The organism is Maribacter sp. 6B07 (assembly GCF_002700155.1).
GTDB lineage: Bacteria > Bacteroidota > Bacteroidia > Flavobacteriales > Flavobacteriaceae > Maribacter > Maribacter dokdonensis.
In genome coordinates, this window is record NZ_PDUT01000002.1 from 403,699 (window position 1) to 519,041 (window position 115,343).

Consider the following 115,343-nt stretch of genomic DNA (forward strand, 5'->3'; position numbering starts at 1 on the left):
CTTTATATGCGAGAACAATTCTCCACCGGCCATTGCAGGTGCTAAATTTGTGGTGTCGCTCAGGGGAGATAATTTATCACCAAAATATGCTCCGGATAAAACTGCTCCTGCGGTCATTCCCAAAGAAATACCCAGTGCTTCACCAATACCTATTAAGGCAATACCTACGGTTGCAGAAGTGGTCCAGCTACTACCTGTTGCTACGGATATAATGGCACAAATAATCACACAAGCCGCTAAAAATATGGTAGGATTAAGTATTTGAAGTCCGTAGTAGATCATGGCCGGAATTATGCCACTAACTAGCCAAGTACCTGCTAGAGCACCTACCATTAAAAGTATTAGTAACGCTCCCGTGGTAGATTTTATGTTCTCTTCAACCTCGGCAATCATTTGCTTGTAAGATACCTTGTTCAAAAAACCAACTATTGCGGCCACTGCGCCACCTAGCAATAAAATAAACTGATTTGATCCGCTGAGCGCATCATCACCAAACACATAAACATTGTAAGCCAACATGGCAACTAGGGCAATTACAGGAACTAAAGCTGCAAAAATGCTTAATTCTTTATTGTCAACAATATGCTCATTTTCCCTATGTTCATTAGTGTTTTGGTCAATCATTAAAATGAAGTTTGGTTATTTCGTAATATTACGATTTCTGTTACGGATGTGCAAACCCAACATGCAAAATAGAGTTTAGACTTTTATGCTTTTGATATCCAGAATATTAAGATCAAAGAGGCACTTTTTCATTAATTCATAGGTTCGTTCTATGTCATCGTCAAGTCCAATGGAAAATCTAATTAGGCCATTGCCCAATCCCATTTCTTGTTGTTCTTCCATAGGAATTTCAGAAGACGTTGAGCTACCTGGGGCACTGAACAAGGTTTTGTAGAAACCTAAACTTACGGCTAAGTAACCCAATTTTCTTTCTTGCATTAATTCCATCAATGCATTGGCATTTTCTAAACTGCCAACGTCCATTGTAATTAAGCCGCCGTAACCATATTCCGGATTCATTTGATCTTCCATAATCAAATGACCTGGGTGAGATGAGAGTCCTGGATAAACTATTCTAAGTCCGTCCCTTTCAAAATTTTCAGCCAAGAACTGGGCATTTTCACTGTGTTTTTTCATGCGTATATGCAGTGTGCGCATGTTTTTTAGAATTGAAGAAGCTCTTAAACTATCTAATGTACTACCTAATAACATACCCGCACCATTATTTACATCTTTAAGTCCTAAACAAAATTCGGTGGTGCCGCAAACGACCCCTGCAACACAATCGCTAGTACCATTTATAAATTTGGTTAAACTGTGTATGACGATATCTGCACCCAATTTTGCCGGGGTAATGGTTAAAGGCGAGAAGGTATTGTCAACAGCTAATTGTAGTTTGTTCTTCTTTGCTATTCGTGACAATGCCGAAATGTCCGCTACTTCTAAAAGCGGGTTGCTTACGCTCTCACAGTATACCAATTTAGTATTTGGTCTAATAGCGTTTTCCACGGCATCTAAATCCGTAATGTCTAAAAAGCTAGTTTCTATCCCAAACTTTACCAGAAAGTTTTTCATGAAAGCATATGTGCCACCGTAAATTGTTCTACTACTTATTACGTGGTCGCCCGCACTACATATTTGTAGAATTACAGCTGTAATAGCCCCCATGCCACTGGCGGTTACATTGGCGCTTTCTGTACCTTCTAAAGCTGCAAGGGCTTCACCTAAATATAAGTTTGAAGGGGAGGAATGCCTACTATATAGATAGCAGCCTTCTGTGTTTCCTTCAAAAGTATCGAACATCGTCTTTGCCGATATGAAAGTATATGTAGATGAATCTGATATGGACGGATTTACGCCACCGTATTCTCCAAAGTATTGTAAATCTTGTAAATCATTGCTGCTTTTGTGACTCATGGGTTGTTGTTTTCTGTAAAACTACCCTTTAAGTGTAAATTTGTCAACAGTGACGTAAATTTTTAGAATATGATACTATTATTTATGTGAAATTAGATTTTTATTCTATTATTGTTTAATTTGTAACAACCAGACAGAATTATATTCATTATGAAACTTGACCAAATTGATAACAAGCTATTGGAATTACTACAGGAAGATAGTAAGAAGACAACTAAAGAGTATGCCTTAAAATTAGGGCTTTCCACCACTGCCATTTATGAACGTATAAAAAGATTGGAACGGGAAGGGGCAATAAGAAGTTACGTGGCGTTAGTTGACAAAGCTATTGTAAATAGGAACTTTACGGTATTTTGTCACGTGAAGTTAGTGCAGCATGTTAAGGATAATATTGCGCAATTTGAAGCACAGGTCATGCGTTTGCAAGAGGTGGTAGAATGTCACCATTTAAGTGGTGATTATGATTATCTATTGAAAATTCATGTTAAAGATATGGAGGCTTACAGACATTTTATGGTCAATAAATTAACGACTATGAATCATATTGGAAGTACTCAAAGCTCATTTACTATAAAAGAGGTAAAGCATTCTACCGCTATACCTCTTTAAAACTAAAAATAGTATTAATTTTGTAAGACATTAGAAAATTAAAATTTTATGGATCAATATGATGTAGCCATTATAGGCTCAGGACCTGGAGGATATGTCGCAGCAATACGTTGTGCGCAACTAGGAATGAAAACTGCAATAATTGAAAAATATTCCACCTTGGGCGGAACATGTTTAAATGTTGGCTGTATTCCTTCTAAGGCGATGTTAGATTCTTCGCATCATTATGAAGATGCCATTAAGCATTTTGATGAGCATGGTATTGAGATTCCTGGTGAAGTTAAAGTGAACTTGGAAAAAATGATCGCTCGTAAGCAAGGTGTGGTTGATCAAACTACAAAGGGAATAGAGTTTTTGATGGACAAAAATAAAATTACCGTTTATGAAGGTGTAGGTAGTTTTAAAGATGCTACTCATATTAACATCAAAAAGAACGATGGGAAAACCGAAGAGATCGAAGCTAAGAATATTATTATAGCCACAGGTTCCAAACCATCTACCTTACCGTTCATTACATTGGATAAAGAACGTATCATCACATCTACAGAAGCTCTGGAACTAAAGGAAGTACCAAAACATATGATTGTTATTGGTGGTGGTGTTATAGGCTTGGAATTAGGTCAGGTGTATAAAAGACTAGGGGCAGATGTTACTGTGGTCGAGTTTATGGATCGTATTATTCCTGGTATGGATGGTGCACTTTCAAAAGAACTGACCAAGGTGCTTAAAAAGCAAAAAGTGAAGTTTGCCTTATCTCACAAAGTAAAATCGGTTGAAAGAAAAGGAGATCAGGTTATTGTAAAGGCCGATGATAAAAAAGGTCAAGAGGTTGTTTTTGAAGGTGACTACTGTTTGGTTGCTGTAGGTAGAAAGCCTTATACTGACGGATTAAATGTTGATGCTGCAGGTGTTCAACTTGATGAAAGAGGTAAAGTCATTGTTGATGAGCACTTGAAAACTAACGTAGATAATATCTACGCTATTGGTGATGTCATCAAAGGAGCTATGTTAGCTCATAAAGCGGAAGAAGAAGGTACTTTGGTTGCTGAGCAATTGGCAGGTCAAAAACCTCATATTGATTATAACTTAATACCTGGGGTTGTGTATACTTGGCCAGAGGTAGCTGCAGTAGGTAAAACTGAGGAAGAGCTAAAGGAAGCTGGTGTTGACTATAAAGTTGGTCAATTTCCAATGCGCGCTTTGGGCCGTGCTAGGGCAAGTATGGATACTGACGGATTTGTAAAGATCCTTGCCGATAAAAAGACCGATGAAGTCTTAGGAGTTCATATGGTGGGTGCTCGTGTTGCAGATTTAATTGCCGAAGCGGTAACTGCAATGGAATTTAGAGCTTCCGCAGAAGATATTTCTAGAATGAGCCATGCTCACCCAACATATGCTGAAGCAGTGAAAGAAGCAGCATTGGCCGCAACCGATGATCGTGCGCTTCATGTATAACTAATAGATTCTATTTTAAATAAAAAAGGCAGCCCTAAGGGCTGCCTTTTTCAATACTATAACTTCTAAACCATTTGTTAGGATAGTTTTAATTTTTTATCAATCCCAGTAATCGTAGTACTTTTTCCGTTATGGTTCTCAATGCTTCAAACAGTAAAATTGCTATTTGTTCCAAGTAAATTCTAGTAGTTGACAAAAAGCTAGATATGCTAGATTTAATTTCTACTTTATGATTTTCATACTGTAGTGCGAAAAATGTACTTGCAATCATAAACAATATGGCTCCCGGTACAACAAAGTATGGATTCAGTGAGTGGTGAAAAAACCTATATAAGCCAACGCCAGTAAAACTACCGTATAGAATAATGAAATGTATGATATATATTGATAGCGTGCTTTGACCGATTCTTAGCCAAGTTGAGTTCATCAAAAACTTTCTTAGTAATATAAATATGGAAAAGACTAATAATACATCACCTAAGCGAATAAATAGGTAATTGTTATTGAAAATGGATTGAAATAGCTGTATTCCGGTAACTTCATGCAAATAGAGAAAGAAATCGGAAGAAAAAAATATTAAGATTAACCCAATGGCTACATATGTTGGTACTATGAAATTATAAACATTTTTATTGTTTTGAAATCTAGAAAATAGCACTGACAGAAAACTACCTATGGTTGCATAGCCCAACCAGGGTATAATAGTGAACACAGAGCCGTTGGTCTTTGTGAAATAATTTGCCATGGCTTGCGGTAAAAAATTAAAACTTAGGGTTTTGTAATAAGGCTCAAAGGCAAATAATAATAGGGTAGTGGTTGCCAATATTGTTGGGAAAATCCATTTCTGCCTAGCAAATGTCAAGATGTAAAAACCTATGATGAATAATAAAGAAAGCCCAATACAGTGCAGTACATCAACTAAATAAAAAGAATCATAGATTTCGCCTTTAAAGAGACCAAAAATATTCATTCTTAAAAGATAGGCGATGACCAAAAGTTCAAGACCACGTTTAATTCCTTTTTTTACACGAGGGTTACTCCAACCCGTCTGTGGTGATCTTATCAGTAAAAAAGTAAAAATAAAACCAGAAACGGTAAAGAAAACCGGAGCGGTAATTCCTCTAAAGTATTTCCAAGTGGCAAAGAGCATATTTGAGTTGTCTCTGAATGCATTATCAAGCAAACCATCAATAAAATGACCTTGTAACATCATTAAGATGGCCCACGCTCTTATAGCGTCTAAAAAAAACAATCTTGACTTAGAGTTGCTCATTATAACAATTATATCCTATATACTTATAAAACAGTAAGTTTGGATGTTTAAAGCGGTAAAATTAGATAAAATAATTTAAGGTTAGGCTTTATTAAATTAAATTCGCAAATACACAATAAAATAGCATTATGAGTTACGTTTTAACATTTGCAGGAAGCAATTCTTCAGTTTCCATTAATTATAAATTGGCAAAATATACTTCCACGTTAATTGGTGATACAGAGGTTAGGTTAAGAGACATGTCTAAATACCCTTTTCCTATGTATAGTCAAGATGCGGAAAAAGAAGATGGTTACTCTAACTCTTTGGTGGAGTTCAAGAATGAAATAAGTAATGCCAAAGGCTTGATCATTGCTGTAAGTGAGCACAATAGTTACCCTTCTGCTTATTTTAAAAATGTTATGGATTGGTTATCTAGGTTAGATGTAAAGTTCTTAGCGGATAAGAAGATATTGTTAATGGCCACTTCAAATGGTGGTCGTGGTGCTATTGGAGCCTTAGAGGTTGCGGAAAAAATGATAACTAGATTTCAAGGTACTGTGGTTACATCTTTTTCATTGCCAAGATTTAACGAGAATTTTGATGAGCAAAAAGGAATTACAGATGATGAATTGGCAAAAGTACACGCTGAAAAAGTAAGCACTTTTGTAAAGGCTATTTCCTAATTAAAGAATTGCTTGTTCAAGTTAAATTATTCTTAGTCTGTCCTGTTAAATTGCGGGACTTCTTTACCTTTATGGCGTGCTAAAAACGTTCAGGGAACATATAGAAATTTCTTTTCCGGAATTGTTGGAAAATCACTTCATAATTGCATGTAGTGGAGGTCTTGACAGTACCGTATTGGTAGAATTATGTAATAGGGCACAATTACAATTTTCAATTGCACACTGTAATTTTCAATTACGCGGAAATGCCAGTGATGAAGATGAAACCTTTGTTAAAAGTTTAGCAAATAACTTAAATAAACCGGTGCATGTCACCCATTTTGATACTTTGGGCTATGTGAACCAATACAAGGTTTCGGTTCAAATGGCGGCGCGTGAATTGCGATATGCATGGTTTAATCAATTGCTGGAACAAGATGCAGGCAAGTATGTTTTAACGGCACATCATGCAAATGATAATATTGAGACTTTTTTGATCAATTTATCTAGAGGCACGGGTATTGATGGTTTAACGGGTATACCGGCGAAAATTAATTACTTAAGAAGACCATTGTTGCCTTATACTCGAGAAGAGTTGGAAAACTTTGCGAAATCCGAAAATTTAAATTGGCGTGAAGATGCCAGTAATGCGGACACTAAGTATTTACGTAATAAAATAAGATTAGAGGTTATTCCTAAGTTGAATGAACTTCATCCTACTTTTACCGAAAATTTTAAAAATACCCTTCAATATTTACACCAAACGGAAACAATAGCCTCTACTTATCTGCTAAAGTTAAAGAAAGATTTATTTGTAAGTAAAGATGGTAAGGTAGAAATAGAAATTGATAAGCTTAGGAACTTACAGCCATTGCCTACTTATTTGTATGCATTGTTCAGTTCATATGGATTTAAAGAAATGGACAATCTAGAAGGTTTGTTAAAGGGTTTATCCGGTAAACAACTCCAATCTAACACCCATATCCTAGTTAAGAATCGCAATGTATTATTATTGACCTCAAAAAGCGATGCTAAATACGTAGTTGATGAGTTCTTAATTCCTGAGGATAAAGTACCTTTGAATCTTCCGGTCAACTTGAAATTTACAAAGGTTTCTGAACGTTATGATAATACAAAGAATGAAATATACGTTCAAAAAAGTGCTTTAAAGTATCCGCTGACCGTAAGAAAATGGAAAAGTGGCGACTATTTTTATCCGATAGGTTTAAATCGAAAAAAGAAGTTGTCCAAGTACTTTAAAGACGAGAAAGTTGATGTTTTGTCTAAAGAAGAAACTTGGCTGTTATGTTCAGGTGAGCAAATTGTTTGGGTTGTAGGCATGCGTGCAGACCACCGTTTTAGGGTTGTAGATACCACCCAAGAGATTTTAAAAATAGATATTAAATGATTAGATTTTTTGCATTCCTATTTTTTATAGCTGTAATGCCATTACAGGTTATTGCGCAAACCGAAGATGAACCCGTAGTTTGGGAACAGCAAATCAATAAGATTTCGGATACGGAATATGAATTGGTAATGCAGGCTAAAATTCTTGACGGATGGCACATGTACTCTCAGTTTACGTCAGAATTTGGTTCTTTGCCAAGTGAATTCACCTATAATGGCAACGGTACAATTTATGAATTGATAGATGGTACCATAGAAAGCGAAACAATAAAGGAATACAGTGAAATTTTTGAAGTAGAAGAAACCTATTTTAAAGATGAGGCCACCTTTACACAAAGAATTAAAATATTGGACCCTGAAATCAACCAGATAGATGTAGATCTCTTTTTTCAGGTTTGTAAAGAAGTTTGCATTCCTATGGACAAAAAGTTCATGTTTACTTTAGATGGTTCTGCAGCTGAAATTATAAACACTGTTGATGATAGAAGTTTAGCTTTAGGTCAAAAGCTGCGGTTAGACCTTAAAAATAGAGAACTGTTAACGCAGGGTCAAGACACCATTGCTACAGGTACAAATATCTGGGTCATATTCGGACTTGGTTTTCTTGGGGGATTAATAGCCTTATTGACCCCGTGTGTATTTCCAATGATTCCGTTGACCGTATCTTTTTTCACCAAACACTCTCAAAAAAAATCGAAAGGGATAATTAATGCTTTGCTCTATGGATTCTTCATAGTGCTTATTTATTTTCTATTGAGTCTACCTTTTCACTTGTTTGATTCTGTAGATTCTCAAATTTTAAATTCCATAGCCACCAATGTCTGGTTGAACTTGCTGTTCTTTTTGATTTTTATATTTTTTGCCTTTTCATTTTTTGGGTATTATGAATTGACATTACCTAGTTCTTGGGCCAATAAAATGGACGCTGCATCTTCTAAGGTAGGTGGTGTTTTAGGTATCTTTTTCATGGCAGTGACCTTGGCTATTGTTTCGTTCTCCTGTACAGGTCCTATTTTGGGTGGCTTACTGGGCGGTACTACTTTAGCGGAAGGTGAAGTAGCTTCTAACCTTACCGCGGGTATGACAGGTTTTGGTGCGGCACTGGCATTACCTTTTGCTCTTTTTGCTTTGTTTCCTGCATGGTTAAATTCATTACCTAAATCTGGTGGATGGATGACCACCGTAAAAGTAGTATTGGGGTTTCTAGAAATAGGACTTGCCCTTAAATTCTTATCTAATGCAGATTTAGTGGGGCATTGGGGTATTCTAAAGCGTGAGATATTTTTGGGCATTTGGATCATATTAGGTATCGCGATGACACTCTACTTATTTGGTATGTATAAATTTCCGCACGATAGCCCGGTTAAAAAGTTGTCACTAGGAAGAAAAGTAACTGCCTTTGTAAGTGCTGCATTTACGCTTTATATGATACTAGGCGTAACTAAAGTTACTAACCTTAAGTTGTTGAGCGGTTTTCCTCCTCCTGAATTTTATAGCATTTTTAAGCAAGAAAGTGATTGCCCTTTAGGTATAGATTGTTTTAAGGATTTTGATGCAGGTTTGGCATATGCTAAAAAAGTTGATAAACCAATTCTTTTGGATTTTACGGGATGGGCATGTGTAAATTGCCGAAAAATGGAGGAGAATGTTTGGAGCGATTCCGAAGTTTTTCCGATCATAAAAGATAATTATATTTTAATTTCTTTATATACGGATGATAGGGAAGAGCTACCTGAAAATGAACAGTTCAATTTTCAATTTGAGAGTGGTAGAGTAAAGGAAATTAACAACATTGCCCAGAAATGGGGTACCTTTCAAGATGTGAATTTTGGTTCAATTTCCCAACCATTTTATGTGCTGCTTTCTCCTGATTTAGAAGTGCTCAACACTTCTATTCAAAATTCTGATATTCCAACCTATAAAAATTGGTTGTTAGAAGGATTAAGGAATAATAAATAGGGTATCGTTTTTGTAAGATGTTGACTACTTGTCAATAAAAAGCAGAGCTCTGAGACGTTTTATGTAAAAAATAGTTTTAAATTGGGAGAGATAATCCCCCAAAGAAACTATGAGAACATTAAAAAAAATAGGAGCACTCCTGTTGGTACTTGTTACCCTTCTGATAATTATTATCGGAATATTTGCATACACTCTAAAACCAGACTACTCTGGTGAAAAGAAATTAGTTGGTCTTCAAGAAGTTGTAAATGTTTATTATGATGATTATGGAATTCCTCATATTTACGGTGAAAACGAAAAAGACGCATTTAGAACTTTAGGTTATGTTCATGCCCAAGATCGTCTTTGGCAAATGGAACTGTTAAGAAGAATTGCTAGTGGCGGACTCTCTGAGGTATTTGGTAAAGACCTTATTGGTACAGATAAGTTTTTTTTATCATTAGGAATTGCCGATGCTTCTAAGATAACGGCATCCAAGGTAGATGTAAATGACGAAGGTGTTATTTTAGCTAAAGCCTATTTGGACGGTATCAATCAATTTATAAATGAAGGTCCAACACCGGTAGAGTTTTATTTAACAGGTATAGATAAGAGAGAATTTGTTTTAGAGGATATCTATAATACTATTGGTTACATGGCCTTTAGTTTTGCAATGGCGCACAAAACAGATCCATTATTAACTTCTATAAGTGCCAATTTGGGTCCTCAATACTTAAAAGATCTGCATGTAGGTTCAACCGTAGATACCGAATGGATAAAGAACTATAACCCTGCACCCAAAGATACTATCCAAAATAATCTTACTGCCGCTGTTAATAAAGCCCTAAGTGTATTGGATATTCCTTTGTTCGAAGGAAGTAATAGTTGGGTAATAGCGCCTGAAAAAACAAAGAACGGAAAGGTAATTTTTGCCAATGATCCGCACATTGGTTTTTCTCAACCATCCGTTTGGTTCGAAGCTCATGTGGAAACACCTACTTATTCCAAATATGGATATCATATTGCAGGTATACCATTTCCTTTATTGGGACATAATAGAAAATTAGCTTACGGACTCACCATGTTTGAAAATGATGACGTTGATTTTTATTATGAGCAGAATAATCCAGCGAATGAGAATCAGTATCTCTCTAAGAATGGCTATGTAGATTATGAAATTGTACACAAAACAATTCATGTTAAAGACGCTGATGATGTTCAGTTTTCTTATAAAAGATCAGATCATGGTTCGATCTTAAACGGAATTGCCGATCAAGTTCAAGGAGATAGACCTATTGCAATGTCATGGGTCTACACAGAAATGGAGAATAAGGTTATAGATGCCTTATATGGTTTAAGTCATTCAAATAACTTAACGGAATTTAAAAAATCGCTTCCAAAAATACATGCGCCTGGTTTAAATATTATGTACGGAGATAATGAGGGAAATGTAGCATGGTTTGCCACGGCCCAACTTTATAAGATACCCGACTCTGTAAACACCAAACTTATTTATGAAGTGAATAAAGGGCTATCATTAGAAAGAGAATTGTTAGACTTTAATGAGAATCCGCAGGCTATAAATCCGCCAAGTAATTTTGTGTATTCCGCCAATAACCAACCAGATTCTATCGCTGGTATGTTGTATCCTGGGTATTATTTGCCAGAGAATAGAGGTAAGAGAATTGTAAGTTTATTGGAGCCTAAAGACGATTGGGATATATCTGCAGCTAGTGAGATGATAACTGATGTGATATCATCTGTAGAACCAGATATAGTTTCTAATTTGGCTAAATATTTAGATGTATCATTGCTAAGCGAAAACGGATTAAAGGCTATTGATAGTTTAAAGATGTGGTCCGGAGATTATAATTTATCTTCCATAGAGGCTACTGTTTATAATAGATGGATCTACTACTTATTGGAGAATACTTTTGAAGATGAATTGGATGAGGAGTTGTTCAATCAATTTTTAAGCACTCATTTTATGAAAAGGCTGATTGCTCCTTTATCCAAAGATGAAAATTCTGTGTGGTGGGATAATGTAAACACTACCAACGTATCTGAGAATATGAAAGATATTGTGAATCTATCTTTTATGGAGGCAATTGCTTCTTTAGAAAAGGATTTTGGTAATAACGTAAATCAATGGCGCTGGGAACGTGTACATTCCATTGAACACGGGCATCCAATTGGTCAAATAGCGGCTTTACGATCTTTTTTCAATGTGGGACCTTTTCCAATACATGGTTCTAGGGAGGTAATAAATAACTTGGCCTTTGCTTATGATGATACTGGTTTTTATAAGACGACATCAGGACCCTCAACAAGAAGGGTAATAGATTTTTCAGATGTGGAGAATAGTATAAGCATTTTACCAACAGGGCAATCTGGTAACCCATTAAGCAAACATTATAGGGATCAGGCAGAAATGTATGTTAATGGTGAGTTTCGTAAAATGATGATGAATGAAGAGGAAATTAAAAAAAGCAAAGAAATCCTTACATTTAAGCCAAAGGATTAAAAATGCTTACAAAAGTTTATGGGAGTGCCGTATTTGGTGTTGAGGCCACAACGATTACCGTAGAAGTAAATATTGACAAGGGAATAGGGTATCATTTAGTAGGGCTTCCAGATAATGCCATCAAAGAAAGTAACTATAGAATTGCAGCGGCACTACAAAATAATGGTTATAAAATACCAGGTAAAAAAATCACAATAAATATGGCTCCGGCCGATCTTAGAAAAGAAGGTTCGGCATATGATCTTACCTTGGCCATAGGAATTTTGGCAGCCTCTAGTCAAATAAAATCTGAGGATATAGAAAAGTACATCATCATGGGGGAACTGTCCTTAGATGGTAGCCTTCAGCCTATTAAAGGAGCATTGCCAATTGCAATAAAAGCACAGGAAGAAGGATTTGCTGGTTTTATTCTGCCAACGGAAAATGCAAAAGAGGCTGCTATAGTTGGAGATTTAAAAGTCTATGGGGTAGATAATATTAAACAAGTTTTGGAATTTTTTGATCAAGGCATTCCACTTGAGCAGACTATAATAGATACTAGAGAAGAGTTTTATAAAAGCTTAGATTTTCCTGAGTTCGACTTTTCTGATGTTAAGGGGCAAGAAAGTATTAAAAGGTGTATGGAAATTGCAGCTGCTGGTGGGCACAACATTATATTGATAGGACCACCTGGTGCAGGTAAAACTATGTTGGCAAAACGCTTACCTTCAATTCTGCCACCAATGACCTTACACGAAGCATTGGAAACTACCAAAATTCATAGCGTGGTAGGTAAGATCAAGAATATGGGGCTTATGAGCCAAAGACCGTTCAGGAGCCCACATCATACTATATCTGACGTAGCACTGGTAGGAGGCGGAGCTTACCCGCAACCGGGAGAAATTTCACTATCCCATAACGGGGTTTTATTCTTGGATGAATTACCAGAATTTAAGAGAGGTGTGCTAGAGGTAATGCGCCAACCTTTAGAAGATAGGGAAGTAACTATTTCACGTGCTCGATTTACGGTTACCTACCCAAGTAGTTTTATGTTGGTGGCAAGTATGAACCCAAGCCCGGGTGGGTATTTTAATGATCCAGATGCTCCGGTAACTTCTTCACCTGCAGAAATGCAGCGGTATTTAAGTAAAATATCGGGACCACTATTAGATCGTATAGATATTCATATTGAGGTAACTCCGGTACCGTTCGAAAAACTGTCCGAAGAACGAAAAGGGGAAAGTAGTGTAGATATCAGAAAACGAGTTACGGTGGCGCGTGAAATTCAAACAAAGCGTTTTAATGAGCTGGAGAATGTACATTACAATGCTCAAATGAATACCAAACAAATTCGTGAATATTGTAAACTTGATGATAAATCTAAGGCATTATTGAAAAATGCCATGGAAAGGTTAAACTTATCGGCAAGAGCGTATGATAGGATTTTAAAGGTGGCAAGAACTATAGCCGACTTAGCCGGTGAGCAGGCATTGAACGGAAATCATATTTCAGAGGCCATTCAATACCGTTCACTCGACAGAGAGGGTTGGTTGGGGTAAAATTGTAAATGATAAAAATGTTTAGCTAAGAGTATAGCTCTTCATTATTTATATCGTCCTTGTTCTTTTTTGGTGCAGTAAAAATATCCCTAAGGATATAACTGGTTACAATGGTAAGACCTAAGGTCAGCGTTGGTATCGAGTAGTCCCAACTTAGTAAGTGCATAAGACCACCGCATATAAGGGTTAATACACCAATAACCATTACAAAATTCCAAATGATTTCTGTTATGCTATTTTTTGCATCACCTTCTTTTGACATAAAATACGACGTGCCCTCCATGGCGAACCAAGCAATAAATGTAAAAGCTGTGCCAATTTGAAAAAATAGGGTATGGGTAAAATCTAAAATAGTTAAAAGGCCGTTTGTTGTCCAAAAAAGAACTAAGGCCATTTTAATTAGATCCACTGACTTTTTTTCTTCCTTTTTAAAAAAGCGAAGGGCGTAAAGTATCAGAATGGCAGCAAAGGAAATAAATATAATTCCTTTTGAAAAGGGCCAGTGAAGTATGCGCATTACCATACCGATCAATAGGGAGGCTATTGCCGCCCTGATCGGATTTTTATATGCTTTTTTAGAATTTTCCATATTCCGTTTTTTTAATTGATCACTTTGATGTTGGCTTTTAGACCTTCCATTATTCCAATGATATTGTTTACGGTCTCACTTAGATAATACCTTACAACAATATGGGGAATTCTAATGGTTGTAAATCCATTTTTAAAGGAGTGCATTGCTTCTTCTAAATTGTTGATAGCTTCATGCTCGGTCAGCTTATCATATTCAGAATCAATTTCAATATTTAGTTTTACACGTGAGATGGCTATATCTATAGATTTTTTACCGTCCCACCATTCTAACATAGAGTTTACACCAGCTTCTTTTAAAGCATAATATAGTTGTATGGCCTCTAAAGGTGTATTGTGTTTGTTGATTAGTAATTTAATACGTTCATGGTGCTTAGAGCAAAGCTCTACACCTGCGCTCTCCATGGCATTTTTATGATCTAAGTAACCAAGTTCTTTTTTACATTCTAAGCAAATCATTAATAGGTTAAGTTTAAGGTTTGGGGATAGCTATAACCCTGTTATTTTAGGATTATTATGTAAACTCGATGAAAGGCGCCCAAGTTTTAGACGAACTGCAATTTTTTAGATTAACGGTATTTTAAAATGTTAAAATTGTGGTGAAAATGATTTTAAGTATGGTGAGCAAAGTCAATTTTACCAATTATATTTACAGGAATGAAAAATTGACATATGTTTAAAAAATTAGGTCCAGGGGTTCTGGTAGCGGCTGCTTTTATTGGACCTGGTACAGTTACGGCTTGTACCTTGGCAGGGGTAGATTTTGGTTTTAATTTGCTGTGGGCTATGCTGTTATCTATAATAGCAACCTTTATTTTGCAAGAAATGTCTGCCCGCTTAGGTATTGTAACTCAAAAAGGTTTGGCAGATGTCATTAAGCAAGAACTCCATAATCCAATTATTAGAAATAGTGTCATTGCCTTAATATTTTCGGCAATTATTATAGGTAATGCATCATATGAAGCGGGTAATATTGGTGGTGCAACTTTAGGAATGGAAGCCTTGTTTGGTACAAACTATAGTAGTTTATACCCTTTTGTTCTTGGTGGATTGGCTTTTGTGCTATTGTATTTAGGTAGTTATAAAGCCCTGGAAAAAGTATTTATAGTGCTGGTATTGATCATGAGTTTATCATTTGTAATGACCGCAATTTTGACTAAGCCCAATATGTGGGAGCTGTTAAAAGGCCTATTAGTGCCTTCGGTTCCTAAAAACGGTATTCTTACCATCATTGCATTGGTCGGTACTACTGTTGTACCTTATAATCTTTTTTTACATGCAGCTCTGGTCAGTGAAAAATGGAAATCAAAAGATGATCTCAATTTAGCTAAAAGAGATACTATGGTCTCTATTATATTGGGCGGTCTTGTTTCAATTAGTATTATAATATCTGCCGCGGCCATTAATTCTTTAGAGGTTAATAACGTTATGGGTATGGCTAAAGCACTTGAGCCTTTATACGGTTCTGCTGCTTTGTATTTTTTAGGTATAGGTATGTTTGCTGCAGGTATTACTTCATCAATAACCGCACCTTTGGCTGCCGCATATGTTGCCAATAGCTGCTTTGGATGGAACGCTGGTCTTAAGGATTTTAAATTTAGAATGATTTGGATGGTGATTTTATTCCTTGGAGTTTTCTTTCTATCTTTTGGAATTAAGCCCATTGAGATTATCAAATTTGCACAAATTACGAACGGACTTTTATTACCCATCATTGCAGTGTTTTTGCTGTGGGTTGTGAACAGAGTTGGTGTAATGGGGAAATATAAAAACACCTGGTCGCAAAATGTGTTTGGCTTACTTATTATTCTTCTTTCTGTTGTATTGGGTGCAAAAAGTATTTTAACGGTAATAGGTATAATGTAATATGAACAATACCATAGATATTAATTGTGATGTTGGTGAGGGTGTAGGTAATGAAAGTGAATTGTTTCCCCTTATTAGTTCTTGTAATATTTCTTGTGGAGCTCATGCGGGTTCTATAGATACCATTAAAAAGTGTCTAGATTTATCTAAATCATATAACGTTAAGGTAGGTGCGCATCCTTCATATCCGGATAGAAAGAATTTTGGTCGTGTTTCATTGCAAATTTCAAAGGAAGATTTAATTGCAAGTATCAGATCTCAAATGGAGGAATTCAATAACGCCCGGGAACAGGTTGGTGTTGATTTACATCACGTAAAACCACACGGAGCTTTATATAATGATATAGCTAAAAATGAAACCTTGGCTGAAATTTTTTTAGAGGCTATTGCCGGTTTTAGGAGCGCAACATTTTTGTATGTTCCTTATAATAGTGTCATTCAAAAGTTGGCTGAAAAAAATGGGTTTAGGGTGTTAATAGAAGCCTTTGCTGATAGAAATTATAATGATGATTTGAGCCTAGTAGCGAGGAAAGAAAAAAACGCCCTGTTGAATAATGGGGAAGAAGTACTGGCTCATATTCTATATATGCACAAAAATAAGAAGGTGAAAACTGTTTCAGGTAAAAGTTTACCTATGTATGCAGATACCTTTTGTATTCATGGTGACACACCTTCTGCATTACAAATTTTAACGTATATTACAGAGTATTTATCAGAACATAATCTATAAGTAAAGCCGTGAATTCCCCTAAAATCGATATAAAACCTTTTGGTACACATTCTTTATTAATTGAATGGCCAAATGAAGTTAGTGAGCTCATACTTGAAAAAATACTACAATTTCAAACATTTCTTAATAGTGAGGCTTTAAAGGAGAGGGATTGGGAATTGGTGCCGGCTTACAATTCACTTTTGATATTGAATAGAAAGAAGGAAATAGACTTTGAAAAAATGTCTGTAGATATACAAAATTGGTACGTCAATTTGAAGGAATCTGTTAAACCGGATAGATTTTTATGGAGACTGCCTGTAACCTACGATCTTGAGTTTGGTTTAGACTTGGAAGACGTTGCTGGGCAATTAAATAAAACCAAACGTGAAATAATAGACTTGCATACTGGTAGTACTTATACGGTATACGGTATTGGGTTTTTGCCTGGCTTCATGTATTTGGGAGGAATAAATAGTGAGCTTGAGCTACCCCGAAAGGCTATACCAAGACCAAAAGTTATTAAAGGAGCAGTTGGAGTTGCAGGTAAACAAGCTGGCATTTATCCGCAAGAATCACCAGGTGGGTGGAATATTATTGGTAATTGTCCAGTGCCAATTTTTGATGCATCAAAAGATAACCCATGTTTTGTGAGCGTTGGGGATAAAGTTGAGTTTTTTGAGATATCCAAGGCAGAACATGAGCTTCATAAAATAGAAGTAGAGGTGGGTATTTATAAACCTGAAAAAATTAAATTGGATGCTTAAAGTTTTAAAAGCGGGTTTTTATACAACCATACAAGACTCAGGTAGATTTGGCTTAAGGGACAAGGGTGTGCCAGTGTCTGGTGTAATGGATGATATGTCTGTATTTAAGATAAATTCTTTATTGGAGAATAAAGCATCTGCAGCAGTGTTGGAAATTACGATGACAGGACCAACCCTTATATTTGAAGAAGATACCTATATGGCTATCGGTGGTGCAGAAATGTCCGCCACTCTTAATAATTTACCCATAAAAAATTATAAAGTTTACCAGATATCTATAGGGGATATTCTATCCTTTGGAAAACTGGAAAAAGGCTTTAGGTCTTATTTGGGAGTAAAGGAAGGTTTTTCCGTTAAAGAAGTTTTAGGTAGTAGATCGTTTTATAAGCCCCTTACAAAGTTCGCTAGATTAATAGATAATGACATTGTTCCTTTTAATACCCAACAGCTGTTTGAGCCAAAAATATCAGAGATAAAAGTTGATTGCTTTTTGGATGTTGATGTTTTAGAAGTCACTAAAGGACCCGAGTTTGATATTTTAAACGATAGACAATTGGAAGAAATTTTTTCTAAAACCTTTACAGTGGCCCATGAGAACAATAGAATGGCTTATCAGTTAACAGAAACAATTACTCCACATGCTATATCCATGTTAACTTCTGCTACATTACCTGGTACGGTTCAGTTAACTCCTGCGGGTAAATTGATCGTGTTAATGAAAGATGGTCAAACAACGGGTGGTTATCCTAGAGTTATTCAGTTAACAGATAGGTCTATTTGTATATTGGCACAAAAGAAAGGTGGAGATCGTATTAGTATTAAATTAGTTTAATTTAATACTTTTCATTCCTTTTTTGTTAAGCGGGTATTTATTGAAGTATTTTTTATTACTATTGTAATATGAATTTATTGAAATCAATTTTTGAAGTAGTCATTGTCATTCCTAAACAGGGATGATATAGCTTTTCATAATTTTAGAAAACCTGTATCAGATTTATTTGATGCAGGTTTTTTTTGTGGTTTATTATGAATATGGAACAGTTTTAAAGTATTGAATATGATATATAATCATTGTTTAAATACTTGATTATAAATTGTTTAAGTGGTTTTTTGTTAAAATGAATTTGTATTGACCATTATTGTTAAAAACTGAAATTTTTATAAACTTTTATCTTTGGTTTAACGGTATTAGAAAATCAAGATAAGCATACGAGATTTATATTATGGAATTAAATAAATACAGTAAAAACGTTACTCAAGATCCAACACAACCAGCAGCACAAGCAATGCTATATGCAATAGGTTTTAAAGATGAGGATTTTAATAAGCCATTAGTTGGTATTGCAAGTACAGGTTATGAAGGTAACCCTTGTAATATGCACTTAAATGATTTGGCAAAGTTGGTTAAAGAGGGAGTTAACTCTAAAGAAACTGTAGGTTTAATTTTTAATACTATTGGTGTTAGTGATGGTATTTCTATGGGTACACCAGGAATGCGTTTTTCATTACCGTCAAGGGATATTATTGCAGATTCTATGGAAACCGTTGTGCAAGGCATGTCCTATGATGCATTGGTAACAGTTGTAGGTTGTGATAAGAACATGCCAGGTGCATTAATGGCAATGTTACGTTTAAACCGTCCTGCAATTTTAGTGTATGGGGGTACAATAGCATCTGGATGTCATGAGGATAGAAAGTTGGATATCGTTTCTGCGTTCGAGGCATGGGGAGAGAAAGTAGCTGGTACCATGGACGAGAAAAATTATAAATCCATCATTAAAAAATCCATACCGGGAGCTGGTGCTTGTGGTGGTATGTATACGGCAAATACAATGGCTTCCGCTATAGAAGCGCTAGGAATGTCTATGCCATATAATTCTTCTAACCCTGCAATCAGCAACAATAAAGAAGAAGAGTGTATTGCGGCAGGAAAACAAATGCGAATTCTTATTGAAAAAGATATTAAACCTCTGGATATTGTTACCCGTAAGTCTTTGGAGAATGCTATACGTCTAGTGACCATTATGGGAGGTTCTACCAATGCCGTATTACATTTCTTGGCCATTGCAAGAGCTGCAGACATAGATTTTACGCTAAAAGATTTTCAGCATATTAGTGATACTACACCATTTATTGCAGATTTAAAACCTAGTGGTAAGTATTTAATGGAAGATGTTCATAGAATAGGTGGTATACCAGCTGTATTAAAGTACTTATTGAAAAATGGTCTTTTACATGGAGATTGTTTAACGGTAACAGGAAAGACTTTAGCAGAAAATTTAGAAAGTGTTCCAGATTTGGAAGAAGGTCAGGATGTTATTATGCCTTTAGATAAACCAATTAAGGCAACAGGGCATTTAAGAATGTTATATGGTAACTTGGCAGAGAATGGTTCTGTAGCAAAAATTACAGGAAAAGAAGGTTTGTTATTTAAAGGAACTGCAAAAGTATTTAATAGTGAGTATGATGCCAATGATGCTATACGCGGAGGTAAAGTGGAAAAAGGGAATGTTGTCGTCATTAGATATGAAGGTCCTAAAGGAGGTCCAGGAATGCCTGAAATGCTAAAACCTACAGCAGCTATTATGGGTGCAGGCTTAGGTAAAGATGTGGCCTTAATTACAGACGGTCGTTTCTCAGGAGGTACACACGGTTTTGTAGTAGGGCATATTTCGCCAGAAGCACAAGAAGGTGGTACTATTGCCTTAGTTAAGGATGGGGATACAATTACGATAGACGCAGAAACAAATTCTATTAATGTAGAAGTGTCAGCTGAGGAATTGGCAAAGCGTAAAGAAGCATGGGTAGAGCCAGCTTTAAAGTTTAAAAAAGGAGTATTGTACAAATATGCTCGTTCCGTATCCTCTGCTGCACAAGGTTGTGTGACCGATGAGTTTTAAAAAAAAAATATTGGCTAGAATTTAATGAGTTCTAGTAAGTACGTAATATCGGGTAATTGTGGCTGTAATGCGCATACTTGAATTTGATTATTAATTATGGAAACAGTAAAAGAGAAGAAAAAAGGTACAGGTTCCAAGAATACCATTAGAGTTTCTGGGGCAGAGGCAATAATCCATTGTTTATTAGCAGAAGGTGTTGAAACAATGTATGGTTACCCTGGTGGGGCTATTATGCCCGTCTATGATGAGTTATATAAATTTCAAGATAAGCTCGATCATATTTTAACAAGACATGAGCAAGGTGCTACACACGCCGCTCAAGGTTATGCTCGTGTTTCCGGTAAAGTAGGTGTTGCTATTGCCACCTCTGGTCCTGGAGCAACCAATTTGGTTACCGGTCTTGCAGATGCGCAAATAGATTCTACACCAATGGTATGTATCACTGGTCAGGTAACAAGACATTTATTGGGTACCGATGCTTTTCAAGAAACTGATATTATAGGTATTTCTACCCCTGTAACTAAATGGAACTATCAAGTGACCGAAGCTTCTGAAATTCCAGAAGTTATGGCTAAAGCTTTTTATATAGCCAAATCTGGCAGGCCCGGTCCGGTTTTAGTAGATATTACAAAAAATGCTCAAATAGATGAGCTGGACTTCTCCTATAAGAAATGTGTTGGGGTAAGAAGTTATAAGCCAGTGCCTAAGCCAAAAATGAGTGCAATTGAGGCAGCGGCAGAATTAATAAACAATGCTAAAAAACCATTTATAGTATGGGGGCAAGGTGTTATTCTTGGTAAAGCGGAAAACGAGTTGAAAACCTTGGTTGAGAAAACAGGAATTCCTGCCGCTTGGACCATTATGGGGGCCTCTGCATTAGATACTGCACATCCATTAAATGTGGGTATGGTTGGTATGCATGGTAATTATGGACCTAATTTACTGACCAATGAGTGCGATTTGTTAATTGCCATTGGTATGCGTTTTGACGATCGTGTAACGGGTAGATTAGAAGATTACGCCAAACAAGCAAAAGTTATTCACTTTGAAATTGATCCTGCAGAGGTAAACAAAAATGTACATGCAGATGTTGCAGTGTTGGGTAACTCAAAAGAGACTTTAGGCTTGATTTTGCCATTGCTTAATGAAAATAAGCATGAGGCTTGGCATAATATGTTTAAAGAGAAATACAAAATTGAGTTCGATACCATTATAAAAAATGACATTCATCCTACCAAAGAAGGGTTGACTATGGGTGAAGTTATAGAGGAAATTAATTTAGCTTCAAATAATAAGGCGGTGATAGTATCAGACGTAGGTCAGCATCAAATGATTGCATGTAGATATGCTAAGTTTTCACAGTCTAAAAGTAATATTACTTCTGGCGGATTAGGTACCATGGGCTTTGCTTTACCGGCTGCAATTGGAGCTAAAATGGGTGCTATGGATAGGGAAGTAGTAGCTATTATTGGTGATGGTGGTTATCAAATGACCATTCAAGAATTAGGTGTTATATTTCAGCATAACCTTCCAGTTAAGATTGTAGTGCTTAATAATGAGCATTTAGGTATGGTACGTCAATGGCAAGAGTTATTTTTTGACAAGAGATATGCATCTACCGTAATGGTAAATCCAGATTTTGTTAAAATAGCCGAAGGATATAGTATTGAGGCAAAGCGCATATCTGAACGTAAAGATTTAAAATCTACGATACAGGAAATGATGGCTTCGGATAAACCATACTTTTTAGAGGTAAAGGTAGAACAAGAAGATAATGTTTTTCCAATGATTCCTTCTGGAGCTTCTGTGTCTGAAGTGCGTTTGAAGTAAATTAGAACAATCAATAACCTCATGAACGATAGCATCATACTTGATATTCCAAAAGTACATAGTTCTATTGTGCGTAAATCTGAAGAAATTGGATTTACAATGCCTTCTGATCTATATATAGGAAGTTTTCTTAAGACTTTGATGGCTTCAAAACCTAATGGTAGATTTTTAGAAATAGGAACTGGTATTGGGTTAAGCCTTTCTTGGATGATTGACGGTATGGATACTGATTCTTTCTTGATTTCTATAGATAATGATCAACAGTTGACAGCCATTGCCGAAAATTACTTTGGTGATGACCAGAGAGTTGAACTTATTTGTGAAAATGGGACAGAGTGGATAAAAGGTTACACCGGTGAAAAATTCGATTTAATTTTTGCCGATGCCTGGCCAGGAAAGTATAGTGAGATTGATGAGGTTCTGGATTTAATCAAGGTTGGCGGGTTTTATATCGTGGATGATATGACCAAACAACCTAACTGGCCAGAAGGGCATGAGGAGAATGTAAAGTCATTGGTTGCGTATTTGGAGAAACGCGAAGACTTGACATTGACCAAATTAAATTGGTCAACAGGTGTAATAATGGCTGTAAAAAATTAGTAAAGATTAATAATAACAATACCATAAAATCCTTTTTTAAGGAGTAGGTAATGAAAGCTTATGGAAAATAAATGGTTTACAATCTCAGTATACTCAGAGAATAACGTTGGGTTGTTAAATAGAATATCGGGTATATTCTTAAAGAGACATATTAATATTGAGAGCTTAAATGTATCTAAATCGGAAATTGACGATGTTTCTAAATTTACTATTGTAGCACATACAACAGAAAAATGGGTTCACAATATTGTTGGACAGATCGAAAAACAAATCGAAGTTATTAAGGCGTATTATCATACGGATGATGAGACTATTTATCAGGAGTCTGCATTGTTCAAAATAGCATCGGGACTGTTGTTTGACGAGCGTCAAATTCAAAATATTATAAAGGATAATAATGCACAGATTGTCACGGTTTCAAGAGATTTCTTTGTCATTGCAAAAAGCGGGAGAAGAAATGAAATTGATCAAATGCATGACCAACTAAAACCATATGGCATTATGCAATTTGTACGCTCTGGGCGTATTTCAGTGACAAAAGATGAAATGAAGATTTCCGCTTTGCTAAAAGAGTTTAAATAAAAGAATTATAACATAAATCAAATAAAGTAAATATAAAATGGCCAATTATTTTAATACGCTATCATTAAGAGATCAGTTAACGCAACTTGGAAAATGTCGCTTCATGGATTCGTCTGAGTTCGCTGATGGTGTAAATGCTTTAAAAGGCAAAAAAATTGTTATCGTAGGTTGTGGTGCTCAGGGGCTTAACCAAGGGTTGAACATGAGAGATTCTGGTTTGGATATTGCTTATACACTACGTGATGCTGCAATAAAAGAGAAAAGACAATCTTTTATCAATGCAACTGAGAACGGTTTTACGGTAGGTACATATGAAGAATTGATTCCTACTGCTGACGTCGTTATAAACCTTACGCCAGATAAGCAGCATACAGCTGTAGTAGGTGCGGTTATGCCATTAATGAAAAAAGGAGCTACCCTTTCTTATTCTCATGGTTTCAATATCGTGGAAGAAGGTACTCAAGTTCGTAAAGACCTAACCGTAATCATGGTAGCGCCAAAAAGTCCTGGTTCTGAAGTTAGAGAGGAGTATAAAAGAGGATTCGGTGTACCAACATTAATTGCGGTTCACCCGGAAAATGATCCGGAAGGTAAAGGTTTGGCACAGGCAAAAGCATATGCTGCGGGTACTGGTGGACATAGAGCCGGTGTTCTGGAGTCTTCTTTTGTTGCTGAGGTAAAATCAGATTTAATGGGTGAGCAAACTATTCTTTGTGGTCTGCTACAAACTGGTTCTATACTTTGTTTTGATAAAATGGTTGAGAAAGGTATTGATGCCGGTTATGCATCTAAATTGATACAATACGGTTGGGAAACTATTACCGAAGGTATGAAGTACGGCGGTATTACCCATATGATGGACCGTCTTTCAAATCCTGCTAAGATTAAGGCTTTTGAACTTTCAGAAGAATTGAAGGATATTATGCGTCCATTGTTCCAAAAACATATGGATGATATTATGACCGGTCATTTCTCTAAAACTATGATGGAAGACTGGGCAAATGATGATAAGAATTTATTGACTTGGAGAGCTGCAACTGGTGAAACTGCTTTTGAAAAAACTCCTGCAGGTAGTCAAGAGATTACGGAACAAGAATTTTATGATAACGGTGTATTAATGATTGCCATGGTAAGAGCAGGTGTAGAGCTGGCTTTTGAGGCAATGACAGAGTCTGGTATTATTGCTGAGTCTGCTTATTATGAGTCTTTACATGAAACGCCATTAATTGCAAATACTATTGCACGTAAGAAATTGTTCGAGATGAACCGTGTAATTTCAGATACTGCGGAATATGGTTGTTACTTGTTCGATCATGCTTGTAAGCCATTGTTGACTGACTTTATGAAGAATATTGATACTGATGTTATCGGTAAAAATTTCTCTGCGGATATAGATAATGATGTAGATAACGCCCAATTGATTGCAGTGAACAAAGCATTGCGTGAGCATCCGGTAGAAATAGTAGGAGCACGTTTGCGTGAGTCTATGACAGCAATGAAGCCTATAGTTTAGGTATCAATAACTTAAGGTAATCTTACTGATTGTCCGGTTGGGTATGTTCAAATCTGCAAGCACTTTTGCTCTTGCAGAATTAATGGGCATTACTTAAGCGGACAATTTCGGTTTTATGCATTAATGATAAATTATTAATAGCGAAGAAAAAGATATGAAAGGGAACAAACCGGAGTATTTTCCAGTTTTAGAAGATGTTTTGCAAGCGGCACAGATTATTTCAGAAATTTCAGAAATTACGCCGTTAACAGACAGTATTAGATTGTCTAAAGAGTTTAATTGTCAAATTCGTTTAAAAAGAGAAGATCTACAAAGGGTAAGGTCGTATAAAATTAGAGGAGCTTTTAATAAAATTAGTTCTTTAACAGAGGAAGAAAGGGGTAAAGGGGTTATATGTGCCAGTGCTGGAAATCATGCCCAAGGTGTAGCTTTTGCTTGTTGTCATTTAAAAATCAAGGGTACCATTTACATGCCATCGGTTACACCCAAACAAAAAGTGGAACAAACCAAGCTTTTTGGTGGTGATTGGGTAGAAGTAGTGTTGCAAGGTGATACGTTTGACGATTCATCATTGGCAGCTAAAATACATGGTGATCAAACCGGTAAAATATTTGTCCATCCTTTTGATGACCCTAAGATTATTGAAGGTCAGGCTACTGTTGGTTTAGAACTTATAGAGCAGGCAAAAAAGCCAATTGATTACCTGTTCGTATGTATAGGTGGTGGTGGATTGGCATCTGGTCTGATCAGTGTATTTAGTCAACTATCTCCTAATACCAAAATTATAGGGGTAGAACCCAAAGGGGCTCCTTCTATGAAATCGGCAATCGATTCTGGTGCAGTGATTACCGTAGATAATATTGATAAATTTATTGATGGGGCTGCTGTTAAAAGGGTTGGTGACCTCACATTTCCTATCTGTAATTATTATTTGGATGATATGATTACGGTTGATGAAGGTAAAGTTTGTCAGACTATTTTAGATCTGTATAATAGAGACGCTATTGTAGTAGAGCCTGCGGGGGCATTATCTATTGCCGCATTGGAAAAATACAAAGAAGAAATAGTAGGCAAGAATGTGGTTTGCATTATTGGGGGCAGTAATAATGATATTACAAGAACAGCGGAGATTAAGGAGAGAGCCTTATTATATGCCAAATTGAAACATTATTTCATTATTAGATTTCCTCAAAGACCGGGAGCTTTAAAAGAATTTGTGGTAGATATTTTAGGGGAAACTGATGATATCACTCATTTTGAATACTCTAAAAAATCCAGCAGGGAAAATGCACCGGCAGTCGTAGGTATAGAATTAAAGCACCTAGATGATTTACAACCATTGATCGAGCGTATGAAAAATAACAATTTCTATGGCGATTATATAAATGATAAACCGGATTTGTTTGAGTATTTGGTTTAAACTACTTTTAATATGTTAGATTCGGTTTTCTGTAATTTTGGAGTGCCGTTTTATAATACATTTATCAATCATAGTGCAAAATTTAAAAAGAAATGAGCGATATTAAAATTCCAGAAGAATTTCAAATTACATCAACTATAGATCAAAAACAATATTTGGTCAACGGAGAACTAAAAGAATGGAAAGGAGATACCACAAATGTATACTCTACAATCTCTTCAACTAAAGAATATAAGCCAACATTATTGGGCAGTATTCCAGACCTGCAAGAAGCGGAAGCGCTCGAAGCTTTAGACGGAGCTTTAAAGGCGTATGACAAAGGTCAAGGGGTTTGGCCTACCATGCATGTAAAAGATCGTATTGAATGTATGGAGGTTTTCGTTTCAAAGATGAAAACGAAAAGAGAAGAGGTAGTAAAACTTTTAATGTGGGAAATTGGAAAGTCATTGCCAGATTCTCAAAAAGAGTTTGATAGAACCGTAGAATATATTGAAGATACCATTGAAGATTATAAGCAGTTAGATAGAGACGCAGCAAAGTTTACAAAGCATGATGGCGTATATGCCCATATTAAGAGAGGGCCTTTAGGGGTTGTTTTATGTTTGGGACCTTATAACTATCCATTGAACGAAACATTTGCATTACTTATTCCTGCAATTATAATGGGCAATACCACCATTTTCAAACCTGCTAAACACGGTGTTCTGTTGATTACACCACTTTTAGAGGCTTTTCAAACAAGCTTTCCTAAAGGGGTAGTAAATGTATTGTTCGGTCGTGGTAGAACGGTTGCCGCGCCCATTATGCAAACCGGTAAGGTAGATGTGTTAGCATTAATTGGTAATAGTAAATCTGCCAATGCTTTACAAGATCAGCATCCAAAAAGTAATAGATTACGATTAGTTCTTGGGTTAGAAGCAAAAAATCCTGCTATTATATTACCTGACGCTGATTTGGACCTAACCATTAATGAATGCTTGGCCGGTACATTGTCTTTTAATGGGCAGCGTTGTACCGCTTTAAAAGTGGTTTATGTTCATGAAGATATCAGGGCAGATTTCAATAAAAACTTTGCAAAGAAAGTAGACGAGCTAAAGTTCGGAAATCCTTGGGAAGATGGTGTCAAACTTACTCCCTTACCTGAACCTGATAAAGCAGCTTACATACAAGGACTTATTGATGATGCGCTTTCTAAAGGTGCTAAGATCATTAATAAAAAAGGCGGTCAACATTTTGATAATTACATTTGGCCAGCGGTGCTATATCCTGTGACCAAAGAAATGCGTGTATATCAAGAAGAGCAATTTGGCCCTATTATTCCTATCGTACCTTTTTCGGATATTGAAGAACCTTTAGATGACATGGCAGAAAGTAATTACGGTCAACAAGTAAGCTTGTTCGGTAAAGATGTGTATGCACTTTCACCGCTGATAGATACCTTGGTGAACTTGGTATGTCGTGTCAACTTGAACAGCTCTTGCCAAAGGGGACCAGATGTTTATCCGTTTACCGGAAGAAAAGACTCGGCCCAGGCAACTTTAAGTGTGCATGATGCCTTACGCTCATTTTCAATAAGAACATTCGTTGCATTTAAGGATAACGAATTAAATACCGATATTATTGAAAATTTATTAGAGGCTAAACTGTCCAATTTTGTAAGTACAGACTATATCTTATAAGTTACCTTAATTGATTTATTTTAAGGAAAACCTCTCCTAATTTTTAGGAGAGGTTTCTTTTTTGCATTCTGTGGAAATGGCTTTTGCTCTTTCTAAACCAGAATATGGGTAGTAAGGTATGGTTTGTTCTTCTGCTTCAAATAATGTGATGGCACGTTCAATATCTTTACAAAATGGAACTGTTGATTTGCCAAAGAACTTAGCTGCGCCCATGTCCCATTCGGTTTTGCTTAAGACCACTCTTGGATTGTTTGGTGCAATACTTAAAGCTTTTTGATAAATTGCTGCATTCTCTCCAGACAAGGTCATACCATACTTCGCACCATCAAAAGCTATATATGCTGTATTTAAGAGCGCATAGGATATCATGATTTCCGGATTGTTTTCTGAAATTGCCGATGCTGTATCTAAAAATTCTTTAGCCCTTGTGAGTTTTGTGGTCAATACCGTTTCATCCTTTAGCCCAAAGCTACTTACAATTTCAATTAAACCTGCATAATATGGTGGCAACCAATTATCGGTTTCTGCAGCTGAAATTCTTTCAAAAAGTTGAGATGCTTCGGTATTCTTTTGTTGGTCCCATAAAGCAAAAGCTTTGTTCATACCTTTTTCGTACGATGTTTGTGCGGTAATGTTCATTGTGAAAATAAAGGTGATGACTAATAGTAAGGTTCTCATGGTATAATTTTTATATGTTATTTATTGTTTTCAAATATCTTTCTATTTAAATGTTATTAATAAAATAGATGACCCAGTTGTAGGTTATGGGTATTGAGTTGTAAGAATTAAAGGTTGTCTAGCTGGTTGTCATTTTTGTTTTTACTGATTGTCCAGAAGAAACCAATGAAAAAGAAGCGGTCTGCGGCGGGTGTAATTGTTCTTCGGTCGAATATACCATCAGTATTTGGCTGATCCGCATATTGGTAGCCATTTATGTTTTTTGTGCCCAGTACATTACTAACGGATAAGTACACTATTTTCTGCGGACTTATCAAATAGGCGTAATTGAAGTTTAGTGAGTTGAAACTTTTGGCTTGTTCCGTTAAAAAACGGCCTGTGTTTGGGTCTGTATAACTACGACCGGATGCATAGTTGTAGCTGAATCCGATCTGACTTTTCCAATCTTCTACCCATCGTTTTACCACTAATGATGCATTATGCTTGCTAGCAAAATCTGGTGTAGCTTTGGTTGGGTAATTTTGATAATTTCTTTTTGTATCTAAATAAGAATAAGACATCCAATATTCTGTATTTTTTAATGTTTTGTTGTCTCTCCAGAAAATGTCCAATCCTTTTGCAAAACCATCGCCAGTATTATTGAAGGTAGAAGTGGGCAGTGTAAAAGCTGTATTGTATTTGACTAAATTATTATAGTCTTTGTAATATGCTTCGGCTCTAAAAATCTGTTTGTTTTTTACAAATTGATAGTTGGCAATATAATGTGTGGTTTTTTCAGCCGTAAAATCGGTATTAAACTTTAGGTACTCATTTCTAGGGTTTTGAAAGAACTCTCCGTATGCCAGAGAAAATTGTGCATTTTGACCAGCTTTATAGGCTAGAGAGAGTCTTGGAGATAGATTAAATTCTTGTAATAATTGTGAATATTCACCTCTAAGACCCACTTTTGTCGCTAGATTTTTTGAGAAGAAAATATCTGCCTCGGCAAAGCCGCCTAAAAGGTTGTTGTTAAATTTGTATTCATTTTCAATAGTATTCGCACTGTAATCTTCTTTGAAGTCGGTTATAAAATATTCAGCACCAAAGTTTAATTTGTATCTACTGGAAAAGTATTTCTTCAGTGCTAATTTAAAATGGGCAGAATTTTCGGTGTCCGTAATATCTGCTGTGTCTAACTTTAATTTCGTTTGATCGCTAGCAAAGCTTATTCCTGTTGAAATACTCCAATCCTTTTCCATAAAATCTTGATAAGAAGTATTTAGATAAAGGTTGTTATTGTTCAACCCAAATCTAACACCATTAACTTCATTGATGTCTTCTTGTGTTAAGTCAAAGTCAACAGCGCTGTAGGCACCATATACTTTTAGAAGTCCGTCATTATTGAATTTATATCTGTATACTGCTTCGCCTCCAAAAGATGCTACAGGTTTATGCCATTCATTGTTATCCGGATATAATTCCTGATACGGTGCAAGATTTATATAATTGGCATTGACGCTTAGCGAACTTTTATCCCATATTTGGGTATTTCCAAGTCCTAGGCCAACCGTCATTATGGAAATATCCGTTTTTTCTTCTTGTGGTTCGTTTACACTGTTCAATAATAAAACACTTGATAGTGCTTGACCGTATTCTGCGGAATAACCTCCCGTTGAAAAGGTAATTCCTTTAAATAAGAAAGGAGATAACCGGCCCCTTGACGGTATGTTGTTTGCCGAAGGGGAATACGGAGTAAACACACGCATACCATCAACGAATATTTGAGTTTCTTCTGCATCGCCACCTCTAACGAATAATCTGCCATCCTCGGCAACATTAGAAGTACCGGGTAATGTCTGTAATGCGCCTACAAAGTCTCCTAAGGCTCCTGCTGTGGTTACAATATCAAGTGGTTTTAAAGCGGTAACCTTTGCATTGTCGCCTGTATTAAATGTACCTGCGTTAACGGTAACGGCATCCAATGTGTTTACATCGTCTCTTAATTTGATGGTGATATTTTGAAAATGAGTGATTTCGTCTGATTTTGAATAGGTTTCATATGAAATGGATGAAGCAATTAAAGTATGTATTCCGGTAGCATCGGTTTCAAAGGAAAATACCCCTTGATCATTGGTTGCAGTACCATCATACGTTCCTTTTAAATATACATTTGCCCTAATAATTGGTAAGCCTTGTTGGTCAGTTATCTTACCGGAAATGGTTGATTGCGCGTATGTAGTCACGTAGAGTAGTGTAAGTAAAGCAATTAGTAGCGTCTTCATTATTGATTGTATTTTTTGATTGATGCCACAAATATGAATTGTTCGTAATGGTTTGAACAAAATGGTTTTCTCAATTGTAGATTTTCTGTACCGAATTGGGTGAATTTATAATTGTGAGGAATTATGTGGGGTTAATTTTTCACAGAAATATGGTAATTAATTTGAGTTGAAACCGACATATGCGTTCTAACTTTGCCTTTTTAATTGCTTGTGTTATATAGATTGATGCAGAAAGATTTAAAGTTTGAATTATGGAAAAATTAAAAACAAATAAAAAAGCATTATTTGCTTTAGCTATAGGAGGTTTTGGAATAGGGCTTACCGAGTTCGTTATCATGGGAATTTTAACGGAAGTATCTGGTTCTTTAGGAATAACAATTCCACAGGCAGGGCATTTTATTGCTGCTTATGCTTTAGGGGTAGTTGTGGGCGCGCCGTTGTTGACAGGTTTTGGGTCTAAGCTTAGTCCTAAAAAAATGTTGTTCTTGTTAATGATTTGGTTTACGGTTTTTAACACCCTGTCTGGTTTGGCAACTGGGTATACCAGTTTGTTATTTTTAAGATTTTTATCAGGAATACCACATGGTGCCTTTTTTGGTATTGGTGCGGTAGTGGCCACTAAGCTTGCTAAAAAAGGAAAGGGTGCTCAGGCTATTTCCATTATGTTCTCTGGCTTAACCGTAGCTAATGTAATAGGAGTGCCAATTGGTACGTATTTAGGTCAGCAATTTAGTTGGAGTGTTTCTTTTTACTTAGTGGGTCTTGTTGGTTTATTGGCACTTGGCAGTATTTATTTATGGATGCCACAAATTAAGGTTGATGAGCGGGAAGAAAAGGTTACGGTGTCCCAAGGTTTAAAAAATAGCGAACTATGGGCATTGATTGCGCTGACCACGATAGGTACGGGCGGATTTTTTGCATGGTACAGTTATGTTGCTCCTTTAATTACGGATGTAGCAGGTCTGCCAAATCATTTTGTTGGTTACGCTATGATGTTGGCCGGTTTGGGTATGGTTGCAGGAAATTTTTTAGGGGCTAAAATGGCAGAGTGGTTTTCTCCTCTAAAAGCGGTTATAATTAGTCTATCCGTAATGTGTGGTATTTTGTTATTGAATATGATGGTAGCGACCAATCCTTATCTATTAATGGTACTTACTTTTGTTATTGGAGCAATATCATTTACTGTGGCAACGCCTATTCAAATGGCTATTATAAATACCTCTAAGGGTTCAGAAATGCTAGGTTCTTCTATGAACCAAAGTGCTTTTAATATGGGTAATGCATCTGGAGCGTATTTGGCTGGCTTACCAATTGCCTTTGGGTACGGTATTGTGTATTCTAGTTTAGTGGGTGCTATACTTGCTTTTTCTGGTGTTGCAATAGCTGTAGGTATTTTAATCGTAAGAAAAAGAAAGGAAAGTAAATATAGAAAAATGGCTATGGGCTGTTAATTAATAATTGTAATAAAATAGTAAAAAGCAACCTTGTTCAAGGTTGCTTTTTTTTTGTTATTCTGTTTGGTTTATGGTTATATCAAAATGCTTGTAATCAATACCTTTTATTGTTAAATTTTTCATTTTGTGCAGTTCATCGGTAATTTTATACATTTTAACGCGTTATAAGGGTCTAAACCTACAATGCTGTGTCACGTACCAAACTATTCTTTGGAACCATAATTATGGTTCTCTTACTTTTTGTTCTAACGGCTTCATCTTTTAAGCCTGAACATTCAGAGGCAATTATTGCAAATCCTAACCCTGTTAAAACGCTTGCGGAGAAAAGGGAAATCAAATTGTATAATATACGGCAGAAAGCTTTGAACAAAGCATTATCGGAATATTTTGATAAGGCTATAAAATCTGGCGATATTGTAGGAGCAGGTGTAAGTATTGTAAATGGCGATTCTGTAATTCTTTCTAATGGATACGGAAAAAGAAGTTATAATGGTAAAGAGTCGGTAGATGCAGAAACATTGTTTAGACTAGGATCTATATCTAAGGGGTTTACCGGTATATTGGCTGCACGTTTGGAGAGTGATGGTAAGCTTCGTTTAGAAGATAAGGTTTCAAGTTATTTGCCCAATTTTCATTTTGGTAGTCAACAGAATACAGAGCGTATAAAACTTTCACATCTTCTTTCGCATACCTCTGGTACGCCATATCATAGTTATACAGATTTGGTTGAGGCTGGGTTATCTATGTCCTCTATAAGTGAAAAATTCAATAATGTGGATCCTATCAGTGAACCTGGTATACAATACAGTTATCAGAATGCCATGTTTTCTGTTTCACAGGAAGTAATGTTGAAAGCCACAGGAAAAGATATAAAGGCCTTATTGACCGATAGATTTTTTGAACCTCTTGGTATGAGTTCGGTTTCTATGGATCATGAGTCTTTAATGAATACAGATAACATTGCATTGCCTCATATTAAGAGGCGTAATGGGTGGAAACAGGTATTGCCTAGGGACAATTATTACAACGCAATTGCTGCAGGTGGTATAAACGCGAATTCATTGGATATGGCCAAGTGGATGCGATTTTTATTGGGACATAATCCAGAAGTGATGTCAAAAGATGAAATGGCACCGGCTTTTAAACCATATATAGAATTAAAAGGTCATCGTAAATATTATCAAAAGTGGCCTGGTCATGTAAAATCATCGTACGGTTTTGGTTGGAGAATTCATACTTTAAAAGAGAATGAAAGTGGGGCAGAAGAAATCATTTGGCATCATGGCGGGAGTGTGAACAACTATAGAAATGAAATAGCACTTTTTCCTGAATCTGATTTAGGAATCTGTGTATTGATCAACGGACCATCAAAATTGGTAAAAACCGTAATCCCGGATTTACGAACAATAGTTAAAAGTATTTATGATAAGGATATTGCTGTTGCAACTAGTATTTAAAATTGAAATAGGAATTTAACAAAAAAGTCCCTTTAATCAGTGATTAAAGGGACTTTTTTATTTAAAAAATGGTTCTAGATATTGTTAGCCAACCAATCTCCAACTTCACTGGTTTTATAGCTTTTACCACCTTCGGCTAAATCCTCTGTAACATAACCTTCGGCCAAAGATTTATTAACTACTCGTCTAATTTCTTCAGCTTCTTCAATTAAATCTAAATCTTCAAAAAGCATGGCTGCAGAAAGTACAGTTGCTAAAGGGTTTGCAATGTCCTTACCTGCCGCTTGCGGATAAGAACCATGTATAGGCTCGTATAAAGAAACATCACTACCAACAGATGAAGAAGGCATTAGTCCCATAGATCCTGCAATTACAGATGCTTCGTCTGTTAGAATATCACCAAATAGGTTTGCTGTAATGATTACATCATATCCTTTTGGCCACTGAATTAAACGCATTGCTACGGCATCTATAAACTCATATGTAACCTCTACTTCCGGATAATCTTTTTCCATGGCCTGTACGGTCTCTCTCCAAAGTCTAGATGATTCCAATACGTTGGCCTTATCTACACAACATAGTTTTTTAGAACGTTTCATAGCAAATTCAAAGCCTTTTTTAGCTAATCTTTCTATTTCAAAACGTTGGTAGGTCATGGTGTCAAATGCGGTATTTCCATCATCTTTTCTACCACGTTCCCCAAAATAAACTCCTCCTGTTAATTCTCTTAAAATAATTAAATCCGTTCCTTCTATACGATCTCTTTTTAAAGGAGATTTGTCTATCAATGAAGGAAATGTAAATGTTGGTCTAACGTTAGCAAATAAGCCTAATTTTTGTCTCATTTTCAACAATCCCTGTTCTGGACGAACTTTTGCTGACGGGTCATTGTCAAAACGGGGGTGACCTATAGCACCGAATAAAACAGCATCTGCATTTGCACAAATTTCATGTGTTTCGTCTGGGTAAGGTTCCCCAACGGCATCAATTGCTGCCGCACCGGTAAGCGCTGGCTGCCAAGTGATATGGTGCTCATATTTTTTAGCAATGGCATCACATACCTTTACTGCTTGATCAATAACTTCAGGACCGATACCATCACCGGCCAATAAGGCAATATTTAATTTCATGGTTAATCGCTTTTTCGCTTTTCGCTGTACGCTAAACGTTATACTTTAATCGTATATAGTTTAGGCTATTTATAATTATATCTTATTAATTAAACTATTTAAACTTCTTCTTACTTTGTTTACTTTATCATGAATGCTTAAAAACTCTTTATCCATAATATAGTCAAGGTCTTTTGCTAATATTGTAAAATACTCTAATTCACTTGCAGAGCCTTGAGCCATAATTAAAAATCTTTTGAATTCAGCATCAGATTCCCTTCCGCACCCTTCAGCTATATTTGCTGGTATGGATGAAGAAGCTCTTCTCATTTGACTTGTTAATCCAAAATTTTCATCGTTTGGGAAGTTCTTTGTCAATTTATACGTTTCTAAAGTAATTTCGTGACCTAATTCCCAAACTGTATATTTTTTATAATCTCTCATTTTTGGCATTTAGCGCTTAACGAACAGCGTCAAGCGCTTTGCGCTATATTATATTCAACATTTTCTCGGTAGCTTTAATGGCACTAACCGTTTGGTCTGAATCCAATCCTCTTGATGTGAATTCTTTTCCGTTCAATTCCCAAGTAATTACTGTTTCGCATAATGCATCAGAAGTACTACCAGGAGGAATTCTTACCGCATAATCCGTTAGTTTAGGTAAGGCAATTTTTTTAGCAATGTACACCTTTTTAAGGGCATTCATAAAAGCATCATATTGTCCGTCTCCTTGAGCATGCGCTTCAATTACTTTTCCATCGATTTCAACAGATAGGGTAGTAGAAGGCATTAATCCCTTGGCGTGTGTAAGTACGTAAGATTTTATAAAAACCTTTTGCTTATAATCTGCAGTATCTAAAACATCGGATATTATAAAAGGGAGATCATCTTTGGTTACACGTTCTTTCTTGTCTCCTAATTCTATAATTCTGGCAGTAACCTTTTTTAATTCTTCATTATTTAGGGTTAATCCAAGCTCCTGCAGGTTTTTCTGTATGTTGGCTTTGCCAGACATTTTTCCTAATGCATATTTGCGCTTTCTACCAAAACGTTCTGGCATTAAGTCACTGAAGTAGAGATTGTTTTTACTGTCTCCATCTGCATGAATACCAGCGGTTTGGGTAAATACATTATCGCCTACTATAGGTTTATTCGCTGGTATGGTAAAACCTGTAAAAGCAGATACCAGTTTACTTACTTTATATAAAGAGGTTTCATTTACATTAATTTCCACTTCTGGTAAAAAGTCATTGATTACCGCAATGGCACTTGCCATTGGAGCATTACCAGCGCGTTCTCCCATACCATTTACGGTTAGGTGAAGACCATGACAACCGGCTTTTACTGCTTCCATAATATTGGCAACACCTAAATCGTAATCGTTATGCCCATGAAAATCAAAATGTAAATTCGGAAATTTTTGAATGATTTCAGTTAAATAAGCATAGGTTTCTGTGTGCGTAAGAATACCTAATGTATCTGGTAATAAAATCCTTTTTACATTTTGTGTTGAAAGGAATTCTAAAAATTCAAAAACATACTCTTTTGAATTTCGCATTCCATTACTCCAATCCTCTAAATAAATATTATTGATAATGCCTCTTTCTGTGGCTTGTTCAAAAATAGCTGCTATTTCATTGAAGTGTTGCTTAGGGGTTTTCTTTAACTGATATTTTAAATGGTTAAGAGAGCCCTTGGTCAACAAATTTTGTGAAACGGCACCAGAAATTTTCATCCAATCCAAAGAAACTCCACCGTCCACAAAAGTTAGAACCTCTACACGTTCTAAATAACCATTTTCAGCAGCCCATTCGGTAATTTTTTGAACAGCTTCAAGCTCACCATCGGAAACTCGTGCCGAAGCTACTTCAATACGGTCTACTTTTAGCTCTTCTAAAAGTAGTTTCGCCAAGGTCAATTTTTCCGATGCAGAAAAGGATACGCCTGAGGTCTGTTCACCATCCCTAAGGGTGGTATCCATTATTTCTAACTTTCTTTTTTTCATGTGATCTAATTGCCGTTTCATCTTATATTAGGAAACGGCAAATGGTTAGTTAACGTAAATGATGTTGGTACTTTGAAAATTGAGTTTATAACGGAGTGTTTTCCGCAAATGTCTCAATATCCTTTTTGATGTTCAATAAGTAATCAATATCATCAAAACCGTTCAACATATTGTTTTTCTTGTAATCATTGATGTCAAAAGATTCACTTTCACCCGTAGCCAACAATGTTATTTTTTGTTCAGGAAGATTAATTTCCAATTCTGCAGAAGGGTCTGCCTCCACGGCATCAAAAATTTTCTGTAAAAACTCTGCACTTACCTGTACGGGTAAAACACCGATGTTTAAACAGTTGTTTCTGAAAATATCTGCAAAGAAACTAGAAACTACACATCTAAATCCGTAATCATAAACTGCCCATGCAGCGTGCTCCCGGGATGAACCAGAACCAAAGTTTTTTCCACCTACTAAAATTTTTCCACTGAATTTATCTTGGTTTAAAACAAAATCTTCTTTCAGGGTGTTGTCCTGATTGTATCTCCAGTCTCTAAAAAGATTATCACCGAAACCTACACGCTCTGTTGCTTTTAAGAATCTAGCCGGTATTATTTGATCGGTATCTACATTTTCAATTGGCAACGGTACTGCCGTTGATGTCAATATATTGAATTTATCGTATGCCATTTTTTATAGCTTTTTGCCTCTGGTTATTGACCATTGGTCTGTATTATTATCATTGTTTTTTCACTATAAGCCTTAGGCTAATAGTTAAGGGCGAAATTGTTATACTAATTCTGCCATTAATTCCCTTGGGTCTGTTACTTTACCGGTTACGGCAGCCGCGGCGGCAACTAAAGGACTAGCCAACAAAGTTCTTGATCCAGGACCTTGTCTTCCTTCAAAGTTTCTGTTTGATGTACTTACGGCCAGTTTACCAGCAGGTATCTTATCATCGTTCATTGCCAAACAAGCAGAACAACCAGGCTCACGAAGTTCAAAACCGGCTTCGGTTAAAATATCCAATATGCCTTCTTCTTTAATGGCAGTTTCTACTTTGTGAGATCCAGGAACCAACCATGCGGTTACATTATCGGCTTTTTTCTTTCCTTTTACTATTGATGCAAAAGCACGGAAATCTTCTATACGACCATTGGTACAACTTCCAAGGAAAACAAAGTCAATAGGCTTGCCCATCATACTTTCACCTTCATTGAAATCCATATATTTCAATGATTTCTGATATGTAGATGCACCACCTTGAACGGCATTTGCCATAGGTATATCATTTGATATTCCCATTCCCATACCCGGGTTGGTACCGTAGGTAATCATTGGTTCTATTAACGAACCGTCAAAAGTCAATTCTTTATCGAAAATGGCATCTTCATCGGTATACAATGTTTCCCAATAAGCCATTGCCTTATCCCAGTCGGCACCTTTTGGTGTAAACTCACGACCTTTTATATATTCAAACGTTTTTTCATCTGGCGCGATCATACCACCACGGGCACCCATTTCAATACTCAGGTTACACACGGTCATACGACCTTCCATACTCATGTCCCTGAAAATTTCACCTGCATATTCTACAAAGTATCCAGTAGCACCAGAAGTAGTTAATTGAGAGATAATGAATAAGGCAACATCTTTAGGAGTAACACCTTTACTCATTTTCCCGTTGATATTGATACGCATTCTCTTTGGTTTAGGCTGCATAATACATTGCGTAGCCAATACCATTTCAACTTCAGATGTTCCAATACCAAAGGCAATAGCACCAAATGCACCATGTGTAGAGGTGTGTGAATCTCCACATACTATAGTAGCACCAGGTTGTGTAATACCGTATTCAGGACCAACAACGTGTACAATACCATTTTTTGCGTGACCTAATCCCCAATAAGAAATACCATATTCATTAGCATTTTCCTCTAACATTTTTAATTGGTTGGCAGAAAGTGGATCGGCAACCGGCAAATGTTGGTTTATTGTAGGCGTATTATGGTCAGCCGTTGCAAAAGTTTTCTCCGGATGCATTACAGGAATATTTCTATTCTTAATGCCAAGGAAAGCAACAGGACTGGTTACCTCATGTACCATGTGTCTGTCAATGAACAGTACATCTGGACCATCTTGTATTTTATGTACTACGTGGGAATCCCACACTTTGTCAAATAATGTTTTTGTTGCGCTCATATTCTATATAATCTAAGTTCACAAATCTATTAAAACCAAGGGTTTTTTCGAAATTAACACCCTTCTAAATTACGATGTTCAACGATAAAGTTGTTATATTTTAATGAATTCCTAAGTACAATATAAAACTATAGGAGTCACTTGGTTTATTGTTTAAAAATTTAGGAAAACACATATATTCTTTAGAAAAATTCAATTTTTTCCTTCCCTTGAACACATTCTTAATTTTTTTGAACATTGTCTAGTTTATGTATAGTAGTTAATTCAATTGTTCTATTGTTTTCTATAAGTATAAATAGCAGGTCAATTTTATATGTGGTAATTTTTGGATGTTCTTTTAAGGTCTGTTTTTGATTGACTTATTGTTTAATTATCGGCATGTAGTTTAAAATTGATAATGAAATATTGTCAAAGGTGTAATGTCGTTAAATTCAGGGATAAAAATTACGATAATAACTTTAGGATACATGTTAGAAAAATCTACTAAAAAGCGTTACAACATATTGGCAATGGTATTTTTTACTGTTGTGATCAATTACTTAGATCGTAGTAATATTTCGGTTGCTGCGTTTGCTTTAAGTGATGAATTAGAATTAAGTACCGTACAAATGGGATATATTTTTTCGGCCTTTGCGTGGACCTATGCTATTTTGCAAATACCAGGGGGTATTATGGCCGATAAAATAAAAACAAGATTCTTATACCCTATTCTTATGGCTTTTTGGTCAATTGCTACATTAATACAAGGTGTCGCCAATTCTTTTTTATTATTAATAGGGTTAAGGGCTAGCATTGGAATTTTTGAAGCACCATCTTATCCCATTAATAACTTAATAGTTACTCGTTGGTTTCCTGATAATGAAAGGGCTTCCGCAATTGCTGTTTATACCTCTGGACAATACTTGGGTTTGGCATTTTTAACTCCAGTCTTAACTTGGATACAATCTCAAATGGGGTGGAGGGGCTTGTTCATTGTAAGTGGTATTATTGGTTTGGTTTGGGCATTGGTGTGGTATATTTTTTATCGAGATCCAAAAGAACACAAAAGCATAAGCCAAAATGAATTGAAACATATTGCCGATGGTGGCGGACTTATTGACTTGAAATCGAATGTAAAAGGGAAACCGAAACAGAAATTTGAGATGTCAGATTTAATTCAGGTTTTTAAGTATAGGAAGCTTTGGGGTATTTACATAGGTCAGTTCTGTTTAGGTGCTACAGCAATATTCTTTCTAACATGGTTTCCAACATATTTAGTGAAATATAGGGGGTTAGACTTTTTGCAATCTGGTTTTTTGGCGTCTATACCATTTTTGGCGGCATTCGCAGGTATTTTATTGTCTGGGTTTAGTTCAGATTATTTAGTAAAAAAAGGATACAGTAATGAAATTGCTAGAAAAGGACCTATTGTTATAGGTATGTTACTATCTACGGCAATCATTGGTGCCAATTATACAGATGATAATACTTTGGTTATTCTGTTTTTGGCAATTGCTTTCTTTGGTAATGGGCTGGCAAGTATAGCATGGGTTTTTGTTTCGCTTATGGCACCTAAGAACTTAATTGGCTTAACCGGAGGGGCCTTTAATTTTATTGGAGGCTTGTCTGCTGTGGTCGTACCAGTTGTTATAGGGTATTTAGTAGAGGATGGAGATTTTAAACCGGCCTTGTTCTTTATTGGGGGAGTTGCCTTTCTAGGGTTCTTCTGCTACACCTTTGTTATTGGTAAGGTTGAAAGAATAGTGTCAAAATCTTAAATAAACTTATGAAATGAGAATTACGGATATTAAAACATTTCCTATTAACATAGGCACAGGTATTCAGTTGGTAGTAAAAATAGAGACCGATGAGAATATTCATGGATGGGGAGCATCTGGTCTTTCAGGTAGAGAGCTAGCCGTAGTAGGTGCTATTCAACATTTTAAATTTTTTTTAATAGGTAGGGACCCAAGGCAAATTGGTGCACTTTGGCAAGAAATGTATCGTGGTCAATATTTTGAAGGAGGTCGTGTATTAACAGCCGCTATCTCTGCAATTGATATTGCCTTGCATGATGTTAAAAGTAAAGTTCTAGAAATTCCCATATATGATCTTTTAGGGGGTAAGCAACGAGATTATGTAGAGTGTTTTGCTTCCGTGCGTTTCACGACAAAAGAAGAGTTGTTGCATTATTCAAGAATTTTGGTAAAAGATGGATGGAATATGCTACGATTGGCTCCCGCAGAGTTTGAATCTCAGAAAGACCCGGGTGTTTTTGAGCCAAGAACTTCTATTGCACTTTTGGCAGATTGGGTTACGGAACTGCGCAAAGAAATTGGTTCTAAAATTACAATGGGCATAGATTATCATACTAGGCTGTCTATACCAGAAACTTATTCGTTCATACAAAGAATGCCTAAAGGAACTTTAGATTTTATTGAGGAACCTATTAGAGATGAAAACCCTGAAGCTTATAAAAGTTTGCGTCAAATGGTAGATGTGCCTTTTGCTATTGGTGAGGAATTTTCAAGTAAATGGCAGTTTATGCCCTTTATTGAACAGAATATAACTCAATTTGCACGCATAGACGTATGTAATGTGGGCGGTTTGACCGAGGCTAAAAAAGTAGCGGCAATGGCAGAAACACATTACATAGATTTAATGCCGCACAATCCATTAGGACCTATATGTACAGCAGCAACTATACAATTGGCGGCTTCTTGCCCAAATTTTAGTTGGTTAGAAGAAATAAATACACCTGCCCAATATATGGGTACAAATGCACCAGAGTTTTACCCAGAGCAACCCATTCTTGAAGGTCCCCGGTATAAAGTATCGGATTTGCCTGGTCTGGGTGTAACGTTTAACGAGCAATTGGCGCTTTCTAAAGATTTCAAGCCTATTGAAATTCCTAGATTAAGAAAAAATGATGGATCATTAACAAATTGGTAATCAAATGAGCTTTGTAACTTTTGGAGAAATAATGTTGCGGTTAACGCCGAACGATCACGGACAGAAAATAAATTCTAGCAATACCTTTAATGTTAATTATGCTGGTTCAGAATCTAATGTGGCAAGTGCATTGGGCGTTTTGAACAATGATATTTCTTTTGTTTCCAAATTACCGTCCAATCAGTTGGGTGATGCAGCTGTTAGAAACCTACAGGGGTTTGGTGTTCAAACTAATTTTGTGGTCCGTGGTGGCAGCAGAATTGGCACATACTTTATAGAGATAGGTGACTCCATTAGGCCATCAAGTGTTATTTATGATAGGACAAATTCTGCAATTAGTACAATAAAAGAAGGTGAGTTTCCGTGGGAAGAAATCCTTAGAAATAAAAAATGGCTCTTTCTTTCTGGTATTACACCTGTACTTAGTGAACAATGTGCAAAAGAGACTATAAATGTTGCAAAAATAGCCAAGGAATTAGGGGTTAAGGTTGCTTTTGATATGAATTATAGAAGGACCTTATGGAAATCCAATAAAGATGCACAGCTTATTTTTAACAAGATACTTGGTCATACTGATTTGCTTTTTGGTAATGCAGGTGTATTAAAAGATGTTTATGAGATGGATTTTGAAGGTGATTGTCCTGAAGAAAAGACTATAAACGCTATTTTAAAGGCAAAGAAAAAGTTTGGTATTGAGCAATTGGCATTTACAATTAGAAAGCATAGCTCTGCCAGTGAGAATGAGCTATCTGGTGTGTTGTTGTCCAATAATAATTTATCGGTAGCAAAAGTTATAAAGGTGAGCATAACGGATCGTTTTGGCACAGGAGATGCCTTCGCCGCTGCTTGTTTACATAGTATTAATAAAGGTGATGCGGATCAAGAAATTATAGATTTTTCTACGGCGGCTTTTGCATTAAAGCACACTATAAAGGGAGATCAGCATACCAGTTCAGAAAATGATATTAAATCAATAATGGAAGGTAATATCTCCGGACATGTTTTAAGATGAATAGAAAAGAAATAGTTGCTAGAATCAAAAATGAAAAAATTGTGGCCATTCTTCGTACAAAGAGTCAAAATGATGTGCCCCAGTTAGTAAAAATTGTTTTGGAAACCGGGGTAGATGTACTTGAGATTACATCTAATACGCCTGGTTATTTAGAAGAAATTACGAATGCTCGTGCCTTGTATCCAAATAAAATTATTGGAGTTGGCACAGCTATTAATGTCAAAATTGCGGAGCAAGCCATAGCAGCTGGAGCACAGTTTTTGGTTACTCCAAATACTAATGTGGATGTCGTTGCACTGAGCCATAAATATGATGTGCCCATTTTAATGGGCGCTATGACGCCTTCAGAGGTTTGTGTGGCTAGCGAAAATGGAGCAGATGTTGTAAAACTTTTTCCTGCCGGTGCAATGGGTCTTCAATATTTTAAAGCGTTAAAAGCACCTTTGGATCATATTGAATATTTTGCAGTGGGTGGAATTAATCCGAATAACGTTGGCGATTGGTTTAAAGCTGGTGCATCGGGTATAGGTTACGGTTGTGTGGTCAATGATGCCAAGACCGGTAAAATCGATTTTGAGGCCAGTAAAAAATTATCTGAAGATTTTGTAAATCAGGCAAAATCCAATTAACATGATTAAAAAAGTTCTATTCCTACTAGTATTCATTGTTACAGCTTCCTGTAAAATGTCTGGGACTAAAGAAATATTAGGGGATGGATCCATAACATCAAACTTTTCAATTGAGATACTAGCTGATGAAGCTTTATAGGTTTTAGACTCAAAAAGTACATTGAAAATAATAGCTAGTGGTTTTGATTGGGTAGAGGGACCATTGTGGATAGAAGATGGTCAATACCTTTTGTTTTCTGATATTCCTAAAAATAAAGTCTATAAACTGAATGCCCAGAATGATACGGTAACTTATTTAAACCCTTCTGGTTTTGATGTTGAAAATTATACAGGTTTTGGACCGGGTTCAAACGGTTTGCTGTTAAGTCCACAGGGGCAGCTGGTACTTATGCAGCATGGAGAGCGGCGTGTTGGGGTGATGAAATCAGATTTGGATAATCCAAGTCCTACGTATGCTTCTTTAATAAACAGCTTTGAAGGTAAAAGGCTGAATAGTCCCAACGACGGTGTTTTTGACAAAAATGGAAATTTGTATTTCACCGATCCACCATACGGACTTCGAAACTTAATGGAAGATGAGGATAAGGAATTGGATTTTCAGGGAGTTTATTGTCTTTTAAGATCTGGTGAACTAATTCTAATAGATAAAGAATTGAGTTTTCCGAACGGAATTACACTTTCTAGTGATAACAAATTACTTTATGTAGCAGTGTCAGATGATAAGGTTGGTGGTGCTTGGTTTCAATATAATCTAGAAGCACCAGGTAAAGCTGTTGACAAGAAGTTATTTTATGATGTTAAGCACTTGTTGGGCAAACCTGATCAACAAGGACTTCCAGATGGTTTGAAAGCAAATAGTAAAGGCTATATTTTTGCCACGGGTCCAGGTGGGTTGTGGATTTTTAATAAAGAAGCTAAACCTATAGCTAGAGTATACACGGGTTTATTGACTTCTAACTGTGTCTTAACAACTAATGAAAAGCGATTATTTTTAACTGCAGATAGTTATATATTGGCTTTGGATTTAAAATAAAACTAACTAATATAAGTCCAGATATTCTTGTGTTTTACCAGCTGTGCATACATATGTCTAATAATTAGATTTTCTGGCTTGCTTAAAGATGGGTCTTCTTTTAGTAATTGTAGGGCATAGTAGCGAGCCGATTTTAAGATGTCGTTATCTTTAACTATATCCGCAATTTTGAGATTTAACAGACCACTTTGCTGGGTACCCATAATGTCACCCGGTCCTCGGAGTTTTAGATCTACTTCTGCAATTTCAAAGCCGTCATTTGTGGCCACCATAGTTTCTAGTCTGGTTTTGGAGTCGTTAGATAGCTTATGGCCGGTCATTAAAATACAAAAACTTTGATCGGCGCCACGGCCAACACGACCACGTAATTGGTGTAGTTGCGATAATCCAAACCGTTCTGCGCTTTCAATGATCATAACCGATGCATTAGGCACGTTGACCCCAACTTCAATAACTGTAGTGGCTACCATTATTTGTGTTTCTCCCTTTACAAAGCGCTCCATTTCAAAATCTTTGTCCGCCGGTTTCATTTGTCCATGAACTATGGAAATCTGATATTTTGGTTGTGGAAAATCGCGCACAATACTTTCATAGCCATCCATAAGATCTTTGTAATCCATGGCTTCAGATTCCTGTATTAATGGGTATACCACATAAACCTGGCGTCCTTTTTCAATTTCATCTCGTATAAAACGAAATACCTTTAATCTGTTACCGTCATAGCGATGCACTGTTTTAATGGGTTTTCTACCAGGTGGTAATTCATCTATTACAGAGATATCCAGATCACCATACAGGCTCATGGCCAATGTTCTTGGTATGGGTGTTGCCGTCATGACCAATATATGGGGCGGAAATTCATTTTTATGCCATAATTTAGAACGTTGCGCTACGCCAAACCGATGCTGCTCATCGATAATGGCCATTCCTAAATTCTTGTATTTAACCTTGTCCTCTAAAAGGGCATGGGTACCTATAAGTATATTCAATTCCCCATTTTCCAATTGCTCATGTATAGGCTTTCTAGCTGATTTTTTTACTGAGCCCGTAAGTAACGCGCAGGTAATTTCAGTACCTTCCAGTAACTCTGATATGCCTTGAAAATGTTGGTTGGCCAGAATTTCCGTAGGTGCCATTAAACAGGCTTGAAATCCGTTGTCAATAGCCAACAACATGGTCATTACCGCAACTATGGTTTTTCCCGATCCTACATCACCCTGCAGCAATCTATTCATTTGTGCATTACTGCCAAGGTCTGCCCGAATTTCCTTTATAACCCTTTTTTGTGCTCCCGTTAATTCAAAGGGTAGTTTGTTGTTGTAGAAGTCTTTAAAATATTCACCGACTTCAAGAAATGGAAATCCTTTTATCTTTTTCTTCCGAGATACATTTTTTCCTATCAGTTGCAATTGTATATAAAAGAGCTCTTCAAATTTTAATCGCCACTGGGCTTTTGCAAGCAATTCTTGGTTTTTTGGAAAATGTATATTGAACATTGCCTCACTTTTGTCCAATAGCTTTAACTCATACAGTAATTTGTCTGAAAGGCTTTCGGTGAACTTCCCGTTGATTTCCATGAAAAGTTGCTGAATCAATTTGCTTATGACCTTGTTGGTTATGCCTTTATTACCTAATTTCTCCGTAGATGGGTACACGGGTTGCATGTACACTTTTGTGCCTTGCTCGTGCTCTTTTAATGGCTCCATCTCTGGGTGGGGCATTGAGAAAGTACCATTAAACCAATTGCATTTACCGAATATCACGTACGGTACGTTTAATTTTAGATTTTCACGAATCCATTTTTGACCTCTAAACCAGACTAATTCTATTTCTCCTGTGTCATCTTTAAAACGAGCTACCAACCGTGTACCTCTTTTTTGTTCAACGGTTTTAATATTGATGATTTTTCCAATAATCTGCACATCGGCATTGCTACGTTGCAATTGACCAATTTTATAATATTGGGTTTTATCAATGTAGCGGTTAGGAAAAAGGTTCAGCAAATCTTGGTAAGTGCTTACTCCTAATTCTGACTTTAAGGTTTCGGCCCTATTGGGACCAACACCTTTTAAGTATACTACAGGAGTTTGCAAGAAGTTTGCGTTCATGGTACTAAAATAGGGATAAGCCCCTTAATCCCCAAAGGTGAAAATGTCATTACTGCTCTTGTAAATATGGTTCTAATGGTAACTGGCGAAATAAGTGTTGTTTAGCATCACATTCAATTCAGGTAAAGGTTAGGGAAGTGCTCCTCAAAACATTAAATTTGAAATGTTATTTGTTTGTTATGCTGTATGAAGAAATTAATTTTCACCCTTTTTTTATTCTTATCCCTCTATGCTTTTGGGCAACATCAAGATAAAGTAGATTTTATTAAAGCCAAGGTTTACTTAGGTTTTTTACCTAAAGAGAAAAAGATTAAAGGCGGAGTGATCTATCGTTTTCATGTGTTACAAAATGTTGATTCGGTATTTTTTGACGCAAAGAATATGGATTTTTCAAAAGTAGAACTTGATGGGGAAAAGATAGACTTCACTGCCACAGAAAAGACAATTTCCATTACACAAAAATTCAAAGCGGGTGAATCACATAAACTGATGATCCAGTATATAGCCAAGCCTAAACAAACGGTTTATTTTATTGGTTGGGAAGATGAATTAGAAGGTAATGAACAAATATGGACGCAAGGCCAAGGAAAGTATACCAGTCATTGGCTTCCTAGTTTTGATGACATGGAAGAAAAGGTAGAATTTGATCTTACCATTGAAGCCGATAAAAAATATCAAGTAATTGCAAATGGTAAACTACTTCTAAAAACTGATAATGATAAGGAAGATGCTATTTGGTTATTTGATATGAAAAAACCTATGAGCAGTTATTTGTTGGCATTCGCTATAGGTATATATCAAAAGCAAATATTAACATCTAAAAGTGGAATAACTATAGAAAACTATTACTACCCAAATGATAGTCTAAAAGTGGAATCTACTTATAGGAACACTAAAGAGATATTTAATTTTTTAGAAAATGAAATAGGTGTGCCGTATCCATGGCAAGATTATAAACAGGTTCCTGTTCATGATTTTTTATATGCAGGCATGGAAAATACGAGTGCTACTTTTTTCTCTGATGCATATGTTATTGATTCCACTTCGTTTATAGATAGAAATTATATAAACATCAATGCGCATGAATTAGCGCACCAATGGTTTGGTAATTTGGTGACGGAAAAGAATAGTGAACACCATTGGTTACATGAAGGTTTTGCTACCTATTATGCCTATTTGGCTGAAAAGGAAATTTTTGGTGACGATTATTTCTATTGGAAGCTATTTGATACAGCTAAAACGCTAAGTGATATTTCCGAAAAAGGAGAGGGGCAGAGTTTATTGAACCCTAAGGCTGGTAGTCTTACTTTTTATGAAAAAGGGGCATGGGCTTTAGCTATTTTGAGAGAAGAAATTGGGGATTCCGCATTTAAAACAGGAATTAAAGCTTACTTAGATAGATATCAGTACAAAAATGTGACTGTTACTGATTTTATTAATGAGATGGAAGAGGTGAGTAATCAAGATTTAGACAGTTTTAGAAGAAATTGGTTAGAAGCTGATTTATTTCTGCTGGAAGATGTAAAAGAGTACCTAAAAAGAAATAGTGTTACCCATAAAATATATTATGATTTAATTTTAGGTAATTCAAAAGAGTTTACGCCTTCTGAAATTTTAGATAATCCGAAATTTTCATTACAATTAAAGCTGGCCTTACTGAGCCTAAGAAATGACTTTTCTGCATTGGAATTACCTGTTTTGATTACGAGTGACAATGTAAAAGTTAGGCAATTTGCCGCTGAGAAAATGGGTAAAATACATGAGTCTCTTAAAGAGGATGCAGAAGCGCTAATATTAGATGATAGTTACGTAACCAACGAAATAATGTTATATAATTTGTGGTCTAGTTTTGAGCAGGATAGGGTTATGTATTTAGAAGAAACAAAGGATGTTGTTGGTTTGCCTAATAAAAGCTTTCGGCAACTTTGGTTGACATTGGCATTGTTTACGCCCGAATATAAACCTACGGAGAAGGTATACTTTCACCGAGAACTTGTGGGATATACAAGCGCTGTATACAATCCGGAAGTAAGACAAACGGCCTTTCAATATCTGTCCGAAATTAATGCTCTAAATGATGAAGCCTTGGTCAATTTAATTAAAGCTACCAACCATCATTCTTGGCAATTTAGAAATTATGCCAGGCTATTGTTAGATAGGTTATGGGAAAACGACGAACAGAAAAAGGAAATTGAAAAGGTTGTAAATCAACTAAATTCAGCAGATTTGCGTTATCTTAAAACGAAATTAAAATAATAATGAAAGCATTGGTTATTTCTGGTGGTGGTAGTAAAGGTGCCTTTGCAGGTGGTGTTGCCCAATACCTTATTCAAGAAGAGGGTAGAAAATATGATATTTTCGTAGGTACTTCTACTGGTAGTCTTCTAATCTCTCATTTGGCATTAGGTAAACTAGATAAGATTAAGGAAATCTATTCTAATGTGAATCAAAAAAGTATTTTTAACAACTGCCCTTTTCTAGTGAAGAACATTCGTGGTAATGAAGAAATTTCAATTAACCATTGGAATGTTTTACGAAATTTTCTAACCGGTAAAAAGACCTTTGGTGAGAGTGAAAACCTTAGAAAGCTCATTGAAAATAGTTTAACCATTGAAGAATTTGAAACTTTAAAAAATGGAGATTCTGATGTAGTTATAACAGTTTCTAACCTCTCATTAAATCAAGTGGAGTATAAGTCAATTAAAGATTGCACTTATGAAGATTATTGTGACTGGGTATGGATTTCTGCAAACTACACGCCATTTATGAGTTTGGTGCGCAAAAATTATTGTGAATATGCAGATGGTGGCCTAGGTAGTATTGTGCCTATTGAGGAAGCAATAAAAAGAGGTGCTACTGAAGTAGATGTTGTTGTTTTACATACCGAAGTAAATTATATGAACAGGGTAGCTTCTCGAAATCCGTTTGAGTTGATTACTACGATGATGAGTTTTATTCTTGACCGTATTGAAAATCAGAATATAAGAATTGGAAAATTGGTCGCTAATCAAAAGAATGCCATTATAAACCTGTTTTATACACCCACGATATTAACGACTAATTCTTTAATTTTTGATAAGGCAAAAATGACACTTTGGTGGAAAAGAGGATACTTGTATGCCAAAAATAAAAATGAAGAGACAAACCCAATAGAGCCAAACGAACACGAATAAAGATTGGTTATTTATCTATAGTTTTTGGGTTTTTTAATGCAAGAAATATTCCAACACAGCCAATACCCAAGCATAAAGGAGAAAAAAGCAAAGTGTCCATTTGAGCAAATTCAGTTGTGGTTACTTCTTTGAAAAAACCAACATATTTAAATTCTCCTATCGCTCTTATTAAAAAAATGATAGGAATTATCCATTGCCCAAATTTGAAGAAGTATTTGAAAACTTTAAAGTTTAAATTGCTTGGGTTTTGCGTATAAACAATTGCGAACAAGAGCAAAATAACTCACACAAGTATACAATCTACTGTAGTTGGGGCAAGTAAAATATTTCCGTTTTCATCGGCTGGTAATGAGTTGCTATAGCCAATTGACCCACCTGCACTCCAATAAAAGTGAATTATGGATAAGGCGAGAAATGTTGTTATCAAACAATATTTTAAAACATTCCTCATTTTCAAAAGATTACCATAAGTCACCAATCTCCTTTTTAACAAAGGATAGGGCAGTGGCAGATGGTGAAGTTTTATCCATGGTTTCGTTTAAGATGTCTTCTCGTAATTTATCTGCAGTCTCAGTATTGCTCATCGCAGCTTTTCTGATCATTTGAATTGTTGCGCTCTTAGCCGCTTTGATGACATTCCAACATTCATCTGTCATATATATTTGTTGGGAAAGGTTGTGGTCAAATTCGGTTTCTATGCTTTTGATCAATAAGTTTTCATAAGCATTTTTATCATCGGATTGTGGAGAAACACGAACAACCAAACTTGGTATGGCAATACGTTCTAAAAATAAGGCCATTCTTTCATAAGCCTGTAAACGTACGGGTAATGTATCTTTTTGAGAGTCTTTGTGCAATAGAAAACGTCGTCTTCCTTCTTCATTATTGGTGTGCATTCTAAAGAAATAGAAAGCAATTGCACCAGTTACTACTGATGGTATTAAATAAGCGAAAAGTTGAAAAATTTGGTCGGAGTTCATTTTTTAATCAGTTATTATTTATGAAACAAGAACGTCCAAATTTTTCAATTAGTATAGTACTTCATCGATGAAATACAAGTATTTTAATTTTTAACGTCTCCCTTGGCCATATCATAAAAAGCTTTATAATCTGGTTGAAACTTAATTTGTAAAGATTCTCTTAGCCCTCCATCTTGGCCAACGGCAATAACTCGCTCTCCATTGACACCAAAATCTTTGATCAATATACTAGCGATAGCTGCGGCTTGTTGCAGCGCTATGTTCATTTCACCGGTAATATTTAAGCTTGCTACCATTATGGTGCTTTTCGGGTTTGCATTGGCAACCTTGGCTACATTCTCAAGCCAGCCTTTAGATTCGCTAGATGGATTTAAGCCTACACCATCGGTAAAGAAAAAATCTAATTTCTCTGAAATGATCACAGAACCATCTGTAACACCAACTTTAGCGTTTTCTCCTAAGACTTGCTTTGCATTCGTCAATATAACAACAGCAGTAGAGTCATTACTTGCCACAGCATCGGTTATTCCTTTTAATTGTTTTTCCTTACGTTCTAATGTTGCTAAGGTTTTGTTGATATTCTCTGAATTTTGGCTAGATAATGCAGCAAAACTATTGAGGTTCTTCATTAAGGTGGCATTGGCATCTTGCAGTTCTGTAACTTGAGACTGGTATTCGTCTGAGCGTTGATTTGCCAATTTCTCATTGCGTTGAGAGGTGCTTACCATTTTTGAAATGGAATCCAACTTAAATTTTAAATCTTGATTTTGTTCTATCAATTCACTTTTTTTCTGAGCTTGAATTGTACTTAATCCCAATAAGAATATAGCTGAACATATAAAAAATCGTTTCATAGTAATATGCATTGAATAGGTTAATCTAATTTTTGCCGCCAAGATACGAACAGTCTTTTAAATCTTGCACACGGGTAAAAGGTACTTTGGCTTTATTGTAGCCATATGTAGAAGCCAAGCTTCTATTAAGGTCGTTATCGTCTACATTTACCTGTACATCATCCATAGTAAACTGACTTGGGTGTTCATAGCCGGCAGCATGGGTAATTTCTAAAAATTCTTTTCTGAACGTGCTAAAATATTGTGCCAAACGATCAGATTTTAAAGGAATGTTTATTCCCTTCTGTAACCATTTACTTTGTGTTGCAATACCGGTTGGGCAAGTATTGTTATGGCAAGCTTGCGCTTGTATGCAGCCAATACTCATCATAGCCTCTCTTGCTACATTAATACAGTCTACACCCATTGCAAATGCCATTGCCGCTTTTGCCGGAAATCCTAATTTTCCTGAACCTATAAATACGATTCTATCGGTTAGGTTTCTGTTCAAGAAAACACGGTATAAACTAGAAAAGCCGTACACCCATGGTAATGAAACATGGTCTGCAAATGATGGGGGAGCGGCACCTGTACCACCTTCACCACCATCTACGGTAATAAAGTCAGGACCTTTTCCCGTCTCCAGCATTAAATCTGCCAACTCTTCCCATTGATCCAATTTTCCTATTGCTCCTTTGATACCTACAGGTAAACCAGTTTCATTTGCAATATCTTCAATTAGGGCCATAAGCTCTGTTACATTGGAAAATGCCTTATGTGTTGCGGGTGACAAGACATCTTTGCCTACTTCAACACCTCTAATCTCTGCGAGTTCAGGAGTAATTTTTGCACCAGGTAATACTCCACCTTTTCCTGGTTTTGCGCCTTGTGACAGTTTTATCTCTATGGCTTTAATACACGGATTGTCTTCAACCAGTTTTTTCATTTTCTCCATAGAGAAATTACCATCTGGAGTTCTTACGCCAAAATATCCGGTACCAAAATGGAATACAATGTCCCCGCCATGTTTGTGGTATGGTGACAAACCACCTTCACCTGTGTTATGATATGCTCCCGCCTTTTTTACGCCTTTATTCATGGCTTCGACCGCTGCGGCAGATAAAGAGCCAAAACTCATAGCCGATACGTTTACAATACTACTGGGCCTAAAGGGTTTTCTACGATTATTATGTTGTCCCATAACTTTTGCACATGGTAAAAAGTAAGGGTCAATAGCATTTGGATGTCCTTCAGGAACCACAAAGCCCATCATTCTATTTTTCACGAAAATGTGCTGATGAGCGTAAAGGTCACGGTCAGAACCAAAGCCCTCATAATTATTCTCTTTTTTTGCCGATGCATAGATCCATCCTCTTTCAATTCTATTAAAAGGAAGTTCCTCTCTATTGTTGGCCACAAAATATTGCCTCATTTCAGGACCTATACTTTCTAACCAATAGCGTAAATGCCCTACTATAGGAAAGTTATGTTTAATAGTGTGCTTTTTTTGAATAAAAATATCATAGATAGCAACTATTAGAAGAAACAAAAAAATCCAAGTCCACCATGGTGGACTTGGAATTGAGTTAAAAAAATCGTTCATCAAAATTATCCTTTTGGTTTAATATCTAAACGAGGCGTTTGATCACTATTTAGGTAATCCAAACTCATTTCGGTTAGTGTTCTAACCCCTAAAAGTAAGCCGCTATCATCAATTAGAAAGTCTGGCGTATGATGTGGGTAAGATTCTGTCGTACCCGGTGTCATTCCTCCTAAGAAAAAGAAAAAGCCTGGAGCCTCACGTTGAAAATAAGAAAAATCTTCTGCACCGGTTACCGCTTTTTGAAAAAGTACATTGTTTTCACCTGCAACCCTTTTCATGGTCGGTAGCATTTGTTCTACTAATTCTGGGTTGTTATACGTAATATCGGTAGCATCTGTAATTACACAAGTAGCTTCACCACCATAGGCTTTGGCAATATCGCTCACCATTTCTACCATACGCTTGTTAAGCTTGTCTTTCATGTCATAGTCCAATGTTCTAATAGTACCAATCATTTCTGCAGATTCTGGTATAATATTAAAACGTACGCCACTCTTTATTTTTCCTACGGTAATAACCGCGGCTTCATTGGTTAGTTCTGTCTCTCTACTGATTATTGTCTGTAGACCATCAATAATTTTTGCACTAATTAAAATAGGGTCTATTCCTGACCATGGCTGCGATCCGTGGGATTGTTTACCTTTTACATTGATCACAAATTGCTGTGCCGCGGCCATAGTACCACCAGATTTGTAGCGTATGGTACCCACAGGTGTTTGAGAATTGATGTGAAGTCCAAAAATGGCATCAACTTTAGGACTGTCCATTACGCCTTCTTTAACCATTAAAAGTGCACCACCTTCTTCACCCTGTGGCGGACCTTCTTCTGCAGGTTGAAAAATGAACTTTACGGTTCCTTTGATCTTATCTTTGTTTTTGGACATAACTTCGGCAACACCCATTAGAATCGCCGTATGTGTATCATGACCACAAGCATGCATTACGCCTACTTTTTCACCCATAAATTCTGTAGTAACGTTCGATTTGTATGGCAAATCATTTCTTTCTGTAACAGGTAAGGCATCAATGTCTGCTCTTAGTGCCACTACTTTCCCTGGTAAATCTCCTTTCAGTAGACCTACAACACCGGTATGTGCTACTCCTGTTTGTACTTCTATGCCAAGTGATTTTAAATGTTTGGCTATTTTTTCGGCAGTCTTAAACTCACGGTTTCCCAATTCAGGATTTTGGTGAATTTCTCTTCTCCAATCAATTACTTTGCTTTCAATAGCTTGGTAATCCTTTTCAAGATTGGGACCTTGTGCTTGTACGGAAACCCCGAAAAGTACAATGGCCATTAACCATAATTTTCTCATAATGTATATTTAAAGTTAGTTAAAGTAGTCGTTCAACAAATATATTGATCAAACATACATAATACTAAGATTATGATAGTGATTTTGTATTTATTATCAATTTCAAAAAAATACCCGTATTTGTTTATAAAACTAGCGGACTTCACTTTTACTATCCCTCAATAATAGCTAAATTCACGGCTCTAAAAAAAAGAAAATTTGAGCTCATTTATAGATGAATTGAACGATGCCCAAAAAGCTCCTGTTTTGCACAAAGACGGACCTTTAATGGTAATTGCCGGGGCAGGGTCTGGAAAAACACGTGTATTAACGTATAGAATTGCGTATTTAATGGCGCAAGGTGTAGATTCCTTTAATATTTTGGCGTTGACCTTTACCAATAAAGCGGCACGTGAAATGAAAGAACGTATTGCGCATATTGTTGGTGCCAGTGAAGCTAAAAACTTATGGATGGGTACCTTTCACTCGGTTTTTGCAAAGTTATTGCGTATAGATGGAGACAAGTTGGGTTACCCAGCCAACTTTACAATTTATGACACACAAGATTCCCAAAGGCTAATTGCCTCTATCATCAAGGAAATGGGACTTGATAAGGATATCTACAAGTATAAGCAGATTCAAAATAGAATTTCATCATTTAAAAATAGTTTGATCACGGTTAAGGCCTACCGAAATGACCCTGATCTTGTTGAACAAGATGCTATGGCCAAAAAGCCAAGAACCGGAGATATTTATGAGAATTATGTTGACCGTTGCTTTAAGGCCGGGGCAATGGATTTTGATGATCTCTTATTACGAACCAATGAACTCTTGACACGTTACCCAGATGTGTTGATGAAATATCAGAATAGATTTAGATATATTTTGGTAGATGAGTATCAGGATACCAACCATTCACAGTACTTGATCGTAAAAGCATTGGCAGATCGTTTTCAGAATATATGTGTGGTAGGAGATGATGCTCAAAGTATATATTCTTTTAGAGGTGCGAACATCAGCAATATTCTGAACTTTCAAAAAGATTATGATAATGTAGGTATGTATCGCCTAGAGCAGAATTACCGTTCTACCAGAAATATCGTAAATGCGGCCAATTCCATCATCGGGAAAAACCAAAATCAAATTGAGAAAGTGGTTTGGACAGATAATGATGATGGGCCTTCAATTAAAATTCATAGAAGTACCACCGATGCTGAAGAAGGTAGATTTGTAGCAAATTCTATTTGGGAACATAGAATGCAGCAACAAATGACAAATGGTCAATTTTGTGTATTATATAGAACAAACTCCCAATCTAGGGCAATTGAAGATGCCTTGCGTAAAAGAGATATTCCATATCGTATTTATGGCGGACTGTCATTCTACCAACGGAAAGAGATCAAGGATGTTTTGTCATATTTACGTTTGGTCATCAACCCAAAAGATGAAGAAGCTTTAAAAAGGGTAATCAATTTTCCGGCAAGGGGTATTGGTGGTACAACATTGGATAAATTGGTGGTAGCCGCCAATCATTACAATCGTTCCATTTTTGAGGTCATGGAGAATATTGATAGAATTGATTTAAAAATTAATTCTGGTACCAAACGAAAGCTACAGGACTTTGTAACCATGATCAAAAGTTTTCAGGTAATGAACGAAACTACCGATGCTTTTGCATTGTCTGAACATGTTGCCAAGAAAACAGGTATTCTTTTGGAGTTTAAAAAGGATGGAACTCCAGAGGGTATTGGTAAAATGGAGAACATTGAAGAACTTTTAAACGGTATTAAGGATTTTGTTGAAGGGCAACAGGAAATTGATGAAGCTACCGGTAGTATTAGTGAGTTTTTAGAGGATGTAGCTTTGGCTACTGATTTGGACAATGATACTGGTGATGACGATAGGGTTGCCTTAATGACCATTCACTTGGCAAAAGGATTGGAATTCCCTTACGTATACATTGTTGGTATGGAAGAAGATCTTTTTCCTTCAGGAATGAGTATGAATACCAGAAGCGAATTAGAAGAAGAAAGAAGATTGTTCTATGTTGCTTTGACCAGGGCAGAGAAACAGGCGTACCTAACATATACGCAAAATAGATATCGTTGGGGTAAGTTGATCGATGCCGAACCTAGTAGGTTTTTGGAAGAAATAGATGAAAAATATGTTGAGAACCTTACTCCTGTAGATGGTGGCTATCGTTATAAATCATTGATTAATGCAGATATTTTCGGGGAGGTAGATAAAAGTAAATTACGACAACAAAAACCGGTTAGGGGAACTCCGCCATCTATAAGTCAACCAAATTCTGGTCAACTTAAAAAGCTGCGTAAAATTAAACCGCAATTATCAGAACCAGTAGGTAATACCAATAAGATAGACCCTAATTTACAAGAAGGTTCTCTAATCAATCATACTCGTTTCGGGCGAGGTAAAGTGGTGAAGATAGAAGGGGCAGGGAATGATAGAAAGGCAGAGATAATGTTCGATAAAGGTGATATTAAGAAACTACTGCTTCGTTTCGCAAAGTTAGAAGTGATCGGATAGTTTTGGTATATTTAATATCAATATGGTTTAAAACCTAAAGCTATGGCAGAGTTCATCAGAATATACGAAGAGAATCCTAACCCCAAGGAAATAAAAAAGGTGGTGGATGTATTACGTAAAGGTGGTTTGGTCATTTACCCCACAGATACCGTATACGGTTTAGGTTGTGATATTACCAATACCAAAGCTTTGGAGAAGATAGCACGTATAAAGGGTATTAAACTGGCAAAAGCAAATTGGTCATTTATTTGTACAGATCTGAGTAATCTGTCAGATTACGTTAGACAAATAGATACCGCAACATTTAAAATTTTGAAAAGAGCATTGCCAGGTCCTTATACCTTTATTCTTCCTGGTAATAACAATCTACCTAAAGAATTTAAAAAAAAGAAAACCGTTGGTATTCGTGTTCCTGATAATAGTATTGTCAAAGCTTTGGTAGAAGAACTCGGCAATCCTATTGTCTCTACATCTATAAGAGATGATGATGATGTATTGGAGTATACGACCGATCCTGAATTGATCTATGAAAAATGGGATAATCTTGTTGATGTCGTAATTGATGGTGGTTATGGGGGTAATGTAGGTTCTACTATAATAGATGTGTCTACCGGTTATCCAGAAGTGATAAGAGAAGGTAAGGGGAGTTTAGATATTATTTAAGTTGATTCTTATTCCAATATTTCAAAAATAAAAAAAGCGGCTCAATTGAGCCGCTTTAATTTTATATGTTACAATCAATTATTATTTGTTGATTGCAGGATCTTTCATTCCTTCTTCGATCATGCTGTAGAACTGATCAATTTTTGGAAGAACTACGATACGGGTTCTTCTGTTTTTAGATTTTTCAGTTGTAGATACCGGTACATATTCTGATCTACCAGCGGCAGTCATACGCTTAGGGTCTACATTGAAATCGTTCTGTAAAATACGAACAACAGCTGTAGCACGTTTAACACTTAAATCCCAGTTATCCAATAGAGAACCGTTACCTCTGTAAGGAACGTTGTCTGTATGACCTTCTACCATAAATTCAAAATCAGGCTTGTTGTTTACAACTTTAGCTACTTTACCTAAAACTTCTTTAGCTCTACTTGTAACATTATAGCTACCGCTGCTAAATAAAAGCTTGTCTGATATAGATACGAAAACAACACCTTTTTCTACGCTGATTTCAATATCCTCGTCATCCATGTTTCCTAACACACCTTTTAAGCTCTGTACCAATGAAAGGTTTACAGAATCTCTACGGGTAATAGCGTCATTTAACTTACGAATAGTTAAATCTTTTTCTTGTAAGCTTTCTAAAGACTTCTCTAAGTTCTCAGCACCTTTGGTAGTCAAAGTTGTTAGGTTGCCCATATTGTTGATCAACTCTTGGTTGTTTGCCTTTAAAAACGCATTTTGATCTTCTAAAGTTTGAAGTCTAGATGAAGCTGTTGCTTTCTCTTCTAAACAGTCATTTAACTTTACAGTTGCAGAGTTTAATAAATCTTGGGCATTTTTGTGTTTTGCTTCAAGATCGGCATACTTCTTTGATGATACACAAGAAGAAAGTAAAAGCGTTACTCCAAGACATCCTAATAATACTTTTTTCATAATTTGATTCTATTATAATAATTTAGTTATTTACTCAATTTCGCATCTAAGCGACTCCAAAATTATATAATTACAAAGTCACTTATATGTGTTGTTAGTTAATCTTTTACTAAAATGTTAAAATTACTTATTCTATGTACGAAGTAAGACCATACAATGGACTTCGTAACATAGTATTTTCTCAGGAATTGAGTTTTTTCCCGTTTTTTATACATTTTTCTAAATTGTCTGTAAAAGCTTAAATGTGCCCTAAAAATAGCGAAAAAGTGTTTGAATCTTAACTGAAAAAGAAATCGTATTGCTGCAATACCATCTAACAGTAATCTTAAGAAGATAATTATAAAGGCTTTTCGTCTGGGCAGGTTCTTTGTAATGGAGAATAGTGTATTTCTGAAATTTAAATACGTCTTTTTAGGATTCATGTTACTTAAGGTAGAACCTCCTAAATGAAATATATGCGATGTACCCACATATAATATTTTATACCCATGGTTTTTTGCTCTCCAACAGAGATCTACTTCTTCCTGGTGGGCAAAGTAATCTTCATCAAAACCATTGAGTTCATGAAAAACAGATTTCTTAATGAACATGCAGGCTCCGGTTGCCCAAAAAATTTCTCTAACATCATTATACTGCCCGTTGTCTTTTTCTAAAGTTTGAAAAAGCCTACCCCTACAAAAAGGATATCCTAATTGGTCTATAAAACCACCGGCTGCACCTGCATATTCAAAGTGGTCTTTTTTAAGAAGGTCCAGTATTTTTGGTTGTATAATGGCAGCGTCTGGCACATTATTGAAAGTTTCCTTAATAGGTATTAACCAGTTGGGCGATACTTCTACATCTGAGTTTAACAAGCAGAAAATATCAGCATCTACATGAACAAGTGCATCATTATACCCTTTTGTAAACCCTCCGTTAACAGCATTTTGAATGATTTTTACCGTAGGGTAATTTTCAGTGATAAATGCTACCGAACCATCTGTAGAAGCATTATCGGCAACATATATATCCGCTCCTTGGGAATATGAGATAACAGAAGGTAGGTACCTCTCTAAAAGCACTTCACCATTCCAGTTTAATATGACTACGGCTATCTTCAAAACGATCGCAAATTAACGGCTAAAATCAGGAATTTCCTGCATGAATTGATATTTTTCCGCAACAAAGTCCATTTGACAGTAATAATGAGCGAGTCCGTTAGTGACCATTAGGTAGTTGGCGTTGAGTTTAAAATTGTATTGTGCAATCTGATCAAATGTATTTTGGGAAATGGTAATTTCCGGTGCTTTGCACTCTACTAGTATATCTAATTTTCCATCTGGCTTAAATACTACTATATCATATCTTTTTTTTAACCCGTTCAAGGTAATCTGCTTTTCAACGTTGATATGACTGATCGGATAATTTTTTTCTTGTATCAAGAATTTTACCACATGCTGCCTTACCCATTCTTCTGGAGTAAGTACTATAAATTTTTTACGTATTTCGTCAAATATTAAGGGTCTATTTTCGCTATTTTTGACCCTGAAAGTGTAGCTGGGAAAATTTAGTGGCTGCATTATACAAAGTTGATGAATTTTTCTGAATGGATGAAGCTGTACAAATAGTCAATGCGATCAAGAAAGGACAAATAAGTCCTATTTACTTCTTATATGGCGAAGAGGCGTATTTTATTGATAAAATATCAGATTTTATTGGCGCCAAAGTGTTGACGGAAGAAGAGAAAGGCTTTAACCAAATGGTACTTTATGGAAAAGATGTTTCTATAGACGATATTGTTGGTAACGCTAAGCGCTATCCAATGATGGCAGAAAGACAAGTGGTAATAGTAAAAGAAGCCCAACACCTTTCTAGAACTATAGAGGATCTATGTGCCTATGCAGAAAATCCGCAGCAAACAACTGTCCTTGTTATTTGCTATAAATATAAAAAGCTTGATAAGCGTAAAAAGTTACACAAGATCATTAAAAAGAACGGTGTAATCTTTGAGAGTAAAAAGTTATACGAAAATCAAGTGAGTGACTGGCTTAGAAAGCATCTTTTAGGGCATGGCTATACCATTTCCCATAAAGCTTCATTATTATTGATAGAATATCTGGGTACGGATTTAGGGAAGATCAGTAAAGAATTAGAAAAACTAAAACTGGTTCTTCCTAAGGAGACAGAAATTAATCCTCAGCATATTGAAGAACATATAGGCATAAGTAAGGATTATAATAATTTTGAATTAAAACGGGCTATTGGTGATAGGGATATAGTAAAAGCTACTAAAATCATTAATTACTTTGCTCAAAATCCTAAGGATAACCCGTTTATATTGACAATAACCTTATTGCATTCATTTTTTACCCAACTATTACAATATCATGGGCTAAGTGATCATTCTCCTAAGAATGTAGCCAGTACATTGCGTATTAATCCATATTTTGTGAAGGAAATACAGACAGCAGCTAGAAATTACCCTATGAAAAAAGTAAGTGCTATTATTTCCAGTCTACGGGAAATGGATCTTAAGGGTAAAGGTGTAGGGGCAAGCCCAATGAAAGAGGCTGATCTGCTAAAAGAACTTCTTTATAAAATAGTTTAGCATCTATCTTTTATCGATACCAAATTTTCCTGGTCCCAATAAAGAAATGGTAATAAATGCAACCAAATAGAAAACAGCCTTTTCTTTTGTACTGAAATCATCTGCACCGTGAGCAACAAAAGCTGCTACCGCCATAGTAATGGCTGGTGGAATTGCCGCTAATCGTGTTTTAAAACCGATAATGATCAAAATAGGACAAACAAATTCACCAATAACGGCTAAAAATAATGAAGGGGTAGCTCCTATACCAAATGGGTCTGCAAATTGAAAATCTCCTGAAATTAATTTTTGGAATTTAGGAAGTCCATGAGTTAGCATCATTGCAGAAACAGCAATTCTAAAAAAAGCTAAACCAATATCTTTTAATAAGGTGTTTTTCATTAGTTGGAATTATTTCCTTTAAAAGTATCATTTTTTTTTGTTTTTTGTTTATAGGCATGGTGTAAGTATGTATTTACAGAATGTGTTTTGCCCAGTAATAGGCAGGCTGACCTTTATTATCAATAGATTAGATAGTTATAAATTTTTGTTAAAATAGTTGGGCTTAATCCCTAGGAAGTTTACGTCTAAGAATAATTCAATTTTTTTATAAGTTTTTTCGTACCTAATAATACAATTGTTCCATACTTTTTTAAAGATTATATTTACTTAAATCATTAAAAAAGTATTCATCATGAAAAAAACAATCTTATTTATTATGCTGTGTTTGTTTTGTTTAACAAAACAGCACGCACAAGATTTTGAATTTAAATCTGATCAAATTGATCTAAAATACGAAAGGTTCATATTACCTAATGGTTTAACCTTGTTGGTGCATGAAGACCATAAGGCACCAATTGCTGCAGTGAACGTATGGTATCATGTAGGTTCTAAGAACGAGAAACCAGGTAAAAGTGGATTTGCACATTTATTTGAGCATTTAATGTTTAACGGTAGTGAGAATTATAACGATGATTATTTCCAAGCTTTGGAGAGAATAGGAGGTACCGATCTAAATGGAACAACAAATACTGACCGTACCAACTACTTTCAAAATGTACCGGTTGCGGCCTTAGATCAAGTACTGTTTTTAGAGTCTGATAGAATGGGTCACCTTTTAGGGGCAATTGACCAAGAAAGGTTAGATGAACAACGTGGTGTTGTTCAAAATGAAAAAAGACAAGGAGAAAATCAACCCTATGGTAAGCAATGGGATCTTTTAACCAAGGCGATGTACCCTAAAGGGCATCCGTATTCATGGACCGTTATTGGTGAAATGGAAGATCTAAACGCAGCTTCGCTTGAAGATGTACAAGAGTGGTTCAAGTCTTATTACGGTGCGGCTAATGCCGTAGTAGCTGTTGCAGGAGATATTAATCCTCAAGAGGTGTATAATAAAGTGTTGAATTATTTTGGCGATATACCTTCTGGACCAACAATAGCTAGACAAGAAGTGAATATTCCTTTAAAAAATTCAGACACCTATCAAGTTTATGAAGACAGAGTGCCAGAAGCCAGAATTTTATTTAGTTGGAATACGCCTGAATTTGGCAATAAAGAAGACATTCATTTTGATCTAATCTCTTCTATATTAACAAGTGGTAAAAACTCTAGATTGTACAAAAGATTGGTATATGATGAGCAAGTTGCTAGTTCTGTGGTTTCTTTTCAAGCTTCAAATGAAATTGCAAGTGAATTTATCACTTGGGCAAATGTAAAACCAGAGGGAGATATTGATAGGGTTCAACAGATTATGGAAGAAGAGTTGGCTAAACTAATTAAAGAAGGACCTACCGAAAGTGAACTTAAAAGGGTAAAAGCGGCTTATTTTTCAAGTTTTATAAAAGGTTTGGAGCGTATTGGTGGCTTTGGTGGAGTATCAGATATTCTAGCATCTAACCAAACTTATTTTGATGATGCAGCTTATTATAAAACCGTGTTGCAATATGTTGAAAATGCTACTGTACTGGATATTCAGAATACAGCTAAAAAGTGGCTTACTAGAGGTAAACATATTCTACTTTGTAAACCATTTCCGGAATATACCATTACTAAAAGTACTGTAGATCGCAGCAAATTGCCAGAAGTAGGAGAAGCTAAAAGTTCTCAATTTCCAGCCTTACAAAGAGATAAATTATCTAACGGTCTTAATATAGTACTTGCAAAAAGAACCGGTGTACCTACCGTTGTCATGAATTTAATGTTTAATGCAGGATATAAAACCGATTATCTTTCAAGTCCGGGTACTGCTGCTTTGGCTATGGATTTATTGGATGAAGGAACTAAAGATTTAAATTCTTTAGAAATAAACGAGAAACTTCAATTATTAGGGGCAAGTCTTTACACGTACTCCAGTCAAGATAATTCTAATATTTATCTCAATACTCTGAAACCAAGTTTAGATGCTAGTATTGATTTATTTGCCGATGTTGTTTTGAATCCTGCGTTCCCAGAAAAGGAATTTGATCGTTTAAAGGATGAACAATTAAACAGAATACAGCAAGAGAAATCTCAACCCATTTCCATGGCACTGAGGGTGATGAACAAGTATTTATATGGTGAAGGTCATCCTTATAGTAATCCATACACAGGAACAGGATATACGGAGACGGTTTCGAAGCTATCAAAAGATGATGTGCAAAAGTTTTATGCTACTTGGATAAGACCTAACAATGCAACTCTGGTAGTTACCGGTGATATAGAAATGAAAGATTTAAAGTCGAAGTTAGAAAAGGCTTTAGGAAAATGGAAAAAGGCAGATGTACCTAATATTACGTTTACCACACCAAAAGTGAATTCGAAAAATACACTTTATTTAATGGATAGGCCAGAGTCTGAGCAATCAGTGATTTTGGCAGGACATTTAACTGAAAAATACGGAGATGTCTCTCAAATTGCTTTAGAGCAGATGGTCAGTATTCTGGGTGGTGATTTCACATCTAGAATTAATATGAATTTAAGGGAAGATAAACATTGGGCTTATGGAGCTAGTGGTTTTGTTATGGGCGCTAAAGCTGAAAGACCGTTTATAATGTACGCACCTGTGCAAACGGATAAATCTGCTGAATCCGTGACAGAATTGCGAAAAGAGATATCTGAGTTTATTTCTACACGACCGGTAACAAAGGAAGAATTGGAAAAAGTGAAGACCAATCAAATTTTAAGCCTGCCCGGTCAATGGGAGACTAATAGCTCTGTAAACCAGTCTATAACAAATTTGGTCAATTATGGTTTGCCAGATGATTATTATCAAAAATATGATGCCAATGTACGTAATCTTTCATTGCAAGAAGTGAGAGATGTGAGTAAAAAAGTGGTTAAACCAGAAGCTGTAAATTGGTTTATGGTAGGCGATAGGGCAAAAATTGCGGACAAATTAGATGAATTGGGTTTTGATGCCATTATTGAAATAGATGCCGATGGTAATCCTAAAAAACCAGCTATAAAGGAGGTGAAGCCGGAGATTAAAAATTAAAGTTGAACACATAAAATATAAATAGTCCCATTTTAAATGGGACTATTTTATTTTATGATCGTATCAATTTTATCTCAATTTAGGATAGTCGTCTGGGTGGACTTCATGCATAATGCTATACACCTTTTCGAAAATATCTTCTCTATTGGGTTTGGAGAAATAATCCCCATCTGAACCATATGCAGGTCTATGAGCTTTTGCGCTTAAAGTTTGTGGTGCACTGTCCAAGTATTTAAATGCCCCTTGTCTTTCTATAATTTCATTTAGCAAGTAAGCGGAGCATCCTCCAGGAACATCTTCATCTATGACCAAAAGTCTATTCGTCTTTTTAACACTTTCTAAAACCTCCATTTCAATATCAAAAGGTAATAAGGTCTGTGCATCTATAACTTCTGCATCAATACCAACCTCTATTAATTCTTTTGCTGCTTTTTCAACAATTCGTAATGTGGAGCCGTACGATACCAGTGTAATGTCTTTTCCTTCCTTTAAGGTTTCAACCTTACCGATCGGGGTACAGAATTCCCCTAAGTTCTTTGGTTTCTTTTCTTTTAGCCTATAGCCGTTAAGACTTTCAATGACTAAGGCAGGCTCATCACTTTTTAAAAGGGTATTGTAAAAACCGGCAGCTTGTGTCATGTTTCTAGGCGCTAGAATATACATGCCTCGTAACAAATGAATCAATCCGCCCATTTCTGATCCAGAATGCCATATCCCCTCTAATCGGTGACCTCTTGTCCTTATAATTAGCGGTGCTTTTTGTTTTCCGGCAGTTCTGTAAAGTAATGAAGCCAAATCATCTGTAAGTGTTGCCAGTGCATAAAATATATAATCTAAATACTGTATTTCTGCAATGGGTCTTAGTCCTCTAAGGGCCATTCCTATTCCTTGCCCAATAATGGTGGTTTCACGTATACCGGTATCTGCAACACGTATTTTGCCATACTTTTGCTGCATTCCTTCTAGCCCCTGGTTTACATCTCCAATTGCTCCAGTATCTTCACCAAAGATTAGTGTATTTGGGTATTTTTCAAATAATTTGTCAAAATTGTCACGTAAAATTACCCTGCCGTCAACTAGCTCTGAATCATCATTGTAACTTGGGTTTATTGCGGTAATGTTGCTTGCTTTACTATCATTTTCGCTGTAAAGGTGAGAACTATACTTTTCTTGTGCTTCTGCCAAGAAATTGGTAGTCCAATTAATTAAATCCTGCTTTTCGGGTGTATTCTCACCAATTAAATAACGCAGGGATTTTCTTGCGGTAATGGCTAAGTCTTTACGAACAGGTTCTTCAGTGGCAATTAAATCGTTCTTTAATTTATTCAAGAAGTTTTTGTTCGGACTTGTTGCAGCAACTTTATCAATTAAATTGACCAATATTGTTTTATTGGAAAGCAGGGTTTTTAAATACTCGTCCCAAGCTTCTTTTTTTGCTTCACGAACAGTACGCTTAATTCTTTTTTCAATAGTTGCCAGTTCTTCTGTTGTGGCAATGCCAGACTCTAAAATCCATTCTTTAAAGCGTTTGTTGCAATCATGGTCACGTTCCCATTCTAATCGCTCATTGTCTTTGTAGCGTTCATGGGATCCAGAGGTAGAGTGTCCCTGAGGTTGTGTTAATTCTTTTACGTGAATTAAAACAGGTACGTGCTCTTGTCTGGCAATATCGGCTGCATTTTCATAAGCATGCATAAGGGCGGTATAATCCCACCCATTAACTTTTAAAATTTCATAACCGCTATTGTCCTCTGTTCTTTGAAATCCTGAGAGTATTTCAGATATATCTTCTTTAGTAGTATGAAACTTTGCAGGTACGGATATACCGTATTCATCATCCCATATACTTATGACCATGGGTACTTGTAATACACCTGCAGCATTTATAGTTTCAAAGAACATGCCTTCGCTGGTACTTGCATTGCCTATGGTACCCCAAGCTATCTCATTTCCATTAACGGAGAATTTTGCACTGTCTAGTCCCTTTTGATTTCTATAAACTTTTGATGCTTGTGCCAAACCTAATAGACGTGGCATTTGTCCAGCGGTACAAGAGATATCTGCACTACTGTTTTTTTGTTTGGTCAAATCTTTCCAACTACCATCAGCATTTAAGCTGTGGGTAAGAAAGTGTCCGCCCATCTGCCTTCCCGCGCTCATAGGTTCTTTTTCTATATCGGTAGTGGCATAAAGGGCGTGAAAAAACTCTTTGGGATGTAAAAGACCCAACGCCATCATAAACGTTTGATCTCTATAATAACCACTTCTAAAATCTCCGTTTTTAAAAGATCTGGCCATGGCAAGTTGTGGAAGTTCTTTACCGTCACCAAAAATCCCGAATTTAGCTTTACCGGTAAGCACTTCCTTTCTTCCCAATAAACTACAGGTTCTGCTTAAAAAAGCAATTTCATAGTCATTGATAATTTGTTCTTTGAAATCTTCGAAAGAAATATCATTACTGGTTTTAGAAGAAACATCCATGTATTAAACGTGTTTATACAAAATTACCGAATCAAGTACTTTCTAGCAACGCTCTTACCAGTTAATTTATTCCATATTTTTCAACAAATTTGATATTTTTTTAAAAATATCTTAATTTATTGTAATAATTCTACGGACCGTATTAGAAATTCTTAGTTTAAAACCATTTTCTTGTGAAAAGCCCTGTTAAGGTTTTTGGACTTACGGTAATGATGAATCTTATTTTTTCACCATAATTTGGTTGAGACACTTCCCATCCGTTGTTGGAGTATACTGGCAGGTAAAGTTCAAAGTAGTCGGTAACCAAATTTAATCTGACACCAGAATCATAAACGAATTTACCGTCAAAATCCCTGTTTTTTACTAAACCGGCATCACCATAAAGCTCAATCCATTTCCAAAGATTAAAGCTTCCGTTCATGGTTGCTATCCAATCATTTGAAAAACGGTATCGTTGATCTAAGAAAGATTTAAACCCGCCTTCTGCGATAATAATTTGCTGACTATAAATACCTGAGTCTTCCGATCTTCCTAAATATCCGTAATCAAACAAGTAATCTGTTGGGCGATCTAAGGCAAAACTGAAAAAGTCCGTTTGGGTTTTATTACTTAAAAATTTACCGGCAAAAAATCTAAGATTTAACTGTCTGTTATTCTCAAATAATTTTCGGTATTCATATTCAAATGAAAGTTTACTGAAATTTCCTGCTAGCTGAAAATCTAAAAACCATGATTTGTAATCCAGTATTCCATTGTCCCTATTGATGTATCTAGCATTAAATACACTATAATCTGGGTTTTCTGGATCGTTGGCCAAATTCTGTAAAGAAGGGTCAAAGTCCCTTAAAATATTTACATACCTAAATGAAAGAAACTCTCTTTTGTTCGATAAGAGATCAGCTGGTCTAAATCCAAAACTTAAAGACGGAGTTATAGATGTGTATCTGGAATTTTCATTGAAATGGGAGGTAGATGCACCAATACCGTAGTTTGCTACATATAATCCACTTTTACTTAAGTACTTTCTGTAGTTGAATTTTCCATAGCCTACAAAAGCTTTTTCTCTAAACGAATAAGACGGGGCAAAGTCATAGACAAAGGGTCTCTCAAGCAAGGTTTTGTTATAAAGTCGCATACCCGGTACCCAGCCATCATACACGTTAAAATTTAAAATGGGAACATAGAATACTTGGTTATAATATGGATTCTCGGCATCTTTAAAAAAGGTAAACTTTAGCTTTTTGTTGCTTGATAAAAAGCCTTTAAGTGATTTCCAATTATCTCGCTGGTTAAACTCAGGAATCTTTTGGTCATAATTAAGAACAAGTCTATCTTCTTGATTATTGGGTATGCTAAAGGTTTCTTCTAATTCTATATCTTTAAACCAATATTCTGATACTACGGAATCTTTCTTTAAACCAAAAACAGAAATAGGCACGTTGGTTCCTTCCTTGTTCTTAAGGGTAATATGTAGAGAGTCTGCTTCCTTTTTTACTTTCTTGATCTTGAAATCTATCTTACGATCTGTAGAAACATAGTCATTAAAAAACCAATTGATATCAACGTCGGTTGATCGTTTTAAAATAGATTCAAAATCATGAACTTTTACGTTATTTAACTTAAAATACTTGAAGAAGGTTTTTATACTTTCATCAACATGTTCTTTGCCTATATAATCCGCTAAATATGCTAATCCTAGACCTGCCTTGTATTTATTGGCAATTTTTTGATTGAATTTTATTAAAGAATCATTAGAGGTTTCTAATGCCTGATCTAAATTTTTACGAGCAGTTAAATTATAAAGAAAAGAATATTGGTCGTTAAAATCCATTTTGGCCAGTTCAAAACTTCTAAAGCCCCATATTTTAGAAAGTTTGCCCATGAGCTTTTGGTCTGGGTAATATTGCTCTACAAAGGCAATCATTAAATAGTTGGCTATGGCGCTGTTCAACCACTGTTCTTTACGTGGGTTTAAGAACATAGTCTCTTTTAAAATACTATTGATGGCCGTTTTCAAGAATTTCATTTCAAATTGAAATTGTTCTTCATACGGTCTAATGAAAGAGGGGAGTTGGTTAATACCGTAAAGCGGATTTTTGTTATAATCCAGCTCGCTAACCAATATCTTTTCATGAGGGTAGTCACCAAGATTGTTATGTATAAAATTGGCAACCTTGTTAATGGATAGCCCTTGACCTATTGGACTGTATCTTGGCGCTCTAAAATCTGTTAGGAACGTCATGTATGGCGTTCTGTGTGTTATAAAGTTTTTTTGTGGGTTTAGAATGATTTCACCACCACGTTGCAAATTACCTTTTAATTGGGCAAATTGACCATTTGGAAAAGAGGATTCTGATGTTATATCAAAGTTTGAAGCTAAAAAAAGACTGTCTGGATATTTAAAATTTATGACCGTATTGGTCACGTCCATATATAAATCCTCAATGTTCTTATTTGAGTAAAGGTGCCATTTGCCATCATAAACTGCAGGTGTTAGGTACCAATCTTTTAGATAGTAATCTCCCTTATTATCATAGCCATACGGAGTGTATTTATTTGGCGGTAACTTCACTTTATAAGTGATATGGATTTTGGTAGACTCGCCCGGTGGTAGAATATCTTTTAAAGTGACCTTTACTATATCTTTACCTTCCGTACGGCTCCATTCAAGTCCATTATAGGTTTCGTCGACTACACTTGTAATTGTAGTTTTACCGCGTTCATCTGCTTTTGCCAAATGAAGCGATTTTTTGAATTCTTGAGCAAACCTCTTTGCTAATGCTGTATTTTTATCTGAATAGGCATTTGCCCAATCGTTGAAATATATAACACCTAAATTATAGTTGGATTTATTGAAATAGGTGAATTCTTGCTTAATATCCAACTCTTTGGTATACTCGTTTAAACTAACTGTAAGGTTAGTGTTATACTGAGCATAACCAATAGTAATGTTGGTTACTAAGAGAATAATACAGTAAAGGAAAAAGGATTGAAAGTTACGTACCAAGGCTTAGATTAAAAATTAGGACTCATGCTGTGCCCTTTGTAAAAGGAATCGATTATTTCAACTACTTCTTCTTCTGTATCTACTATTTTGATAAGGTTTAAATCTTCCGGACTTATATTGCCCATCTTCAACATGGTGCCTTTTACCCAGTCCATAAGACCTGTCCAGAATTCACTGCCAACCAATATGATTGGGAACTTACCAATTTTATGCGTTTGAATTAACGTTATAGCTTCAAAAAGCTCATCTAGAGTTCCAAAGCCACCTGGCATTACCACAAAACCTTGAGAATATTTTACGAACATTACTTTCCTTACGAAGAAATAATCAAAATCCAAGCTTTTATCATTGTCAATATACGGATTGTCATGCTGTTCAAAAGGAAGGTCTATGTTCAGACCCACAGAAGTTCCACCGGCAAGATTTGCGCCTCTGTTACCCGCTTCCATAATTCCAGGGCCACCACCAGTAATTACACCATAGCCAGCTTCTGCTATACTTTTTGCAATAGAAACCGCCAATTTGTAATAAGGGTCTTCTTCTTTGGTTCTGGCAGAACCAAAAATAGATACACATGGGCCAATCTTGCTCATACGCTCAAAACCATTTACAAACTCTCCCATTATCTTAAAAATGGCCCAAGAGTCATTGGTTTTTATTTCATTCCAGCCTTTGTGATGTTTTTCTGATCTCATTCGTTTATATATTCTTTTAGATAAATTTTTATCTATTTATTATTTTAATTCTCTCTTTAAAAATTTAGCCGTGTAGCTTTTCTTGTTTTTGGCTACTTGCTCTGGAGTACCTTTGGCAACCAATTGCCCTCCTGAGCGACCACCTTCGTAACCAATATCAATAATGTGGTCTACCATTTTAATTACGTCCATATTATGTTCAATAACTAACACAGTATTTCCTTTATTGGCTAATTTATTCAAAACTTCCATCAAAACCCTTATATCTTCAAAATGAAGTCCGGTTGTTGGTTCATCTAAAATATAGAAGGTATTACCGGTATCTCTTTTAGAAAGTTCGGTAGCCAATTTTATACGTTGTGCTTCTCCACCGGATAGGGTGGTGGATTGTTGCCCTAACGATATATACCCCAATCCTACATCTTGGATGGTCTTTAACTTACGATGTATTTTTGGAATAAGTTCAAAAAATGATACGGCTTCGTTAATAGTCATTTCCAGAACGTCTGATATAGATTTGCCTTTATATCGTATTTCCAAGGTTTCTCTATTGAACCTTTTGCCGTTGCAGGTTTCGCATTCCACATAAACATCGGGTAAGAAATTCATTTCTATGACCCTTAGACCTCCACCTTGACAGGTTTCACATCTACCGCCTTTTACATTGAAACTGAATCTACCTGGTTTATAACCCCTTATAGATGCTTCGGTGGTTTTTGCGAACAAAGATCTTATTTCGCTGAACACACCGGTGTATGTGGCAGGGTTTGATCTTGGTGTTCTACCAATGGGAGACTGGTTAATGTCAATTACTTTATCTATATGCTCTAGACCGGTTATCTTTTTATAAGGCATTGGTTTTTTAACGCCATTAAAGTAATGTGCGTTCATGATCGGATAAAGCGTCTCATTGATCAAGGTAGATTTTCCACTACCTGAAACACCGGTTACCCCAATCATTTTTCCCAGTGGAAATTTTACCGTAATGTTCTTTAAGTTGTTACCTGTGCAGCCAGATAACACAACCTCATTACCGTTGCCTTCTCTTCTCTTTTTAGGAACTTCAATCTCCTTAACTCCTGTCATGTAATCCGCGGTCAAGGTATGTACATGTTTTAACTCTTCCGGTGTTCCTTGAGAAATAATTTCACCACCGTTCTTACCCGCTTTTGGACCTATATCAATGACATGGTCTGCACGCTCGATCATATCACGGTCATGTTCCACTACTATGACAGAATTTCCTATATCCCTTAAAGATTCTAACGATTTTATCAATCTTTCGTTATCTCGTTGGTGTAGCCCAATACTAGGCTCATCAAGAATATAGAGTACGCCTACCAATTGTGAACCTATCTGTGTGGCCAATCTAATACGTTGTGCTTCACCACCTGAGAGCGATTTAGAACTTCTGTTCAATGAAAGGTAATCCAAACCTACATCTAATAAAAACTGTATTCTCGTGGTAATTTCCTTAATGATTTCCTCCGCTATTTTTAGCTGGTTACCACTAAGTTTTTTGTCTAACCCTTTAAAAAACGATGCAAGTTCAACAATGTCAAAATTTGCCAATTCGGCAATATTCTTCTCTTCAATTTTGAAATAAAGTGATTCCTTTTTTAGGCGAAAACCTGTACATGTAGGACATGTAACTTTGTCCATATATTCTTTTGCCCATCTTTTGATTGAAGTAGAAGCAGCCTCCTCAAACTGGTTTTTTATAAAGTTTGATATACCTTCATAATCTATCTTAAAGGTGCGTTTAACACCTAAGGTTTTTGAATCTACATCAAAACTTTCTTTGCCTCCGTTCAATAGAATTTCAATAGCTTCAGCAGGGATAGTGTCTATTGGGTCCGTGATTTTAAAACTATAACGTTCGGCAATAGTTTCAATTTGTTTAAAGGCCCATGACTTTTTGTAATCTCCCAAAGGGGCAATACCACCACCTTTAATGGATAATTTTTTGTTAGGGAATATTTTCTTTTCATTCACCTCATACACATGGCCTAATCCTTTACAATTGGGACACATACCTTTAGGGGAGTTAAAAGAAAATGTATTGGGCTCAGGAGTAGGATAGGAGATACCTGTGGTGGGGCACATTAAATCCCTACTGAAATACCTAGGTATATCGGTGCCTTCTTCAAGCACCATTAAGACGTTCTCACCACTATACATGGCCGTATTGATACTTTCTGATAATCGTTTATGAAAGTCTTCACTTTCTACAACCTTTAGCCTGTCTATAACGATCTCTATATCATGGGTTTTGTAACGGTCCACTTTCATGCCCTTTACAATATCCTTTATTTCACCGTCAACTCTTACCTTTAAAAAACCTTGTTTGGCTATCTGCTCAAAAAGTTCACGGTAATGTCCTTTTCTTGACTTAATTACAGGTGCAAGAATGTTGATTTTCTTGTCTAGATAAGATTCAATGATCAAGTTTTTAATTTGCTCATCGCTATAGCTTACCATCTTTTCACCAGTATTGTAACTATGTGCATCTGCAGCACGGGCGTAAAGTAGCCTTAAGAAATCATAAATTTCGGTAATGGTACCAACGGTAGATCTTGGAGATTTTGAAGTGGTTTTTTGTTCTATGGCAATTACGGGAGACAAGCCATCTATCTTATCAACATCTGGGCGTTCTAAACCTCCCAAAAATTGTCTTGCATAGGCAGAAAACGTTTCAATATATCGTCTTTGTCCTTCTGCATAAATGGTGTCGAATGCCAATGATGATTTGCCACTACCAGATAAACCGGTAATAACGACCAATTTATCTCTAGGTATGGTAACATCTATATTTTTAAGGTTATGAACGCGTGCGCCCTTGACCTCTATGTTTTCTTCAAAATTAATCATGTATTCACAGCAAAGTGGCAAAAGTACGATTTTGAGTGCGAATTACATACGTTACCTTTTAGTTTGAAATGCTATAATCTCTTTAATTTTTAATGCAATACGTATATGATGTTATTTATTCATGAAGAACGAGCAAGGGTACAGATGATTGATGGTTTAATTGTGATTTGGAAGGATTGAAAAATAATTGTTGGAACAGATTTATATTTTTTGCTGCCATGGTAAGCATTTCAATACTATTGTCAGTCAGATAGGTGGTAATGGTTTCTTTAATGTTCAATCCTTGAATTTCTTTGAAGCAATGAAAACCTGTAAACATTTCCTTTAAATAATCATGCAAGTAAGCTTTGTTGGCGATTTGGGTGTTTGAGAAGTTTGTTTTTGTTTGGGTAATATGAACCACGTCTAAGGTCGCATTTGATATTTGTAAAACTTCGGTCAAAGATTTAAGAATGGGGTAGGTGTAGAAAATGTTATAATCCGTTGGAAACCCAATTTTGCTTGGTTTTTTGATAGAAACTTTGTCTGATACCACTAATACATTGCATGGTACTTTTGTAATTACATTTACTGTATTGCGGCCAAAAATAGTGTGTTCATAGTTTGAAGTGCCTTTTGCACCCATAATAATAAGGTCTATTTTTTTTTCGTCTACGGTTTTTTTAATGATGTCGGTAAAGTTGCCATAATCTCTTAAAGTGATAAACTGATGTAAAAAGTTAGACTTTAATTGTGCTAATTGCTCAAAAAAGAGATTCAGTTTTTTATGTATGGGTAATGGTGCACCTATACTATCTTTATTGACAGATTTGTCACTTAATTCTTCAACATATAGTACATAAAAGGTGCATTGGTCATAGCCATACAGGCATGCGGCATATTTTAGCGCATTCCAAGAATTTGCCGAGAAATCAGTAGGAATTAATATGTGTTTCATTCATAAGGCTTACTAGTCAAAAGTAATCCCATATTAAATGCTGGTAAATGATATTTATCAGATTTGAATTAATTTACATATTGTAAGGCCTTTAACTCTATAATTTGAATATTTCTGCCTTCAATGATAATGAGTCCTTCTTTCTTAAAACCAGATAGTGTTCGTATTAAACTCTCTGTTGCTATGCCGGCAACACTTGCCAAATCATTCCTGGAAATTCGTATGGGTTCATTGGGCTTGGTATTCATTAACTCGGCAAATTGGAGTAAGGTCTGCGCCGTTTTTCTTCGAACGGAGCTATAGGCCATTTGTAATAATTGGGCTTTGATCATCGAAATGTTTTCTGACAACAACTCCATTAATTCCATAGAGATGTTCTTGTTCTCATTCAAAATTGTTTTGAGGTTATCTTTAGAAATCCCTGCAAGTTCTACCGTTTCTAAAGCCGTGGCAGTCTCTTGGTAGGGCACGTTGTTTAAAAAAGAGGTGAAACCTAAGAAGTCATCTGCTTTAGACAATGAGGTAATCAACTCTTTACCGTCAGTATCCATACTATGGCACTTTACAAGACCTTTTAAGATGAGATAAATCTTGTTTGATCTGGCACCCTCATCATAAATTGATTCCCCTGCTTTAAAACTGGAAACCTCACCATTGTCGTCAAAGAAGTTTTTGAGTTCATGAACCGTACGTATTTCATTATCTGTGACACCATGTTCTTTGGTGCTCTCATCTTGCATACGTTTAATCAATTCTGCTTTTGCAAGTCTACTTTCAATAGCGCTGATAAGATCCTCTTCATCAAAAGGCTTGGTAAGGTAATCATCTGCACCTAGATCCATTCCTTTCCGTATTTCTTTATGCTCAGTTTTTGCCGATAAAAAGATAAACGGAATTTGTTTTGTTTTTTTGTTATTTGATAATTGTTGAAGAACTCCATAGCCATCCAATTCTGGCATCATAATGTCGCAAATAATAATGTCCGGCACATCTTCAATGGCTGCATTAACACCTATTTTTCCGTTGGGTGCGGTATTTACGCTATAACCAGCTAATTCTAAAAGTTCTTCCGTGTTTTCACGTAAGGCCTTGTCATCTTCGATCAATAGAATTTGTTTCATAATGTTAGCTGGTTTTTAAATTAGGTATACGTAGTGTAAACGTAGATCCAACACCTATTTTACTGGTGAATTCTAGACTTCCTCCTAAGTTTTCCATATGTTGTTTTGCGATATTAAGACCAATACCGGTACCTTGGGTTAGTAATGCGTTTTCTGCTCTAAAATAGCGATTAAAAATATGCTTCTGTTCTTCTTGGGGAATTCCAATGCCTTGGTCAATTACACTAATGATTATGTTGGTATCGTTCAATGCTACTTTAATGGTAATAGTAGTATCTTCAGGAGAGTACTTTATGGCGTTATGTATTAAATTAGATAAGGCCAACTCTAGTGTTTTTTCATCAAAATTGATGTTTAGCTCGTCAATATTTTCTGGGTAATGAATTTGTTGACCAGATTTTAATAACATATTACTATTGTATACTACTTCGTTAACAATTTTGCTTAGCGGAAATTCTTCTACTTTGTAATTCACTTTGCCGGACTCTAAACGCTCTACGGATAAAAAATCGGTTAGTATGGTGTCTAAATATTTTACTTTACTTTTAATTGTCGCCACATGTTTGTCTCTCTTTGGTTGCTGATCGGTCTGAGTATATTTTCCTAGCAAGGTGATAGAGGTGAGTATGCTACTTAAAGGCGTTTTGAATTCGTGTGACACCAATGATAAAAATCTGGTCTTTAATTCGTTGAGTTCTTTTTCTACGGCTAGAGCTTCCGTTAATTGCTGTGTGCGTTCCTCAACTTTTTTCTCTAGATTTTCGGTGTAATTTTTTCTTTCGGTTATATCTAGTATAAATGCTACGAAAACCTTCTTTTTTCCTAATTCGGACAACTGCAAATGAACTTCTACGGGGTAGGTAGAGCCATCTTTTCTACCGTGTACCGTTTCAAATTTTACTTTGGGAATTTCATTATTAAGTAATGGGGAAATCAATTTTTTAAAGTTTTCTTCATTGAACTCCGGTTTAATGTCTACCGGGGTCATTTCATACATTTCCGTTATGGTATAACCAATGTTTCTTTGTGCTTCTTTGTTGACATTCAAAAACTTGAAGGTTTCTGCATCAAACACAAAAATTTCGTTAAGAGATTCGTCAAAAATTCGTGCCCAATGGCTTAGTTCTTCTTCTTTGTTCTTTCTTTCGGTAATATCGATCACCAAGGCCATAACATAAGTAGATCCATAAAATTCAAACGGATTTAAGCCGGCCTCTACCGGAAATTCTTTGCCACTTTTAGTAATGCCGTAGAGATTTCTACCGTGTCCCATTTGTCGTTTATCACTATTGGCAATAAACTTGTTTACATGTTTACTATGGTTGGCAAGATATCTTTTGGGTATTAAGATATCCAACGGTTTTCCTAATAATTCCCCCTTTAGATACCCAAACATTTGTTCTGTAGACGTATTGGTGGCCACTACATTTTGTTGGGCATCAACAACAATAATACCTTCTGAAACTCCTTCTGAAAGCAAATTGAAGATATCACTGTTCTTTTGAAAATCTTGCATAGTATCAAATATATAGATTACGACTGATTTTTATCATATATAAAGTGGGTTCTGAGCTGTATTTTCATGGTAAATTCATAGAAAAATTATAAAATGGAAAATACTGCGAAAACAATGAACGGTCTTTATGAGAGCTTAGGAAAGCTTTTTTATGCCGTGGCTATGTGCGATGGTAGCGTACATAGTAATGAATGGGATAAAGTTAAGGAGTTGGTGAAAGAAGATTGGTTGTACGTAGATGATTTTACGGATCGGTATGGTACGGACGCCGCTAACCAAATTGAAATTGTATTTGATGTTCTTATGGAAACTTCAAAAGGGAGTAAGGAGTGTTTTGGAGAATTTGTGGAATTTTACAAGGAGCATCCACATGCTTTTTCAGATGAGATAAAAGCCTTGACCCAAAAAACGGCCAAGGCTATTGCAAATTCATTTTCAGGTAACAATAAATCTGAGCTTATACTTTTGGCCAAGATCAAATTGTTACTCAACTAATGCTATTTCATTAACTTTTTTATATCTGGGTCTGCGTATATTTTCTGCACCATTTCACTGTACAAACTGGAGAATGTCGTATTCTCTGCCAAATTGCCAAATAACGACTCTTGTTTTATAAAGGCAAGTGGGTCTTCATTGGTTTTACTGGCGGCTTGGTGCAGTTGGTCTTGCATGGCATCTATAATTTCTATGGATTCACCATTTTTATTTACGCCCTTATCACTATAATAACACCATGCAGCTATTACTAAAGTTGCATATTTAATACTGCCACCCTTAGCCAGATTATCTTGAATGGTGGCGATTAAAAATTTTGGAAGTTTTGCCGAACTCTCTGAGCAAATTCTACTAACACTATCCTTTATGTTAGGGTTGGCAAAACGTTCTTGTAGACTGTCTTTATATTTTGTAAGATCAATACCTTCTAGCTTATCTAATACGGGTGTTGCTTCCTTATCCATAAAAGCTCTTAAATAGGTGACAAAAAGATCATCTTCCATACAGGTATTAATGGTTGGGTGCCCATGCAATGCGCCTAAAATGCCTAGCACGGAATGCCCAGCGTTTAAAAGGCGCAGTTTCATTTTTTCGTACGGTTTTACATCTGGTACAAATTGTACACCTACTTTTTCAAACGCAGGCCGTCCGTTAGAAAAGTTATCTTCAATGACCCATTGTATAAAAGGCTCACAAGTTACGGGCCACTCATCTTTTAGGTTGTAAGTTTGTTCTAAATAGTCAATGTCGGCCTGTGTGGTTACAGGGGTAATGCGATCAACCATGCTGTTAGGAAAGCTCACCTCTTTTTCAATATATGAAGCTAAATCCTCATCTTGTTTGTTGGCAAAAGTTAGCAACATTTCTTTGGCAACATCTCCGTTGTGTTGAATATTGTCACATGACATTACGGTAAAGGCCGGTAAACCGTTCTCCTTTCTTTTTCTAATAGCAGCGGTCAAAAAACCATAAATGGTTTTTGGCTCTTCTGGGTTCGCTAATTCATGTTGCACATCTTTATTCTCAAAATTGAATTCACCTGTAGCTGGATTAAAATTATACCCACCTTCCGTGATGGTCAATGATACTATTTTTGTGTCAGGATGCGCCATTTGGTCAATCACGACATTGGGAGTATCAAATCCCAATTTAAAATCTATGATAGCACCAATAACTTCAGAATCAATTTTTCCATCCGGATGTTTGATTATTAAGGTGTACATACCGTCTTGCTGTTGCAATACATCATGTATTTTTTGATCACCTTTTCGTAAGCCTATACCACAAATCCCCCATTCAGAAGCATTTTCTTTTTCTTGTAGTAGATGGTTGTAATATGCTTGGTGTGCTCTGTGGAACCCACCTACGCCAACATGTACAATTCCTGCTTTAAGGGTATCTCTTTGATAAGATGGTGTAGGCAATTGTCTGCTTATTTCTGCTAAATTCTTCGAGTTCAACATCGTTTCTTTTGTCATTTTTTAGCTAATATTTTTAGATTTTCCGCGTAATAATGCCGCATAGGCAGTAACAAAGTAAACTACCGTGCATATAAACGCATAATAGTAAAAGGTTTCTCTATTTTCAATGTAAATATTTTCGTTTGCACTGCTAAACAATACTATGCCCGCCAAAATTAAGGTTATGATCAAAGCAATGAGCGATACCACCTTTAAAATTTTTGTGAGTAGCGTGGTGTCCTTCACTGGTTTAGTTTCGGTTAAACTTTTTTCTTCTTGGTAGGAAATGATTTTTTCATTTCTTAACCTCTCTTTTTCTTTTTCTTCCGGATATTTATTTTTAGCACCAAATTTACCGGCAAGAACGGTGTATATGATTATGGTGAAAATCCATGTAGGTATAAATAAATAGAAGAAAGACATTACGTTAAACGCATTTAGTCCAAAACCAAAGACCAAACCTAACCCCCAAGAAACAATGGCGGGTGTGCTAAAGGTTAAATTACGGTAGGCCGACCAATAACGGGTGTAACCTATTTTTGGGAAAATTTGGTGTTCGGCAAATACTATTGCTCCTACAGGTACAACCAATAGACCAGCATATGTAAGTAAGGGCAGAATTTGAGAAAACACAAAAGGAAAACAAGCAATGGCAATGGTAATAAGTCCAACGATAATGGTTGTTTTTTTACGAGAGTGTCTGTGGAATATGGCTTGTGCAGCCAACCCTGCCCTATATAAGTTAGTTATTGCAGTGGTCCACCCGGCAACGATAACAATGACAAATCCAGACCATCCTAAAGCATAGAAGGCTACATCTCCTGGATCTAATTCAACGATAGTTTTACCTATGATCACAGCTGCACCGGCACCCATAATACCAGCAGCGATCCATGCAACGAAATGACCGAACATCATACCCGTACTGGTTGCTAGCCCGTATGATTTCTTTTTAGCAAATCGTAACAAAGCCATATCAATTAAACCAAAGTGGGTAATGGTATTGGCGGCCCATGCAAAGCCAATAACTTCTAATAATCCTATGCCAGGTTCCCCAGCACTGTTGATTCCGGTCCATATGGATTTATCCCCCAGTGATATCAATTCGTTCCATCCGCTGGGTAACGTAGTTCCTAAAACATCAAGGGACAATACAGGTAATAAAACCATAGCACCGCTGGTAAACATTACAAATAACCATGGCGCACATATTCCAGAAAATTCGGATACTGCGTTAAAACCATATAAAGCAATGGATACAACCACCAGACCAACACAAAAAACAATGACCACAAACCACATATTGGTGGGGTACCAATTAAGTTGTGCCGGAATGTCAAAAGCAAAACGTACCGCAGTGGCAGATACGGTAATCATTGCTGCGGATATAACGGAGAAAATAATGACATTGGCCCAATTGTAAAGTATGGTCATAGAATCCCCCGCAATCTTATTCAGGTAGGTATACAAGCTTAATCTTGTGTCTACGGCGATAGGAGAGGTAATGAACGTCCAGCTTAAGACCGCTAATATATTACCGATCAGAAGCCCTAAAATAATATCCATTGTTTTTGCTCCAAGGGCTACGAAAGTAGCTCCAATAACAAATTCAGTTGCTGCTACGTGCTCGGCGGCATATAGACCGGCAAAATGAGTCCAATCGTGTAATTTATGTTTTGCAACGGGTAATTGCTCTTCGTTTAATTTTTTTAATGCGGAATAATCTTGAGTAGTTGGCATTAGCTGATTTGGTAGTTAAGTTTGTAATACAATTTATGTGGCATACTGTTCCAAGAGTTCGTATGCTTACATCTGTTTGAACAGGGGGTGCAATGTATTTAAATTATATACAAACCCCCATATTTTTTAACAGTTTTGTAATACAGTTTTGTGACAAATAGGTGCAAATATTTAATAAAATGCCAAAAACACAGTGCTATTTCTGAAAATCAATAGGTTTTAAACCATTGTCAAACTTAATATTACTCCAATTTACCTTGATCCAAGGAGCATCCGTAACATCTGCATTCCATGTAGATTTTTTATATTGACGTTTGGTAGGAATAAGTATGTCCTCCACTTTTTCATATTCCAATACCATTAAGTTAGGAGTTTCCATAGCTCCAAAATCAGCAACGGTAAATAAGAATTGGTCTACTAGCATTGTATTCTTGTTGATATACAATTGATAGATGTCGGTCAGTTTGGAGTTACCAAAGTCGAACGATACCTTAACAATGTCATAGTTCTTATCATCTGCAGTTTTCTCCCCTAAATATTCATAAGTTACCCCAGGATCTAATAATTTTTGAAACATGGTAAACCAATAGAAATTAGTAGGTCTATTGAAAGCGACTTTTTTTAAGGCTACAGAATCTTCAATGATATTTCCATTATGCTTTAGCCAATATTCCTGTCCGTTATAGCCTTGTTCAATGGGACCATCAAAATTACTTAAGGTTCTCTGGTGTTTTTCGTATTTTCCATAAGATAATTCACCGTCAAAAATGTATTTTTCGGTTGTTATATCGGTTTTGCCATCGGGCGTTTGGTAGGTATAGGTGTAAACTACATCCTTCTTATTTCTTAAAGTTTTGTAATCACCTACTTTTTCAATCATTTTAGAGACAAGTTCATGTCCTTTGTTTTTATAGGTAGACGTAACAGTTTCCTCATGCTGTACTTTTTTATCGTTTTTACAAGAGAAAGTAAGTATGCTAAGAAAAATTAGGCTTGAAATTTTATAATTCATGATGATAGGTATAGTTTCTTGTAATTTGTTTATGATTATTTAAATGTAACTAGATAAATGTTTTAAGCTTATGGTAGGCTAATAAGTCTATCGGCAACCAGTTTCAAGTTTTGTTCATTTATTTCTGGGGTAGGGGAAAGTGGATACAATTGCGCACCTGGTCTACTAATAAATGCTCCTCTCCAGCCAGCCCATAATGCTCCAGAAATATCCCAGCCATGGGCAGCTACCAATAAACACTCTTCTGGTTTGATGTTCATTTTTCTGGCCGCCCAATTATACGCATCAACATGTGGTTTAAACTTGCCCATATCCTCAATGCTTAAACGTAGATCAAAATACTTGGTGAGTCCTGCATTTTTAAATTGTGTTTCAACTCCTTTATTGGATGAGTTTGTGAATGAAACTAAAGTATAGCCGGCATCTTTTAAGCGCTGCAATGAGGAAGCAACTTCAGGGTGTGCAGGTAGCGAACGGATAGGATCAACAATTGATTTTTTTGCTTCTTCATGACTAAGTTTAATACCATTGTTGGCAGCAACCATTTGTAAAGCAGCGGCGCCAATAATGGCAAAATCACTGTATTGATTGGCAACCGTGGAAACCAAAGAGTACTGCAACATGCTTGTAAACCATAGCGGTAGCAGGTCGTTTCTGCCGTTAAGGGCTTTGGCTACGCTATCTTTCATTGCGGTTAAATCCAACAAGGTTTCATTGACATCAAAAAAAAGAACTTTGGGTCTATCGGTCTTTGGTTCTTTTTTATTAGCAAAGTTTATGGCAGGTATTGTTGCACCTGCTACTCCTAAAATGGTTGATTTCTTAATAAAGTCTCTTCTGTTGTTTTTCATGATATATGTAATTATAAAAACATTCTATGTGGTATGTTTTTGGGTAAAAAAAATTATTGCTTTATTTGATTTAGGTACATAGATAGCCCATTTATATATTCGTTGATTACTTCATCATCATCATAAAGTTTTCGAATTCCACGTATACCTTCAAAGGCGCTGATTAAATAAATAGCGGCCGCAGCACTTGAAATATTCTTTTTGAAGGTATTTTCAGACTTTCCTCTATCAATTAATTCTACGAGTGCCCTTTTCCATTCCTCTATAATATTTTTTAGTGCTTTTTGATATACATTTTCATAATCCCCAATTTCATTGATGAGATTATTTGTGGGGCAACCGTGTTTCTTCTCATACATGGAGAAAGACTTAAGGCTGTTTAAAAAAGTATCTTCTAAAATAGCATATGCATTACCGTTTTGGTATAGAGGATATACCATTCTTTTTTGAACTCTACGCTGTAATTTTTGGGTAATTACTTCAATGCCTAATTCTTTTTTATTTGCATAATGGTGATAGAAGGCTCCTTTGGTCATCGTAGTTGCCTTCATTATTTTATCAATGCTTGTTGTTTTAAAACCTTCTTCGTAAAACAACTTAAAGGCTTCGTTAAGAATTAGTTGTTTGGAAAGTTCAGATTTTAATGCCTGTTTCATATCGTAAAGTTCGAATAAAAAATACGGTATAGAATGTTTTTTGAGCTGATTTAACTAATTGTTAACTGTAAATGCTGTTAATAATATAAAATGGGAGGTTGGCTATTCATAGTTTTTCCACCAATCTGTATAATTGTTTACGGTATCTTTTACTATAATTTCTTGTCCAATTTCCGGTGAAATTATATTTAGGTTCAATTCTTTTGCCTTAGCCTTCACTCGTACAATGGGATCTGTCCATTCATGTAAGGCCAATTTAAAACCGGCCCAGTGTATTGGCATTACATTTTTAGCTTTAATATCTACGCCTGCCATAGCTGTTTCTTCAGGCATCATATGTATATCTGACCATTTTTCATTGTACTGGCCGCACTCCATTAAAGCCAGATCAAACGGACCATATGTATCTCCAATTTCTTTAAAATGGCTTGCATACCCACTGTCACCACTAAAAAATATATTATCTGTTGTTGTGGTAATCACCCAAGAGCTCCATAATGTACTTTGACCGTTATTCATTTTTCTGCCAGAAAAATGCTGTGCCGGAGTACATACTAATCTTATATCGTCCAGTGCCGTTTCTTGCCACCAGTCCATTTCTGTAATTTTCTCTTTTGGTATGTTCCAAGCACTCAAATGAACACCAACCCCAAGTGGTGTATAGAAGTGTTTGGTTTTATCCTTGATCTTTAAAACCGATTCATAATCTAAATGATCATAATGATCATGCGAATATATTACGGCATCTATGACAGGCAGCTGATCAATTTCTATGGGGAATTCTTTATTGAAACGGCTGCTGCCCAATAGCGGGTGAGGTGCAGGTACTTTGCCGAACATTGGATCTATGAGGATATTTTTTCCATTTATCTGTAATAAAAAGGAAGAATGACCAAACCAGATCAGCCTGGTATCACCTTTGTAATTTGAAACATTTACCTTTTTTAGATGTTGTGGAATAATATCTTTTGTAGGTCTTCCATTAGGTACTTTTGTGGTAAAGAACGTGTATACCAGGCTTAAGGTTTCACTTAAACTCATTTCTTTTGGTACATCATTACTATTTCTGAATTTACCATCTTTATAGTTACTGGATAGTTGATAGGTTTTTTGTTGCTCTTTTGAAACATCTCCGCCAAAGCTTGGGTAATAATTGGTGAATAATAAATAGATCACCACTAAAACTCCTATAATAGATACTATTGCTATCATTATTTTTTTTAAAATTTTCTTGAACATTTACTATTATTTGATGCACTTGGTTTGTGTACCGCTTCGGTCAAGTAAAGCGTTTAAAAAGTGAATATACGTATTCGCACTTTGTGATTTAGGGATGCTTATTATTTTAAATATGACCTTCGCTTAATTTTGGGTTCAAAATTAAGCAGATACAATACCATATCCGTACACTATTTACCAATTATTGAACACATTTTCCCAATTAGTCCAAAAACGAGCATTGATTATAAAAAATTAGGGTCTAAGCTTAATGCTTAGACCCTAATTAACGGATTATGTATTCTATTTATTTATGCCACAGAATAGCATATTAACCCATAACTCTATACCGTTTGAGATGTAGTTTTTGAAAAGTATTTTTTCTTCAACCAAAAGGAAACCTTTACTAAAAAAATCAATGCAGGTACCTCAACCAAAGGACCAATAACTCCAGTAAATGCTTGACCGGAATTTAGACCGAATACGGCAATTGCAACAGCAATGGCCAATTCAAAATTGTTTCCGGCTGCCGTGAAGGCCACAGAGGCTGTTTTATCATATTCCGCTCCGGTTGCCTTGGTAAAAAAGAAACCTATGATAAACATTAATGTAAAATAGATCAGTAACGGTACTGCAATAATCAGCACATCCATTGGTATTTCTACAATCAGTTCCCCTTTTAAAGAGAACATGATAACAATGGTAAATAATAGCGCTATCAAAGTCATAGGTGATATGGCGGGAATAAATTTGGTGGTGTACCATTCTTCGCCTTTTAATTTCACCAAAATCAATCTACTTAATATCCCCATTAAAAATGGTAACCCTAAATAAATGGCTACACTTTCTGCAATGGTACCAATTGATATATCTACTATGGCACCCTCAAAACCGAAGTAGGGAGGAAGCACGGTGATAAATATCCAAGCGTAAAAACTGTATGCAAATACTTGAAATATACTGTTCAATGCTACTAAACCTGCTCCATATTCACTGCTACCATCGGCAAGATCGTTCCAAACCAATACCATGGCAATACAACGAGCCAAACCAATGAGTATAAGACCTACCATATATTCTGGATAATCTGATAAAAAGGTAATTGCCAAGATGAACATTAACACCGGACCAATTATCCAATTTAGGATTAAGGAGATAGACAGAATTTTAGTGTTTCTAAATACCTTAGGTAGCAACGCATAGTTCACTTTAGCCAATGGCGGATACATCATTAGTATGAGACCTATGGCAATAGGAATATTGGTTGTACCACTGTTGAAGGTGTTTATGATATCTGGAAAGCTTGGAAAAAAATAACCGATTCCAACGCCTAAAGCCATTGCGGCAAATATCCACCAAGTTAAATTTTTATCTAGAAAACTTAATTTTTTAGATGCCATTTCTATTTGTTGATTTGTGAGAATATGTAAAACAATTCTGTTGCAATTTGAATACTTCTTTCAGCGTATTTTTCAGCTTGTTGCGGTGTGTTGTCAAAAGCCTTTGGGTCTTCAAAAGTAATAGGAACCCTTTTTTCTGCACCAGCAATAAATGGGCAACCGCCATCTGCTTGGGAGCATGTCATCACCGCTGCAAATTCTGACGCAGGATTAAACGGATCTTCATATGATTTTGAAAAACCTATAACCGGATGTTCGTTCTCAGAAAATTTAATGGCATAAACCGGATTGCTGGTTTCTGAAAGTTTTTGAATCTGAAATCCTTGATTCTTTAAAGTTTCTGCAACCATTGGAAATAAGGCGGTAGCCTCCGTTCCACCAGAATAGCAATTCACATTTTTAATTTTGAAATATGTTGCCATCGTCTGTGCCCATACTTGAGATAGATGACTTCTTCTTGAATTGTGGGTGCAAATAAAATTTATTCTAATAGCTGAATTAGCTGTTGTTTTCTGTTGAATAAAATCTATTAGCGGTTGTAAAACTTCTTTGCGTTCTTCTGTAATTGAATCAGTACGTAAAGAGCTGATGAATTGCGCTATTTCTGGTAACATAGTTGTTTCTTTAGTGATCATGTTATGGTGTATTATTAATGGTTAACAGCAGTTTCCGTCTGGTGAACAACAAGGTTCATTATTGATTTCTGAAAGATTTAATTTTGGTTTTTCTGCCGGTATGCCACAGTTGTCTTTTGCCAAACAGTCCGTTTGCTTAGATGTTAGTCTAAAATTGGTACCGTCAAAATCTAATCCGAATTTCTCAATGGTATTGCCTTGGTACTCAACTTCTATTTCCAAATCTTCTATTCCCAGTACCTTTTCAGATAGTTCAATAATATGTATTAATTTCTCTGGGTGTAATCTGTGGTCATAATCATCTGCATTCCATAGTTGAAAGTTGACCACTTCTTCATTACGTACCGTGCCGCCACAATCAATAAAGTTTTTGGTTATTTTACCTACCTCGGTAACGTGAAAGTGATTTGGTACCAATTCGCCATTCGGTAATTGAAAGGCGATAGTTTCAAGTGCTGCTAAGTGCTTTTTAACTTCTGATAGTTTCATAATGCTATGTTTTAAATTTTCGTATTTATATTAGTATATCGCAATAATGCGATAAAAGGAATCAAATTTTTTTAACAACAATTATTGTTAGAAATATCTTGATCTAGAAAGTGTGTCATAATATCTTTCATGCTCGCCCAATTTTCTTTGTTAATACAATAGCAAACACTGGTGCCTTCTACATTGCCTTTAATTAAACCTAAATTTTTAAGTTCTTTTAAATGCTGTGAAATAGTGGGTTGTGCTAAACCTATTTCATTGACCAAATCTCCACAGATACAAGTATCAATTTTAAATAGATGTTGTAAAATGGCTACACGGGCAGGGTGACCAAATGCTTTAGCGAACAAGGATATCTTGTTCTGCTCATCAGTAAACATTTCAGTTTTTGCTAAACCCATTCTTTAAATAATTGTTTCATTGCAATATTACGATATAATGTAGAGCAACAAAGATAATTGATCGTTAAATTTGTGTTATGTGAAGGCTATAAATATAAATTAGAGCCTATTTCGTAGGGAAAAATAATTCTTTTTGCTTCTTTCTAAAGGCTTTAGGAGTTTCGCCTACAGCTTTTTTAAATGTTTTTGTAAAATATGAATTGTCATAAAAATTAAAGAAATGGGCAATTTCTTCGCTACTCATATCCGTATATACTAGGTACCTTTTTATTTCTATAATCAACTTTTCATTGATGAGTTCACTTACGCTCTTGCCCATAGCCTTTTTGGTAATGCGGTTAAGGTTTTGCGGTGTCATATATAATTGAGCGGCATAATCTACCACACTTCTATTGTTTTTAAACTGTTTGTTTATTAAAGACTCTAAAGCCATCATATGCTGGGTGTCAACAGTTACTTTATTTTCTTTTGAAGCTCGGTAAAGTCTTGATAGTTTTACGAGAACTTGGGTGAGTTGAGCTTCAAGCATTTCATACTTTAAAAAATCATCATTTACATATTCGGTGTCCATTTCATTTATAAGTCGTTGAAACATCAGTAAATCTTCTTCTGATAATTCAATAAAAGGCTCACTTAAAAATCTATTGAAAATGGGTAAGGATTGTAACCATTGTTGTGCTCCATGTCTTAATATAAAGTCTGCTTGAAAGAGTACGCCAATACCTTCTGTAAACTCACCGTTAATGGCGAATACTTGCCCGGGGCTTCCAAAATAAACCGTGTTTTTTTTGGGTTTGTAACTATTGAAATCAATATTTAGTTCACTATTGCTTTCCACAAAAAATGAGATACCGTAGTTAACGTTTCTAAACGGATTGCCACTTTTTATGTATTCGGGCATATTTTCAGGCTTCAGTAAAATAAATTTCGGCTGCGTGCTACTCTTTTGATTTGCGTAATCAGCGTACAGTTCCGGTATTCCAATTTGTGGTATGTCTTCCATAAAAAATGGTATTTATTTATTTAAAAGTACCATTTTATGAGCTAAATAATGCTTTTTTATGGTGTAATGTTCTAATAATACCATAATAGGACATTTAATTACCATTTTTACGATTAAATGCTACGTTAACTTTGCGCCTCAAAATAGATAATTCTAATATGATGCGTAAATCTGAATTTGGTATGAAGAATAAATACCTGTGGTATCTACCAAAAAGTCTTTCAATTGTTTTTTTGGTGCTATTAACTATAAGCTGTGGTAACGAAGAAAAACCCAAGGTAAATAAAACCATTAAGGTAGAGGTTATGAACGTTGGTCTCAATACCAATAATTCTCAAACTAAAGTAGCTTATAATGGTACAATAGAAGCAGATGTAGCTATAAAGTCTAGCTTTCAAGTATCTGGTAATGTATTGCATGTTCCTGTATCTATTGGCGACTTTGTAAAGAAGAACCAATTGATCGCGCAAATTGATGCTACTATTTACTCTAGTCAATATGAACAACAACTTGCCCAGGTGCGTTTGGCAAAAGAAAATTACGAGCGTATCAATAATGTCTTCCAAAAAGGAAGTATTGCAGAGATAAGAATGTTAGAAGCTAGATCACAATATGAGCAGGCACAGGCAGCTGCAAAAATGACCTATGAAAATGTGCGCCATGCAAAACTATATGCCCCAATGGACGGGTATGTAAGTGACAAAATGATGGATGTTGGAGATTTGGCACAACCTGGTCAACCGATAGTGGAGATCGTGAATATTAACGCTGTAAAAGCTGTATTTCCAATACCTGATGGAGAAATCAATTCCATAACAAAAGGTGATTCTGCAAATGTAAATCTCCCAACATTGGACAAATCAGTTATAGGAATTGTTGATGAAGTTTCCATACGATCCAATCAAGGTTCACCAGTGTATACGGCATACGTAAAATTGAACAATCCTGATAAACAGATAAAACCTGGTATGACCTGTAATGTGCGTTTACAGGATAAGGTAGACCAGGATAAAAATTTAAAAGAGGTTATCGTGATTCCTTCAGAAAGTATTGCGGTTACAGAAGATGGTAAACAGTATGTATATATAGTTGATAATGGTATTGCAGAAAGAAAATATATAGAAACTGGCGAATTGTATGATAGTGGTATAGTGGTTAAAAAGGGACTAGCCAAAGGAGATCATCTTATTATATCTGGTTATCACAAACTAACACAGAGTACATCGGTAGAAATTGTTAATGACGCTAAGTAGTTTTTAAGATGAAGAAAAAAAGCGGAGCCATAGATTGGGCCTTTAAACATTCTACATTTCCTATAGTACTTGCGTTATGCTTGGTGCTCATGGGTGCTTATGGGCTATTTAACATGCCTAGAAACGAATTCCCCGACTTTACCATAAGACAAGGTCTTATTATTGGGTCGTATCCGGGTGCCTCTTCTGAAAAGGTAGAGCAAGAATTGACATCAAAAGTAGAAGAGTTTTTATTTGGGTACAATGAGGTTGACAAGACCAAGACCTATTCGTATTCCAAGGATGGTCTAATGTACATCTATGTAGAGATATCGGACAAAATAGACCATAATGCTACTGAACAGTTTTGGAATAAGCTAAAGTCAGAGGTGTTGATCTTTCAACAGCTTGAGCTTCCTAGAGAAGTTCAGGGTGTTATGGTAAACAGTGATTTTGGTAGTACGGCTGCCTTAATTCTTGGTGTACAGTCAGATTCTAGACCGTACAAAGATCTGCAACGCCATGTAGAGGATATCGAAGATGAATTACGACAGATTGATAACATGGCAAAAATTTCGCATTCGGGCGGACTTACAGAGCAAATTGCCGTGTATGTGGATCAAGATAAATTGGCTAGTTATGGCATAACGCCTAGCAGTATTTCTAATAGTTTACAAAATCAAGGTGCCGTGGTTAGCGCGGGTTCCTTGGAAAATTCAGAAAGGGAAAGACCTATCTATCTTGAAACTTCTTTGAAGACCGAAGCTGATATTGCTAATCAATCCATAAAAACGGAAGAAAACGGAAATATCATACGAGTACGAGATGTTGCCCGTGTTGTTCGTGAATATGATGACCCAGATTCTTATTTGACCATTAGCGGCTCTAAGGGTATGATCATTACTTTAGAAATGGCTAAGAAAGGCAACATTGTTCAATTCGGTGAAGAAATAGATGAGCGATTAGAAAAGGTGATCAGTGAATTGCCAAGTGATATTACCATTACAAAAATTGCGAATCAGCCAGAAGTGGTCGATCATTCTATAAGCCACTTTATGAAAGAGTTTGGTTATGCCTTGATCGGTGTAATCATCGTTACCCTAATATTGCTTCCGTTCAGGGTGGCATCGGTGGCGGCAGCAACCATACCTATTACCATTTCTGCAACACTTGCCATAATGTATTTTATGGGAATAGAACTGAATACGGTAACGTTAGCGGCGCTTATTGTGGTGCTTGGTATTGTGGTAGATGATCCTATTGTAATTATAGATAACTATGTAGAAAAACTTGATGAGGGTATGTCAATACCTGAAGCTGCCGTGAGTAGCGCCAAAGAGCTTTTCCCATCTGTATTTACCGCAACATTGGCTATCTCGGCAACATTTTATCCGTTGTTGTTCTTCATGGAAGGTGTGGCGTCAGATTTTATTAGTGCATTTCCGTACGTTATAATTATTGCGCTTACATTATCCTTGATTATATCTATTTTATTGGTGCCTTTCATTAATTCACTTTTCATAAAAAAGGGATTACATGATAACCCTCAAGAAAAAGGACAAGATGATAAAAAATCTATGTTGGACAGGCTGCAGTCCTTTTTTGATAATGCGGTCAACAAAGCCATGGAGCGTTATAAATTGACCATTGGTTTAGGTATTGCGGCAGTAGTGGTAGGTGTATTGCTTTTTGGAGGCATTAGCCAGCAGTTATTTCCAAAAGTGGAACGTAATCAATTCTCAATAGAGATCAATTTAAACCCAGGGAGTAGTCTAGATGAAACTACCAAGGTGGTAAACGGATTGGAGAAAGTATTAAAAGCCGATGAACGTGTAGCATTTTACACCAGTTTTATTGGTCAAAGTTCTCCTCGTTTCCATACGCTGTATGCACCAAACCTGCCAGCAAAAAACTATGCGCAAATTTTGGTAACCACCATATCTGACGATGCTACGGTTGAGGTTTTGAACGAGTATGATGAAAAATATGCGGATATGTATCCAAATGCATATTTAAGGATGAAGCAATTGGATATGGCAGGTACCAACGCGCCTATAGAGGTAAGGTTGTATGGTACTGATGTTGATCAGCTTAAAAAGTATGGCGATACGATAATCAATATTGCACGTAATACCCCAAAAACACTTTGGAGCAGAACTGACTTTGGCAGTATGAAAGAAGCTGTTAAAATGGATGTTAAGCAAAATGAAGCTGCAAGGTTAGGTTTAAACAACAGAGATATTGCCAATGCCGTTGCAGTGAACACTACGGGCTTAAAAGCTACCGAGGTTTGGGATGAGGAGTATACTATTGATGTGAAGATTAAAAGTGAGAATCAGCATCGCCAAAATGTATCGGATCTGCGTCAGCTATCCATAATTTCTGCGCAAAAACAAGCAAAAGTTCCTTTACGACAAGTAGCTGAGATTACTCCGCAATGGTCTCAAGAACAAATTACCAATAGAAATGGAAACCGTTGCCTTACCGTTCGTGTAGATATTACCAAAGATGCGGTTGCCAATGAGGTACTCGCAGAAATGATACCTCATATTGATGAGATCACCTTTCCGAAGGATATCAGAATAGAGTATGGTGGTGAGTATGAGCTGCAAATAGAGAATAATAAACCAATGGGACTTTCCCTTATGCTTAGTGTGGTATTGATTTTCTTGATACTGCTATGGCACTTTAAAAACTTTATGCACGCGTTATTAAGTTTTATCACCATGCCGTTGAGCATTTTTGGTGCGGCTTTAGGGTTGATATTGATGCAGTATCCTTTTGGATTTACCTCATTCCTTGGTCTTTTGGCGCTATGTGGTATTGTAGTAAGAAACGGAATTATATTAATTGATTATGCTGATGAGTTAAGGCATGAACATGGCTATAGTGTTAAAAAAGCGGCTATTCTAGCAGCGGAAAGACGTATGCGCCCCATTTTCTTGACATCTTCCGCAGCAGCTGTTGGAGTAATACCTATGATCGTTAGTCGCTCTAGTTTATGGGGACCGCTGGGTACCGTAATTGCATTCGGACTCATGTTCTCCATGGTGCTTACTTTATTTGTTCTTCCTGTGCTGTACTGGTTGTTCTTTAGAAAAGAGGATAATGAGACTACCACGGAAGAAGTGGTCAACACTAATGTTTAATAGTAGAATTTAAGTAATGAAACACATAAATACTTATTTATCCAAGGTTGGTAAATCACGTAGCTTTTTAACGATATTTTGTTCCGTAGCTATATTAGGGAATGTTTTTGCCCAACAAATTTCATTGGAAGAAAGTAAAGAAGCTGCTTTAAAGCATAGTAATGCCATTAAGAACGGTTTGCTGACCATAGAGAAGTCAGAAGCCTTTAAACGTGAAATGGTAGCAAACTATTTTCCTAATGTAGAGGCTAGTGCACTTGGGCTATATGCGCCTAATGACCTCATTGGTCCTATAGACGGTTTTCTTCCCAATGGTATAGATAACTTATATAATGCCAGTGCAACGGCAACCGAAGTAATTTATGCCGGCGGAAAAATCAGAAATTCCAATGCATTGGCAGATATACAACTGGAGACTTCACAAATCAGGGCGGAACAAGCGGTAGATAGCGTTTTGTTGGTAACCGAAAATAAGTTTTGGCAATTGGTACAAATACAAGAGCAACAAAAAGTGGTAGAGACCAATGAGATTTATCTAGATGAACTTTTAAAGCAACAGCAGGATCTATTGGAAGCGGGTCTTATTGCAAAAAACCAATTGTTACAGGTAAAGGTCAACCGTAGCGAATTGCTTTTAAATAAAAGTAGATTGGAGAATATGCGCAAACTGGCATTGCTGGATTTTTCTCTTTATGTAGGCGTGGCTTATTCTCCAAACATGAAAGCCGCTGCAGATTTTGATCAAACGATGGTTCCTGATTTTATGTATAACGAGCCAGATATGGATCTTACTGGTAACAGTAATTATGAGCTTCTTGAAAAGTCTATAACGGCAAGTAGCCTGCAGACAAAAATGGCAAAAGCAGATATGTTACCTTCTTTGGCGGTAGGAGTGAGTGCCGTTGAATTTGGGGCTTTTGATGATGATTTGGATAGCCAGTTTACCGGCTTTGCCTTTGGCTCTTTAAGTATCCCCATTTCAGATTGGTGGGGCGGCGGTAAGCAAAGACTTAAGCAAGAAAGAATACAAGAAGAAATAGCCCAGAACAACCGAATGGATGGTATAGATCAATTAAAAGTGGCTATTACCCAAAGCTGGTATGATTTATTGAATGCACATGAGCAAATTCAATATGCATTGGAAAACAAGCAATTGGCAGAAGAAAACTTAAAAGTGAACAGGGACAATTATGATAACGGCTTAAGTAATTTAACCGATTTATTAGATGCACAAGCCATGGCGCAGAATGCCCAATCTACATTGATAGATGCCTATACAAATTATGAAAATAAAGAAATCACTTATCTGTACAGAACGGATCAATTGGTAGTTCCAACTTTAGAGAGTTTAAAACAATAACCAAAGCTATAACCTAAACTTTATATTTCAGTAATTTCTAGATTGCCAGCATCAATAAGGAATATCAGGTCCGTATGAAAATGAAACAGATATTTAGAATGTTGACCCTGGCGGTAATGTGGCTAATTGCTATAATGGTGTTTGACATAGTGTTGAATATAAAAAATTTTCAAAGTGAAGATTGGCTTGCTTATTTAGAATATACGTTTACCTCAATTTTACCTTTTGTGCTGGTTTACTGTTTGGTAATTAGCGCAAGCGATGTTTTTTTGTTACGTAAAATGCTTAGGGATTATCCGTTTGCTAAAGTGGTATTCATAAAAGCCATTTTACAATTTGCGGTGATGTATTTTATTCATTTTGTAGGTACATATATAATTTTTGAATTAATGCCACCAAGTTCTAATGAAGCGGTCAATGCACATTATGCCTATTTAGGGTCTTCACTAAATATATTCTATATCATATATTTTTTTGTAGTTAGTTTTCATTTCAGTTTATATGCACAGGTTTCTAGAAAATTTGGTTCTACAAATCTTTATGATATCATCATGGGTACATATTTTAAACCGAAAGAAGCTCAGCGTATTTTTATGTTTTTAGACCTTAATCAGTCTACGACAATAGCCGAAGAAATTGGGCACCTTAAATATAGCAGACTCATACAAGAATGCTTTAGCAAGTTAACCCATCACATTGAAAATTATGATGCTGAGGTGTACCAATATGTGGGGGATGAGGCGGTGCTTACGTGGCAAAAATCTAACAATATTGCTGCACAACAATGCTTGGACCTATTTAAAGATTTTCAAGATAATTTAGATGCAGCGGCACATGAATTTAAAACTGAGTTTGGTTGGGTACCTAAGTTTAAATCTGGTGTGTGTTATGGTACGGTAGCCATTGCTGAAGTAGGGGACTATAAAAGGGATATTGCTTTTCATGGCACTGTTTTAAATACGGGAGCCAGATTGTGTCAATTATGCAAAGAAATCAATGAAGATATTCTTTTCTCTAATTCGTTCTTTTCTCTTTTGACCCATGGTGTAGACCGGTTGGATTATATAGGGGACTATATGCTTACAGGAAGAACGTCTAATGAAAAAGTGTATCGCTTATTAAGCTAGTATTATGACATACTTTTTATATAAAAAATTTGTTGACATGAAGTGATGTTAAATTACAGAAGAAAAATCTGGAGTAAGAGATTTTATTAGTTTGACAATTTTAAGGTGTCTTTTTAACCGAATACATTAAATCAACAATTTCTTAACCTAAACTTTTGAAAATGAGTATTTTCTATGTTACTTTTATAATAGAATAAAATACTATAAAAATGGCACTGAAAAAACAAGTAAAAGGAAAATATACATTAGTCACCTTTACCATAGCGGAGAATGAAGCACCTAGTACGTCTAACGTAATACTTTTGGGCGATTTTAATAATTGGCAGACAAACGATAGTTCTTTTCAAATGGAGAAGAAAGGTGGTAGCTATGAGAAGAGTGTAAAACTGGAAAATGGTAAAAAATACGAATTTAGGTATTTGAGTGATGATAAGGGATGGTTTAATGACCATGCTGCAGATGCATATGTACCTTCTCCATATTTTGGAATAGATAATAGTGTGGTTGATTTAAGTGCTTTACCGGAAAAAAAGAAAACTGTAAAGAAAGTTGCTGCTAAAAAGCCAGTAGCTAAAAAGACGGTTGCCAAAAAGCCTGTAGCAAAGAAAACAACGACCAAGGCCAAAAAAGATGATCTTAAGAAAATTGAAGGTATTGGCCCTAAAATTGCATCAATTTTGACCGAGAATGGTTATGGTACTTTCAGTGCACTTAGTAAGGCATCAGTAAAATCTTTAGAGGAAATTTTAAAAGCTGCTGGACCTCGTTACACTATGCACAAACCCGGTACATGGCCAAAGCAAGCTAAATTGGCAGCTTCTGGTGACTGGGATAAATTAAAAACTCTACAAGATAAATTAGATGGTGGTAAATAATCGCCAACATTATATATAGCAAAAGCCCTAAGATATATTCTTAGGGCTTTTTGATTTATAGGGGTCTTTTAAATCCCTTGTATTATTTCATAGCAGTTTGGTAATCTATGATAAACTTTTTCATCATACTTTGTAGTGCTGTTTTGTCTTTTTTGCTCATTTTAATAATATTGAGCCAAGCAGTTCCAATGTCTTTAGGTGCAAAAGATGAAAACTGCTTTTTTACTACCAAGCCTTTTTCTTTAGGATAGAATGTGAGTCCTTTTTTAGTAATTTTTATATTATCGGCATCTATTTTTTGAACAGGAAATGTCAGCTGCATTGCATGCTGAATTTCATTGTAGAAGTAAACGTTGCCTTGTGTGGCATTTATTTTTGCATAGTAATTTCTATTATCCTCACTATGTTCTTCTATAAAGGCATTTATAGTTTCTACTTGTGTTTGTAATTCTTGGGCGTTACCGTTTTTAACAAATACAATGATTAGGAGGAGTGTAATAATTATTTTTTTAAGCATGATAATTTTGTTTTGAGCTTAAATAACGTATAACATGAACTAATATTGGCTGTTGGTTTTTTGTTTCCCTATGAAATGAAAGCTTTTGTTCTAATATTTAATTTGATTTAGTCACCATTATTAAATTGCTGTAGCGCATCTTGTTGAAATGTCCATATCTCAGAAATTGGTACAATTTTTCTTGTCAAATCATTTATGTTCTTATGTTTTGTCCATAAAAAAGGATAATATGAGATACACTGATTTCCATTTATTTCGGCTATTTGCTTTTTCCAACCGGTCCATCGAGTATTGGAATAGAACAGAGATAGATCACTGGTAAATGTCCAACATAAAAAATCAGAATAACCTACCTCCATAGGTTCCCATTCCAAGGCATCTGGCGCAAAATAATATACATTGCCTAAATCATCGCCTAATGCACCACCATTTATTGCGAAAAATCCGCCGACTACATCATCGGCAACTAAGAATATAGCTGGTTTATCTCCATATTCCTTAAATGTTTTTCCTTTGTTCCACTCAGGTAAAGTTCTATTCAGCTTTTGGTTGCCAGAACCCAAAATTCTAATCCATCCATGGTCGATTAAAAGTCCGCCAGTTTCGTAAATGATAGCTCCCATGGGAGAGCGAGTAGATACTTGAGTTTGATACAGTGCATTATCAGCTTCTTTCTTGTTTTTGGGTAGAACTTCAATTTTGTTGGTTGCATCATTTATCCATTCAGTAACTAATGCCCAGCCAGATTCATCAATATTTATTAATTCATTTATTGTTTTCATTCTGATTAGTGCAGATTAATTTATTCAAATGACTGATTTTTAATACGACTATTTACTCTTAAAATAGACTACTTCTTTTTCTTAAATAAAAATTTATTAATACGGTTTAATATGCTACCCAGAAAATTCCAGAATCTATGTAGAATTCCTTCAAAAAGTACGTCAACGAAAAAACTAACAATAACATCAAAAATCATCTTGTGAACTCATTATTTTAAAAGTAGTCTTTAATTAATAGGGCAGTGCTCCTTTATTATTTTGTTACCGCCCAATCTTGCCCTTCATATTCGGCCCAAGAACAGTCTGCAGGTTCTTCTAATGCACTTTTTACCATTTCAATAAGTTTGGGGTCTTCATCTTTAAAAATAGATTCTCCGCCCATTATTAAAGCCCTACTTAGTTCGTCGTTCATTTTGTCGGTATTCTTGGTCAGGTAGTTTAATTGACCTAACCTAAGATGTAAAAACGGGTTGCCAATAGTATCCTTAAATTGCATTACAAAATTGAAATTTTTGAAAGCCTCGTCTATCATTCTTGCCGCAAAATATACTTCTGCTATATGTACAATAATATATCTACCCGCCCTGGTTCTTTTTTGATCATCGGTAAGAGACTCATATATTTTTAAAAGCTCATTGGTCTTAGTTTCAGAATCTTTTTCATTGTCAAGCACAATTGAATCTATTTCTAACATAAGAGCTTCAATAGATTTAGGTACGTTTATGTATTTCTTGATTTTTTGTACATCTACCTTTTTATTCATTGCAAGTTGATTAAACTGTTGTTTACTATTATTCTTATTAAATAAATTGAATAATCCCATATGTTATATTTTAAATATTGATCAAAGGTTTGTTGGGTCTCTAAAAATCAGGAAATTTTTCGGCTTTTGTTATATTCCAGTCCTCTTTTATAATGCTGTAATACACATCATTTCTACTGTCGCCATTGGGCGCTATGTAATTATTTCTAAATAGACCTTCTTTTTTTGCTCCTAACTTTTCAATGGCTCTTTGTGATCTTAGGTTGTCTTCATCAGCACTGAATTGTATTCTTCTAAAACCAATACTTTCAAATCCGAATTTTAGTAATTCATACTTGCAAGCATGGTTAAGTCCTGTGCCTTGAAATTGAGTACCATACCAAGTCCATCCAATTTCACATTTTTGACTTGTTGTATTAAGATAGCCATATCTGGTACTTCCGGCTACTTGATCTGTTCGTTTGTCTATAATAAGAAACGGGTAGCATAGACCCATATCTTGGTCGTTCAGAGTATTTTTTATATAATTTTCAAATTCGAGCTCGTTATTCATGGTCATACCCATATAAGTCCAAATACCTGTATCAAAAATTATGTTCTTTAGTTCTTTGTTCCTCTTGTTTTTAAAAGGAAGTAAAAGCACTCTGTCATTTTCTAATTGAATAGTAGTGTTTAAAAGTTCTATGTTCATACTCAATGCATTTTTGTATGTAAGCTGACAATTTAGCCTGTGTAAATGCTATCAAGACTAATTGTAGGCACTAAAAAAAAATAGATACACTCAAAGATTATTTTACAAATATCAAAAACCTAATTTATAAGAAAAGATCAACAACCTTTGAGTTCAATGTGATAGATAAAAGTCAATACTCTAAAGCCCCATAAAGTCATAGTTTGTATCGCTTTTATTTTATCATTTTCATCATGCACAACAAGTTTATCTTTAAATGATTTTATATGCTTGGTCCATAAATTACCAGTGGTATCTTCCAGTAAAAAATAAAATCCACTTTCTCCAATTCTTTTTCCCAGCGATTGTAAAATTAATTCACCGTTACTGCCTACACTGGGCTCTAGAATAACGGTTGCATTTCCGTTTGGCAATGGAAACATCGCCTTAATACAGTTTTTTCCATTTGGTATTATACAAGTTTCGTATACCCCGGAATACACTACTTGATTGCTTTTTGCAAATGTTCTTAGCCAAACTGTTCTTTTTAATTCTCTGCTTTTTTTGTCTACTAAGTGGATAATGTCACTTTTTAAATTTTTGGCATCTGTATTGTTTTTCATGGGAAGATTTAATTGTTCAATTCTATTGCTGAACAATATTTTTAGCAAGAAACCAAAAGCTTTGAAAAAAGGATTCCATTTTACGGTAAGGTCAAAATCGTAGTTACTCGTATTTTCATAAAAATCTATTACTTTTTTAGATAAACGCTCCTGTTCTTGTGATGTAAGCCCTAGTTGGTTAATAGATTGTATAAGTCCCTTGTTAATTTGGTTTGATTCTATTTCCAATTGCTCCCTAACAGCTAATTGCTGAATGAATTTTTGACCAATACCTTTTGTGTTTCCAAACGGACCAACTAACCATTCATAGTCTTTGCGAATTATTTTTTTACCAAAAAGTATAACCCATTGCTGCGTTATCCAATCTTGAAAATTTTGTTTTAATGATGCTATTTCCATCAAGTTGTATGCATTTCAAAGTATGGAATATAGGTGTCTTTTTCCTGCCATGAACCAAATTCTGAAATGGGCTTAAACCTTAAAGTTACAAACTCAAAATGAAAACTTTTTCTCTCTCTTTCTTTCATGGCATTTGCATGTCTTTTGGGTTGAGCCATTTTACTATGACCGTGGACCATATTGGTCATTTCTTTTTCTGTTTTCCAGATAGAGAAAGTTGAAATGGTATTGGGAAATTTAAATGATGCCATTGATAATAGGGTGCCGTTGTGATCACGGACCAATTTTTCAACTGGTCTGCCCCAACGTAAGAACCTGGGAATTGCCCATGGTTTCATTCGTGCAATGGTCACGGCAACTACTGGTGAGGAAGCTAATTCCAATGTTGCCTTATGTTCCGGTATTTTGAATTTACTGGTTTTTCCCCATTGTCGCATAAATGCCAGTCGTACATGCCAACCATTGTTTAGTTGGGCACCAAATTTCTCTTTTTGTAAATAGTCATCAAGTGCTTTTTCATTTTCCCATTGTGCAAATACTGCCATCTGTCTTGTTAAAAATCTTGATTGGGAAAAGATAGGGGCACCTAATTTCATTGCTGTCATATACTCAGCATGTACAAGACCGGGTGTTTCTTTGTCTAGAGGGTTTACACACAAACTTTTCACTGCATATGAAAATGATATTTCAACCAGGTGATAAGTAAATATATTCATAAACGTATTTGTGGAATTTGACCTTACTAAGAGTACTAAAATACAAAGAAGGTTTAATTGTCTTTTATTGTATGAGATTATCTTTTTTCAGGTAACGGGTGGCACTTAATGTAATGCCATACTATTTTGAATTTGATGCTAAATAAGAATTTAGAGGTAGCTTTAGTTCTTTAAATATAATGTTTTGTATTTAATGAGTTAAAATAAGAGGGCATTGTAAATGCTTAGTTGATTAAAAGTGTTTATTCCGTGAAAATAACATAAGTTCCTGATTCAGTATTCAATTCAAATTCGGAATTGAGGATTATGATTTCATTATAATCCGTATAAGAACAACAGTCTTCTATTTTTCTTTCGGCATCTACATAAAAGTCAAAAATGTGATTATCGGCTATACGAATCTTTAAATTTACCGTTTCTGTTTCCCAGCCAATTGAATTTATATGAATTATGTTGATGTCATTTTCCGAAATAAAGGAAAAATCTATAGGTTCATCATTATTCAAGTTGTCGGTTATTGTAATTTCATTGGAGTTAAACGTCCCATTGGTGAATAAATTTTCTCCGCTTGTTTTGTCAACAATTTCAAAACTGAAACTTTGGGGTGGAGTAAAACATTCCCCACAATTGTCGTCATTACAACTTTGGAAAATTATTAGGAATAATACAAGTTTCAATTTAAGTATTCTCATTTCCTTGTTTATTAGAACTTATAAATTTACAGATACTAATGAAGACCAATAAGGTCTATCACATTTAGGAGTGTGAGCAAGTTATATTTAAAGAAAAAAAGGTAGTTTAAAGCAAAAAAGAAAATATTAATTAACTTTAAGAAACTGGACTAAGGCTTTTCACAGGAGGTTTTGTTTTGGCACGTTTTTATCGCGCAATTTTCACTATTCCATCACGATTTCTTTTGGCAAGTTCTTCTATAAATTTGGTTTCTCCTCCGATTGTGGTAAATGCTAAATCGTAATCGGTATTTACAACCCAATTCTTTTCTTTTGGATAAATCAAACTAGGTGTTAGTCGCAAATTTTCTAATTCAAGCAATTTTGGAAGTCCATTTATTCTACCGCTATAAATTAAATCTTTTTCCCAGTTTTTTGTGGCAAGCAAAGTGTAGAACAATTCAATATCTTGGTTTCCATATATTTCATTTACTACTTCAACTAAGCTTATTAAATGCTCCTTATCCATTAACCCTTCTCCAGGATAAAGTTCATTGTTCATTTGCTTGTCGTAAGTGTGGGTATGTTTGACACTCTACATTATTGCCTTGTTCAAGTCAAACTCTCTATTTTTTAGTTTATGAAAATCTTTCCAAGTCACACGAGAAAAATCATCTTCAGGAAATTCTTCATCCGACAATTCTCGAACTACGATTTTATCTTTTGGGATTTTATTATTTATCCAAAATGAATGTAAGGCAATTGCATATTCCTGAAAATTATTTGGTAACGTTAATTGAAGGAAAAATTCAAATGGATTTTTTTTCACGTAATTTTAAATCATATTCTTTTTGTTCTCCGACAATAGTTGCGTAAGGTTTAATCCAATCTTCTATATCTTTTTCTGTTAGTTCCAAGGTTTTTCTTAAATATGCTACAACGGGGAGTATAAGAAATGTAGAGCAGAGGGTTATCACTAACTCTAGGTTTATAACTAAGCCAAATATAATGTTTTGTGTTCACCTTCAATTTTGAAACATCAAATTTTATATTTGGCGCCATGTAAAATAAGACCCAAACTTTTGAACCAACACTTACCTAGCTCTATGTTTTTTATACACTGTTGTACATAGTGCTTTATTCTTCTGGTTTTGTATAAGTTACAATGTCAATTCCAATTCCGTTTGGGTCTTTGATTGCAAAATGTCTGTCGCCCCAAGGTTCATCTCGGATTTCAATTTCTATCCGGATACCCATTTCTTTTAGTTGCTTGTACACTTCATCCACATTTTCAACTTCGATGGTCAAATACATTCCTTTTCCATTAAATGCCGATTGGAAAATTGGTTTTTGGCTTGGTTGGTGCGGTAACAAAAAGCTTAATTCTGCTGATTGGTTGGGTGTGTGAAGCAATAGATAAAATTCGTTTTCAAAACTCACTCCAAAGTCCAAAAACTCTGTGTAGAATTTCTTTGTTTCTTGCAATTTTTCAGTAATAATTCCTGCGTTAAGTTTCATCTTTTCCGTTGATTGTGCATTTGTCAAACCTACTGTTAGAGCAAACACGGTTAATAATAATATTCTGATTATCGATTATTTTGTTGCTACAAATTTAGGCTTGCAATAACCCGAAAAATTGTAAAAATCGGTCAAACTTAACGGAAGGCTTCAGAAGGTGTTACGCCGTAAAATTTCTTGAAGTTTTTAATAAAATGTGCTTGGTCATAAAAACCAACGTCGAAGTACAGTTTATTTTCTTTTAGTCTTTGTTTTGAAGGTTTTGCATTTAAAATGTGTTGAAAACGTACAACATCACTAAACGACTTTGCAGTTGTGCCAATGTAAAAGTTAAATATTCTTCGAAGTTGTCTTGGACTTAAACCTGTGTTTAGGTCTTTTTCAGTGTCCAAAAATCCATTCCTTTTGAAAATCAGGTCCAATGAATCTAAAAAACGGTGGTCATAAACAATATCTTGGGTTTTTGAAAATCCGATAATTTTTTCATTTAGGATTTCTATTATCTTCTCAAATGATTCCGCAGGTTTGATTTTTGAATTAATCCACTCTGAAAAGTTGGGCAAAATTTTTTTCAGTTCTTGAGATTGATTACTTAAAATTTTGGCATTTACTTTGAACAAATGAGTAAATGCAGAAGGTAAAAATCGAATGCCGATATAATCAAATTCTTTGCCGATTGGGAACTGTACGAACTTTCTGCAAAATCCCATCACGAAGTTATCAGCTGGGTTTTTGTGGTTAAAAAATATGTCAATACAGCCGTCAGAAACAACTCGGTAATTATAATCACTTTTTAGAGGTTTCTGTGTTTTCAGTTGCCAAAAACAGTATATGAAATCCTCAATTTCTTTATTTGGTTTGCTTTCTCGATAACTTATTCCGTTATCGTTAACCGAAACTGTTGGCTGAATCGGTTTGTAATATTCTCGTATGGTTTTTAATTCATTCACTACATTTTTTTCGTTTTATCTACAACGGACTTGTGTATGAAACGTAGCGTGCAAAAAGACACTAACTTTTCGGATTAACACAGAGCCGAATTTTTATATTTTGTTTTTAATTTATCATTTTTTAAAAGCCAAATTAAAAATTTGGCGGACTTTCTAAATATACACAAACCTTTCGTTTCAGCACTTATTAGCTATGTTTTATACACCGTGTTGTACCTAGTTTTTTATGTTTATTAATTCAATATCTAATTTTTTTCTTAAATCTGTTTTTAAGTCAACTTTTATAGGTTTGAATTCAATTCTTTCTCTATTATTCTCATTAAACTTCTCAATATATTCTTGCGACTGTTCAAATAAAAACTCTGAGAAATGATTTGTTCCAACTAAAAATTTTAAATTAATTATTGAGTCAGTATTCTCTCTAGTTTGAAAATAGGTCCATTGCCTTGGACTACTTAAACCTCTATAAAATCCAAGCGTATCCTTTTTATTATTAAAAACGTAACAATATAATTCTTGAGGTCTGTTTTCAAGTAAAAAAACATCATTTCGGAATTGTGTTTGATAAAGAGTATCATTCCATGATAATGAATATCCACCATTTGCAAATTCGGGTATTATTTCTATTTGCATTTTCATTCGGTCTATCCTCAGTTTTGTTGGTTTTTTGGAACAACTAAATAATGCAGTTAAAATCAGTATTAATAATATTTTTCTCAGGATTTCTTAAATTAGGTACAACAATTGTATATGTATACAATTGCACATATTTCTATTATCGGTAATTTAAAAAAAATAAAAAAGAGAAAAAGATGATTACTTCATCAAGTTAATTTCTGCAATACTTTTTATTCTATTTCTCTCCAAAAAAGCATCAATGGTCTCAAAATGTTCAATTACGCGTTGTTCTTTAAATTCAAATACTTTTTGAGATAATCCTTGTAAAAAATCCCTATCATGAGAAACCAGAATAAGTGTACCATCATAAGTAGAAAGAGCTTCTTTTAAAACATCTTTTGATTTTAGATCTAAATGATTGGTTGGCTCATCTAATATTAAAAGATTTACAGGCTCTAACAATAACTTCACCATTGCCAACCTTGTTTTTTCCCCACCGGAAAGCATGCTTACTTTTTTGTCGATATCATCGCCACTGAACATAAATCTTCCTAAAATATTCTTGATCTGGTTACGAATATCACCAAAAGCGACTTCATCTACCGTTTGAAAAATAGTAAGGTTTGGATCTAATAATGATGCTTGGTTCTGGGCAAAATAACCTACCTTAACATTATGCCCAAGTTGGCAAGTACCTTCTACAGGTATTTCATTAAGAATAGCTTTGATCATGGTAGATTTACCTTCACCGTTTCTACCTACAAATGAAACTTTTTCTCCTCTGGAGATAGACATGTTTGCATTTTTAAATACGACATGATCATCATATGCTTTTGAAACATCTGTAACCGTAACAGGATAATCTCCCGAACGTGGGGCAGGAGGGAAACGAAGCTTTAATGAAGATGTATCTATTTCATCTATTTCAATGATCTCCAGTTTTTCTAGCATGCGCTCTCTTGAACTTACTTGATTGGTTTTGGAGTAAGTTCCTTTAAAGCGTTCTATGAATGCCATATTGTCCGCAATGAATTTTTGTTGTTCTTGGTATGCCTTGATCTGGTGCGCCCTACGAACTTCACGTAATTGTAGGTAATGGGAGTAGTTTGCCTTATAATCATAAATACGCCCCATGGTAACCTCAATGGTACGATTGGTAATATTATCTATAAATGCCCGGTCATGTGAAATGACCATTACGGCATTGGCCTTGTTCAATAAGAAATCTTCTAACCAAATCACAGATTCAATATCTATGTGGTTCGTAGGCTCATCAAGCAAAATTAAATCTGGTTTTTGCAATAGTATTTTTGCCAGTTCTATACGCATGCGCCATCCGCCACTGAACTCATTGGTTTGTCTTGTGAAATCTTCTTGTCTAAAACCTAATCCTTTGAGTGCTTTTTCTACTTCGGCATCATAATTTACATCTTCAAGAGCATAATATTTTTCACCAATATCAGAGACTTTTTCAATGATACCCATATAGGCATCACTTTCATAATCTGTTCTTGTCTCCAATTCTTTATTAAGCCTCTCCATCTCATCCCGCATATCAAAAACATGCTTAAACGCCTTGGCAGCTTCTTCAAATACCGTGCAGTTGTCCTCGGTAAGCAGATGTTGCGGTAAATAAGCAATAACGGTATCTTTAGGTACGCGTACATTGCCTCTTGTGCTCTTTTGTTCACCGGCAACTATTTTCATCATTGTTGATTTTCCGGCTCCGTTTTTACCCATAAGGGCAATTTTATCGGTTGGGTTAATAACGAATGATACATCGCTAAATAGGGTAGTGCCACTGAATTCTACGGCTAAATTATCTACTGAAATCATGCTGCAATTTTAAAATGCAAAACTAATAATAAGAAGTGGTGCATTTACTAACCGCTTTAAAAACTTATAGATAATCTGTGCCGATCATTTTAAACACAGGGAGATTTTCTAAGTGCTTTTTTTATTGCTTAGCCAATTATAAATTAAAAGTACAATGGCAAGAACAAGTAGTAAGTGTATAAGTGCTCCTAGAATTTTAAATACTACAAAGCCTAAAACCCAACCTATGATCAAGGCTGCAATTATAAAGTATATGATATTCTTCATCTTTATTTTTTTGTTGGCCAGTTCATTATTTCAGCGTGGATATCTTCTGTGGATTTTTGTCTCCGTTTGGCAATTTTAGCTATTAGGGCTTCAAAACTATCTTGCTCGCCATTAGCATCTAAATCTTCTGTTTCAGGGAAATTTGCCAAATATTCATCTTTTACCGCCAACCATTGCTTTTCTATATGTAAATCATACTTTGCAGTAGCTACACCGCCATTATTCACAGGTTTGCCAACCTTTTTATTTTCATTATTATGGTCAGCAATATTTTGATGTTGTGGAACGTCATTCTGTAATCCGCCTGTAGAACGTGATTTATCTTTACTCTTATCTTCTGTTATCATCGCTATAATTTTATGTATTCATTAAAGTAAGAACAAGGTAATGACACCTATCATTTATGTGTTGCTCTAATATTACTTTAATTGACGGGATAAAATTTGAAGATGAAAATTAAGGGTGATGCTCACATGACATCTAATTAGATAGGCCCTTCTTTTTTATTTTGAACATTTTGGCCGCAGATGTATAACCGCCTTCTGTGCCATCTACAAAGTGAGAGTGTGTGGTTCTACGATCAAGTACATAACAAGACATAATCGATGCATGGGTAACGTGAATACCGTAAATCAATTTTTTATCCCTTTCCATTTCATCTAAATAGGCAATGAAACAATCTATACTTTTCTGTTCTGCAGTAAAAACAGTATTGATCATGCCATCTAGCATAAAGGTGTGAGACAATTGTTCTATTTGACTTAAATATTGTTTTCCACTACTTGTAAGATTTAAGTAAATTCTGCCAAAATTTGATTTTAACCAACTTTTAAAAAAATACATCCAGCTGGTGGAAGTCAATCTAATTTTCATTTCTTCCCAGACTTTGGTAGGGTTTGGGTCTAATTTGAGATTGTTACTTTTTATAGGCTGCCTATTTTCAAATTTCCCAAATTCTTCATCCATTTGGGCAAGTACTTTTTTATACACATTTCGTTGATCTTTTTCTAAGGAGGCATCTAATAGTAAGCATACTACTTTAGTTTGTTGTTGGTCCGGTAGTATCTGGTCCCAACGACATTCCATTCCTTCTAAATTTAAGAGTGTTTCATCAAATGCTGTGGTTTCTTCTTCCTTAAAAGAAGATTTTATCATGCTTTCCGCTACTTTTAATCCGTCCCCTAAAACGATAGGAATAGATAGCTTATCAGTTAACCGATGTTTGGCAATTTTTAATTGAACCTCTGATTCTATTAATTTACTAACAGGAATTTCACCAACCCGTAGAACTAGATCAATTTTTCTTTTAATATGTATGCGGTAATTTTCAAGAACATGAATTATTTTGTTAAGCAATGATGAAGGTACTATGAATGTAGCGCCATCGCCACCAAAAAAATAGGGGATTTCATTGCTTCGTTTTACCTTTCTTATGGCATTGAGTACAGAAATAATAGCTCCGGTAGCGGTTAAATTTACCTGATGGTGATTGCCCGCGTTCACTGCACTGGTAGAGTTTAAAATATCTACAACAACAACGTGCCAAGATTTTGGTACATCTACAAAATAGGTGTCATCTCCCAAAAGTTCAATAAGTGTACCTTTAAAGGGGCGTAGATTTTTATAGAATTGTTTGTCTGCCATTAACCTTGTGTAACCTACAATGAGAAATTTTTAATGTTGCGGTGGAGTGCCGGCACCAACCGTAGCGTCTTTAAACCAAACCTCTGTATAACAGCCGTTTTCGTATTGTTTTTTAATGTCTCCGTTATAGGTCTCTGATCCGGTATGCCAAACAATATTTTCTTCAGGATCTTTACCGTTGGTCTGGTTATAAGCTCCTTGCTTAAAATTTTGCAATTCGCCAGCATAGGCATTTTCTTTTTCTACACCATCACGCCCTATTGCCGCATATAAAGTCAATATTTGTACTGGTATATCAGTTGATTCTGCAAAGTCTGTCTGTATTAGGCTTTTGGTAAACGTTTTGGTTTCATGTCCGTCGCTTTTAAACGTAAGGTACATTATGCCTTTGTAGACATTGATTTCATAACTAAATTCTTCGTTTAATTCAATGCCATCTTCCGGCTCTTGGGGGTAAGTGGTAGTGGTTTCTCCGACAACCGACATATCATAGCCCCAAACTGCGGTAGAATAATCCCAACGTTTACCGTTATCTCCTTCGGTATTTATTTCATAATTCCAAAAAACGGAACCTTTTTTATGACCCGGAAATTTTTTGTAGAAAATTTTTAAAGGTTCGTTTTCATGACCTTCCGTACCATGAATTTGACCAACAACTACGGAATAAGAAGCAGCTACCCGGGCATCTCCAGAAGTAGAAACATGCTTTACTTTTAAAGTACCGGTTAGTTTGCCACCGGTATCTGGTTTCCATTCTTCTTTTTGACCCAGTTCTGTTCTAGTGTTGCTTGATGTTCTAGAGGTTACACCAGAATTAGGTGCCTTATATACTACCCAATTTGTATTGTTTTCGTTTTCTACATAAAAAAAATCTTTGTGCTCAACATCAGTTAAATTATTGAAACTTTTGCCGTCACCACATAGAATTTTCCATTCTTTCATAAAAGGAATCACATCATCTGGGTATAGTGTTTTTTCATTTTCAGCAACTGCTGATTTTTTTGTTTCAGTTTTACAAGAAGTAAATGAAAACAATAATGTAAAGGTTATCAATACTATATAGAAATAATGTGAAGGTTTTAAACGCATTAATATATTTATTTAGGTTTTACTTATTTTAAATATACGATAGATCCATTGTTATTTCTAATAATGTTCGCTAAATTCAAAAACGTAAAATAGCTAAACATTTCTTTAAAAGGAATAAGCTTTAATGTGATTCTAAGGTAACTTGCTGGTCACGTTTAGTACAAAAGAACAACTGTATGTTCTATGTGTTAATGGTTAGTGTAATTGACATACAGTTGAGAAAAGGTCTCTATAATTTAGAGACCTTTTCTATATATTTCTGGGTATCAGATTTTTTCGATAACAAATGAATTAATCTTGGAATAACGTATTTAAACGTTTATTTTAAATAAGGCTAATTTTACCAACGTATATTTACGTAGGTAAGTTGAACGAGGATATTTAATAAAACAATAGCATGAGCTCAGTGTTTTTGGTAATTGATGATGATTTGGTTTCTCAGTTTACGGCGAGGTATGCTGTAGAGCAGTGTAGCACAGATACTCAAATCTATGTTTGTGAAAGTGCTATTGAAGCCCTGGAACTATTGACCAAATTAAAAAATGAAGACAAGCCTATACCAGATTATATTCTGTTGGATTTGGTAATGCCTGAAATGGACGGATGGGAATTCATTGATCAATTGCAAAATTATAATGCCAATATAAATAAGATAAAGGTATTTATCATGTCTGCTTTTACGAATTCCAAGGATCGGGAGAAAGCCAAGCAACACCAGTTTATTGAAGGGTATTATGAAAAGCCATTATCTAAGAACATGGTTCAAAATATGATCAAATAGTCTTTCCATCATTTTGTGGTTCAACTTATAATTCTTCGGTTTTACAATTTTTAAGTAATAAAATCAATTTCAATAAATTCTCCGCAAACAGTTCTGCGTAGTTGTCAAGATCAGATATTAGCTCTATTTGTTTTAATTGCTGATGCCTTTTTTCAAATTCCATGAATAGGAAGTAATTATCAAAATTAATTTTTGAAACAAACTGTTGTAAAAGAATATGGACCTTAAGCGCATTACCTTTCGTGTAATAGTCGGTCTGAAATTGTTGAAGTAATAGTAAGAGTTCGGTTCGGTCGTTTGTAGCCATCATAATCAGTATTGAATCAACTTAATGGGAACATAGTTAATTGATAACGAACAAATCTAATTGTAAGTATTTTACTACACAAATTTATTTTAAGATTTTATTTTTTTATACGAACAACACCGTTGGGTCGATAGACGTATTTAATTTTTTTGAGTTACTATTCTATGGTATTAGTATTCTTTTTTAAAGGATTTCCTTATAGTTTTGGAGGAGATATTGATATTAAGTTGAAAAATGACCGCATTGAATATTTATATAGCAGATGACGATTTAGAGGATCGAAGTTTTTTCATAGAGGCATTAGATGATTTACCATTGACTACAGAGGTAACTCAATTTAATAATGGTGTTGACCTTATGGATAAACTTTTCTCTGATGACAACTTACCGCACGTGATTTTTCTTGATTTGTACATGCCTATTATGGACGGATTTGAATGTCTGATGGATATAAGAAACTTTAAAAAGTTCAATAATATTTATATAATTGCCTATTCAGGAATTTATAGGGAACGTGAGGTAAATCAATTAAAAGAAGATGGGGCAAATTTATTTTTAAAAAAATCTTCGTCTTTTAAAGAATTGAAAAAATTGTTACTTAAATCTTTACATAGGGTCAAAGGCTCAAATAAGAATGAAGTTGAGAATGGTGAATTTATAATATTGTCATAAGCAGCTTGGTACAACTGAAATATCTACATCTGTAAAATTGTAGTTGAGATCTTCCTAAATAACCTTAGGATTTAGTTCTTTGTGATAAAGATCATCCATGGTTGTTTTAAGTTGAACAAGCATTTTTTTAAAGGAAATTTCTTTTGTTATAAAACGAACCGCACCCATTTCCAATATTTTTTTACGGTCTGTCTCAGATGATGATGTGGAGTATATAACTACAGGAATCTTACTTAAAAAAGTGTTGTTTTTTAATATAGAAAGGCACTCAAAGCCATTCATAATGGGCATGTTTAAATCTAGAAAGATAAGCTTTGGAACAATACCAGCAGTTATGGTAGATAGTATATAAGTAATTAAAACTTCACCATTATGAAAAAGTTTCATATTAATTTCAGGGAAAATTTCTTGCATGGCCTCAGCAAAGAACATTCTGTCATCTTCATCATCGTCGGCATAGGCTAAAGGGCTAAAAACATTGTAATCTTTCATAGTATATTGTATTAAGAAGCTTAGAGCCCTATTTTGTTTAAAGTTATACTAACAAGTCAAGTTATGGTAACAATATCAAATAAACTTGTAACAGTATTGGGCTGAAATTCTTTTTGTAAAGTTTTTTTCAGTGATTGACAGATAACCAGATATTGTAAGATAATTGTTGGTCCTGTTAAACTGTAATAATTAGCATATTCATTACAGTTTACTACTATATATAAATAATATGTTAGTCAGATGTGTTGTAATCGGAACATTTGACTCATTAAATTGTCTTAAATAGGTAGTCTCTATGCTTAAAATTACCGAAAAAACTTAAGAATTCTCTCAGTGTAGGTAAATAAACTGTTAAATTAGATCTATCAAAATGGAAATTTGGTGGTATCTAGATCATGAATGCCAAAATATGAATGACATATTTTTACTAAAATGCCATAAATCATTATTTATTTCTCAAGAATGTCTATAAAACCTAAATTGATTGCTTAGAATAGAAAGGAATCGTTGATAATTCCATTAAATTCTTTTAATGATGCAAAAACATAATGAACATGGTATGGCTGTAAACTCAGATTTTGGGGTCAACGCAGCGTCAGAAAAAATACCGAAAATGAGCAATCAAAAAGTTTTTGTAGTTAAGAATACCGAAACGGTAATCTGGAAAAAATTAATTGATGGAGATGAATCTGCCCTAGGCGATTTATATAATATATATGTAGACTGTCTTTTTAGTTACGGTATAAATTGTACCAAAGACAGAACATATGTTATGGATTGTATTCATGACTTATTTGTAGATCTATTTAAGTACAGGGAAAACTTAACAATGACAGATAATGTAAAGTATTATTTGTTTAAAAGTTTGAAGCGAAAAATAAATAGAAAATACGCTACTAAAACAATTTCAATATCAGAAGAATATCAATATTCTTTACATCAAGATACAAGAAACTATACGAATTCTTGTGAGGAAGATATTATACGAACAGAAAGGTTGACCGAAAAACGAATGATTTTGGCAAATGCGCTAGAGTCGTTAACAAAGAAACAACGAAAAGGTTTGTTCTTAAGGTTCAATCAAGATAAGAGCTACGAAGAAATTTCTGAAATTATGGAAGTTTCCGTACAGACAGCCAGAACTATAGTGTATAGGGCCTTGAAAGCCTTAAGGTAAATTATTCTAATAATTTTCTTTAGAAAACTGTCTATATAATTACAATTTCTTACTTATTGTTTACGAGTACCTTGATAAGGTTTATTTAAACCTAAATCATAAAATCAATACCTAACTATGGAAAAAATAAATCCTAAAAATATCAATTTTTCATCTATGACTGAAGAAGAGACTTCAGCTTTGAAAAATAGGATTTTCAATACAATACATAAAAAGAAAACTAGAAAAAGAAACTTTTGGTTTTCTGGCTTGGCAGCTGCGTGTTTGGCAGGTTGCATAGGTCTTACATTTTATTTTTACAACACCTCTTATACATCAAGCTCCATTACCGATTTTGTAAACTCTACCTCTTCTGAAAATGAAAATCATAAAGAAGGTGAAGTGGTACTTACGTTGGGTGAAGGCAATAGTTTAAAAATTAAAGAGGATGTGGCATCAATCAACTATTCTGATTCTGGAGAGAATGTAACTATTGGTGCAAATGAGGTAGTGAATCAAAAAGCGACCAAAAACAAAAAATCTGTATTCAATACCCTTTGGGTGCCTTACGGTAAGCGTTCTAATCTAACACTTTCCGATGGAACTAAAGTATGGCTTAATTCAGGTTCAAAATTGGTCTACCCAATAGCTTTTAATGGTGACAAAAGAGAAGTTTACATTGAGGGTGAAGCAATCTTTGAGGTAACCCATAATAAAAGCAAACCTTTTCATGTAATTTCTGACCACCAAGTAGTAGAGGTCTTAGGAACTGTATTTGGTGTCACTAATTATCCAGATGAAACCGAAACCAATACTATTCTTAAAAGCGGTAGTGTTCAAATAAGCTTCAAGAATATTAAGAATGATTCTTCACATTCAGATAAAATGAAGATTACTCCTGGTACAAAGGCAAGTTTTGATAAAGAGAATAAAAGTATTGTTTCTGAGAAGGTAAATGTTGAAAATTATTTTTCTTGGAAGGAAGGTGTACTAATATTCAAGAATAATGACCTTCAATATATTATGAAACGTATTTCTCGATATTACAACATTGATATTGTCATAGAAAACGAAAACCTGGCCAAAGAGACTTTTTCTGGTTACCTAGATTTAAATGAAGACATCAATTCCGTAATACATAGTATTAAGGAAAGTACCAATATGGAATACGTTAAAACAGAAAATAAAATATTAATCAAGTAACACCTAACGCCAATGAACTGAAAACATATTATTTTTTTGAAGTAGCAATTATTAAAAAAGCCAGAAGATGTTCCCGCATCTTCCGGCAATTAATTTCAATATTGCTGTTTTGCAGCAACATTAAATAACCAACACAAAAATATGAAAAATATCATACCAGTCGGAATTCTAACGATTATGAGAATATTTCTACTATTTATCGGAATAGGACTTTCATCAGTTTACGCTAACTCAGTATTTGCACAAAACAAAATACAGGTAGACGTTAACAATATCTCTGTGGAAGCATTTTTCGAAAAAATACAGAATACTAGTGATTATGTCTTTTTTTACAAGGATAATGTAATCAAAACTGATAAGAAAATATCGGTAAAATTGAAAGATGCCCCCATGAAAATCGTTTTGGACAAAGCTTTTTCCAATACCGATTTAACTTATAAGATTATTGGCAATCAAGTTATTGTCAAAAAAATGCCCCCTAGCTCCCCAAAAACTTCTTTGGAATTTGATGCTGTCGTTCAAACTACAATAACAGGAAATGTTACGGATGCTACTGGCCAACCATTACCAGGTGTAAATGTTTTAATTAAAGGTACCACTGTTGGAACTCAATCTGATTTTGATGGTAACTATGCCATTGATGTTACAGACGGTACTGCACTGGTTTTCTCTTACATAGGTATGCTGACCAAAGAAGTAGCTATCGATAACAGATCTGTAGTGAATGTGGTACTCCAAGAAGATGTGGCTTCTTTAGATGAAGTAGTGGTTGTGGCATATGGTACGTCTACTAAAGAATCTATTACGGGTTCTGTAGGTGTTGTTAGAAGCGAAGAGTTAGAGCAAGTACCTGTTTCAACATTTGAGCAAACATTAAGAGGTAGTACAGCAGGTTTGCAAGCTAGTGCGGTAGATGGTGCTCCAGGAGGAAATACCCAAGTTCGTATTAGAGGTATAGGTTCTATATCAGCATCAAGTGAACCGTTATATGTTATTGACGGAATCCCAGTGCAAAATGGTAGTATTGGTACCATTGATAACGGTGGTAGTAGTACCAACGTTATGGCATCGATCAATCCAAATGATATTGCATCCATTTCGGTTTTAAAGGATGCTGCCTCCACAGCAATATATGGTTCTAGAGGTGCCAATGGTGTTATTTTGATTACCACAAAATCCGGTAGTTCCGGTAAAGCAAAAATCACCTTAAAAACACTAACAGGTTTTAATTCAC

100 protein-coding genes (2 of these 100 only partly in view) are annotated in these 115,343 nt (G+C 35.5%); 42 read left to right on the plus strand and 58 right to left on the minus strand.

The features are described 5' to 3' along the window. On the minus strand, nt 1-624 hold the 5' portion of the coding sequence (gene nhaC / locus CSC80_RS11465; protein WP_071341946.1) for a Na+/H+ antiporter NhaC. The gene continues 861 nt to the left of window position 1, outside the view; only the first 624 of its 1,485 coding nucleotides appear in the window; it begins with the start codon at nt 622-624; its stop codon lies beyond the left edge, outside the window. Between the two features lie 75 nt (nt 625-699). Next, on the minus strand, nt 700-1,920 hold the full coding sequence (locus CSC80_RS11470; RefSeq protein ID WP_099191951.1) for an aminotransferase class I/II-fold pyridoxal phosphate-dependent enzyme: 1,221 nt from the start codon (nt 1,918-1,920) through the stop codon (nt 700-702). A 150-nt stretch (nt 1,921-2,070) separates the two neighbouring features. Here CSC80_RS11470 and CSC80_RS11475 point away from each other — a divergent pair, with 150 nt between their 5' ends. Together CSC80_RS11475 and lpdA are read left to right on the plus strand one after the other, a co-directional pair. After that, complete coding sequence (locus CSC80_RS11475) at nt 2,071-2,529, plus strand: Lrp/AsnC family transcriptional regulator (RefSeq protein WP_058105835.1); 459 nt, start codon at nt 2,071-2,073, stop codon at nt 2,527-2,529. 48 nt (nt 2,530-2,577) lie between these two features. After that, complete coding sequence (gene lpdA, locus CSC80_RS11480) at nt 2,578-3,984, plus strand: dihydrolipoyl dehydrogenase (protein WP_099191953.1); 1,407 nt, start codon at nt 2,578-2,580, stop codon at nt 3,982-3,984. 88 nt (nt 3,985-4,072) lie between these two features. Here lpdA and CSC80_RS11485 read toward each other — a convergent pair whose 3' ends face one another. Further along, nucleotides 4,073-5,257: a heparan-alpha-glucosaminide N-acetyltransferase domain-containing protein gene (locus CSC80_RS11485; protein ID WP_099191955.1), complete on the minus strand. Its 1,185-nt coding sequence runs from the start codon at nt 5,255-5,257 to the stop codon at nt 4,073-4,075. 128 nt (nt 5,258-5,385) lie between these two features. Here CSC80_RS11485 and CSC80_RS11490 point away from each other — a divergent pair, with 128 nt between their 5' ends. The 5 genes from CSC80_RS11490 (at nt 5,386) to CSC80_RS11510 (ending at nt 13,308) form a co-directional block, all read left to right on the plus strand. After that, nucleotides 5,386-5,922, plus strand: a complete 537-nt coding sequence (locus CSC80_RS11490) for an NAD(P)H-dependent oxidoreductase (RefSeq protein WP_091605012.1) — start codon at nt 5,386-5,388, stop codon at nt 5,920-5,922. 76 nt (nt 5,923-5,998) lie between these two features. Continuing rightward, nucleotides 5,999-7,309 carry a tRNA lysidine(34) synthetase TilS gene (gene tilS, locus CSC80_RS11495; protein WP_099191957.1) on the plus strand — a complete coding sequence of 437 codons (1,311 nt, stop codon included), beginning with the start codon at nt 5,999-6,001 and terminating at the stop codon, nt 7,307-7,309. Next, complete coding sequence (locus CSC80_RS11500; RefSeq protein ID WP_099191959.1) at nt 7,306-9,267, plus strand: cytochrome c biogenesis protein CcdA; 1,962 nt, start codon at nt 7,306-7,308, stop codon at nt 9,265-9,267. The genes tilS and CSC80_RS11500 overlap by 4 nt, the downstream gene beginning before the upstream one ends. Nucleotides 9,268-9,376: 109 nt before the next feature. After that, the gene (locus CSC80_RS11505; RefSeq protein WP_099191961.1) at nt 9,377-11,770 is read left to right on the plus strand and encodes a penicillin acylase family protein; all 2,394 of its coding nucleotides are present in this window, start codon (nt 9,377-9,379) and stop codon (nt 11,768-11,770) included. A 2-nt stretch (nt 11,771-11,772) separates the two neighbouring features. Continuing rightward, the gene (locus CSC80_RS11510; RefSeq protein ID WP_099191963.1) at nt 11,773-13,308 is read left to right on the plus strand and encodes a YifB family Mg chelatase-like AAA ATPase; all 1,536 of its coding nucleotides are present in this window, start codon (nt 11,773-11,775) and stop codon (nt 13,306-13,308) included. A 25-nt stretch (nt 13,309-13,333) separates the two neighbouring features. Here CSC80_RS11510 and CSC80_RS11515 read toward each other — a convergent pair whose 3' ends face one another. Together CSC80_RS11515 and CSC80_RS11520 are read right to left on the minus strand one after the other, a co-directional pair. Next, on the minus strand, nt 13,334-13,897 hold the full coding sequence (locus CSC80_RS11515; protein ID WP_099191965.1) for a hypothetical protein: 564 nt from the start codon (nt 13,895-13,897) through the stop codon (nt 13,334-13,336). A gap of 11 nt (nt 13,898-13,908) precedes the next feature. Further along, nucleotides 13,909-14,355: a hypothetical protein gene (locus CSC80_RS11520; RefSeq protein WP_058105844.1), complete on the minus strand. Its 447-nt coding sequence runs from the start codon at nt 14,353-14,355 to the stop codon at nt 13,909-13,911. A 213-nt stretch (nt 14,356-14,568) separates the two neighbouring features. Here CSC80_RS11520 and CSC80_RS11525 point away from each other — a divergent pair, with 213 nt between their 5' ends. The 11 genes from CSC80_RS11525 to CSC80_RS11575 all read left to right on the plus strand — a co-directional run bounded on the left by CSC80_RS11525 (nt 14,569) and on the right by CSC80_RS11575 (nt 27,762). Next, on the plus strand, nt 14,569-15,762 hold the full coding sequence (locus CSC80_RS11525; protein ID WP_099191967.1) for an Nramp family divalent metal transporter: 1,194 nt from the start codon (nt 14,569-14,571) through the stop codon (nt 15,760-15,762). A gap of 1 nt (nt 15,763) precedes the next feature. Then, entirely contained in the window at nt 15,764-16,492 is a 729-nt protein-coding gene (pxpA, locus tag CSC80_RS11530) for a 5-oxoprolinase subunit PxpA (RefSeq protein WP_099191969.1), read from the plus strand. Between the two features lie 8 nt (nt 16,493-16,500). Then, nucleotides 16,501-17,238, plus strand: a complete 738-nt coding sequence (pxpB, locus tag CSC80_RS11535) for a 5-oxoprolinase subunit PxpB (protein WP_099191971.1) — start codon at nt 16,501-16,503, stop codon at nt 17,236-17,238. Beyond that, nucleotides 17,231-18,070, plus strand: coding sequence for a biotin-dependent carboxyltransferase family protein (locus CSC80_RS11540; RefSeq protein WP_099191973.1), 840 nt, complete (start codon nt 17,231-17,233; stop codon nt 18,068-18,070). The genes pxpB and CSC80_RS11540 overlap by 8 nt, the downstream gene beginning before the upstream one ends. A gap of 391 nt (nt 18,071-18,461) precedes the next feature. Beyond that, nucleotides 18,462-20,138, plus strand: a complete 1,677-nt coding sequence (ilvD, locus tag CSC80_RS11545; RefSeq protein ID WP_071341974.1) for a dihydroxy-acid dehydratase — start codon at nt 18,462-18,464, stop codon at nt 20,136-20,138. Nucleotides 20,139-20,234: 96 nt separating this feature from the next. Beyond that, the gene (gene ilvB / locus CSC80_RS11550) at nt 20,235-21,968 is read left to right on the plus strand and encodes a biosynthetic-type acetolactate synthase large subunit (protein ID WP_099191975.1); all 1,734 of its coding nucleotides are present in this window, start codon (nt 20,235-20,237) and stop codon (nt 21,966-21,968) included. A 21-nt stretch (nt 21,969-21,989) separates the two neighbouring features. Further along, on the plus strand, nt 21,990-22,568 hold the full coding sequence (locus tag CSC80_RS11555) for a class I SAM-dependent methyltransferase (RefSeq protein WP_099191977.1): 579 nt from the start codon (nt 21,990-21,992) through the stop codon (nt 22,566-22,568). Nucleotides 22,569-22,628: 60 nt separating this feature from the next. Then, entirely contained in the window at nt 22,629-23,150 is a 522-nt protein-coding gene (ilvN, locus tag CSC80_RS11560; RefSeq protein ID WP_058105852.1) for an acetolactate synthase small subunit, read from the plus strand. Between the two features lie 37 nt (nt 23,151-23,187). Beyond that, complete coding sequence (gene ilvC, locus CSC80_RS11565) at nt 23,188-24,663, plus strand: ketol-acid reductoisomerase (RefSeq protein ID WP_091604983.1); 1,476 nt, start codon at nt 23,188-23,190, stop codon at nt 24,661-24,663. A 154-nt stretch (nt 24,664-24,817) separates the two neighbouring features. After that, on the plus strand, nt 24,818-26,083 hold the full coding sequence (ilvA, locus tag CSC80_RS11570; RefSeq protein ID WP_099191979.1) for a threonine ammonia-lyase: 1,266 nt from the start codon (nt 24,818-24,820) through the stop codon (nt 26,081-26,083). Nucleotides 26,084-26,175: 92 nt separating this feature from the next. Continuing rightward, on the plus strand, nt 26,176-27,762 hold the full coding sequence (locus CSC80_RS11575; protein ID WP_074673512.1) for an NADP-dependent glyceraldehyde-3-phosphate dehydrogenase: 1,587 nt from the start codon (nt 26,176-26,178) through the stop codon (nt 27,760-27,762). Between the two features lie 36 nt (nt 27,763-27,798). On the opposite strand, the gene CSC80_RS11580 is transcribed toward CSC80_RS11575, so the two are convergent. Together CSC80_RS11580 and CSC80_RS11585 are read right to left on the minus strand one after the other, a co-directional pair. Further along, entirely contained in the window at nt 27,799-28,440 is a 642-nt protein-coding gene (locus CSC80_RS11580; protein ID WP_099191981.1) for a hypothetical protein, read from the minus strand. A gap of 107 nt (nt 28,441-28,547) precedes the next feature. Continuing rightward, complete coding sequence (locus CSC80_RS11585; RefSeq protein ID WP_099191983.1) at nt 28,548-30,701, minus strand: TonB-dependent receptor; 2,154 nt, start codon at nt 30,699-30,701, stop codon at nt 28,548-28,550. Nucleotides 30,702-30,952: 251 nt separating this feature from the next. Between CSC80_RS11585 and CSC80_RS11590 the strand changes: the two genes are divergently transcribed. Next, a complete protein-coding gene (locus tag CSC80_RS11590) occupies nt 30,953-32,152 on the plus strand; it encodes an MFS transporter (protein ID WP_074673518.1) in 1,200 nt (399 codons plus the stop codon). Nucleotides 32,153-32,343: 191 nt separating this feature from the next. Continuing rightward, nucleotides 32,344-33,612, plus strand: a complete 1,269-nt coding sequence (locus CSC80_RS11595) for a serine hydrolase domain-containing protein (protein ID WP_236973381.1) — start codon at nt 32,344-32,346, stop codon at nt 33,610-33,612. A 74-nt stretch (nt 33,613-33,686) separates the two neighbouring features. On the opposite strand, the gene leuB is transcribed toward CSC80_RS11595, so the two are convergent. The 5 genes from leuB to leuC all read right to left on the minus strand — a co-directional run bounded on the left by leuB (nt 33,687) and on the right by leuC (nt 38,920). Beyond that, nucleotides 33,687-34,742 (minus strand): 3-isopropylmalate dehydrogenase, encoded by a 1,056-nt coding sequence (gene leuB / locus CSC80_RS11600; RefSeq protein WP_099191987.1) that lies wholly within the window; start codon nt 34,740-34,742, stop codon nt 33,687-33,689. A 75-nt stretch (nt 34,743-34,817) separates the two neighbouring features. Further along, complete coding sequence (locus CSC80_RS11605; protein WP_099192318.1) at nt 34,818-35,165, minus strand: four helix bundle protein; 348 nt, start codon at nt 35,163-35,165, stop codon at nt 34,818-34,820. A 43-nt stretch (nt 35,166-35,208) separates the two neighbouring features. Next, nucleotides 35,209-36,726 carry an alpha-isopropylmalate synthase regulatory domain-containing protein gene (locus CSC80_RS11610; RefSeq protein WP_099192320.1) on the minus strand — a complete coding sequence of 506 codons (1,518 nt, stop codon included), beginning with the start codon at nt 36,724-36,726 and terminating at the stop codon, nt 35,209-35,211. Nucleotides 36,727-36,811: 85 nt separating this feature from the next. After that, nucleotides 36,812-37,408, minus strand: a complete 597-nt coding sequence (gene leuD / locus CSC80_RS11615; protein ID WP_058105861.1) for a 3-isopropylmalate dehydratase small subunit — start codon at nt 37,406-37,408, stop codon at nt 36,812-36,814. A 99-nt stretch (nt 37,409-37,507) separates the two neighbouring features. Then, entirely contained in the window at nt 37,508-38,920 is a 1,413-nt protein-coding gene (gene leuC / locus CSC80_RS11620; RefSeq protein ID WP_058105862.1) for a 3-isopropylmalate dehydratase large subunit, read from the minus strand. A 467-nt stretch (nt 38,921-39,387) separates the two neighbouring features. On the opposite strand from leuC, the gene CSC80_RS11625 reads away from it, so the two are divergent. From CSC80_RS11625 to CSC80_RS11645, 5 genes are all read left to right on the plus strand, one after another. After that, a complete protein-coding gene (locus tag CSC80_RS11625; protein WP_099191989.1) occupies nt 39,388-40,677 on the plus strand; it encodes an MFS transporter in 1,290 nt (429 codons plus the stop codon). 13 nt (nt 40,678-40,690) lie between these two features. Then, on the plus strand, nt 40,691-41,851 hold the full coding sequence (locus CSC80_RS11630; protein WP_099191991.1) for a mandelate racemase/muconate lactonizing enzyme family protein: 1,161 nt from the start codon (nt 40,691-40,693) through the stop codon (nt 41,849-41,851). Nucleotides 41,852-41,855: 4 nt separating this feature from the next. Next, the gene (locus tag CSC80_RS11635) at nt 41,856-42,863 is read left to right on the plus strand and encodes a sugar kinase (protein ID WP_099191993.1); all 1,008 of its coding nucleotides are present in this window, start codon (nt 41,856-41,858) and stop codon (nt 42,861-42,863) included. Beyond that, on the plus strand, nt 42,860-43,492 hold the full coding sequence (locus CSC80_RS11640) for a bifunctional 4-hydroxy-2-oxoglutarate aldolase/2-dehydro-3-deoxy-phosphogluconate aldolase (RefSeq protein ID WP_099191995.1): 633 nt from the start codon (nt 42,860-42,862) through the stop codon (nt 43,490-43,492). The genes CSC80_RS11635 and CSC80_RS11640 overlap by 4 nt, the downstream gene beginning before the upstream one ends. Before the next feature lie 160 nt (nt 43,493-43,652). Continuing rightward, nucleotides 43,653-44,525 carry an SMP-30/gluconolactonase/LRE family protein gene (locus tag CSC80_RS11645; protein ID WP_236973382.1) on the plus strand — a complete coding sequence of 291 codons (873 nt, stop codon included), beginning with the start codon at nt 43,653-43,655 and terminating at the stop codon, nt 44,523-44,525. Nucleotides 44,526-44,527: 2 nt separating this feature from the next. Here the strand turns inward: CSC80_RS11645 and recG are convergent, their stop codons facing one another. Next, nucleotides 44,528-46,633 (minus strand): ATP-dependent DNA helicase RecG, encoded by a 2,106-nt coding sequence (recG, locus tag CSC80_RS11650; protein ID WP_099191997.1) that lies wholly within the window; start codon nt 46,631-46,633, stop codon nt 44,528-44,530. Nucleotides 46,634-46,819: 186 nt separating this feature from the next. Here recG and CSC80_RS11655 point away from each other — a divergent pair, with 186 nt between their 5' ends. Both CSC80_RS11655 and CSC80_RS11660 read left to right on the plus strand, forming a co-directional pair. Beyond that, complete coding sequence (locus CSC80_RS11655; RefSeq protein ID WP_099191999.1) at nt 46,820-48,889, plus strand: M1 family metallopeptidase; 2,070 nt, start codon at nt 46,820-46,822, stop codon at nt 48,887-48,889. A gap of 2 nt (nt 48,890-48,891) precedes the next feature. Continuing rightward, nucleotides 48,892-49,806, plus strand: coding sequence for a patatin-like phospholipase family protein (locus tag CSC80_RS11660; protein ID WP_058105870.1), 915 nt, complete (start codon nt 48,892-48,894; stop codon nt 49,804-49,806). Nucleotides 49,807-50,267: 461 nt separating this feature from the next. On the opposite strand, the gene CSC80_RS11670 is transcribed toward CSC80_RS11660, so the two are convergent. From CSC80_RS11670 to CSC80_RS11685, 4 genes are all read right to left on the minus strand, one after another. Next, on the minus strand, nt 50,268-50,786 hold the full coding sequence (locus CSC80_RS11670; protein ID WP_058105872.1) for a hypothetical protein: 519 nt from the start codon (nt 50,784-50,786) through the stop codon (nt 50,268-50,270). 83 nt (nt 50,787-50,869) lie between these two features. Further along, complete coding sequence (locus tag CSC80_RS11675; RefSeq protein ID WP_143751744.1) at nt 50,870-51,640, minus strand: hypothetical protein; 771 nt, start codon at nt 51,638-51,640, stop codon at nt 50,870-50,872. 25 nt (nt 51,641-51,665) lie between these two features. Next, a complete protein-coding gene (locus tag CSC80_RS11680) occupies nt 51,666-53,222 on the minus strand; it encodes an FMN-binding glutamate synthase family protein (RefSeq protein WP_099192005.1) in 1,557 nt (518 codons plus the stop codon). A 5-nt stretch (nt 53,223-53,227) separates the two neighbouring features. Continuing rightward, nucleotides 53,228-54,538 (minus strand): amidohydrolase, encoded by a 1,311-nt coding sequence (locus CSC80_RS11685; RefSeq protein ID WP_099192007.1) that lies wholly within the window; start codon nt 54,536-54,538, stop codon nt 53,228-53,230. A gap of 198 nt (nt 54,539-54,736) precedes the next feature. Between CSC80_RS11685 and CSC80_RS11690 the strand changes: the two genes are divergently transcribed. Together CSC80_RS11690 and CSC80_RS11695 are read left to right on the plus strand one after the other, a co-directional pair. Continuing rightward, nucleotides 54,737-57,064 carry a UvrD-helicase domain-containing protein gene (locus CSC80_RS11690; protein WP_099192009.1) on the plus strand — a complete coding sequence of 776 codons (2,328 nt, stop codon included), beginning with the start codon at nt 54,737-54,739 and terminating at the stop codon, nt 57,062-57,064. Between the two features lie 42 nt (nt 57,065-57,106). Further along, entirely contained in the window at nt 57,107-57,727 is a 621-nt protein-coding gene (locus tag CSC80_RS11695; protein WP_058105877.1) for an L-threonylcarbamoyladenylate synthase, read from the plus strand. A gap of 81 nt (nt 57,728-57,808) precedes the next feature. Here the strand turns inward: CSC80_RS11695 and CSC80_RS11700 are convergent, their stop codons facing one another. The 3 genes from CSC80_RS11700 to CSC80_RS11710 all read right to left on the minus strand — a co-directional run bounded on the left by CSC80_RS11700 (nt 57,809) and on the right by CSC80_RS11710 (nt 60,222). Next, nucleotides 57,809-58,663, minus strand: coding sequence for an OmpA family protein (locus tag CSC80_RS11700; RefSeq protein WP_058105878.1), 855 nt, complete (start codon nt 58,661-58,663; stop codon nt 57,809-57,811). 98 nt (nt 58,664-58,761) lie between these two features. Then, a complete protein-coding gene (locus CSC80_RS11705) occupies nt 58,762-59,763 on the minus strand; it encodes a glycosyltransferase family 2 protein (RefSeq protein WP_058105879.1) in 1,002 nt (333 codons plus the stop codon). A 12-nt stretch (nt 59,764-59,775) separates the two neighbouring features. After that, entirely contained in the window at nt 59,776-60,222 is a 447-nt protein-coding gene (locus CSC80_RS11710; RefSeq protein ID WP_058105880.1) for a type I restriction enzyme HsdR N-terminal domain-containing protein, read from the minus strand. Between the two features lie 26 nt (nt 60,223-60,248). Between CSC80_RS11710 and holA the strand changes: the two genes are divergently transcribed. After that, nucleotides 60,249-61,250 carry a DNA polymerase III subunit delta gene (gene holA, locus CSC80_RS11715; RefSeq protein ID WP_071341993.1) on the plus strand — a complete coding sequence of 334 codons (1,002 nt, stop codon included), beginning with the start codon at nt 60,249-60,251 and terminating at the stop codon, nt 61,248-61,250. Nucleotides 61,251-61,253: 3 nt separating this feature from the next. On the opposite strand, the gene CSC80_RS11720 is transcribed toward holA, so the two are convergent. Continuing rightward, nucleotides 61,254-61,631: a DoxX family protein gene (locus CSC80_RS11720; RefSeq protein ID WP_058105882.1), complete on the minus strand. Its 378-nt coding sequence runs from the start codon at nt 61,629-61,631 to the stop codon at nt 61,254-61,256. Between the two features lie 292 nt (nt 61,632-61,923). On the opposite strand from CSC80_RS11720, the gene CSC80_RS11725 reads away from it, so the two are divergent. Further along, a complete protein-coding gene (locus CSC80_RS11725) occupies nt 61,924-64,704 on the plus strand; it encodes a pitrilysin family protein (RefSeq protein WP_099192011.1) in 2,781 nt (926 codons plus the stop codon). Nucleotides 64,705-64,773: 69 nt separating this feature from the next. Here CSC80_RS11725 and CSC80_RS11730 read toward each other — a convergent pair whose 3' ends face one another. From CSC80_RS11730 to CSC80_RS11760, 7 genes are all read right to left on the minus strand, one after another. Further along, on the minus strand, nt 64,774-67,185 hold the full coding sequence (locus CSC80_RS11730; RefSeq protein WP_058105884.1) for an alpha-ketoacid dehydrogenase subunit alpha/beta: 2,412 nt from the start codon (nt 67,183-67,185) through the stop codon (nt 64,774-64,776). Nucleotides 67,186-67,342: 157 nt separating this feature from the next. Continuing rightward, a complete protein-coding gene (locus tag CSC80_RS11735; RefSeq protein ID WP_180268611.1) occupies nt 67,343-70,192 on the minus strand; it encodes a M1 family aminopeptidase in 2,850 nt (949 codons plus the stop codon). An 8-nt stretch (nt 70,193-70,200) separates the two neighbouring features. Then, nucleotides 70,201-70,887, minus strand: a complete 687-nt coding sequence (locus tag CSC80_RS11740; RefSeq protein ID WP_058105885.1) for a TIGR00730 family Rossman fold protein — start codon at nt 70,885-70,887, stop codon at nt 70,201-70,203. A 39-nt stretch (nt 70,888-70,926) separates the two neighbouring features. After that, entirely contained in the window at nt 70,927-73,758 is a 2,832-nt protein-coding gene (gene uvrA, locus CSC80_RS11745) for an excinuclease ABC subunit UvrA (RefSeq protein WP_099192013.1), read from the minus strand. Nucleotides 73,759-73,873: 115 nt separating this feature from the next. After that, nucleotides 73,874-74,695: a universal stress protein gene (locus CSC80_RS11750; protein ID WP_099192016.1), complete on the minus strand. Its 822-nt coding sequence runs from the start codon at nt 74,693-74,695 to the stop codon at nt 73,874-73,876. A gap of 68 nt (nt 74,696-74,763) precedes the next feature. Next, nucleotides 74,764-75,816 carry a response regulator gene (locus CSC80_RS11755; protein ID WP_099192018.1) on the minus strand — a complete coding sequence of 351 codons (1,053 nt, stop codon included), beginning with the start codon at nt 75,814-75,816 and terminating at the stop codon, nt 74,764-74,766. A gap of 4 nt (nt 75,817-75,820) precedes the next feature. Further along, nucleotides 75,821-77,332: a PAS domain-containing sensor histidine kinase gene (locus tag CSC80_RS11760; protein ID WP_099192020.1), complete on the minus strand. Its 1,512-nt coding sequence runs from the start codon at nt 77,330-77,332 to the stop codon at nt 75,821-75,823. A 93-nt stretch (nt 77,333-77,425) separates the two neighbouring features. On the opposite strand from CSC80_RS11760, the gene CSC80_RS11765 reads away from it, so the two are divergent. Beyond that, nucleotides 77,426-77,827 carry a hypothetical protein gene (locus CSC80_RS11765; RefSeq protein ID WP_058105890.1) on the plus strand — a complete coding sequence of 134 codons (402 nt, stop codon included), beginning with the start codon at nt 77,426-77,428 and terminating at the stop codon, nt 77,825-77,827. Between the two features lie 2 nt (nt 77,828-77,829). Here CSC80_RS11765 and CSC80_RS11770 read toward each other — a convergent pair whose 3' ends face one another. From CSC80_RS11770 to CSC80_RS11820, 11 genes are all read right to left on the minus strand, one after another. Beyond that, nucleotides 77,830-79,305, minus strand: a complete 1,476-nt coding sequence (locus CSC80_RS11770) for a mannitol dehydrogenase family protein (RefSeq protein WP_099192022.1) — start codon at nt 79,303-79,305, stop codon at nt 77,830-77,832. Between the two features lie 3 nt (nt 79,306-79,308). Continuing rightward, the gene (locus CSC80_RS11775) at nt 79,309-81,027 is read right to left on the minus strand and encodes a hypothetical protein (protein ID WP_099192024.1); all 1,719 of its coding nucleotides are present in this window, start codon (nt 81,025-81,027) and stop codon (nt 79,309-79,311) included. 196 nt (nt 81,028-81,223) lie between these two features. After that, nucleotides 81,224-82,039, minus strand: coding sequence for a DUF6503 family protein (locus CSC80_RS11780; RefSeq protein ID WP_099192026.1), 816 nt, complete (start codon nt 82,037-82,039; stop codon nt 81,224-81,226). Nucleotides 82,040-82,107: 68 nt separating this feature from the next. Then, nucleotides 82,108-82,890 (minus strand): haloacid dehalogenase type II, encoded by a 783-nt coding sequence (locus tag CSC80_RS11785; RefSeq protein WP_099192028.1) that lies wholly within the window; start codon nt 82,888-82,890, stop codon nt 82,108-82,110. Nucleotides 82,891-82,943: 53 nt separating this feature from the next. Continuing rightward, a complete protein-coding gene (locus CSC80_RS11790; protein ID WP_099192030.1) occupies nt 82,944-83,546 on the minus strand; it encodes a TetR/AcrR family transcriptional regulator in 603 nt (200 codons plus the stop codon). 102 nt (nt 83,547-83,648) lie between these two features. After that, entirely contained in the window at nt 83,649-84,758 is a 1,110-nt protein-coding gene (locus CSC80_RS11795; RefSeq protein WP_058105895.1) for an MBL fold metallo-hydrolase, read from the minus strand. Between the two features lie 350 nt (nt 84,759-85,108). Beyond that, nucleotides 85,109-86,164 carry an ACR3 family arsenite efflux transporter gene (arsB, locus tag CSC80_RS11800; RefSeq protein WP_099192032.1) on the minus strand — a complete coding sequence of 352 codons (1,056 nt, stop codon included), beginning with the start codon at nt 86,162-86,164 and terminating at the stop codon, nt 85,109-85,111. 2 nt (nt 86,165-86,166) lie between these two features. Further along, nucleotides 86,167-86,799, minus strand: a complete 633-nt coding sequence (locus CSC80_RS11805) for a protein-tyrosine-phosphatase (RefSeq protein WP_099192034.1) — start codon at nt 86,797-86,799, stop codon at nt 86,167-86,169. A 21-nt stretch (nt 86,800-86,820) separates the two neighbouring features. Then, nucleotides 86,821-87,288, minus strand: coding sequence for a DUF6428 family protein (locus tag CSC80_RS11810; protein ID WP_099192036.1), 468 nt, complete (start codon nt 87,286-87,288; stop codon nt 86,821-86,823). Nucleotides 87,289-87,359: 71 nt separating this feature from the next. Next, on the minus strand, nt 87,360-87,689 hold the full coding sequence (locus CSC80_RS11815) for a metalloregulator ArsR/SmtB family transcription factor (protein ID WP_099192038.1): 330 nt from the start codon (nt 87,687-87,689) through the stop codon (nt 87,360-87,362). Nucleotides 87,690-87,795: 106 nt separating this feature from the next. After that, nucleotides 87,796-88,692, minus strand: a complete 897-nt coding sequence (locus CSC80_RS11820) for an AraC family transcriptional regulator (protein WP_099192040.1) — start codon at nt 88,690-88,692, stop codon at nt 87,796-87,798. Between the two features lie 158 nt (nt 88,693-88,850). On the opposite strand from CSC80_RS11820, the gene CSC80_RS11825 reads away from it, so the two are divergent. The 5 genes from CSC80_RS11825 to CSC80_RS11845 all read left to right on the plus strand — a co-directional run bounded on the left by CSC80_RS11825 (nt 88,851) and on the right by CSC80_RS11845 (nt 96,435). After that, nucleotides 88,851-89,945, plus strand: coding sequence for an efflux RND transporter periplasmic adaptor subunit (locus CSC80_RS11825; protein WP_099192042.1), 1,095 nt, complete (start codon nt 88,851-88,853; stop codon nt 89,943-89,945). 8 nt (nt 89,946-89,953) lie between these two features. Continuing rightward, nucleotides 89,954-93,073, plus strand: coding sequence for an efflux RND transporter permease subunit (locus CSC80_RS11830; RefSeq protein ID WP_099192044.1), 3,120 nt, complete (start codon nt 89,954-89,956; stop codon nt 93,071-93,073). A gap of 16 nt (nt 93,074-93,089) precedes the next feature. After that, entirely contained in the window at nt 93,090-94,433 is a 1,344-nt protein-coding gene (locus CSC80_RS11835) for a TolC family protein (protein ID WP_099192046.1), read from the plus strand. A gap of 80 nt (nt 94,434-94,513) precedes the next feature. Continuing rightward, nucleotides 94,514-95,560 (plus strand): adenylate/guanylate cyclase domain-containing protein, encoded by a 1,047-nt coding sequence (locus CSC80_RS11840; RefSeq protein ID WP_180268613.1) that lies wholly within the window; start codon nt 94,514-94,516, stop codon nt 95,558-95,560. Nucleotides 95,561-95,769: 209 nt separating this feature from the next. Further along, nucleotides 95,770-96,435 carry a helix-hairpin-helix domain-containing protein gene (locus CSC80_RS11845; protein ID WP_099192050.1) on the plus strand — a complete coding sequence of 222 codons (666 nt, stop codon included), beginning with the start codon at nt 95,770-95,772 and terminating at the stop codon, nt 96,433-96,435. A gap of 82 nt (nt 96,436-96,517) precedes the next feature. Here the strand turns inward: CSC80_RS11845 and CSC80_RS11850 are convergent, their stop codons facing one another. The 17 genes from CSC80_RS11850 to CSC80_RS11925 form a co-directional block, all read right to left on the minus strand. After that, nucleotides 96,518-96,952 (minus strand): hypothetical protein, encoded by a 435-nt coding sequence (locus CSC80_RS11850; RefSeq protein ID WP_074673562.1) that lies wholly within the window; start codon nt 96,950-96,952, stop codon nt 96,518-96,520. A 107-nt stretch (nt 96,953-97,059) separates the two neighbouring features. Next, entirely contained in the window at nt 97,060-97,734 is a 675-nt protein-coding gene (locus tag CSC80_RS11855; RefSeq protein WP_099192052.1) for a DUF2625 domain-containing protein, read from the minus strand. 253 nt (nt 97,735-97,987) lie between these two features. Further along, nucleotides 97,988-98,557 carry a hypothetical protein gene (locus tag CSC80_RS11860; protein WP_099192054.1) on the minus strand — a complete coding sequence of 190 codons (570 nt, stop codon included), beginning with the start codon at nt 98,555-98,557 and terminating at the stop codon, nt 97,988-97,990. A gap of 40 nt (nt 98,558-98,597) precedes the next feature. Further along, nucleotides 98,598-99,188, minus strand: a complete 591-nt coding sequence (locus CSC80_RS11865) for a GNAT family protein (protein ID WP_099192056.1) — start codon at nt 99,186-99,188, stop codon at nt 98,598-98,600. A gap of 137 nt (nt 99,189-99,325) precedes the next feature. Then, nucleotides 99,326-100,189, minus strand: a complete 864-nt coding sequence (locus CSC80_RS11870; RefSeq protein WP_099192058.1) for a hypothetical protein — start codon at nt 100,187-100,189, stop codon at nt 99,326-99,328. After that, nucleotides 100,189-100,905: a hypothetical protein gene (locus CSC80_RS11875; RefSeq protein ID WP_099192059.1), complete on the minus strand. Its 717-nt coding sequence runs from the start codon at nt 100,903-100,905 to the stop codon at nt 100,189-100,191. The genes CSC80_RS11870 and CSC80_RS11875 overlap by 1 nt, the downstream gene beginning before the upstream one ends. 242 nt (nt 100,906-101,147) lie before the next feature. Continuing rightward, nucleotides 101,148-101,597: a hypothetical protein gene (locus tag CSC80_RS11880; RefSeq protein WP_099192061.1), complete on the minus strand. Its 450-nt coding sequence runs from the start codon at nt 101,595-101,597 to the stop codon at nt 101,148-101,150. Between the two features lie 187 nt (nt 101,598-101,784). Continuing rightward, a complete protein-coding gene (locus CSC80_RS11885) occupies nt 101,785-102,138 on the minus strand; it encodes a hypothetical protein (protein WP_099192063.1) in 354 nt (117 codons plus the stop codon). 33 nt (nt 102,139-102,171) lie between these two features. Next, nucleotides 102,172-102,405, minus strand: coding sequence for a hypothetical protein (locus tag CSC80_RS11890; protein ID WP_099192065.1), 234 nt, complete (start codon nt 102,403-102,405; stop codon nt 102,172-102,174). Nucleotides 102,406-102,713: 308 nt separating this feature from the next. After that, a complete protein-coding gene (locus CSC80_RS11895) occupies nt 102,714-103,094 on the minus strand; it encodes a VOC family protein (protein WP_099192067.1) in 381 nt (126 codons plus the stop codon). Nucleotides 103,095-103,231: 137 nt separating this feature from the next. Next, entirely contained in the window at nt 103,232-104,044 is an 813-nt protein-coding gene (locus CSC80_RS11900) for a helix-turn-helix domain-containing protein (RefSeq protein ID WP_099192069.1), read from the minus strand. A 216-nt stretch (nt 104,045-104,260) separates the two neighbouring features. Beyond that, the gene (locus tag CSC80_RS11905; RefSeq protein WP_180268614.1) at nt 104,261-104,677 is read right to left on the minus strand and encodes a hypothetical protein; all 417 of its coding nucleotides are present in this window, start codon (nt 104,675-104,677) and stop codon (nt 104,261-104,263) included. Between the two features lie 183 nt (nt 104,678-104,860). Then, nucleotides 104,861-106,498 carry an ABC-F family ATP-binding cassette domain-containing protein gene (locus CSC80_RS11910; protein ID WP_099192071.1) on the minus strand — a complete coding sequence of 546 codons (1,638 nt, stop codon included), beginning with the start codon at nt 106,496-106,498 and terminating at the stop codon, nt 104,861-104,863. Between the two features lie 108 nt (nt 106,499-106,606). Continuing rightward, complete coding sequence (locus tag CSC80_RS19335; RefSeq protein ID WP_143751746.1) at nt 106,607-106,765, minus strand: lmo0937 family membrane protein; 159 nt, start codon at nt 106,763-106,765, stop codon at nt 106,607-106,609. 2 nt (nt 106,766-106,767) lie between these two features. Beyond that, the gene (locus CSC80_RS11915) at nt 106,768-107,112 is read right to left on the minus strand and encodes a hypothetical protein (RefSeq protein WP_099192073.1); all 345 of its coding nucleotides are present in this window, start codon (nt 107,110-107,112) and stop codon (nt 106,768-106,770) included. A 133-nt stretch (nt 107,113-107,245) separates the two neighbouring features. Then, nucleotides 107,246-108,409, minus strand: a complete 1,164-nt coding sequence (locus CSC80_RS11920) for a DUF3095 family protein (protein WP_099192076.1) — start codon at nt 108,407-108,409, stop codon at nt 107,246-107,248. Nucleotides 108,410-108,439: 30 nt separating this feature from the next. Continuing rightward, nucleotides 108,440-109,498: a polysaccharide lyase family 7 protein gene (locus tag CSC80_RS11925; RefSeq protein ID WP_099192078.1), complete on the minus strand. Its 1,059-nt coding sequence runs from the start codon at nt 109,496-109,498 to the stop codon at nt 108,440-108,442. A 397-nt stretch (nt 109,499-109,895) separates the two neighbouring features. Here CSC80_RS11925 and CSC80_RS11930 point away from each other — a divergent pair, with 397 nt between their 5' ends. Further along, complete coding sequence (locus tag CSC80_RS11930) at nt 109,896-110,279, plus strand: response regulator (RefSeq protein ID WP_074673576.1); 384 nt, start codon at nt 109,896-109,898, stop codon at nt 110,277-110,279. A 25-nt stretch (nt 110,280-110,304) separates the two neighbouring features. Here CSC80_RS11930 and CSC80_RS11935 read toward each other — a convergent pair whose 3' ends face one another. Further along, nucleotides 110,305-110,589 carry a hypothetical protein gene (locus CSC80_RS11935; RefSeq protein WP_058102481.1) on the minus strand — a complete coding sequence of 95 codons (285 nt, stop codon included), beginning with the start codon at nt 110,587-110,589 and terminating at the stop codon, nt 110,305-110,307. Between the two features lie 231 nt (nt 110,590-110,820). On the opposite strand from CSC80_RS11935, the gene CSC80_RS11940 reads away from it, so the two are divergent. Beyond that, a complete protein-coding gene (locus CSC80_RS11940) occupies nt 110,821-111,258 on the plus strand; it encodes a response regulator (protein WP_099192080.1) in 438 nt (145 codons plus the stop codon). 54 nt (nt 111,259-111,312) lie between these two features. Here the strand turns inward: CSC80_RS11940 and CSC80_RS11945 are convergent, their stop codons facing one another. Continuing rightward, nucleotides 111,313-111,750, minus strand: coding sequence for a response regulator (locus tag CSC80_RS11945; RefSeq protein WP_099192082.1), 438 nt, complete (start codon nt 111,748-111,750; stop codon nt 111,313-111,315). Between the two features lie 532 nt (nt 111,751-112,282). On the opposite strand from CSC80_RS11945, the gene CSC80_RS11950 reads away from it, so the two are divergent. The 3 genes from CSC80_RS11950 to CSC80_RS11960 form a co-directional block, all read left to right on the plus strand. Then, nucleotides 112,283-112,927, plus strand: a complete 645-nt coding sequence (locus tag CSC80_RS11950) for a sigma-70 family RNA polymerase sigma factor (protein WP_082642855.1) — start codon at nt 112,283-112,285, stop codon at nt 112,925-112,927. A 117-nt stretch (nt 112,928-113,044) separates the two neighbouring features. After that, nucleotides 113,045-114,109: a FecR domain-containing protein gene (locus CSC80_RS11955; RefSeq protein WP_099192084.1), complete on the plus strand. Its 1,065-nt coding sequence runs from the start codon at nt 113,045-113,047 to the stop codon at nt 114,107-114,109. A gap of 141 nt (nt 114,110-114,250) precedes the next feature. Next, nucleotides 114,251-115,343, plus strand: the 5' end (the start) of a protein-coding gene (locus tag CSC80_RS11960) for a TonB-dependent receptor (protein ID WP_099192086.1). 2,243 nt of this gene lie beyond the right edge of the window; the window shows 1,093 of its 3,336 coding nt (coding positions 1-1,093); its start codon is at nt 114,251-114,253; its stop codon lies off the right edge, out of view.

Coding starts and splice junctions, on each gene's coding strand:
- CSC80_RS11875 (WP_099192059.1), bottom strand. CDS start 100,905: ATGAATATATTTACTTATCACCTGGTTGAAATATCATTTTCATATGCA.
- CSC80_RS11810 (WP_099192036.1), bottom strand. CDS start 87,288: ATGAAACTATCAGAAGTTAAAAAGCACTTAGCAGCACTTGAAACTATC.
- CSC80_RS11630 (WP_099191991.1), top strand. CDS start 40,691: ATGAGAATTACGGATATTAAAACATTTCCTATTAACATAGGCACAGGT.
- CSC80_RS11670 (WP_058105872.1), bottom strand. CDS start 50,786: ATGAACTCCGACCAAATTTTTCAACTTTTCGCTTATTTAATACCATCA.
- CSC80_RS11755 (WP_099192018.1), bottom strand. CDS start 75,816: ATGAAACAAATTCTATTGATCGAAGATGACAAGGCCTTACGTGAAAAC.
- CSC80_RS11710 (WP_058105880.1), bottom strand. CDS start 60,222: ATGCAGCCACTAAATTTTCCCAGCTACACTTTCAGGGTCAAAAATAGC.
- uvrA (WP_099192013.1), bottom strand. CDS start 73,758: ATGATTAATTTTGAAGAAAACATAGAGGTCAAGGGCGCACGCGTTCAT.
- CSC80_RS11510 (WP_099191963.1), top strand. CDS start 11,773: ATGCTTACAAAAGTTTATGGGAGTGCCGTATTTGGTGTTGAGGCCACA.
- CSC80_RS11515 (WP_099191965.1), bottom strand. CDS start 13,897: ATGGAAAATTCTAAAAAAGCATATAAAAATCCGATCAGGGCGGCAATA.
- CSC80_RS11855 (WP_099192052.1), bottom strand. CDS start 97,734: ATGAAAACAATAAATGAATTAATAAATATTGATGAATCTGGCTGGGCA.
- CSC80_RS11575 (WP_074673512.1), top strand. CDS start 26,176: ATGAGCGATATTAAAATTCCAGAAGAATTTCAAATTACATCAACTATA.
- CSC80_RS11740 (WP_058105885.1), bottom strand. CDS start 70,887: ATGAGATCAGAAAAACATCACAAAGGCTGGAATGAAATAAAAACCAAT.
- CSC80_RS11850 (WP_074673562.1), bottom strand. CDS start 96,952: ATGCTTAAAAAAATAATTATTACACTCCTCCTAATCATTGTATTTGTT.
- holA (WP_071341993.1), top strand. CDS start 60,249: ATGGATGAAGCTGTACAAATAGTCAATGCGATCAAGAAAGGACAAATA.
- CSC80_RS11660 (WP_058105870.1), top strand. CDS start 48,892: ATGAAAGCATTGGTTATTTCTGGTGGTGGTAGTAAAGGTGCCTTTGCA.
- CSC80_RS11730 (WP_058105884.1), bottom strand. CDS start 67,185: ATGGATGTTTCTTCTAAAACCAGTAATGATATTTCTTTCGAAGATTTC.
- CSC80_RS11770 (WP_099192022.1), bottom strand. CDS start 79,305: ATGACAAAAGAAACGATGTTGAACTCGAAGAATTTAGCAGAAATAAGC.
- CSC80_RS11605 (WP_099192318.1), bottom strand. CDS start 35,165: ATGAGAGATTATAAAAAATATACAGTTTGGGAATTAGGTCACGAAATT.
- CSC80_RS11830 (WP_099192044.1), top strand. CDS start 89,954: ATGAAGAAAAAAAGCGGAGCCATAGATTGGGCCTTTAAACATTCTACA.
- CSC80_RS11935 (WP_058102481.1), bottom strand. CDS start 110,589: ATGATGGCTACAAACGACCGAACCGAACTCTTACTATTACTTCAACAA.
- CSC80_RS11870 (WP_099192058.1), bottom strand. CDS start 100,189: ATGGAAATAGCATCATTAAAACAAAATTTTCAAGATTGGATAACGCAG.
- CSC80_RS11795 (WP_058105895.1), bottom strand. CDS start 84,758: ATGATAGCAATAGTATCTATTATAGGAGTTTTAGTGGTGATCTATTTA.
- CSC80_RS11915 (WP_099192073.1), bottom strand. CDS start 107,112: ATGATAACAGAAGATAAGAGTAAAGATAAATCACGTTCTACAGGCGGA.
- CSC80_RS11590 (WP_074673518.1), top strand. CDS start 30,953: ATGGAAAAATTAAAAACAAATAAAAAAGCATTATTTGCTTTAGCTATA.
- CSC80_RS11860 (WP_099192054.1), bottom strand. CDS start 98,557: ATGGGATTATTCAATTTATTTAATAAGAATAATAGTAAACAACAGTTT.
- CSC80_RS11585 (WP_099191983.1), bottom strand. CDS start 30,701: ATGAAGACGCTACTAATTGCTTTACTTACACTACTCTACGTGACTACA.
- CSC80_RS11490 (WP_091605012.1), top strand. CDS start 5,386: ATGAGTTACGTTTTAACATTTGCAGGAAGCAATTCTTCAGTTTCCATT.
- CSC80_RS11945 (WP_099192082.1), bottom strand. CDS start 111,750: ATGAAAGATTACAATGTTTTTAGCCCTTTAGCCTATGCCGACGATGAT.
- CSC80_RS11500 (WP_099191959.1), top strand. CDS start 7,306: ATGATTAGATTTTTTGCATTCCTATTTTTTATAGCTGTAATGCCATTA.
- CSC80_RS11520 (WP_058105844.1), bottom strand. CDS start 14,355: ATGATTTGCTTAGAATGTAAAAAAGAACTTGGTTACTTAGATCATAAA.
- CSC80_RS11695 (WP_058105877.1), top strand. CDS start 57,107: ATGGCAGAGTTCATCAGAATATACGAAGAGAATCCTAACCCCAAGGAA.
- CSC80_RS11785 (WP_099192028.1), bottom strand. CDS start 82,890: ATGAAAAACAACAGAAGAGACTTTATTAAGAAATCAACCATTTTAGGA.
- CSC80_RS11820 (WP_099192040.1), bottom strand. CDS start 88,692: ATGGAAGACATACCACAAATTGGAATACCGGAACTGTACGCTGATTAC.
- CSC80_RS19335 (WP_143751746.1), bottom strand. CDS start 106,765: ATGAAGAATATCATATACTTTATAATTGCAGCCTTGATCATAGGTTGG.
- CSC80_RS11640 (WP_099191995.1), top strand. CDS start 42,860: ATGAATAGAAAAGAAATAGTTGCTAGAATCAAAAATGAAAAAATTGTG.
- arsB (WP_099192032.1), bottom strand. CDS start 86,164: ATGGCATCTAAAAAATTAAGTTTTCTAGATAAAAATTTAACTTGGTGG.
- ilvA (WP_099191979.1), top strand. CDS start 24,818: ATGAAAGGGAACAAACCGGAGTATTTTCCAGTTTTAGAAGATGTTTTG.
- CSC80_RS11950 (WP_082642855.1), top strand. CDS start 112,283: ATGATGCAAAAACATAATGAACATGGTATGGCTGTAAACTCAGATTTT.
- CSC80_RS11635 (WP_099191993.1), top strand. CDS start 41,856: ATGAGCTTTGTAACTTTTGGAGAAATAATGTTGCGGTTAACGCCGAAC.
- CSC80_RS11790 (WP_099192030.1), bottom strand. CDS start 83,546: ATGAAACAGGCATTAAAATCTGAACTTTCCAAACAACTAATTCTTAAC.
- CSC80_RS11760 (WP_099192020.1), bottom strand. CDS start 77,332: ATGCAAGATTTTCAAAAGAACAGTGATATCTTCAATTTGCTTTCAGAA.
- CSC80_RS11625 (WP_099191989.1), top strand. CDS start 39,388: ATGTTAGAAAAATCTACTAAAAAGCGTTACAACATATTGGCAATGGTA.
- CSC80_RS11845 (WP_099192050.1), top strand. CDS start 95,770: ATGGCACTGAAAAAACAAGTAAAAGGAAAATATACATTAGTCACCTTT.
- CSC80_RS11910 (WP_099192071.1), bottom strand. CDS start 106,498: ATGATTTCAGTAGATAATTTAGCCGTAGAATTCAGTGGCACTACCCTA.
- leuD (WP_058105861.1), bottom strand. CDS start 37,408: ATGGCATACGATAAATTCAATATATTGACATCAACGGCAGTACCGTTG.
- CSC80_RS11475 (WP_058105835.1), top strand. CDS start 2,071: ATGAAACTTGACCAAATTGATAACAAGCTATTGGAATTACTACAGGAA.
- CSC80_RS11555 (WP_099191977.1), top strand. CDS start 21,990: ATGAACGATAGCATCATACTTGATATTCCAAAAGTACATAGTTCTATT.
- CSC80_RS11840 (WP_180268613.1), top strand. CDS start 94,514: ATGAAACAGATATTTAGAATGTTGACCCTGGCGGTAATGTGGCTAATT.
- CSC80_RS11805 (WP_099192034.1), bottom strand. CDS start 86,799: ATGATCACTAAAGAAACAACTATGTTACCAGAAATAGCGCAATTCATC.
- CSC80_RS11700 (WP_058105878.1), bottom strand. CDS start 58,663: ATGAAAAAAGTATTATTAGGATGTCTTGGAGTAACGCTTTTACTTTCT.
- CSC80_RS11720 (WP_058105882.1), bottom strand. CDS start 61,631: ATGAAAAACACCTTATTAAAAGATATTGGTTTAGCTTTTTTTAGAATT.
- CSC80_RS11955 (WP_099192084.1), top strand. CDS start 113,045: ATGGAAAAAATAAATCCTAAAAATATCAATTTTTCATCTATGACTGAA.
- CSC80_RS11675 (WP_143751744.1), bottom strand. CDS start 51,640: ATGAAACGATTTTTTATATGTTCAGCTATATTCTTATTGGGATTAAGT.
- CSC80_RS11780 (WP_099192026.1), bottom strand. CDS start 82,039: ATGAATTATAAAATTTCAAGCCTAATTTTTCTTAGCATACTTACTTTC.
- CSC80_RS11930 (WP_074673576.1), top strand. CDS start 109,896: ATGAGCTCAGTGTTTTTGGTAATTGATGATGATTTGGTTTCTCAGTTT.
- ilvD (WP_071341974.1), top strand. CDS start 18,462: ATGGAATTAAATAAATACAGTAAAAACGTTACTCAAGATCCAACACAA.
- CSC80_RS11485 (WP_099191955.1), bottom strand. CDS start 5,257: ATGAGCAACTCTAAGTCAAGATTGTTTTTTTTAGACGCTATAAGAGCG.
- CSC80_RS11680 (WP_099192005.1), bottom strand. CDS start 53,222: ATGAACGATTTTTTTAACTCAATTCCAAGTCCACCATGGTGGACTTGG.
- CSC80_RS11750 (WP_099192016.1), bottom strand. CDS start 74,695: ATGAAACACATATTAATTCCTACTGATTTCTCGGCAAATTCTTGGAAT.
- CSC80_RS11765 (WP_058105890.1), top strand. CDS start 77,426: ATGGAAAATACTGCGAAAACAATGAACGGTCTTTATGAGAGCTTAGGA.
- ilvB (WP_099191975.1), top strand. CDS start 20,235: ATGGAAACAGTAAAAGAGAAGAAAAAAGGTACAGGTTCCAAGAATACC.
- CSC80_RS11825 (WP_099192042.1), top strand. CDS start 88,851: ATGATGCGTAAATCTGAATTTGGTATGAAGAATAAATACCTGTGGTAT.
- ilvC (WP_091604983.1), top strand. CDS start 23,188: ATGGCCAATTATTTTAATACGCTATCATTAAGAGATCAGTTAACGCAA.
- CSC80_RS11835 (WP_099192046.1), top strand. CDS start 93,090: ATGAAACACATAAATACTTATTTATCCAAGGTTGGTAAATCACGTAGC.
- CSC80_RS11905 (WP_180268614.1), bottom strand. CDS start 104,677: ATGCAAATAGAAATAATACCCGAATTTGCAAATGGTGGATATTCATTA.
- CSC80_RS11505 (WP_099191961.1), top strand. CDS start 9,377: ATGAGAACATTAAAAAAAATAGGAGCACTCCTGTTGGTACTTGTTACC.
- CSC80_RS11925 (WP_099192078.1), bottom strand. CDS start 109,498: ATGCGTTTAAAACCTTCACATTATTTCTATATAGTATTGATAACCTTT.
- CSC80_RS11525 (WP_099191967.1), top strand. CDS start 14,569: ATGTTTAAAAAATTAGGTCCAGGGGTTCTGGTAGCGGCTGCTTTTATT.
- CSC80_RS11775 (WP_099192024.1), bottom strand. CDS start 81,027: ATGCCAACTACTCAAGATTATTCCGCATTAAAAAAATTAAACGAAGAG.
- recG (WP_099191997.1), bottom strand. CDS start 46,633: ATGAACGCAAACTTCTTGCAAACTCCTGTAGTATACTTAAAAGGTGTT.
- CSC80_RS11880 (WP_099192061.1), bottom strand. CDS start 101,597: ATGAGAATACTTAAATTGAAACTTGTATTATTCCTAATAATTTTCCAA.
- CSC80_RS11885 (WP_099192063.1), bottom strand. CDS start 102,138: ATGAACAATGAACTTTATCCTGGAGAAGGGTTAATGGATAAGGAGCAT.
- CSC80_RS11725 (WP_099192011.1), top strand. CDS start 61,924: ATGAAAAAAACAATCTTATTTATTATGCTGTGTTTGTTTTGTTTAACA.
- CSC80_RS11655 (WP_099191999.1), top strand. CDS start 46,820: ATGAAGAAATTAATTTTCACCCTTTTTTTATTCTTATCCCTCTATGCT.
- CSC80_RS11895 (WP_099192067.1), bottom strand. CDS start 103,094: ATGAAACTTAACGCAGGAATTATTACTGAAAAATTGCAAGAAACAAAG.
- CSC80_RS11685 (WP_099192007.1), bottom strand. CDS start 54,538: ATGAGAAAATTATGGTTAATGGCCATTGTACTTTTCGGGGTTTCCGTA.
- CSC80_RS11540 (WP_099191973.1), top strand. CDS start 17,231: ATGCTTAAAGTTTTAAAAGCGGGTTTTTATACAACCATACAAGACTCA.
- CSC80_RS11580 (WP_099191981.1), bottom strand. CDS start 28,440: ATGAGAACCTTACTATTAGTCATCACCTTTATTTTCACAATGAACATT.
- lpdA (WP_099191953.1), top strand. CDS start 2,578: ATGGATCAATATGATGTAGCCATTATAGGCTCAGGACCTGGAGGATAT.
- CSC80_RS11470 (WP_099191951.1), bottom strand. CDS start 1,920: ATGAGTCACAAAAGCAGCAATGATTTACAAGATTTACAATACTTTGGA.
- CSC80_RS11815 (WP_099192038.1), bottom strand. CDS start 87,689: ATGGGTTTAGCAAAAACTGAAATGTTTACTGATGAGCAGAACAAGATA.
- CSC80_RS11920 (WP_099192076.1), bottom strand. CDS start 108,409: ATGGCAGACAAACAATTCTATAAAAATCTACGCCCCTTTAAAGGTACA.
- pxpA (WP_099191969.1), top strand. CDS start 15,764: ATGAACAATACCATAGATATTAATTGTGATGTTGGTGAGGGTGTAGGT.
- ilvN (WP_058105852.1), top strand. CDS start 22,629: ATGGAAAATAAATGGTTTACAATCTCAGTATACTCAGAGAATAACGTT.
- leuB (WP_099191987.1), bottom strand. CDS start 34,742: ATGAAATTAAATATTGCCTTATTGGCCGGTGATGGTATCGGTCCTGAA.
- CSC80_RS11940 (WP_099192080.1), top strand. CDS start 110,821: ATGACCGCATTGAATATTTATATAGCAGATGACGATTTAGAGGATCGA.
- CSC80_RS11610 (WP_099192320.1), bottom strand. CDS start 36,726: ATGAAAAAAAGAAAGTTAGAAATAATGGATACCACCCTTAGGGATGGT.
- leuC (WP_058105862.1), bottom strand. CDS start 38,920: ATGAGCGCAACAAAAACATTATTTGACAAAGTGTGGGATTCCCACGTA.
- CSC80_RS11865 (WP_099192056.1), bottom strand. CDS start 99,188: ATGAACATAGAACTTTTAAACACTACTATTCAATTAGAAAATGACAGA.